Source organism: Thioalbus denitrificans, from assembly GCF_003337735.1.
Lineage (GTDB): Bacteria > Pseudomonadota > Gammaproteobacteria > DSM-26407 > DSM-26407 > Thioalbus > Thioalbus denitrificans.
Genome location: NZ_QPJY01000002.1, coordinates 511,956 through 626,774, shown reverse-complemented (window position 1 = coordinate 626,774; position 114,819 = coordinate 511,956). Strand labels below are relative to the sequence as shown.

Below are 114,819 nucleotides of genomic sequence, written 5' to 3'. Positions count from 1 at the left end.
CCCGTAGGAGCGGCTTCCAGCCGCGATGCCTGGACCGGGCCGTGCCCGTCGCGCCAGGATGGCGCTCCTGCGGTGGGATGGGATTGCCGGCGGGTGGCCGCCGGCCGCCCTGTTCACCCCCCCGTAGGAGCGGCTTCCAGCCGCGATGCCTGGACCGGGCCGTGCCCGTCGCGCCAGGATGGCGCTCCTGCGGTGGGATGGGATTGCCGGCGGGTGGTCGCCGGCCGCCCTGTTCACCCCCCCGTAGGAGCGGCTTCCAGCCGCGATGCCTGGACATTTTTTATCCGCAGATTACGCAGATTAAGAATGACAAAAAAACGATAGGGCCTGGGTTTTCGATGGGTCAAAACACGTCAGCATGGCAGTCTGTGGCTCGTTACACCCTGCATCTCTTCGCGTTTTTCTTCGTGTCCTCCGTGCCTTCGTGGTGAAATTTCATTGCCTGAATCAGGCCCGCACCGGCGCGTCGCCGAACAGCTCCGTCACCGTGGCGCCGAAGGATTCGGTGGTGTAGCGGGCTACCTGCAGGGTGTCGGACCAGTGGCCGAAGGGCAGGCCGGCCTTGCGCTTGAGATGTTCGAGGAACTGCTCCGGCCGGGGCAGCTGTTCCCACACGGAGGGGAGGAAGGTGCCGCGCTGGCCGCGGTCCTGGAGGATGAGTCCGTCGATCCCGGGGCGGATCTGGTCCAGCAGGTCGGCCTCGGAGGAGAACCGCAGGGGCTCGGCGGGGCTCAGGACGGAGATATGGATTTCAAGGCGCGGGAACTCCGCCGGCCGCAGCCCCGGAAAGCGCGGATCCTCGAAGGCGGCGGCATAGGTGTTCTGGGCCACGTCCACCACCAGCGGGCGGAACGCCTGCAGCACGCCGATACAGCCCCGCAGCTGCCCGCCGATCTCGAGGGTGACGAAGGTGGCGCGGCTGGCTTGTAGCGTCTCCGGGTAGTCCTGCGGATCGACGCTCAAGGGGGCCCCGCGCTCGAGGCCGTGCTCGATGGAGCGGGCGGCCAGCTCCAGCAGCCGCCGGCGATCAGCGGCGCTGTAGACCGCCCCGGGCTCAGTTGAAGACATAGGCGCCATACCCCACCACCTGGTCGCGCGGACCGGCGGTGTCACCGGAGTTGCGCAGGTCCAGGGTCCGGGCCTTGAGATGGTGCTTCCTGGCCAGCACCAGCAGGCCGTTGACCGGATTGCGGCCGCAGGCCTGGCCGTGGCTGATCTCCTCGGGGTGCAGGGCCTCGATGGCCGCGGAGGTGGCCGCGTCGAGCTCCCGGGCGGTGCTGTAGTCGTGGTAGTGGCTGAGATCGGAGCTGATGACGATGAGGGTCTCGGGGCCGCCCCAGAGCAGCTCCAGCACCTCGGCCACCTCCCGGGGCGTGGCGTCGCCGACCACGAACGGCGCCAGGCTGAACGCGGACAGTACCTCCTGCAGGAAAGGCAGGTGCACTTCGAGGCTGTGCTCCAGGGCGTGGGCCTCGTCCATGACCTTGACCTGGGGCAGTGTCAGCGCCCGATCGATGGCCTCCCGGTCCAGGGGTATGGAGCCCAGGGGAGTTTCGAAGCGCTCGGCGCTGCTGACCGCCAGGCCGTAGAGAGGGACGCGGTGGGAGGGGCCCATCAGCACCACGCGGGTGATGGTCTCCCGCACCGGAGCCAGGGTGGCGTAGGCGGTGGCGGCGATGGGGCCGGAGTAGATGTAGCCGGCGTGGGGGGCGATCAGGGCCTTGGGCGGCGGGCTTTCCGCGGACGCCTCGGCCAGGTAGCCGTCCACCATGCGCTTCAGTTCCTGCGGGTCCCCGGGGTAGAACAGGTTGGCCACGGCGGGTTGTCGGACCAGTGACATGGGCTGTGCCTCCAGCGGATCGCTGTTTATGTATAACATTAAATAGCCAAGTCAACCCTATGTATTGAAAATTAATGTCAATGACATGGGCTCTGGCGTTGTAAGCGCCATCCTGCCGATCAGTATAGATCCGGGTGCTGAAACCGGGCCGGACGGTTGCAATCGCGGGGGTGCCATTCACACTTAGAGGAGAGAGGGGTGATCTCAGTGCTCCGGCCTGGCCGGGCAGGGGAGAGACGATGAACAGCGAACCGCTGAAGACCGTGGTGCCGACACGCTACTGGCACAAGCTCGAGGACGGGCGGGTGCAGTGCGATCTGTGTCCCCGCTTCTGCCGCATCAAGGAGGGCCAGCGGGGCTTGTGTTTCGTGCGCGCCTGCGAGCGGGGCGAGGTCGTGTTGACCACCTACGGCCGTTCCAGCGGCTTCTGCGTGGATCCCATCGAGAAGAAGCCGCTCAACCACTTCCTGCCGGGGACCCCCATCCTCTCCTTCGGCACCGCCGGCTGCAATCTCGCCTGCAAGTTCTGCCAGAACTGGGATATGAGCAAGTCGCGGGAGATGGACACCCTGGCCGACCAGGCCGATCCGGAGACCATCGCCCGGGCGGCGGAGGCGCTGGGCTGCCGCAGCGTGGCCTACACCTACAACGATCCGGTCATCTTCCACGAATATGCCATCGATGTGGCCAAGGCATGCCGGGCGCGGGGAGTGAAGTCGGTGGCGGTGACCGCCGGTTACATCTGCCCCGAGCCGCGGAAGGAGTTCTTCAGCTGGATGGACGCCGCCAACGTGGATCTGAAGGCCTTCACCGAGGCGTTCTATCACAAGCTCTGCAGCGGTCACCTGCAACCGGTGCTGGAGACGCTGGAGTACCTGGTCCACGAGACGGACGTGTGGGTGGAGCTCACCACCCTGCTCATTCCCGGGGAGAATGACTCGGAGTCGGAGCTGGAGGAGATGACCCAGTGGGTGGTTGAGCACCTGGGCCCCGAAGTGCCCATGCACTTCACCGCCTTCCATCCCGATTTCAAGATGCTCGATCATCCTCCCACCCCGCCGGCGACGCTGACCCGGGCGCGGGCCATCGCCATGAAGAACGGTGTCCGCTATGCCTATACCGGCAACGTCCATGACGAGACGGGCGAAAGCACCTACTGCCACCACTGCGGCCAGAAGCTCATCGGCCGCGACTGGTACCTGCTCTCCGACTGGAATCTCACCGCCGACGGCCGCTGCAGCAAGTGCGGCACCCCCTGTGCCGGCGTGTTCGATGAGCGGCCCGGGGACTGGGGCGCCCGGCGGCAGCCGGTGCGGCTGCGGGAGTTCGCATTGGAATAGAAATAGACAGTATTGACAGGAAAAAGACTGTTATCCGCAGATTACGCAGATTACGCGGATTAGGAATGACACAAACAGTGGGCCTGTGCTTTCGAGGGATTTGAACATATCCCGCCTCTCTTCACGTTTTCCTTCGTGCCCTCCGTGCCTTCGTGGTGAATCTTCAGGCGGTCTGTGCAATTCTCAACCCACTGGCGGCTGCTCCCTGGCTCCGTATAATGACGGCCATACCTGAACTGCGGACTAAGGAATTCCCATGAGCGAAGAGAAGGTACGCATCGGCATCGTCACCGTTTCCGATCGGGCCAGCCGCGGGGAGTACGAAGACCTGGGCGGGCCGGCCATCCGCGAGGAGATGGGCCGCATTCTGACCACGCCCTGGGAGCCGGTGGCGCGGGTGGTCCCCGACGAGCAGTCCGAAATCGAGGCGGCCCTGCGCGATCTCTGCGACAGCGAGGGCTGCTGCCTGGTGGTGACCACCGGCGGTACCGGCCCGGCGCCGCGGGACGTGACGCCCGAGGCCACCGAGGCGGTCTGCGACAAGATCCTGGACGGCTTCGCCGAGCAGATGCGGGCGGTGTCGCTCAAGGTGGTGCCCACCGCCATCCTTTCGCGACAGATCGCCGGCATTCGCGGCCGGTCGCTCATCATCAACCTGCCGGGCAAGCCCTCGGCCATCGCCGACTGCCTGTACGCGGTGTTCCCGGCGGTTCCCTACTGCATCGACCTCATCGAGGGTCCCTACCTGGAGACCGATGAGGCGGTGGTCAAGGCGTTCCGGCCCAAGCATGCCGTGCGGAAGGGATAACGGCGGCTCCGGGCGCTCCATGCGGCGTGCGCTCCCGGGCTTGATGCGGCCGGCCTTCGCGGCCATGCTTTGCCACCATCATCAAAACAATTTCAGGACTCCGGATACCATGAAAATCGCTGCTTTCCTGTCTGCCCTTGCCCTCGGTCTCGGCTCCCTTGCGGCTGCCGCCGCGGATGTGGAGACCCGTTACGATGTGGTGCGCGCCCTGGGGGCGGAGAATGGCGTTGCCCTGGCCTGCGGCTACGTGGACGAGACCCGGCGCATGAAACGGGCGATGGTGGACAACCTGCCCAAGGAGCGCGCCCTCGGGCTCGCCTTCGAGGAGAGCACCAACGCGGCCTACCTGGCGTTCCTCAAGGCGGGGGAGCCGTGTCCTGCCGAGGCGGGTTTCAGCGGCCGGGTGGACGCCGCCATCAGTGAGCTCCAGGCAACTTTCGCGGAAAGCGCCGAATAACTGATAAAAATCAATAAAATGTGGTTTCTGCGCCTGCTGTCGGCCGGTAGTGGCGGAAAGCACTGCAACGATCGTTCCCTGGGTTGAGCCACGTCAAATAATGCCGGGGCGGACCCGGCTACCATGGCGACCGTCGCTTTTCCACGAGGGTTCTGCACATGCGTCTCCTGTCTGTTCGCCTGGCCCTGGCCGGGTTCCTGCTGCTCCTTACCTCCGGTGCCTGGGCGGCGGAGGTTCCCAAGGTGGTGGTCAGCATCAAGCCCATCCATTCGCTGGTGGCGGGGCTGATGGAGAATGTGGCGGAACCCACCCTGCTGATCGATTCCGGTTCGCCGCTGACCTACCGGCCCACGGCGGTGCAGCAGGCGCGCATCGCCGAGGCGGACCTGGTGTTCTGGGTGGGGCCCGAACTGGAGCAGGGGCTGGCCGAGGCGCTGCCGGGAATCCAGTCGCGCGGGCGGGTGCTGGCGCTGCTGGACAACCAGAACCTGAAGATTCTCTCCGCACCGGGCAATCCGGATCTGCGTGACCCGTTCTTCTGGCTGGACACCCGCAATGCCCTGATACTGCTGGACGAAATCGCGGAGCTCCTGGTGGAGATGGACCCGGGGCGGGAGCATCTCTATATGCAGAACCGCGAGCGGATGCGCACGGTGCTCTCCTCGCTGGACTGGGAACTGGAGGTGAGTTACCGGGCGCTCAAGTCCGGCCGGGTCTACCTCTACGATCCCACCCAGCAGTACTTCTCCCAGGCCTACGCCATGCGCAGCGCCGGCAGCCTGAACGCCCTTCCCGGCGGACCCGCGGATGCCGCCTCCCTGCTGAAGGCCCGCGCGACCCTGGGTTCCGGCGAGGCCACCTGCCTGCTCTACGAGGCGGCGTTTCCCGCCGAGAACCTGGGCCTGCTGCAGACCGAGGGGGTCCAGCAGGTGAAGCTGGACTCGTTCGGCTCGGATCTCGAACCCGGGCCGATGCTCTATCCGGACATGATGCGCGGGCAGTTCAAGGCCATCGCCGGCTGCTTCGGCGAGGAGACGCCCGCCATCGGACGGGAGAAGGGACACACCGTGCTTGATGATACGGTGGCCGCGGTGCCCTCCGCGCAGCTCGTGGGACGCTACATGCTGCTGGACCAGAACGGCGCCCTGGTGACGAATGAAACCTTCCTCGGCAGCTACCAGCTGATCTATTTCGGCTACACCTTCTGCCCGGATATCTGTCCCACCTCCCTGCAGGTGATGGCCGCCGGACTCTCGGGACTGGGGAAGAAGGCGGAACGGATCCAGCCGCTGTTCATCACCGTGGATCCGGAGCGTGACACCCCGCCGGTGATGCGCCAGTACGTGGGCTATTTCCACCCCCGGCTGGTGGGGCTGACCGGTACGCCGGAGATGATCGAGCGGGTCGCCGAGCAGTTCCGGGTCCGCTACGAGAAGTATCTGCCCGAGGGGGCGCCCCCTGACCGCTACAGCATGGACCATACCGCATCGCTCTACCTGCTCGATCCCGACGGCGTGTTCATCACCAAGTTCGCCCACGGGATCACCGCCCAGCAGCTGGCGGCTGAACTGGACCAGTTGATTCAGTGACTGTCGGGTGAGGGGATAGGGGTGAAGGGTGAATGGATAAGGGCACCACTCACGCACTCACGCACTCACGCATTCACGCATTCACGCACTCACGCACTCACTGAACACGGAACACGCAGTGAGTGCCTGTCTTCGGTAACGATGCCTTTTTCATCCCCCATCACCCACCGCCCCTCACCGTGAGTGCGCTGGCGGCCGGCGGCGGGCGGCTGGTAGTATAAGCGGGTTTTTTACCCACTCGGGGGGATGATGCAGCCAGCCGTGCAGGTACAGTCGCCAGACACCGGAACCGCCGCCGGGGTTTCCCTCCAGGCCGTGGACCTGGAATGCGTGCGCGATGACCGCGTGCTCTTCCGCGGCCTGAACTTCACCCTGGAGCCGGGGCAGATCCTGCAGGTGCAGGGCCGCAACGGCAGCGGCAAGACCAGCCTGCTGCGCATCCTCTGCGGCCTGTCGCCGCCGGCCCAGGGCGAGGTGCGCTGGTGCGGGGAGGATATCCAGTCCAGCCGCCCCGAGTACTTCGCCGAGCTCGCCTACGTGGGCCATGCCCACGGCGTGAAGGGGGAGCTGACCCCGGTGGAGAACCTCAACCTGGCCCGCGGGCTCGGGCGCGCCAGCGGCATGGAGCCGGTGGAGGCGCTGGAGCACCTGGGGCTGGCGGGTTACGAGGATGTGCCCAGCCGTTTCCTCTCCGCCGGCCAGCGCCGGCGCGTGGCGCTGGCCCGCCTGCTGATTCTCCAGGCCCGGGTGTGGGTGCTGGACGAGCCCTTCACCGCCCTGGATGTCCACGGGGTGGATTTCATCGAGAGCATGCTTCTCGGCCACAAGAATCGCGGCGGCATGGTGATGCTCACCACCCACCAGCCCCTGCGCATGGACGAATCGCACGTGACCCGGATACTCCTCGGCGCATGAATGAACCCAGCCTGACCCGTGCCTTCACGCTGCTGTTGCGGCGCGACCTGACCCTGGCCTTCCGTCACCGCTCCGAGCTGGCCAACCCGCTGCTGTTCTTCGTCATCGTGATCAGCCTGTTCCCCATGGGCGTCAGCCCCGAATCGCGGGTGCTGCAGATGATCGCCCCCGGGGTCATCTGGGTGGCGGCGCTGCTGGCCACCATGCTTTCGCTGGACATGATGTTCCGCTCCGACTACGAGGACGGCTCCCTGGAGCAGCTGCTGCTGAGCCCCCATCCCGTCTCGGTCCTGGTGCTGGCCAAGGTGCTGGCCCACTGGCTGGTGACGGGGCTCCCGCTGCTGGTTCTGGCCCCGTTGCTGGGTGTGTTACTCTTCCTGCCCATCGAGGCCATGCCCGCGCTGGTGGCGAGCCTGGCCCTGGGGACCCCGCTGCTGAGCCTCATCGGCTCCATCGGCATGGCGCTGACGGTGGGTCTGCGTCGCAGCGGCGTGCTCCTCTCCCTGCTGGTGCTGCCGCTCTACGTGCCGGTGCTCATCTTCGGCGCCAACGCCGTGGATGCCGCGGCCGCCGGCCTGCCGGTCACCGGCCAGATGTATTTCCTCGGCGCGATGCTGGTGCTGGCCCTGTCGCTGTCGCCCCTGGCGACCGCGGCGTCGCTGCGGATCAGCGTGAGCTGAGTGGCTGGGGCGGGGTCGGCGGATCCCCGGCAGCGCCGCGGCGGGCAGGAAAACAAGGAAGAACGAAGGTCAGGGATTGATGGCTTGGGGCAGGCGGTTTTCGGCTCCGGGACCTGTTCCGCCCTGGCGCCCGCGGCCGGTGAGCCAACCGGCTGCCGCAGGGCGTGAACAGGGTCGGAAAAGCAAGGGAACTCGGACGCGCTTACCCGGACTAATAACCAGATTGGACAAGGGCGGACGCCAGGGTGGGTGTTCCCCGGGGGTGGATAAATAAGACCATGTGGGCATTTCTGCACCGTTTCGCTTCTCCACGCTATTTCTACAACCTGTCCGGCCGCCTCATCCCGTGGCTGGGCTGGTTCACGCTCATACTGATGCTGGCGGGACTCTACCTGGGGCTGGTGTGGGCGCCGACCGACTACCAGCAGGGTGACAGCTACCGCATCATCTTCGTGCACGTTCCCAGCGCCTGGATGTCCATGTTCATCTACGTGGTCATGGCCGTGGCCTCGGCCATCATGCTGGTGTGGAAGATCAAGCTCGCCGACGTGGTGGCCCAGTCGAGCGCCGTGGTGGGGGCCTCCTTCACCTTCCTGGCGCTGGTGACCGGCTCGCTGTGGGGCAAGCCCATGTGGGGCGCCTGGTGGGTGTGGGATGCGCGCCTGACCTCGGAGCTGATCCTGCTGTTCCTCTATTTCGGCTACATGGCCCTGCGCGCGGCCATCGAGGATCGCAACACCGCGGCCCGCGCCGGCGCGGTGCTGTCGCTGGTGGGAGTGGTGAACATCCCCATCATCCACTACTCGGTCTACTGGTGGAACACCCTGCATCAGGGGGCCACGGTGACCAAGTTCGCCGCCCCCTCCATCGATGTGCGCATGCTCATCCCCCTGCTGGTGATGGCGCTGGCCTTCAAGCTCTACTACTTCACCACCATGCTCATGAGCGCCCGCTGCGAGGTGCTCGAGCGGGAGCGGAACAATACCTGGGTGCAGGAACTGGCGGAGAAGAAGGCCTGAACATGCGCGAATTCCTCAACATGGGCGGCTACGCCTTCTACGTCTGGACCTCCTACGCCATCGCCCTGGTGGTGCTGGTGGCGAATTTCGTCGCCCCCATGCGCCGCCGGACCGAACTGATGAACAGCATCGCCCGCCGACTGCGGCGCGAACGGAGTCGTTGATGAACCCCAAACGCAAGAAACGCCTGGCCCTGGTGTTCCTGGTGGTGCTCGGAGTGGGCACCGCGGTGGCGCTGGCCCTGAACGCCTTCCAGGAGAACCTGCTCTTCTTCTACAGCCCCAGGGACGTGGTGGCCGGCAAGGTGCCCGATGACCACGCCTTCCGCATCGGCGGCCTGGTGACCGCCGGGAGCGTGAAGCGCCAGCCCGACGGGCTGACGGTGCAGTTCGACGTGACCGACATGGACGAGACGGTGGCCGTGCAGTACACCGGCATCCTGCCCGACCTGTTCCGCGAGGGGCAGGGCATCGTCGCCCTGGGCCGCCTGGGCCCCAACGGGGTGTTCGTGGCCGAGGAAGTGCTGGCCAAGCACGACGAGAACTACATGCCGCCCGAGGTCGCCGAGGCCCTGGGCAACGCCCACGAGAAGGCCACCGGCACCCCCGTTCCGGAGCCCAACCGCCGCCAGGGAAGCTGAGCCATGATCCCGGAAATCGGACACTTCGCCCTGATTCTCGCTCTCTCCCTGGCCCTGCTGCAGGGGGTGCTGCCGCTCATCGGCGCCCAGCGGGGGGTGACCGGCTGGATCGCCCTGGCGCGCCCGGCGGCGCTGGGGCAGTTCCTGTTCGTCGCCATCGCCTTCGGCTGTCTGACCCAGGCGTTCGTGGTGTCGGATTTCTCCGTGCTCTACGTGGCGTCCAACTCCAATACCCACCTGCCGCTGGTCTACAAGGTGGCCGCCGTGTGGGGCGGCCACGAGGGCTCGCTGCTGCTCTGGGCCCTGATGCTGACCGGCTGGACCGCCGCGGTGGCGCTGTTCAGCCGCAGCCTCCCCGAGGAGATGGTGGCCCGCACCATCGCCGTGATGGGGCTCATCAGCGTCGGCTTCCTGCTGTTCATGCTGCTCACCTCCAACCCCTTCGACCGCCTGCTGCCGGTGCCGCTGGAGGGGCGCGACCTGAATCCCCTGCTGCAGGATCCGGGGCTCGCCATCCACCCGCCCATGCTCTACATGGGCTACGTGGGTTTCGCCGTGGCTTTCGGTTTCGCCATCTCGGCGCTCATCGGCGGCAACCTGGACGCCGCCTGGGCGCGCTGGTCCCGCCCCTGGACCACGGTGGCGTGGGTGTTCCTCACCATCGGCATCACCCTCGGCAGCTGGTGGGCCTACTACGAGCTGGGCTGGGGCGGCTGGTGGTTCTGGGATCCGGTGGAGAACGCCTCGTTCATGCCCTGGCTGGTGGGCACGGCCCTCATCCACTCGCTGGCGGTGACCGAGAAGCGCGGGGTGTTCAAGAGCTGGACCGTGCTGCTGGCCATCTTCGCCTTCTCCCTGAGCCTGCTGGGTACCTTCCTGGTGCGCTCCGGCGTCCTCACCTCGGTGCACGCCTTCGCCAACGACCCCGAGCGCGGCGTGTTCGTGCTCATGTTCCTGTGCGTGGTGGTGGGCGCCTCGCTGCTGCTCTACGCCTGGCGCGCCCCGTCGGTGCGCGGCGGCAGCGATTTCGAGCTGTTCTCGCGCGAGACGATGCTGCTGACGAACAATGTCCTGCTGGTGGTGGTGTGCGCCACGGTGCTGCTCGGCACAATCTACCCGCTGTTCCTCGATGCGCTGAACATGGGCAAGATCTCGGTGGGACCGCCGTACTTCGACAACGTCTTCGTGCCGCTGATGATCCCGGTGGTGTTCCTGATGGCCATGGGTCCCATGGTGCGCTGGAAGCAGAGCAATCCGGCGGAGCTGGCGCGCCGGCTCTGGGGCGCCCTGCTGCTGGCCGTGGGCATCGGCGTCGCGGCGCCCTACCTGTTCGGCCTGGAGGTGCGGCCGATGGTGGTGGTCGGGCTCGGCCTGGCCGCCTGGGTGGCGCTGGCCACGCTCCAGGACCTCTACCTGCGCACCAGCAACAAGGGCTCCCTGCTGACCGGGCTGCGCAGCCTGACGCCGAGCCACTACGGCATGGTCCTGGCCCACATCGGCATCGCCGTGGTGGTGGCCGGCATCACTGTCACCAAGGCCTACAGCCTGGAGAAGGACGTGCGCATGGCGCCGGGGGACACGGTCGAGGTGGGCGCGTACACCTTCCGCTTCGAGGGGGTGACCAATGTCGAGGGACCCAACTACACCGCCAGCGAGGGCCGGGTCATCGTCACCCGCGGTGATCGCCAGGTGGCGCTGCTCGACCCCCAGAAGCGCAACTACCGCAGCGGCATGCCCATGACCGAGGCGTCCATCGACAGCAACCTGTTCCGCGATCTCTACGTGGCCCTGGGCGAACCCATCGAGGGGGGGGCGTGGGCGGTGCGTGTCTACCACAAGCCCTTCATCATGTGGCTGTGGCTGGGCGGTGCGCTCATGGCCCTGGGCGGTTTCGTGGCCATCAGCGACCGGCGCTACCGGCTGGCGCTGAAGCGGGACCGCAGGCAGCGGGCGGAACCCGCCCGGCAGCCGCCGCCGGGCCGCTCCGCCGCTGACGCCAAGGCCTGAGGAGGCAAGGGAATGAGCGAAGAGAAGAAGGCCTCCATGGCGCGTTACCTGATACCGCTGTTCATCTTCGTGATCCTGGTGGGGTTCTTCGCCGTGGGCCTCAACCGGGACCCGCGGCTGGTGCCATCGCCGCTGGTGAACAAGCCGGCGCCCGCGTTCAGCACCGCGAGCCTGGAGCAGCCTGACCGGGTGCTCGACCCGCAACTGTTCCGCCAGCACAAGGTTTCCCTGTTCAACGTCTGGGCCAGCTGGTGTGTCTCCTGCCGCCAGGAGCACCCCTTCCTGCTGGAGGTGGCCAAGAGCGGGCGGGTGCCCATCTACGGCCTCAACTACAAGGATGAGCGCGCCGACGCGTTGAACTGGCTGGGCGCCCTGGGCAACCCCTATACCGCCAGCGTCTATGACCACGAGGGCAAGGTGGGGATCGACTGGGGCGTGTACGGCGTGCCGGAGACCTTCGTGGTGGACGGCAAGGGCATCATCCGCCACAAGCACGTCGGGCCGGTCAGCCCGCAGGTGTGGCAGGATGAACTGCTGCCCCTCATCGAGCGGATCGAGAATGAAGCCGGCTGAGTCGGCTCCGGCCTCTCATCCCCCTACGCATTGACTGGACAAGCGGTGAACCGATTGCAACTCAAGATCCTGGTCCTTACTCTCCTGCTGTGCCTCGTCACCCCGGCCTTCGCGGTCATCGAGGTCTTTACCTTCGACGATCCCGTGAAGGAGCAGCGCTACCGCAAGCTCTCCGAGGAGTTGCGCTGCCTGGTGTGCCAGAACCAGAACCTGGCCGATTCCAACGCCGACCTGGCCAAGGACCTGCGCAACCAGGTCTACAACATGATCGAGGCCGGCAAGAACGATGCCGAGATCATCGACTACATGGTGTCCCGCTACGGCGAATTCGTGCTCTACCGTCCGCCGCTGCAGACCAACACGGTACTGCTCTGGGCCGGCCCCTTCGTGCTGTTGCTGGGCGGACTGGCGGGCCTGGCGGTGTTCGTGCGCCGGCGCAAGGCCACCACCCGGGAACGCATGAGCCCGGAGGAGCAGGCTCGCCTGCGTCGAATGCTGGAGGAGCAGGGTGGGGAGCCCCGTTCCTGAACCCGGCGCGATATCCCGTCCCATCGGCTCCGCCGGGTGCGTGTCACCCGGCGGCCGGGCGACACTGAACCATAACGAGACTTCAGATTCCTGACATGACCACCCTCTGGATTGTCTTCGCCGTGCTTGTCCTGGCGGCGCTCGCCATCGTCGTGCCTCCGTTGCTGCGCCGGCGCGGCCTCAGCAACGTGGCCCGCGATGAACTCAACCTCGCCATCCACGGCGAGCGGCTGACCGAGCTCAAGCGCCTCTTCGATGAGGCGGAGATGACCCGGGCCGATTATGACCAGGCGGTGCTGGAGCTGGAGCAGGACCTGGCCGATGACCTGGCCGCCGGCAGCGACCGCGCCCAGTCCACGCAGGCCGGGCGCTGGGCCGCCGTGCTGGTGGTGGTTCTGGTCCCGCTGCTCTCGGTGGGGCTCTACAACCGCCTGGGCAACGCGGACCGGCTGGCCGATTTCGAGACCTCCGCCGAGGTGGGGCGCACCACGGGACAGGAGGGCATGCCCTCCATCGACAAGATGGTCTCCACCCTCGAGCAGAAGCTGCGGGAGAACCCGGATCAGCCCGAGGGCTGGTTCCTGCTGGGCCGCAGTTACCTGGCCATGGACCGTCCCGCCGAGGCCGCGGAGGCGCTGCGCAAGGCCAACGAGATGCAGCCCGGCAATGCCCAGTTCATGGTCACCTATGCCCAGGCCCTGGCCCTGTCGCGGGAGGGTGATTTCAGCGGCGAGCCGCTGGAGCTGATTCGCAAGGTGCTCGATGCCGAGCCCGAGAACGCCCAGGGGCTGTTCCTGGCCGGCGTGGCCAATTTCCAGCAGGGCTCCTTCGAACAGGCCATCCTCTTCTGGCGCAAGGTCCTGGCCATGCAGCCCCCGGAGAGCGAGGATTCGCAGCTGCTGCAGACCTACATCCAGCGCGCCTCGACCCTGCTGGCCCAGCAGGGCGGGCAGGTCCCCGCCATGGAGCCGCCGGTCGCATCGGCCGTGCCCCAGGCGCCCGCCGCCGGGGCGCAGACCCCCGAGGCCGGGAGCGCCAGGCTGACGGTCCAGGTCAGCCTGGCCCCGGAGCTTGCCGACCAGGTGAAGCCCACCGATACGGTGTTCGTCTTCGCCGTGGCCGCCCAGGGCCCGCGGATGCCGCTGGCCATTCAGCGCCTCACCGCGGCCGAGCTGCCGGTGACGGTTGAGCTGGACGACTCCATGGCCATGATGCCGGCCATGAAGCTCTCCAGCTTCCCCGAAGTGACCGTGGGCGCCCGCGTCTCCTTCAGCGGCGACGCCATCGCCAAGAGCGGCGATTTCGAAGGCCGCGTCACCCCGGTGACGGTGGCCGGGGCGAAGGAGCCCATCGCGGTGGTCATCGACACGAAGGTTCCCTGAAATGATGGATAAGGGTTAATGGATAAGGGTAAATGGTTAATGGATAAAGGATAATGGCCAAAGGCCAAAGGCCAAAGGCCGAGGATCTGGATTCGGCGTGATGGCCCGCACTCACTCCAGCCACCTTTATCCTTTATCCATTAACCCTTATCCATCAGTTGTCCCGTCATCCATGTCGCTCTGGGGTCTGTTCGCCAGCGGTTTTCTCTCCTCGACCCTCCTGCCCGGCGGATCCGAGGTGGTGCTGCTCTACCTCGCGCATGCGGATGAAACGCCGGCGCTGACGCTGCTGGCGGTCGCCACTCTCGGCAACACCCTCGGGGGGCTCACCTCCTGGCTCCTGGGCTGGTGGCTGGCCCGGCGCTGGCCGGGCGAGGCGCTGGCCAGGCCCGCCCAGCGCCGGGCGCTGGCGTGGCTCCAGCGCCACGGCTCGCCGATTCTGCTCCTCTCCTGGTTGCCGGTGGTGGGTGATCCCCTGTGCCTGGCCGCCGGCTGGCTGCGGGTGGGGCTCCCGGCCGCGACGCTGTTCATCGCGGCGGGCAAGGCGGGACGCTACGGCGTGCTGCTGTGGGTCGCGGGATAAGAAGGGATAATGGTCAATGGATAATGGAAAAGGGTTAAAACATGGAGTCGGCGTGATGGCCCCTGCTGACTCCAGCCACCTTTATCCATTGACCCTTATCCATTAGCCATTGTTTATTAGTAAGTTACTCTCCTTCCTTCGAGTACTTTTCCACCCATAGCGCCGTGGCGCCGGCCACCGCGGCGGGCATCACCACCAGGTTCACCAGCGGGATGACCGTGCCGGCCAGGACGGCGCCGCCGAAGCCCAGGGAGAGCAGGCGCTGCCGGCGCAGGCGGCGGCGCAGGTCGCGGAAGCCGATGCCGTGGTTGCCCATGGGATAGTCGGTGTACTCCAGCGCCAGCATCCAGGCGCTGAAGGCGAGCCACAGGAACGGCGCGGCGAGGTTGATGACCGGGATGACGAACAGCAGCAGGAAGGGCAGGCTCCAGGCCGCCATGTAGAGCAGCTTGCGCAGCTCGTTGGCCAGCATGGGCAGGAATTCGGCCAGTGCCTTGCGCCAGCCGCCGCCATCAGCGGCCGTCCTGCCGGTGAGCAGCAGCTCCACCCGCTCCGCCAGCAGCCCGTTGAAGGGGGCGGCGACGAGGTTCGCCAGCAGGGAGAAGCCGTAGAAGACCAGCAGCAGGGCGCTGATGATGAACAGGGGCCAGAGCAGCCAGGTGAGCCAGTCGAGCCAGCCGGGCAGGTAGCCCTGGACCCAGGCCGAGAGCGCTTCCAGCCAGCTGAAGGCATACCAGATGCCGGCGCCGAAGAGCGCGATGTTGATGGCCAGCGGCACGATCACGTAGCGGCGCAGGCCGGGACGGAGAATCAGTCCGAACCCCCGGAGCAGGGCGCCGGCGCCGGTGACGGGATTTCCGGGCATGCTTGTTTCTCCAGTATCGATTCAGATCTCACCACGAAGGCACGAAGGCACGAAGTTCGTAAAGACTGTTTAACCGCAGATTGGCGTTGATTCTCGTTGATTACCGGTAACACTGCCCTGCTCATCGGTGGTAAACAGCCCGGAGGGGTGGAGACCTGTTGCAGTGCCACTGGGACTGCGACGAGTCGCATATCCAGCACCAACCGGGCAGCTTGCCGATAGCCGCGTGTCAATCCACGATAATCAGCGAAAATCTGCGGTTGAACGGTTTATCCTTTTCTCTTCTTCGTGTCCTTCGTGCCTTCGTGGTGAAAAAACGGATCAAGGCAGGGTGACGGGGCTCGGGGCCACCCAGCTGTCGCTGCGGTGCTCGGCCACCACGGTGGTGTAGACGCCGCCGCGGACGTTGAACTCCGCGGTCAGGCGCATGAAGCGGGGTTCGCAGGCCTCCACCAGGTCGGCGAGGATGCGATTGGTCACCGCCTCGTGGAACGCGCCTTCCTCCCGGAAGGACCAGACGTAGAGCTTGAGGGACTTCAGCTCCACGCAGCGGTCATGGGGCACGTACTCCAGCTGCAGGGTGGCGAAGTCGGGCTGGCCGGTCTTGGGGCACAGGCAGGTGAACTCCGGGACCCGGATGCGGATGGTGTAGTCACGCTCGGGCGCCGGGTTGGGGAAGGTTTCGAGGTCTTTGCTGGGCTGGGTGGACATGACGGCTTCAGATAAAGGGTGAATGATAAAAGGTGAAGGGTAAAAGGATACGGGATACGGCCGGGCGGGGGAACACGTGGGGGGAGGAGTGATGGGGGCGGCTCAAACCGGAGGATGCGCGGTGCCCACCTCTGGAACCGAATAGACAGGATTGTCTGTGTATGCCCGCCCCGGGCAGCGATGAGCCACCGGTCCGTTACACACAGCCTCTCTTCGCGTTCTTCTTCGTGACCTTCGTGGTGAAGATTTATTGTTGTAACCGCAGATTACGCAGATTACGCAGATTACGTGAAGGGTGAAGGGTGAAGGGAGTGTGTCGCCTCCGGACAAGGGTGCCGGGGTTCAACGCCCTGCCAGGTCGGATGAATCCGACCCTACAGCGCAACCATCACGCATCACGCATCACGCACTCACGCATCACGCATCACGCACTCACGCACTCACGCACTCACGCACTCACGCACTCACGCATCACCCATCACCCATCACCCATCACCCATCACGCACTCACTGAACACCCATCACCCATCACGCACTCACTGAACACCCATCCCAACAATATCCTGTAAATCCAGAAAAATCCTGTAAATCCTGTCTATTGGGGCCGTCCCGGAGGGCCAAGATGCCCGGGCCGGGCAGGGCGCCGTCTTTTGCGCGGGGCCGGGTGCTGGTATCTTTCGCTTCCATGCGCCTGAAGAAGATCAAGCTCGCCGGCTTCAAGTCCTTCGTGGACCCCACCACCGTGCACATCCCCAGCAACCTGGTGGGTGTCGTGGGCCCGAACGGCTGCGGCAAGTCCAACGTCATCGACGCGGTGCGCTGGGTGATGGGCGAGTCCTCCGCCAAGAACCTGCGCGGCGACTCGATGACCGACGTCATCTTCAACGGCTCCACCTCCCGCAAGCCGGTGGGGCAGGCCTCCATCGAGCTGGTGTTCGACAACACCGAGAACAAGCTCGGCGGCCAGTACGCCCAGTTCAACGAGATCTCCATCAAGCGCCTGGTGTCCCGCGACGGCCAGTCCAACTACTACCTGAACGGCGCCCGCTGCCGGCGGCGCGACATCACCGACATCTTCCTCGGTACCGGCCTGGGACCGCGCAGCTACTCCATCATCGAGCAGGGCATGATCTCCCGCCTGGTGGAGGCCAAGCCGGTGGAGTTGCGGGTGTTTTTCGAGGAGGCCGCGGGCATCTCCAAGTACAAGGAGCGCCGCCGCGAGACCGAGAACCGGATGAGCCATACCCGGGACAACCTCGATCGCCTCAACGACCTGCGCGAGGAGCTCGACAAGCAGCTGCACCATCTCCAGCGCCAGGCCCGCGCCGCCGAGCGCTACAAGGAGCTCAAGCAGGAGGAGCGGCTGCTGCGCGCACAGCTGCAGGCGCTGCGCTGGCGCAGTCTTGACCAGGCGGTGGGCGAGAGCGAGCAGGCCATCCGCGCGGCCGATACCCGGCTGGAAGGGGAGATTGCCCGCCTGCGCTCCGTGGACAGCGAGATGGAGAAGCTGCGCGCCGCCCACACCGAGGCCGGCGACACCCTCTCCGAGGTGCAGGGCCGCTTCTACGGCCTGGGCGCGGACATCGCCCGCGTGGAGCAGGCCATCCAGCACAACCGCGAACGCCGCGCCGAGCTGGACAACGACCTGAAGCAGGCCGAGCGGGTCTGGCAGGATCTGCAGCATCACCTCGAGACCGATCAGCGCCGCATCGGGGAGTTCGAGACCCGCCTCGCCGGGCTGGATCCGGCCCTGGAGGAGGCCCGCGAGGCGGAGGAGATCTCGGCCCTGCGGCTGGGCGAGGCCGAGGAGTCGATGCAGACCTGGCAGGCGGAGTGGGACGCCTTCACCGAGAGCTCATCCACCCCGTCCCAGCGCGCCCAGGTGGAGCGGACCCGGATCCAGCACCTGGAACAGCAGATTCATACCCACCAGCACCGGCTCGGCCGGCTCGACCAGGAGCGGGCGGCGCTCAGCCCCGGCGACCTGGAACTGGAGATCGCCCGCCTGGAGGCGGAGCAGGAGAAGCTGGACGAGGAGATGGAGCGGCTCCAGGCCCGCCTCGCCGAGGTGAACGGTTCCATCACCGCCCGCCGGGAGCAGAACCGCCACATCACCACCGAGCTCGACACGGCGCGCAGCCGCCAGCAGCAGCTGCGCGGCCGCCACGCCTCCCTCGAGGCCCTGCAGCAGGCGGCCCTCGGCAAGGGTTCGGGCGCCGCCGCGGAGTGGCTGCGCAGGCAGGGCCTGGAGGGGCGCCAGCGCCTGGCCGAGGGGCTTCGGGTCAGCGAAGGTTGGGAGCCGGCCGTGGAAACGGTCCTGGGCCACAACCTGCAGGCGGTCTGCGTGGACGGGCTGGCCTCGGTGGCCGATGCCCTGGAGAGCCTGGGCAAGGGACGGCTCACCTTTTTCGACACGGCCACGGCCGCCGCCGGTTCCGGCGCGGCCCGGGCCGGCGCGGTGCCGCTGGCGAGCCTGGTGCGCGCCCCCTGGCCCCTGGAGTCGCTCCTGGACGGCGTCCATGCGGTGGAAGACCTGGCCGCCGCCCTGGCCCTGCACGGCGAGCTCGGCCCGCGGGAATCGGTGATTACCCGCGACGGCCTCTGGCTGGGGCGGGGCTGGCTGCGGGTCAGCCGCGAACAGGATGAGCAGGCCGGTGTCCTGGCCCGCGAGCAGGAGCTGGAGCGGCTGGAGGCGGAGCTCGACCGGGTCTCCGAGCTGACCGCGGAGCTGGCCGAATCCCTGGAGCAGGGCCGCGAGACGCTGCGCGGGCTGGAGGAGCAGCGCGACACGCTGCAGCATGACGCCACCCAGCTCGGCCGCCGCCATGCCGACCTGCGCGCCCAGCTGAGCGGCCGCCAGGCGCGGCTGGAGCAGTTCCGATCGCGGCTCGAGCGCATCGAGTCGGAGATCGTCGAGGGCCGCGAGCACATCGCCCAGAGCGAGCGCGAGGTGAACGAGGCCCGCGGCGCCCTGGAGACGGCGCTGGAGGCAATGGCGGAGCACGAGGCCCGGCGCGAGGCGCAGGTGGCCCGGCGCGATGCGTTGCGGGCCCAGCTGCAGGAGGCGCGGCAGCGTGCCGCCGGCGACCGCGACAAGGTGCACCAGCTGGCGCTGGAAACCCGCTCCCTGCACACCCAGGTGGATTCCACCCGCCGGGGGCTGGAGCGCATGGAGGCGCAGCTGGAAGGGCTGGCGGAACGGCGCGAGGCGCTGCTGCGCCAGCTCACCGAGTGCGAGTCGCCCATCACCGATCTGAACCGGGAGCTGGAGCAGCTGCTGGACCGGCGCCTGCAGGTGGAGAAGGAGCTGAGCGCGGCGCGCGCCGGGCTGGAAGGCATCGAGCATCAGCTGCGCGAGCTGGAATCCTCCCGCGGCGGCACCGATCAGCGGGTGGCCGAGGTGCGCGCGGAGCTGGAGCAGGCGCGCATGCGCTGGCAGGAGCTGAAGGTGCGTCGGCAGACCCTGGAGGAGCAGGTGATCCAGGGCGGCTTCGAGGTCCAGCCCCTGCTGGAGGAGCTGCCGGAAACGGCCGCGGAGGCCGAGTGGGAGCAGTCCCTGGAGCAGGTGAACAACCGGATCCAGCGCCTGGGGCCCATCAACCTGGCCGCCATCGACGAGTACAAGGTCCAGTCGGAGCGCAAGACCTATCTCGATTCGCAGCACGCGGACCTGACCGAGGCGCTCGAGACCCTGGAAAACGCCATCCGCAGGATCGACCGCGAGACCCGCACCCGCTTCCGGGAAACCTTCGACAAGGTCAACGACGGGCTCAAGCAGATGTTCCCGCGCCTGTTCGGCGGGGGACACGCCTACCTGGAGCTGACCGGGGAGGACGTGCTCGACGCGGGCGTATCCATCATGGCCAGGCCGCCGGGCAAGCGCAACAGCACCATCCACCTGCTCTCCGGCGGCGAGAAGGCGCTGACCGCCGTTGCGCTGGTGTTCTCCATCTTCGAGCTCAACCCGGCTCCCTTCTGTATGCTCGACGAGGTGGACGCACCGCTGGACGACGCCAACGTGGGGCGTTTCTGCACCATGGTCAAGGAGATGTCGGAGCGGGTACAGTTCGTATTCATCACCCACAACAAGACCACCATGGAGATGGCCCAGCACCTCTCCGGGGTCACGATGCAGGAGCCGGGCGTTTCGCGCCTGGTTTCGGTGGACGTGCAGGAAGCGGTCGCCCTGGCCGCCTCCTGAGCCGCGACCGCCGTGACGGCCGGTCTCCGGCCGGCGAATCAAGGGGCATAACCGGATGCGCGGCCCCATGGCTGCGCACCAGCAGGGCCGGAGTACCCGTGGCGCAGGGCGGACCTCTGCTACCATGATTGCAGGGGTCGCAGGTTTCAGGGGTTGTGGAGATATCCCCGCGCGCGGCGTAAGCGTCTTTGGGGCGTTCCCGGGGCGGCCGCGGTCGTGGAATGGTCTCTTCACGGGTCCGGGCAGCCGCTGCCGGCGGCATTCCACCTGCACGCGTCCGCCGGGCGCGGACGACACGGAACACTACTCCGGGCCAGAAGATTCGGGAGCTTGAGAGTCCATGGAACTCGGTTTACGGCTGATACTCATCACCGTCGGCATCCTCATCATTCTCGGTGTCGTCTGGGACTACCAGCGCCGCCGCTCCCGGGAGCGCGACGCGGAGCGCCGCGGCTGGTGGCCGCGACGCGGCACCGCACGCCGGGAGTCCGGAGCGGAGGTGGACGAGGAGGTCGCGGAGCTCGCCGGCCTGGTGGAGGTGGAGGACGACAGCTTCACCGACATGGAGTGGGTCGGCGAGGTCAGGGTGGTCGGGGGCGAACGGACATCCCGGAGCGGGAGCGTACCCGACGGCGACGATTCCGGCGCGGTCGCATCTCCCGCGGCGGAATCACCGCAGCCGACCCGTCCCGCCGCCGCGCCGGTCTCCGCGCCGGAGGCGGAGCCGGAGCCGCGGCCCGCGCCGCGCGCCGTGCCGAAGCAGCGCCCGCAAGCGGCGGCGGAGCCGCCGGCGCCGAAACGCCGCGAGCCCCCCCGCGAGGCGCCCCCTGCGGAGATGCCCGAGGAGGTCTTCGCCCTCCACGTCATGGCCCCGCGCGATGCCCCTTTCGGGGGCCCCGACCTGCTGGTGGCGTTCGAGGCCGCGGGGCTGCGCTGGGGCGAGATGGAGATCTACCATCACCCCGGCCGGGACGGGTCCGGGCGCCTCTACAGCCTCGCCAACATGGTCAAGCCCGGGACCTTCGATCCGCGCCACATGGGGGATTTCACCTCGCCGGGCCTGGCCCTGTTCATGGGGCTGCCGGGACCGGCGGAACCCATGGCCGCCTTCGATGCCATGCTGGCCGGCGCCCGCGGACTGGCGGTGCGGCTCGGCGGCGAGGTGCGCGACGACCGGCGCAATGTCCTGACCCAGCAGACCATCCAGAGCTACCGGGACCGGATCGCCGAGTTCGAACGCACTCACATGATGATGTCCTCCAGGTCCTGATGCCGGGGGACGGGCCCCCCATCCCCGGCCGGCGAATACCCTTCCATGTCCGCACCGAAAACCGCCGCTGAACGCGCCCGCGAGCTCGCCCGCGAGCTCGCCCGCGAGCTCGACTACCACAATTACCGCTACTACGTCCTCGACCAGCCGGTCATCTCCGACGCCGAGTACGACCGGCTGCTGCGGGAGCTGCAGCAGCTGGAGGAGCGCTACCCGGAGCTGGCCGGCCCCGATTCCCCCACCCGGCGGGTGGGTGCGCCGCCGCGCAGGGAGTTCGGCGAGGTGCGCCACAGCGTGCCGATGCTCTCCCTCGACAACGCCTTCGACGAGGAGGAGCTGGCCGCCTTCGACCGGCGGGTGCGCGAGCGGCTCGGCGTCGGGACGGTGACCTACCTGGCCGAGCCCAAGCTTGACGGCGCCTCGGTCAGCCTGCGCTACGAGGAGGGCACGCTGGTCAGCGCGGGCACCCGCGGCGACGGGACCACCGGCGAGGCGATTACCGAGAACGTGCGCACCATCCGCACGGTGCCGCTGAGGCTGCATGGCGAGGGGTGGCCCGCGGTGGTGGAGGTGCGCGGCGAGGTGGTCATCCGCAGCGCCGATTTCGAGCGCCTCAACGCCGAGCGCCTGGACCGCGGCGAGAGCGTCTTCGCCAACCCCCGCAACGCCGCCGCCGGCAGCCTGCGCCAGCTCGACTCCAAGGTGACCGCCGGCCGGCCGCTCACCTTCTTCCCGTGGGGGCTGGGCGAGTGTTCCGGGGCGGTGGCCGACAGCCAGTGGGCGCTGCTCGAACGGCTCCGGGCGTGGGGATTCCTGGTCAGCGCGGAGTTGCGCCGGGTCGAGGGCGCCGAGGGGTGCCTGGCCTACTACCGCGAGCTGGGCGGGCGCCGGGCCGCGCTGCCCTACGAGATCGACGGGGTGGTCTACAAGGTGGACGATTTCGCCGCCCGCGAGCGCCTCGGGTACACCTCCCGGGCGCCGCGCTGGGCCGTCGCCCACAAGTTTCCCGCCCACGAGGAGACCACGCGGGTCCTCGGTATCGAGGCCTCCGTGGGTCGCACCGGCGTCATCACGCCGGTGGCCAACCTGGAGCCGGTCCAGGTGGGCGGCGTCACCGTCAGCCGCGCCACCCTCCACAACCAGGACGAGGTGGAGCGCAAGGACGTGCGCGAGGGCGACACGGTCATCGTGCGCCGCGCCGGCGATGTCATCCCCGAGGTGGTGGGGGTGGTCAGGGAAAAGCGCCCGGCGGGGACGAAGCCCTGGGTGATGCCCGACGCCTGCCCGGTGTGCGGCTCCGAGGTGTTGCGGCTCGAAAACGAGGCGGCCCACCGCTGCATCGGGGGGCTGTTCTGCGCCGCCCAGCGCACGGGCGCCATTCTCCACTTCGCCTCCCGGCACGCGCTCGACATCGACGGCCTGGGCGAGAAGCTGGTGACCCAGCTGGTGGAGCGGGAGCTGGTGCAGACCGTGGCCGATCTCTTCTCCCTGACGCGGGAGCAGCTGATCGGGCTGGACCGGATGGGGGAGAAGTCGGCGGACAACCTGCTCGCGTCCCTCGGGCGCTCCCGCGACACCACCCTGCCGCGGTTTCTCTATGCGCTCGGCATCAGCCAGGTGGGGGAGGTGACCGCCGCCCAGCTCGCCGCCCATTACGGCGAGCTGGCGCCCCTGATGGAGGCCGACGAGGAGTCCCTGCAGGCCGTGCCGGACGTGGGCCCGGTGGTGGCCCAAAGCATCTGCCACTTCTTCCGCCAGCCCCACAACCGCGAAGTGATCGAACGGCTCGTGGAGGCCGGCGTCCACTGGCCCCCGGTGGAGGTGACCCGCGCGGAAACCCCGCTGAAGGGCAACACCTACGTCATCACCGGCACGCTGGAGTCCATGTCCCGCGACGAGGCCAGGCAGGCCCTGCAGGCCCTGGGCGCCAAGGTCAGCGGCAGCGTCTCGAAGAAGACCACCGCCGTGGTGGTGGGCGCCGACCCGGGCTCCAAGTACGACAAGGCCCGGGAACTCGGCATCGAGATCCTCGACGAGGCGGCCCTGCTCAGGCTGGTGGGAAAAGATTGAATCGACAGGAATAAAAACAAAAAACCTGTTAACCGCAGATTACGCTGATTTACGCAGATTATTTGGAGACACGGTAGACGTGCAGTGGCAACCCCGGGCGTCTGCGAAAGGGGTGGGGCTATCCCCGCAGTCACCCGGCCCGGGTGTCCCGGCCAAACCACCGGCCTTTCCGGCTCTTAACTTTAATCTGCGTAATCCGCGTAATCTGCGGATAAAAAAGCTTTTCTGGTTTAATCCTGTCATTCCTGTCGGTTCCGAATCCGGCCCGGATGCGGGCGAGGGGGCTCAGTGGTCCTCGGGGAGGGTCTGCAGGTAGGCGAGGATGTCCACCAGGAGTTGCTCGTCCAGTACCTGCAGCGCCGGCATCGGTTCGTCGGGATGGCCGTTGCGGATCTTGTGCAGCGCTTCCCAGGGGCTCTCCCGGGCCAGGCGTCCCAGCGGAATGGTGGTCATGACGGCGTGGCCGTCGCGGCCGTGGCAGGTGGCGCAGATGGTGCCGTAGTAGTCGGCGGCGCGTGTCGCGTCACCCCGCGCCCGCCGGCTCGCGCGGTCGATGGCCGTGTCCATGTCGGACTGCCCGAGACTGACGAAATGGGCCAGGTCGACGAGATCCCCGTACTTCAGCACCGCTCCGTAGCGGTGGGTCGCGTCCCTCAGGACAGTCACGATGGCATCCGGCTCGGCGCCGGCAAAGTCCCGGATGCCCTTGATGCCGGTGGCATGGGGACCGCTCCCGTAACTGCCGTCGCGTCCCCGGTAGTCCCAGCCGTGGCACTCCTTGCAGCGCCAGGTGCGGGGTGCGTCCTCCCCATAGACCGCAGCGGGAGGATAGGCGGGGTGGGGCACGGGAGGCGGCAGGGCCTGCACCTCCATCTGCCAGTTGTCGTAGAGCCGCCCGCCCCGCGCGATGGAGGCAGCCAGGTTCCGGCCCGGCAGGGTCTGCAGGTAGGCGAGCATACCGGCGGCGGTTGCAGGCCCGAGCACCCGCAGGGGCGGCATGTCGCCCCCCGGGTGGCCATTGAGAATCATGTGCAGGGCCTCGCGGGGGCGCTCCCGCGTCACCTCGCCCAGGGCGGGCACGTCGCGCACCCCTCTGCCGTCCAGTCCGTGGCAGCCGGCGCAGATGGTGGCGAAACTGTCCTCATGGGGAGCCGGCTCGGCCAGTGAACGGCCCGTGGCGGGTTCGATGAAGGCGTCCATCTCCACCTGGCCGGTGCTGACGAAGTGGCCCAGGTCGAGCAGTTCGCCGGGGCGCAGAATATCCCCGTAGCCATGGTCCGCCGCCGTGAGGAGGGCGACGACCGCCGCCGGATCGGCACCCCGGTAGCGCTCGATTCCGGGCATCCCGGCGGCACCCCGGTAGTCCCAGCCATGGCAGGTGGTGCAGCGCCAGGATGCCGCGGCGCTGGTGCCGCTGACGGCGCCCGCCAGCAGGGGATGCGGCTCCCGGGGCGGCGGCAGGCGCAGCTCGCGATACCAGTTGTCATAGAGACGGCCGCCCCGGACCACGGCATCTTCCCCGGCCACTACGGCCGGTCCGGCCGACAGGGCTCCTGTCACGACCGCTGCCAGCGCCAGGGTCATGAACCGCATGTTCATTCCTGTCTCCCTCACTTTGATTCCGGTTCAGTCGTCCCGCGGCGGCAGCCGGTGGGTCAGTCCGCGGTGGCAGTCGATGCAGGTCTTGCCCTCCTGGATGGCCTCGGGATGGCGCTGCTGGGCCCGTGGCCGCTGATCCTTGAACTGCATGGTGTCGTAGGCGTGGCAGTTCCGGCACTCGCGGGAGTCGGTGGCGCGCATGCTGGCCCACACCCGTTCGGCCAGCTCTGCGCGGTGCGCCTCGAACTTCTCGGGGGTGGCGATGGTGCCGATGAGCTTGTGGTATATCTCACGGCTGGCCTTGATCTTGCGCACCACCTTGGCTCCCCATTCCCTGGGTACATGGCAGTCCGAGCAGATGGCGCGTACACCGGAGGGATTCTTGTAATGGGTCGATTCGATGTACTCCTGGTAGACGGTCTGTTCCATCTCATGGCAGGAGATGCAGAATCCAAGCGTGTTCGTCTTCTCCATGGCCCAGTTGAAACCGCCCCAGAACAGGACGCCGAACACCGCGCCGGCGATGAACAGCAGCGCAACCGGGTGGCGCGCCGACGGCCGCCAGAGCGCACGCCAGAGGCGTCCGAGCCGGGACCGATTGCCCTCAGACCCCGTCATCAGGTTTCTCCTTGTTCAATACCCGGACGGCGCACGCCCCGCGAAGTGGGGTTCGCGGGGCGGGCCTGGTGTACTGCTTGACTCTGTCAGCGCGGCAGGGTCTGCAGGTGGGCGACGATGTCGGCGGCAATCTGGTGATCGAGGGCGCGCAGCGCCGGCATGGCTTCGCCGGGCTGACCGTTGAGGACCTTCGACATCATCTCCGGGCCGTTGGAGGCGACACTGCCGAGGGGGTCGGCGTCGGCGACCTTCTTGCCATCCACGCCGTGGCAGCCGGCACAGATGGTGTCGAAGTAGACCTTGCCCTGGGCGGCATCGCCCTTGGACTTGAGCGAGGGGTAGTCGACGTACTGGTGCATGTCGACCTGGCCGTTGGCGATGAAGTTGGCGAGATCCATCACATCGGCATCGGTCAGCATGGCGGGGGTGTAGCCGTGGGTCTGGTCACGGATGATCGCCGCGACGGCGGCCGGATCCTTGCCGGCGTAGCCCTGCACCCCGGCAATGCCGGTGGCATGCTTGCCTTCGCTGTAGGCGCCATCCTTGCCCTGGAGATCCCAGCCGTGGCACTCCTTGCAGCGCCAGGTGGCATCCCCCTTGTAGTTCTCACCGGGATAGGCCGGGTGGGTTTCGGTCGGCTTCTCGGCCTCGTTCACGGCCCACCACTTGTCGTACAGGCGGCCGCCACGGGCGATTGATGCCTCGTCGGCCGTCGCCGTGGCCATGGTTCCCGCCAGAAGCCCGGCGATGGCGAGGAGGGAGACGGAGATTCTCAATACGGGTACCGGAAAAAGAGCCTGGTGCAGTTTCATGGGTCATTCCTCTCTGGCATTACAGCCTATTTATAGTTTTGAGTATTTATTAATATTCATATTTTCATACAGAGAGTTACATTACCTTCTGTATGATTGTCTGAAGCTAGCAGGCCCGGTGGCCGCAGGCAAACCGGCTGTCGCCGTCAGGCTCCCGCCGGGCGTCAAATCGCAGCTGTTTTCGCCGGATACGTACCCGGAAACCAGGGTGCGCCGGTTGAATCCGGTCTGGCTGGAGAAGATGGACGGACGGGGTTGTCGGACTACAGGCGAAAAGCCTGTTTAACAGCAGATTACGCTGATCACAGTAAGCGCCGGAAAGGCCGGTGGTTTAGCCGGGACACCCGGGCCAGGTAACTGCGGGGATAGCCCCATCCCTTTCGCAGAAGCCCGGGGTTGCCACTGCACGTCTAGCGTGTCTCCAAATAATCTGCGTAAATCAGCGTAATCTGCGGTTAACAGGTTTTTTGGTTTTAATCCGGCACATCCTGTCTATTCAACTGCCGGCCCGGAGGCGAGGCGGTGGGCCCAGCGGGTGGTTTCGGGGAGGCGGTAGCGGGGGGTGCAGTCGAGCACCAGGCGGATGCTGGTCTCCAGGCAGACGCGGTGGCCGGGCGAGATGTAGAGGGGCTTGACGCCGCGGCGGGTGCGGAGCACGGCGCCGATGATCTCGTCGCCGTCCAGCAGCGGCGTCCAGTCGCCCTTTTCGTTGCCGGGTTCGGCGTGGGTGCCCACCAGGCGGCTCTTGGCCACCCCGATGGCGGGCAGGTCGGTGAGCAGGCCGAGGTGGCAGGCGATGCCGAAGCGGCGGGGGTGGGCGATGCCCTGGCCGTCGCACAGCAGCATATCGGGGGTGGTCCGGATCCGCTCCAGGGCATCGAGCACGGCGGGAATCTCCCGGAACGAGAGCAGGCCCGGGACGTAGGGAAAGGAGGTGGGGCGACGGGCGATGGCGTGATCCACCAGTTCGAGCCCCGGGTAGCCGAGCACCGCCACGGCGGCGCGGGTGATGGTGTTGCCCGCCTCGAAGCCCACGTCCACACCCGCCACGTGGCGCAGGGGACCGAATCGGTCCGCCAGCACGATTTCGTTCCGCAGCCGCTGCTGCAGCGCAATCGCCTCGCGCGGGCTGAGATCCCAGGCGTGCGGGGGAAGGGTATGCATGGCGGCATGGTCGTCCAGGTCGGCTGGGGGATCAAGGGAGGAACGGCGCTCCGCGGTCCGTTGTCGTATGATTCAGGGGCAGGCTGCAATTGGACGCATACAACAAATCAGGAGTGATGCCATGAAGGCTTATGTACGCAATCTGCTGTTTATTCTCGGTCTGCTGGCTTTCGGTACGGTTTCCTTCGCGGCGGAGGAGGCGGAGGAGGACACCTACGATCAGGATTCGGTCCTGCAGGCGGCCGAGGAGTTCTTCGGCGAGGCCTCCTCGGGCCTGGCGAACATCATCGAGAAGGTGTTCAAGGAGCAGGGCCGGCCCAACGGCTTCATCAAGGGCGAGGAGGCCAGCGGCGCCATCGGCGTCGGGCTGCGCTACGGCAACGGCACCCTCACCCTCAAGAACGGCGGTTCGCGCAAGGTCTACTGGCAGGGCCCGTCCATCGGCTGGGATCTCGGCGCCAACGCCTCCAAGTCCTTCACCCTGGTCTACCACATGAAATCCACCGACCAGATCTTCCAGCGCTACCCGGGCGTCGAGGGCACCCTCTACTACGTGGGCGGCTTCGGGGTGAACTACCAGCAGTCCGGCGACGTCATCCTCGCCCCCATCCGCGCCGGCGTCGGCCTGCGCGCGGGCGCCAACGTGGGCTACCTCCACTACACCCGCAAGAAGTCCTGGGTGCCGTTCTGATTATTGTTGCTTGAATAGACAGGATTTACAGGATGAAAAAAGCATGGTTATCCGCAGATTACGCAGATTACGCAGATTAGGGTAAGGACTGGAACGGCCGCCCGGTTGTTCAGGGACTGGACTACAGGGATAGACACATCCCTTTCGCAGGAGTCCGGGTTTCCACTGCACGTCAGTACCGCCTCCAGATAATCTGCGGTTAAACAGGTCTTTTGCTTTTAATCCTGTTCATCCTGTCTATTGAAGAACTTTTCATCCACGCTTGAGGAGCACGTAGACGGCGCCGGTGCCGCCGTCCACGGGGCGGGCGGTGCAGAAGGCCAGCACCTCGTCGCGCTGGCGCAGCCAGTGGTTGAGCTTGGCCTTGAGCACCGGCTGGCGGTTGCGGGAGCCGCGTCCCTTGCCGTGGATGACGCGCACGCAGCGGACGGCGTGGATGCGGCACTCGCGCAGGAACTCGGCCAGGGCCGCGCGGGCCACCGCGGCGGTCATCCCGTGCAGGTCGAGCTCGGCCTCCACCGGGATCTGGCCCCGGCGCAGCCGGCGCAGGACGCTGTGCTGCAGGCCCGGGCGCCAGTGGAGCAGTTCCTCGCCGGTCTCCAGCTCCGCCGGATCGTGGTTGTCCGAGAGCATGTCCACCAGCACCTGGGCCTCGTCGCGCTGGCGCTGCAGCGCGGCCGGGGGCGGGGCGGGCGGACGCAGCGGCACCTTGTCCTGGGGCAGCGGGCACACGTCTCCCACCACCTCCTGGAACAGGTGGACATCCTCCGGTCTGACGCTTCTCTTCTTCCTGCTCATGGGTCCGAATCGGCGTTCTGGCCGCGCCCCTTGCCGCGAATGGGGACAGTCCGGCTGAAACATGGCTTTACTGTCGGGATGGTTAGTATCATACGCAGCCGGCACGGGGTAACCCAGTGCACCGGCCACCTGTCCGACCTTTGACCGATCCGGGAACGAATTGATGCATCGAGAGGCCGTTGAACACCTGCACACCGTGCTCGATTTCATCCGCTGGGGGGCGAGCCGCTTCAACGCGGCGGGGCTGACCCTCGGCCACGGGACCGACAGCGCCTGGGACGAGGCGGTGGCGCTGGTGCTGCACGCCCTCCACCTGCCCCCGGACGCCGACCCCCGCATCATGGGCGCGCGCCTGACTCCCTCGGAGCGCGGCGAGGTGGCGGAGCTGCTCCGGCGGCGGGTGGAGGAGCGCATTCCCGGCCCCTATCTCACCCACGAGGCCTGGTTCGCGGGGTTGCCTTTCTACGTGGACGAACGGGTGCTGGTGCCGCGCTCACCCATCGCCGAGCTCATCGGCAACGGATTCGAGCCCTGGCTCGATGCCGACCGGGTGGATCGCATCCTGGATCTCTGCACCGGCAGCGGCTGCATCGCCATCGCCTGCGCCCTGGCCTTTCCCGACGCCCTGGTGGATGCCGTGGACATCTCCCCCGAGGCGCTGGAGGTGGCGGCCATCAACGTGGAGCGCCACGGGCTGGAGGAGAGCGTGGAACTGTTCCGCTCCGACCTGTTCGAAGGGGTGAAGGGGAGGCGCTACGACCTGATCGTGAGCAATCCCCCCTACGTGGACGCCGAGGACATGGCGGAGCTGCCCCCGGAGTTCCGCCATGAGCCGGAGCTGGGCCTGGCCGCGGGGGCGGACGGGCTGGACGTGGTGGTGCGCATCCTGGCGCAGGCTTCTGACTACCTCGCGGCGGATGGTATTATCGTGGTCGAGGTGGGCAACAGCGAGGCGGCCCTGGCCGCGCGCTTCCCCCAGGTGCCGTTTCTCTGGCTCGACTTCGAGCACGGCGGCCACGGGGTCTTCCTGCTCACCGCCGAACAGCTCAGGCGGCACCGTTCCGCTTTCACCGCGGCGTGAACAGGGTTACGCAGCCACGCCGCAGCCGCAGCAGGAGATCCGCATGCATCGAGCCAAGACCGCCGAGGAGTACGTGGAGCTGATCCGCCAGGCCCTGATCGAGGTGGAGGAGCTGCGCGCCTCCTTCGAGTGGGACCTGGACGACATGTCCCGGATCCCCGGTTTCCTGGACCCCCTGGAGCAGAGCCTGGCCGGCCTGCTGAAGAAGATGGAGGCCGGCACCTACATCTGGGCCGACGGCGATCTGCCGTTCATGCCGCTGGTGCGCCGGAACAGCACCAAGATCCCCTTCGCCGACCTGCTCGACACCATCAACGAGACCCACCTCAAGGGGCTCGACGTGGAGCAGGCCGGGAGCTGAGGCCGCGCACGCCCGCACAACCCGACACACGACCCATACACCGCCGCCCGGGCGGACGACGAGGCATCGGGCCTCGGGAGCAGAATCATGGAACAGACCATCGTCTTCGACCAGGACCTCATCCGGAAATACGACAAGTCCGGTCCCCGCTACACCTCCTATCCGACGGCGGTGCAGTTCCACGACGGCTTCGATGCCGCCCGCTACCGCGAGGTGGCCGAGGCCACCAACCGCGAGGCCGGGCCCCGGCCCCTGTCGCTCTACTTCCATATTCCGTTCTGCGACACGGTCTGCTTCTACTGCGCCTGCAACAAGGTGGTGACCAAGGACCGCGCCAAGGCCCAGCCCTACCTCGATCGCCTGTACCGGGAAATCGAGCTGCAGGGGGCGCTGTTCGACCGCTCCCGGCCCGTGGACCAGCTGCACTGGGGCGGCGGCACGCCCACCTTCATCGCCCACGACCAGATGCGCGAGCTGATGCGGGTCACCGGGGAGCACTTCACCCTGCGTGACGACGACACCGGCGAGTACTCCATCGAGATCGACCCGCGCGAGGCCACCGCGGAGACCATCGCGCTGCTGCGGGACATCGGTTTCAACCGCATGAGCCTGGGAGTGCAGGACTTCGAGCAGCAGGTGCAGAAGGCGGTCAACCGCATCCAGTCGGAGGCCGAGACCTTCATGGTGCTGGAGGAGGCCCGCCGCCGGGGCTTCAAGTCCATCAGCATCGATCTCATCTACGGCCTGCCGTTCCAGACCGTGGAAAGCTTCGGACGCACCCTGGAGAAGATCATCGACGTGGCCCCGGACCGGCTGTCGGTGTTCAACTACGCCCACCTGCCGGAGATGTTCATGCCCCAGCGGCGCATCAACGCCGGGGAGCTGCCCTCGCCGGCGGAGAAGCTGGACATCCTCCAGCACACCATCGAGCGCCTCACCCAGGCCGGCTACGTCTACATCGGCATGGACCACTTCGCCCGTCCCGACGACGAGCTGGCGGTGGCCCAGCGCGACGGCACCCTGTACCGCAATTTCCAGGGCTACTCCACCCACGCCGAGTGCGATCTCGTCGGCCTCGGCGCCACCTCCATCGGCATGGTGGGCAACACCTACGGCCAGAATCTCAAGGGGCTGGAGGAGTACTACGCCGCGCTGGACGCCGGCAACCTGGCCGTGTTCCGCGGCGTGGAGCTGAACCCTGACGATCTGCTCCGCCGCGACGTCATCACCCGCCTCATCTGCCACTTCCAGCTGCGCTTCGCCGACGTGGAGTCACGCCACGGCATCCGTTTCGCCGACTACTTCGCCACCGAGCTGAAGGAGCTGGAGAGCCTGGAGGCCGACGGCCTGGTGCGTCTGGCCGCCGACGGAATCACCGTCCAGCCCGCCGGCCGGCTCCTGATCCGCAACATCTGCATGACCTTCGACCGCTACCTGCGCGAGCAGAAGCAGCGGCGCTTCTCCAAGGTAATCTGAACACGCGGGAAACGGTCCGGGGGTAGGGGATAAGGGATAAGGGATAAGGGATAAGGGATAAGGGATAAGGGATAAGGGATAAGGGATAAAAATCGCCGCAAGGGCGCGCCTCCCACAAGGGTGCCGGGGTTCGGCGCTGTGCCCGGCGGGATGAATCCCGCCCTACGACAGGGGCGGTGCGACGGGTTGCGCGGCAGGACCGTAGGTGCAGATTCATCTGCTCAGGGGCGCCGGGGTTCGGCACTGTGCCCGGCGGGATGAATCCCGCCCTACGACAGGGGCGGTGCGACGGGTTGCGCGGCAGGACCGTAGGTGCAGATTCATCTGCTCAGGGGCGCCGGGGTTCGGCGCTGTGCCCGGCGGGATGAATCCCGCCCTACGACAGGGGCGGTGCGACGGGTTGCGCGGCAGGACCGTAGGTGCAGATTCATCTGCTCAGGGGCGCCGGGGTTCGGCACTGTGCCCGGCGGGATGAATCCCGCCCTACGGCCGAAGATGACGGAAGGAGGACAAGGAATGTCCTATGCGGGATTGAGTATTGGTCGTCGTTCCATCCCTGGGCAGGCCTATGTCATAACGACGGTCACCCATCATCGCCAACCGATTTTCCTCGACTATCGCCTGGGTCGTCTTGTCGTTATGGAGATGCGAAAGCTCCATGCCGCGGGTGACGCCACGACGATGGCGTGGGTCCTCATGCCGGATCATCTCCACTGGCTGTTCCAGCTCGGAGAGGGTCAGACGCTTGGAAATGTTCTTCGCCAAGTGAAAGCCCGTTCGGCCCACAGGATTCGGCATCAGATCGGAGGTAGTGGACCGGTCTGGCAGCGTGCATATCATGATCATGCTTTGCGTAGGGATGAGGATGCACGAACAGTGGCTCGCTATGTTCTCGCAAATCCACTACGCGCCGGATTGGTCGACAGCCTGGCCGAATATCCTTTGTGGGACGCTATCTGGCTACAGGGCCATTGCGGTGATGCCGATTTGGCGGGATGAATCCCGCCCTACGACGGGGGCGGCACGGCGCGACGGGATCGCGCGGCAGGACCGTAGGTGCAGATTCATCTGCTCTGGGGCGCCGGGGTTCGGCGCTGTGCCCGGCGGGATGAATCCCGCCCTACGACAGGGGCGGTGCGACGGGATCGCGCGGCAGGACCGTAGGTGCAGATTCATCTGCTCAGGGGCGCCGGGGTTCGGCACTGTGCCCGGCGGGATGAATCCCGCCCTACGACAGGGGCGGTGCGACGGGTTGCGCGGCAGGACCGTAGGTGCAGATTCATCTGCTCTGGGGCGCCGGGGTTCGGCGCTGTGCCCGGCGGGATGAATCCCGCCCTACGACGGGGGCGGCACGGCGCGACGGGATCGCGCGGCAGGACCGTAGGTGCAGATTCATCTGCTCAGGGGCGCCGGGGTTCGGCGCTGTGCCAGGCGGGATGAATCCCGCCCTACCGATATATGGCGTTATGGCGGTGGATCGGTATCTCTACCGCCGCGGCGAGTCAGGGCGATTCGGTGAGGAGTTCCGCGGCGCTTTCCCGCAGGGCATCGTGGCTTCCGGCCGCGGCAGGGGCGAGCAGGCTCTGGCCGAAGACGTAGGCGTAGAACAGGTAGGCCCGGGTCCGGGCCTCGCCGGTCCCGTATCCCAGTTCCCCGAACAGTCCGCTCACCACGGCGAGGCGTTCGGCATCGACCGCCGCGACGACCGCCGCGGCCTCGGCATCCCGCCGGGCCCACTCGCGCACGGCCATTTCGATGGCCATGCCGCGGGGGTTCACCCGCCCCTCGTAGCGGGACAGCAGCCCCAGCAGGCGCTCCCTGGGCGTCTCCGTCCCGTTGCCGGCGTGGCGGTGGATGGCAGCCATGCGCCCCTCCCGCCAGCGTTCCAGCAGTTCGGCAAAAAGGGAGGGGCGGTCGCGGAAGTGCCAGTAGAAGCTGCCCTTGGTCAGCCCCAGCCGCTTGGCGAGCGACTCCACCCGCAGCCCATCCACGCCGCTCTCGGCAAGGGTGTCGAGGGCGGCTTCCAGCCAGGCTTCGCGGCCCCGCGGGGCGCGGGTCTCGGAGGGTGTCCGGGTCATGGCCGTACGGTAGCGTATTGACGGGGTCCGGCGCAAAACATACGCTTCCGTATGGATGGTCTGTACGGAGGTTTCCCATGAGCGGATACACGCCCGCCGATCCCGCCTACCGGCAGCGGGTGGAGCGTAGTTTTCAGCGCCAGGCCTTCATGAGCACGCTGGGTGCGCGGCTGGTGGAGGTGGCGCCCGGGTTCTGCGAGATCCAGATCGACTACCAGCCGGCCCTGGGACAACAGCACGGTTTTCTCCATGGGGGCGTGGTGGGAGCCCTGGCGGATACCGCCGCCGGCTATGCCGCCTATTCGCTGATGCCGGAGGACAGTTCGGTGCTCACGGTGGAGTACAAGCTGAACCTCCTCTCGCCCGCCCGGGGGGAGCGGTTCGCCGCCCGTGGCCGGGTGGAGCGGGCCGGGCGCAACCTGAGCGTGGTCCGGGCCGAGGTGAGGGCGCTCGCGGAGGCCGGGGAGAAGAGCGTGGCGGTGATGCTGGCCACCATGATCTGCCTGCACGGGCGTGCCGATGCGCCCGGGTAGGGCAGAAAGAGGCTGGGAAGTTCTCCGAATCCCGCTACAATAACGCCCCATGTCAGGAAACACATACGGAAAGCTGTTTACCGTCACCACCTTCGGCGAGAGCCACGGCCCCGCGCTGGGCGCCATCGTGGACGGTTGCCCGCCGGGGCTGGAGCTCAGCGAGACGGACCTGCAGCGGGATCTCGATCGCCGCCGGCCCGGCACCTCGCGCCATACCACCCAGCGCCGGGAGGCGGACCAGGTGCGCATCCTCTCCGGGGTGTTCGAGGGGCGCACCACCGGTACGCCCATCGGCCTGCTGATCGAGAATACCGACCAGCGCTCCAAGGACTACGGCACCATCATGGACCGTTTCCGCCCGGGCCATGCCGACTACACCTACCAGCAGAAATACGGACTGCGCGATTACCGCGGCGGCGGGCGCTCCTCGGCCCGCGAGACCGCCATGCGGGTGGCCGCCGGCGGCATCGCCAAGAAGTACCTGTGGGACTGCTGCGGCATCCAGATCCGCGGCTACCTGGCCCAGCTGGGGCCGATTCCCCTGGCGCTGCGCGACTGGGACGCGGTGGAGACCAATCCCTTCTTCTGCCCGGACCCGGAGCGGATCCCTGAACTGGAGGCCTACATGGACGCCCTGCGCAAGGAGGGCAACTCCATCGGCGCCCGGGTGAACGTGGTGGCCACCGGCGTGCCGCCGGGGCTGGGCGAACCCATCTTCGACCGCCTGGACGCCGATCTCGCCCACGCGCTGATGTCCATCAACGCGGTCAAGGGGGTGGAGATCGGCGCCGGGTTCGCCTGCGTGGAGCAGAAGGGGACCGAGCACCGCGACGAGATGACGCCGCAGGGGTTCCTGAGCAACCATGCCGGCGGCGTGCTCGGCGGCATCTCCTCTGGCCAGGACATCGTCGCCTCCCTCGCCCTGAAGCCCACCTCGAGCCTGCGCCTGCCCGGGCGCAGCGTGAACCTGGACGGGGAGCCCGTCGAGGTGGTCACCGAGGGGCGCCACGATCCCTGCGTCGGCATCCGCGCCACCCCCATCGCCGAGGCGATGATGGCCATCGTGCTGATGGATCACCTGCTGCGCCACCGCGGCCAGAATGCCGACGTGCGCAGCGCCACCCCGGTGATCCCCGGCAGCGTTCAGAGAGACGGATAAGGGATAAGGGGTAATGGACAAGGGACAAGGGACAAGGGATATAGGTGAAGGGTGAAGTGTGAAGGGTGAAGGGCGGAACCGGCTGCCCTTTCCCACGCCGGCCCCAGCGCGTCGATGTTCACCGCCTGGTTTTCCTTTTGCCCTTATCCTTTAACCTTTCTCCATTGACCATTAACCCTCATCCCTGATTTCCAATCCATCAGTCATGCCCTACTGGCGCCTGTCCGGCTTCTACCTTTTCTACTTCGCCGCGCTGGGTGCGCTGCTGCCCTATTGGAGCCTCTACCTGAAGGGGGAGGGGTTCGGGGCGCAGGCCATCGGCGAGCTGATGGCGATCCTGATGGCCACCAAGATCATCGCCCCCAACCTCTGGGGCTGGCTCGCCGATCGCAGCGGCCGGCGCATGGCGGTGGTGCGGCTGGGCTCCCTGGCCGCGCTGGTGACCTTCACCGGCGTATTCCTCGGCAGCGGCTATGGCTGGCTGGCGCTGGTCATGGCCCTGTTCAGCTTCTTCTGGAACGCGGTGCTGCCCCAGTTCGAGGCCACCACCCTGAGCTACCTGGGCCGCGAGGTGCACCGCTATGCCACCGTGCGCCTGTGGGGCTCCATCGGCTTCATTCTCACCGTGGCCGGCGTCGGCCTGGTGCTCGACCGGTTCGGCACGGGGATACTGCCGTGGGTGCTGCTGGCGGTGTTCGGCGGTATCTGGCTCTCCAGCCTCTCGGTGCCCGAGCACAACGGTTCGCCCCATCCCCATGAGCACGTTCCGCTGCGCCGCGTGCTGGCCCGTCCCGAGGTGATGATCTTCCTCGCCGCCTGTTTCCTGATGCAGGCGAGCCACGGCCCCTACTACACCTTCTACACCCTCTACCTGGAGGACCACGGCTACAGCCGCGGCCTCATCGGCCAGCTCTGGGCCCTGGGGGTGGTGGCCGAGATCAGCCTGTTCCTGCTGGTGCCGAGATTCCTGCCGCGCTTCGGCGCGCCGCGGGTGCTGGTGGCGAGCCTGGCGCTGGCGGCCCTGCGCTGGGCCATCATCGGCACCCAGCCCGAACACCTCGGCATCATGCTCTTCGCCCAGCTGCTGCACGCGGCCAGCTTCGGCAGCTTCCATGCCGCGGCCATGCACCTGGTGCACCGCTTCTTCGTGGGGCGGCACCAGGGGCGCGGCCAGGCCCTCTACAGCTCGCTCTCCTTCGGGGCCGGCGGGGCGGTGGGGAGCCTGGCCAGCGGCTACCTGTGGGAGAGCGCCGGGGGAGGCAACACCTACCTTGTCGCCGCCGCCGTGGCCGCGGTGGCCGCGGCCGCGGTGGGGGTGGGTCTGCGCGGGACGGCCGGGGAGCCCTGAGCGCCGTCCGGTTGGCGGCCAGGTCGCCGCCGCCGTTCTCCGCGCTTCCATCAGTGCCGCCGGGGGAGACTGGCCATGCAGGCCGGCCGGAGTAGAATGCAGGCCAGCGTACTGCTTCACTCCTGGAGGTGCTTTCGGGCGAGCCGCTGAATGTGCCCCCAGGAGTGAAGCATTACACTCGTGCGGTGTGTCGACACCGGGACCCTGGCAGAAGAAAGGCTGAAACACGATGCAGACCATTGAGTTCGTCCGGCCCGGGCTGGCCGCCGAGCGCCAGCACTGGTACCGGATTGCCGCCTGGCTGGCGGGGATCACCATCGGCTACAACATTGTCGAGGGGCTGGTTTCCGTCTATTTCGGCTTCGCCGACGAGACCCTGGCCCTGCTCGGCTTCGGGGTGGACTCCTACGTGGAGGTCATCTCGGGCCTTGGCATCTGGCACATGATCCGCCGACTGCGCACCCATGGCGATGGCGATCCCGATCCCTTCGAGCGCCAGGCCCTGCGGGTGACGGGAACCGCCTTCTACCTCCTGGCCGCCGGCCTGGTGACCACCGGGGCGGTCAACCTCTACCAGGGGAACGCGCCGGTCACCACCTTCTGGGGCGTGGTCATCTCCCTGGTCTCCATCACCGGCATGTGGCTGCTCATCCACTACAAGATGAAAGCGGGACGGGCGCTGGGCTCCGATGCCATCCTGGCCGACGCCGCCTGCTCCCGGGCCTGTCTCCAGTTCTCCCTGGTGCTGCTGGCCGCCAGTGCCGGCTACGCCCTCACCGGCATCGGCGGCATCGACTCGGCGGGTGCCCTGATCATCGCCCTGCTGGCCGTGCGGGAGGGCCGGGAGGCCTTCGCCAAGAGCCGCGGCAAGTCCGCCTGCGGCTGCAACAGCTGTACCTGAGTAATGTACTATGCTTTCTCCCTGCAGAACCGAATAAAACAACCACGATCTGCCGAGGAGAATGACCATGTACAGAAAGTTCGCCGGCCTGCTGGCGGCCATGCTGCTTGCCAGCCCCCTGGCCCTTGCGGCGACTCCCGCGCCTGAAGGGGCGGCGGTCTATTTCATCGAGCCCGCCGACGGGGCGGAGGTGACCAGCCCGGTCACGGTCAAGTTCGGGCTCAAGGGAATGGGCGTGGCCCCGGCCGGGGTGGAAAAGGCCGCCACCGGGCACCATCACCTCATCATCGACGCGGATCCCCCGCCCGCCGGGCAGCCCGTGCCCTCGAACGACAACTACCGCCACTTCGGCGGCGGTCAGACCGAGGTGAGCCTGGACCTGGCCCCCGGCACCCACACCCTCCAGCTCATCATGGGCGACATGGCCCACATTCCCCACGATCCGCCGGTGATGTCGGAGCGGATCACCATCACGGTGCAGTGAGGCCCCCCATCCGTGGCAGGGAAGGGGCGGTGCCTCCTTTCCCTGTCCACGGCATGCACCTAGGTTATGATCCGCAGCTGATCACGCTGACGGAGATACCCCCATGCTCATCACCATTCCCCGGGTGCTCGCCCCGGAGGAGATCCGCTCCATCCGCGCGGCGCTGGACGGCGCACCCTTCGTGGACGGAAAGCTCACCGCCGGCTTCGCCGCCGGCCGGGTGAAGCGGAACCTGGAGCTGGAGCGGGAATCGGAGCTGCGGGCGCGCCTGGCGCAGCAGGTCATGGGCCGGCTGCTCGGCAACGAGATTTTCCAGGCCGCGGCGCTGCCCTACCGGGCCTCCACCCCCATCTTCGCCCGCTACGTGCCGGGGATGTTCTACGGCGACCACGTGGACGACCCGGTGATGGGCACCTTCGGCCAGCGCTACCGCTCCGATGTCTCCCTGACCGTCTTTCTCAACGACCCGGACGCCTACGAGGGCGGGGAACTGGTCATCCGCACGCCCTTCGGCGATCAGCAGGTGAAGCTGCCGGCCGGGGACGTGGTGGTCTATCCCTCCTCGAGCATCCACCGGGTGGCCGAGGTGACCCGGGGCGAGCGGCTGGTGATGATCACCTGGCTGCAGAGCATGGTCCGCGACCCCGCCCGCCGCGAGCTGCTCTGGGAGCTCTCCCGCGCCCGCGAAACCCTGCTGCGGGAAGCCCCCCAGGCGGACCACACCGGCCAGGTGGATCGCAGCTACGTCAACCTCCTGCGCATGTGGAGCGAGGTCTGAGCACGGACCTCAAAACCTGACTATGCTCATCAAATACCATATGAAAACAACAACAATGGACCTGGAAGCGCATGCGCCTGGACAGGTTTCTCAATCTGCGTACACACCTCATCCTGCTGGTCCTGGTGGTGCTGGGACCGAGCTATGGATACCTTCTCGTATTCAGTTACGAAGCCCGTGAACATGCCAGGGCGGATGCCCGGCTCGAGGCGGTCCAGCTGAGCCGGTTCGTCGGCGCCGGCTTCACCGCCGTCGTCGGCTCCGCCCAGCGCCTCCTCGAGGGGCTCGCCCTCACCGCCGACGAGGAATTCACCGAGCGGGATTCCTGCACCGAGGTCCTTGCGCGGCTGCTGACCGGGCAGAGCGACAGGCGCTACGCGAACCTCGGTCTCATTCAGGCCGATGGCGCGCTCTTCTGCAGCGCCGTTCCTGCGCCCGGCCCCGTTAATCTTGCCGACCGGACCTACTTCCAGCGGGCGCTGAAGACCCGCCGGTTCGTGGTGGGTGACTTTATCGTCGGCCGCATCACCGGGATCCCGGTCCTGGCAGTGGCGCAGCCGATGTTCGGTCCTAAAGGGCGCATCCAAGGGGTGCTCTATGCCTCCATCGACCTGCACTGGCTCAGCAGCCAGTTCCTCGGTGTTAGCCTGCCGGCGGCCGCCACCATCGATCTGGTGGGAGGCAACGGCATGGTTCTGGCCCACTATCCGGATGCTTCCGAACGGCTCGGCAAGCCCCTCCCGGTACCCGGGCTGGCCCGCCGCATCCAACAGGTTGATCCGCAGGGAACGATTGAGGCGGTCGAACCCGCCGGCCAGGCACGGCTCTATGCCTACACCCGGCTCTATGATCTGCCGGACAGCCATGATCTGGTCGCCGTGGTGAGTGTTTCGGCCGACAGCGCCTATGCCGTTGCGGCGGACCAGTTCCAGCGGCAGATAATCGCCCTGTTCATCATTAGCGTGGTGGCCCTGGTGGGGGCCTGGGCCCTGGGCCACTACCTGATCCTGAGCCGTACCCGCGCCCTGGTGGGGGCCGCGCAGCGGCTCGGCGGCGGTGATTTCGGCGCCCGCAGCGGCCTGCGTCCGGGGCGCGACGAGCTGGGACAGATCGCAGCCTCCTTCGACGGGATGGCCGCGGCCCTGGAGGCGCGGGAGCGGAGCGAGCGGGAGCATCTCCAGCGCATCGCCCGCCTGAACCGCATCCACCGGGTGCTCAGCGGCATCAACGGGGCCATCGTCCGGCTGCGCGACCAGGACGCGCTGCTGGCGGAAGCCTGCCGGGTGGCGGTGGAGCAGGGGGGTTACCTGCACGCCTGGGTGGCGCTGCAGCGCGAGGAGCGGCTGCGGCTCGCCGTGGCGGTCCACGCCGTGGGCGCCGAGGTGGAGGGGGCGGGGCTGGAGGGCCTCATCGGCACCGAGCTGGCGCGGCCGGACAATCCCTTCGCCCAGGTGGCCCGGAGCCGGCGGGCGATCGTCTGCGGCGGACCGGCGTCCAGCGACGCCAAGGCCGCCTTCGCCCCCTTCACGACGCGCTGCGACTATCCCGTGCAGGCCTGCCTGCCCCTGCGGGTGGAGGGGGGGGCGTTCGGTGTGCTGGTGCTCCATGGCGCGGCGCTGCACCTGGTCGAGGAGGAGGAGTCGCGGCTGCTGCAGGAGTTCGCGGCCGACATCTCGCTCGGCATGGAGCACGCCGAGAAGGAGCGCCGCATCGCCTGGCTGAGCTACTACGACCGGCTGACCGGCCTCCCCAACGAGCACCTGTTCCAGGATCGCCTGCAGATGGCGCTGCAGGCATGCGAACGGGAAGACACGTTCCTGGCGCTGATGATCATCAACATCGTCAACCTGCGCCGCATCAACGACGATCTGGGCCATGGCGGCGGGGACCAGGTCCTGCTCGCCGTACGCGACCGGCTGTGCGAAACGCTGCGCGGGGAGGACACGCTCGCCCATCTCGGTGGCGGCGAGTTCGGTGTCATGCTGGCCGGACTGCAGAGTGGGGACGAAGCCCAGCACGCGGTCGGCCGCATCCTGGCGGCATTCCCCCTCGCCATGACCTATGGGCAGGCGCAAGTGCAGGTGCCGCTGCGCGCCGGAATCGCGCTCTATCCGCTGGATGGCGACAGTCCCGCACTGCTGCAGCAGCGCGCGGCGCTGGCCCTTCACGCGCTCGCGGCAGAGCGCAATTCCGTCGAGACAAGGCGATTTTTCTCGCCCGGGCTGGACCGGGCGGCGCAGGAGCACCGCCGGCTGCGCCAGGCACTGGCACGGGCCCAGGAGCAGGAGGAGCTGTTTCTCCACTACCAGCCGGTCGTCGACCTGGCTTCCGGCCGCATGGTCGGTGCGGAGGCATTGCTGCGCTGGGAGAGCGGGGAACTGGGGGCCGTCTCTCCCGCCCGTTTCATTCCGGTCGCGGAGGAATCGGGGCTGATCCTCCCGCTGGGGGACTGGGTGCTGCGGCGGACCCTCCGGGACGCGCGGGCCTGGCGTGAGCGGGGGCTCCCCGCCCTGCGGTTCGCCATCAATGTCTCCGTCAGCCAGTTGCGGCAGGCCGACTTTCCAGCGCGCCTGCAAACCCTGATCGAGGCCGCCGGGGAGACGGGCAATGGGATCAGATTGGCCATCGAAGTGACCGAGAGCGTCCTCATCGAGAACCTGGAGCAGGTGGTGCAGTCGCTGCGGCAGATCCGGGCCCTGGGGGTGGATATCTATCTCGATGATTTCGGCACCGGCTACTCCTCGCTGAGCTACCTCAACCGGTTGCCGGTGTCCTGCATCAAGCTCGACCGCAGCTTCATCTCCCTGCTTCCGGACTCCGAGCAGTCCGCGTCACTGGTGCGGGCCGCCATCTCCATGGCCCACGGCCTGGGGATCGGGGTGGTGGCCGAGGGGATGGAGACCGCCCGGCAGTGTGAATTCCTGCGCGCGCAGGGTTGCGAAAAGGTCCAGGGCTTCCTGTTCAGCAAACCGGTCACGCTGGAGGAGCTGGTGCTGCTGCAGGAGCGCGTCTTCAGCTGCGGTTGACCCCGGGTGCGGTTCCCGCGCTTTCCATCGCCAGCAGCCGCACAAAGGATTCGGCGGCGTTGGAGGGGGTACGGCCGGGGTGGCGGACGGCGCCGAGGTGGCGCAGGAGCCGCAGGCCGGGGAGGCCCAGGGGCGCGAGGCCGTGGCCGAGCATGGACTCGGGCAGGACGCTCCAGCCCAACCCCACGCTGACCATCATCTTGATGGTCTCGAGGTAGTTGGTGGTGAAGCTGGTGCGCGCGGTGACGCCCACGCCGGCAAGCCCGGCGTCGATGAGCCTGCGGGTCCAGGTGCCTGGGTCGGGCAGGATGGCGGGGTAGGCCGACAGTTCGCCGGGATCCGGGGAGGAGAGCCGCGCCAGCGGATGGTCCGCCGCGATGACCAGCGTCAGCGGGTCGTCCCACAGCGGGAACGACTCCAGCGGGCTCATTTCCTTCGGATCCTCGGGCAGGGTCACGATGGCCAGCTCCACCTCGCCCTCGGCCACGGCGGCGAAGGCGCTCTCCGAGGCCATGAACCGCAGGTCGAGGTGCACGCCCGGGTAGCGCGCGGTGTAGCTGCGCAGGGCGGGCGGCAGGCGGTGCAGCCCGATATGGTGGGAGGTGGCCAGTGCCAGCGTGCCCTCCACGCGGCCGGACAGGTTGTGCAGCTCCCGCGTGCAGTCGGTCAGTTCATCCAGCACCCGCCGGGCCCGGGGCAGCAGCGCACGGCCCGCCTCGGTGAGGCTCACCACCCGCCCGACACGGTCGAACAGCCGCACCTCCAGGGCCGACTCCAGCCCCGCGATGCGCTTGCTCACCGCCGGCTGGGTCAGGTGCAGCGCCTCCGCCGCCCGCGAGAACGACTCCGCCCGCGCCACCGCCAGAAACGCCTCCAGCGCTGCTGTATCCATCCAACGCCCTCATTGTGAATACTATTTATCCGCAGATTACGCAGATTACGCTGATTGGACTTCCACAAGGGAAAGTAAAAAAAACCGCTGCTGTGCCCCGGTGGCGAAAGTTGCGCCGCAGTACACCAAGCTGGATATTGGAGAACAGATTTCCTTATAAGATCTTGTCTTTAAAACAAATCTGCGTAATCTGCGTAATCTGCGGATAAATACAGATTCCATAAAAGAATATCATATATGAAATATATGAATTTGATTCATGGATTGCCAGTGTCTAAGCTGGGTACCTGTTATCCGAACCGATGTTGCGTTGCGAGGACCGCCCATGGCTGGCAAGACGCTCTATGACAAACTCTGGGACGCGCACCTGGTGCGCATGGACGAGGACGGCACCGGACTCATCTACATCGACCGGCAGCTGCTGCACGAGGTGACCTCGCCCCAGGCCTTCGAGGGGCTGCGGCTCGCCGGGCGCAAGCCGTGGCGGAAGCAGGCCAACCTCGCGGTGCCGGACCACAATGTCCCCACCCGGGATCTCGACCAGGGCATCACCGACCCCGTCTCCCGCCTGCAGGTGGAGACCCTGGACAGCAACTGCCGGGAGTTCGACATCACCGAGTTTCCCATGGGCGATGTGCGCCAGGGCATCGTGCACATCATCGGCCCGGAGCAGGGTGCCACCCTGCCGGGGATGACGGTGGTCTGCGGGGACTCCCACACGGCCACCCACGGGGCCTTCGGCGCGCTGGCCTTCGGCATCGGCACCTCCGAGGTGGAGCACGTGCTCGCCACCCAGTGCCTGGTGCAGAAGAAGAGCAGGAACATGCTGGTGCGGGTGGACGGTGAGCTGCCCCCCGGCATCACCGCCAAGGACCTCATCCTGGCCATCATCGGCAGGATCGGGACCGCCGGCGGGACCGGCTACGCCATCGAGTTCGGCGGCGAGGCGATCCGGAGCCTCTCCATGGAGGGCCGCATGACGGTCTGCAACATGGCCATCGAGGCGGGCGCCCGGGCCGGCATGGTGGCGCCGGACGAGAAGACCTTCGCCTACGTCGAGGGCCGGCCGTTCGCTCCGCGGGCCGAGCAGTGGGCGCAGGCGGTGGCGGCCTGGCGGGAGCTGCGCAGCGACGACGACGCCGTATTCGACCAGGTGGTGGTGCTCGATGCGACGGCCATTACGCCCCAGGTCACCTGGGGAACCTCGCCGGAAATGGTGTTGCCGGTGGATGCCTGCGTCCCGGACCCGGATGCCGAGTCCGACCCGGTGAAGCGCGAGGGCATCCGCCGCGCCCTGGCCTACATGGGGCTGGAGGCGATGATGCCCATCAGCGGGATCCGCCCGGACAAGGTGTTCATCGGCTCCTGCACCAACGGTCGCATCGAGGACCTGCGCGCCGCCGCGGCGGTGGTCAAGGGCCGCAAGGTGGCCGGGTCCATCAAGCTGGCCATGGTGGTGCCGGGATCCGGGCTGGTGAAGCGGCAGGCGGAGTCCGAGGGGCTGGACCGGGTCTTCATCGAGGCCGGCTTCGAGTGGCGCGAGCCCGGCTGTTCCATGTGCCTGGCGATGAACGCCGATCGGCTGGAGCCGGGCGAGCGCTGCGCCTCCACCTCGAACCGCAACTTCGAGGGCCGGCAGGGGCAGGGCGGCCGCACCCACCTGGTGAGCCCGGCCATGGCCGCGGCCGCGGCCATCGCCGGTCATTTCGTCGACGTGCGGGAATTTTGAGAGGTATCAAGATGAAACCCTTCGAGAAATTCAACGGTCTGGTGGCGCCGCTCGATCGCGCCAACGTGGATACCGACGCCATCATCCCGAAGCAGTTCCTGAAGTCCATCCAGCGCACCGGCTTCGGTCCCAACCTGTTCGACGAGTGGCGCTACCTGGACCACGGCGAGCCGGGCATGGACTGCAGCCAGCGGCCCCTCAACCCGGACTTCGTCCTCAACCAGCCCCGCTACCAGGGGGCGCGCATCCTCCTGGCGCGCGACAACTTCGGTTGCGGCTCCAGCCGCGAGCACGCGCCATGGGCGCTGGAGGACTACGGCTTCCGGGTCATCATTGCCCCGAGCTTCGCCGACATCTTCTTCAACAACTGCTTCAAGAACGGCATCCTGCCCATCGTGCTGGATGCCGCCACGGTGGAGCGGCTGTTCCGGGAGGTGGACGCTGAGCCCGGCTACCGCCTGGCGGTGGACCTCGAGGCGCAGACCCTGACCACCCCGACGGGTGAGGTGATCCCCTTCGCTGTGGATCCCTTCCGCAGGCACTGCCTCCTCGACGGCCTGGACGACATCGGGCTGACCCTCCAGCACGTGGAGGAGATCCGCGCCTTCGAGGTCGATTACCGGAAGCGCGTGCCCTGGCTGTTCGGGTAGAACAGTGATTAAACGCAAAGACGCGAAGGCGCAAAGAACACAGAGTAAGTAACAGCTTTACAATCTGCGCGTAACCAATTGTATTGTAATGTTATTAACCTTGGCGTCTTCGCGACTTGGCGCCTTGGCGTTAAAACCAGAATTCAGAGGTTCCAGGAATGACGAAGAAAGTACTGCTGCTTCCCGGCGACGGCATCGGCATCGAAATCGTGGCCGAGGCCGTGAAGGTCCTGCAGGCCCTGCGGAACGACTACGGTCTGGCGGTGGAGACCGAGACCGCCCTGGTGGGCGGCGCGGCCATCGACGCCACCGGCGGGCCCCTGCCGGAGGAGACCCTGCAGCTGGCGCGGGAGGCCGACGCGGTGCTGCTCGGGGCCGTGGGCGGCCCCAAGTGGGAGCCGCTGGACATCTCCATCCGCCCGGAGAAGGGACTGCTCGGCCTGCGCGCGGGGCTCGGCCTGTTCGCCAACCTGCGCCCGGCGCTGCTCTATCCCCAGCTGGCCAGCGCCTCCACGCTGCGCCCGGAGGTGGTGGCGGGGCTGGACATCATGATCGTCCGCGAGCTGACCGGCGGCATCTACTTCGGCCAGCCGCGCGGCATCCGCACCCTGGAGAACGGCGAGCGCCAGGGCTTCAACACCCTGGTCTACAGCGAATCCGAGGTGGAGCGCATCGGCCGCGCGGCGTTCGACATCGCCATGAAGCGCAACAAGCGGGTCTGTTCCGTGGACAAGGCCAACGTGCTGGAGTGCACGGAGCTGTGGCGCGAGGTGATGATCCGGGTGGCCAAGGACTACCCGGAGGTGGAGCTGAGCCACATGTACGTGGACAATGCCGCCATGCAGCTGGTCCGCGCGCCCAAGCAGTTCGACGTGATGGTCACCACCAACATGTTTGGTGATATCCTCTCCGACGAGGCCTCCATGCTGACGGGCTCCATCGGCATGCTCCCCTCGGCCTCGCTGGACGCCGATGGCAAGGGCATGTACGAGCCCATCCACGGCTCGGCGCCGGACATCGCCGGCCAGGGTGTCGCGAACCCCCTGGCGACCATCCTGTCGGTGGCGATGATGCTGCGCTACTCCCTCGGCGAGGAGGCCCTGGCGGCGCGCATCGAGCGGGCCGTGAGCCGGGTGCTGGACCAGGGGCTGCGCACCGCCGACATCCATACCGAGGGGACCACCCGGGTCGGTACCGCCCGGATGGGCGATGCCGTGGTGGCGGCCCTCGCGGACTGATACCATCCCCGTGGGGGCGCGGTCTTGAAGAGTCGGCGCCGTGGCGCCCCGGCCGGGCGGCACGGCGGCCGTGCATCCGGAACATTGTCCTGAAATCGAGGTTTTGAAATGAAGCGCGTAGGTTTGGTCGGTTGGCGGGGAATGGTTGGATCCGTACTCATGCAGCGCATGCTGGCGGAGAAGGATTTCGACCTGATCGATCCGGTCTTCTTCACCACCTCCCAGGCCGGAGCGGCCGGGCCGGACATCGGCAAGGAGGTCCCGCCGCTGAAGGACGCCCGGAACGTGGACGAGCTCAAGGCGATGGAGGTGATCATCTCCTGCCAGGGCGGCGACTTCACCAGCGAGGTCTATCCGAAGCTGCGGGCCGCGGGCTGGGACGGTCACTGGATCGACGCCGCCTCCACCCTGCGTATGGCCGACAGCAGCGTCATCGTGCTCGACCCGGTGAACCTGGACGTCATCCGCGACGCCATCGGCCGCGGCGTGAAGGAGTTCATCGGCGGCAACTGCACCGTGAGCCTGATGCTGATGGCCATGGGCGGGCTGTTCCAGAACGGGCTGGTTGAGTGGGTCAGCGCGATGACCTACCAGGCGGCCTCCGGCGCCGGTGCGCAGAACATGCGCGAGTTGCTGCGGCAGATGGGTTCCATCCGTGACGCGGCCCGGCCGCTGCTGGATGATCCCGCCTCGGCGATCCTGGACATCGACCGCGTGGTGGCCGAGCACATCCGCTCCGCCGACTATCCCGTCGACCAGTGGGGCGTGCCCCTGGCCGGCTCGCTGATTCCCTACATCGACAAGCAGCTGGACAGCGGCCAGAGCCGCGAGGAGTGGAAGGGCTTCGCCGAGACCAACAAGATTCTCGGCCGCGGCGGCAACCCGATTCCCATCGACGGCATCTGCGTGCGGGTGGGCGCCATGCGCTGCCACAGCCAGGCACTGACGGTGAAGCTGACCCGCGATGTGCCCCTGGACGAGGTGCAGGCGATGCTGGCCGCGGCCAACGACTGGGTGAAGGTGGTGCCCAACGACCGCGAGGTGACCATGCGCGAGCTGACCCCCGCGGCGGTGACCGGCACCCTGACCGTACCGGTCGGCCGGCTGCGCAAGATGAACCTCGGCCCGCAGTACCTGAGCGCCTTCACCGTGGGCGACCAGTTGCTCTGGGGCGCCGCCGAACCGCTGCGCCGCACGCTGCGGATCCTGCTGGAGGCCTGAGGTTCCGACCTCTGAATCCGGCATCCTGTCGTCACCACGAGCCCACGGCAGCGGGAAACCGCTGCCGTGGGCTCGTCGTTTGGAGCAAGGTAGATGAGTGGACGTGTTGATATCGCTGTGGTGGGCGCCGGTTCCTCCGCGGGTGGGAGCCTGCTCGAACTGCTCGAGTCGCGGGAGTTTCCCGTCGGGGAGGTCCATGCGCTGGATATCGGCGAGGCGGTCGGGTCGCGGCTGGAGTTCCGCAACGGCTACCTGTCGGTCAGGGCAATCGAAGGCTTCGACTTCGAGACTGTCCAGCTGGCCTTTTTCCTTGCCGATGCCGGCACCGCCTTCGAGCATGCGCCCCGGGCCGCGGCCGCCGGGTGCGTGGTCATCGACAGCAGCCCCGCCTTCCGGCTCGACGAGACGGTGCCGCTGGTAATCCCCGAGGTCAATCCCGGGGCGGTGGCCGGCTTCCGGGAGCGGGGCATCCTGTCCAGCCCCGCGGACACCACGGTGATGCTGCTGCTGGCGCTCGAGCCGCTGCGGCACGAGGTCGGCATCGACCGGGTGGACATAACGCTGCTGCACGCGGTGGCGGGGTCGGACCGACGGGGCGCGGAGGAGTTGGCGGGGCAGACCGCGCGGCTGCTCAACGGCATGTCGGTGGATACGGAGGTATTCCCCCGTCAGATCGCGTTCAACCTCCTGCCCCAGGTGGGCGCCTTCATGGACAACGGCTACACGCGGGGCGAGATGGAGCTGGTCTGGGAGACCCGCAGGGTCCTGGGGGATCCCGAGCTTCCGCTCAATCCCACCCTGGTCCAGGCCCCGGTCTTCTTCGGCCACTCCGCGGTCCTGTGCGTCCATACCCGCGAGCCCATCGACGCGGAAAGCGCCCGGGAGCTGCTGGCCTCTGCGCCCGGCCTGGAGGTGATCGACGAGCGTGAACCGGGAGGGTATCCGACCCCGGTGACCGAGGCCGCGGGCAGCGATTCGGTCTACGTGGGGCGCATCCGGGCCGATCTCGACCTGCCGCGGGCGCTGAACCTGTGGGTCGTGGCCGACAACCTGCGCCGCTGCACGGCGCTGAACTGTCTGCGAATCGGTGAGATCCTGCTGGACGAAATGCTGCTAAATTAATAGACATCCGGTAGCGAGTGTACTGCGCCGCTCTTGGAGGCACATTCAGCGAGTCGCCGGCCGGTCAGATGCAAGGCGCGCTTGCGCAGGAAGGGCAGGCCCCCTTTCAAGCAAGCGCAACGCCGCAGATGGCCGGCCAGCGGCGCGCCCGGAGGGAGCCCCCCGAAAGCGCCATGACGGCGTTGCAGCGCTTGACAAGGGAAACAACCATTGCCTGCGCACTGCGCCTTGTCCTGGCACTTTCGGGGGGCTCTGAAAGTACCTCCAGGAGTGGCGCGGTACACTAGTGTACTGTTTCACCCTGCCGGTTCCGGATGGGCCACCACGGGAAAATGGTGCAGTAGTGTCGGGATTGTCGCGAAAACCCGCCACAGCCTGGCGTTCCGCAACCAAAGCGTGATGCACGCACAGGACTGAATGGTGCGCAACTGATAAAAATCATGTGATTGTGGTGTACTGCGTTCCTGGCCGACATCTTCCGCAACCCGCGGGCATACGGTCGGTCGCGACGCAGCCGACTGCCATTGCGCAACAATAAGCAACCGGAACGGATGCGGATAGGGAGGGAATGATGGCGCGGAAAATTGCCCTGGTGCTGGCCCTGATGGTTCTGCCACTGGCCCTGCAGGTTCAGGCGCTTGGTCTCGGCAACATAAAGGTCCGCTCCGGCCTCAATCAGCCGCTGGTGGCAGAAATCGCGCTGCTCTCGCCCAGGGGCGTGGCTCCCGAGGAAATCCGGGTCGGACTGGCGCGGGCCGAGGACTTCAGCCGGGCGGGGATCGACCGTCCCGTTGCATTGACAGCACTGGATTTCAAGGTCGATCGCAAATCCGACGGCACCCTCTTCATCCGGGTGACGAGCCGCCAGTCCATCCGGGAACCGTTCCTCAACTTCCTGGTGGAGCTGAGCTGGCCCAGCGGCAGACTGCTGCGCGAATACACCGTACTGCTCGATCCGCCCACCTTCAGCGGTGCGCGTGCACCGGCCCCGCAGGCCGCCGCGGCCACCACCCCCGCCTACAGCGGGGACACCTACCGGGTCAGCCGCGGCGACACGCTCTGGGGTATTGCCCAGCGCACCCGTCCCGGCACCTCGGTTTCCCCGCAGCAGATGATGGTGGCGCTGCAGCGGGGCAATCCCGGTGCCTTCATCAACGGCAACATGAACAACCTCATGGCCGGGCAGGTGCTGCGGATCCCCGATCAGCAGGCGATCGGGGCGCTGAGCGACGCCGAGGCCCGCCGCGAGGTGCAGCGGCAATACGCGGAGTGGCGCCAGGCGCGCACGGCGCCGCCCACACCGGCCCCGCGGAAGGAGGCGGAGGTCTCCGCCGAACCGCCGGCCGCGGTGGAGGCCGCGCCCGAAGCGGAGGCCGCACCGGCGGCGCCTGCCGAAGCGCGGCCGGAGGAGACACTCCCCGCCGCCGAGCAGCCACTTCCCGAGCAGCCGGCACCCGAGGCGGTGCCCGAGGCGGTGCCCGAGCCGGCGGCGCCCGAGGCGGTGAAGCCGGAAGCCGGGGCCGATGAGGCGGAGGCGCCTGCAGCGGCGCCCGGGCAGCCGCAGCCGGCAACGGGGGAAGGTGAGCTGAAGCTGCTGGCGCCGGAGGATACGGCGGCAGAGGGGCAGGCGGGCGAGGCCCCGGTGGCCGAACCCGGGCAGACCGTCACTCCCGCGCCGGAGGAAGCGCTCGACAGCGTACGCCAGGAACTGGCCCTGACCACCGAGAGCGTGGATACCCTGCAGCGGGAGAATTCGCAGCTGCAGGAGCGGTTCGCGGAGCTCGAATCCCAGGTGGCTTCCCTGCAGAAGCTCATCGACCTGAAGGATGCGGAGCTGGCGGGCCTGCAGCAGGATCTGGAGCAACAGCAGGCGGCCGCAGCGGAAGCCGGGGCCGGGGAGGAACAGGCCGATCTCATCGGGCGCCTGCTGCGCGACCCCGTCAACCTGGTCGTGCTGGCCGCCGCGGTTCTGATCCTGCTGGTGATTGTCTGGTTGATGACCCGCCGGCGCGGCGTGGACATGCCCGCCGAACCCGCTGCCGCACGGGCCCCCGCGGGTTCGCCCGAGGCCGCCGCTGCGGCCGCGGCCACCAGCGCCGCCCTGACGGGAGTGGCCGCTGCGGAGGCGGTGGAACTGTCCGGGACGGAGGCGACCGGCCTGCCGCCGCGGCCGGCCGGCAGCGATCCCGTCGCCGAGGCGGATGTCTATATCGCCTATGGCCGCTTCTCCCAGGCCGAGGAGCTGCTGCAGTCCCTCCTGGAGACGCGCCCCAACGACGCCAATGTCCGCCTGAAGCTCCTGGAGGTCTATTACGCCACCCGCGATCGCGACGCCTACGAGGCGGAGGCCGCGGAACTCTTCGAGCAGGTCACGGAGGCGGACCCGATGTGGCTGAAGGCGGCCGAGATGGGCCGTGAGCTCTGCCCCGGGGTGCCCATGTTCGCACTGCGCCAGCCGTCCGCTTCCACCCCTCCGCCCGAGCCGGCGGAAGCCGGCGCGGCTCCGGAGGGGGTCGATCTCGCCCTGGAGGAGGAGGCCGGCGGCACCTGGCACGAGAAGACCACGCCGGCTGGGGAGGAGACTGAAGCGCCCTTTGCCGTCCAGGGACTGGACGTGGAGCCGGAACCCGCATCCCAGCGTGGCGATGAGACCGGGGTCAACTTCGACCTGGATTTCCTGCGCGAGGAGGCGACCGGCGAGGAGCCGGGCGAATCACGTGCCGCCGACCAGATGCCCGCGATCGACTTCGACATCGAGGAGTTGGAGCGTGAGGCGCGGAAGTCGGTTTCCGCCGAACCCTCCGAGCTGGATGAGGAGCTCTCGGGCCTGGAACTGGACCTGGGCCTCGACAGCGGGCGCGACGCGGTTGAAGAGGCCTTCGAACCCCACCCGGCCATCGAGACCGAGCCGGAGGAGCCGACGCTCGCCGCCAGCGCCGATCTGAGCAGCGGCGAGCTCCGTTTCGATGAGGAAGGCGGGACGGAGGAGGGTGACCTCGACCTGCTTCCCGACGTGGACGAAGTCTCCACCAAGCTCGATCTGGCCCGTGCCTATATCGACATGGGCGACGAGGAAGGCGCCCGGGAGATCCTGGAGGAGGTTCTGGGTGAGGGCAACGACAGCCAGCAGCAGGAAGCCCGCGGCCTGCTCGACCAGCTGACCCAGTAACCGTGCGGCGGATGGCTGGCGGGGCAACGTGAGAATCGCGCTCGGGATCGAGTACGACGGGAGCGATTTCCACGGCTGGCAGACCCAGGACGGGGTACCCTCGGTCCAGGAGGCGCTGGAGCAGGCGCTCTCCAATGTGGCCGACCACCCGGTGCGGGTGGTGGTTGCGGGCCGTACGGACACCGGGGTGCACGCCCTCAGCCAGGTGGCGCATTTCGACACCGATGCCCGGCGCGACATGCGCGGCTGGGTCTTCGGCGCGAACAGCCAGCTGCCCCGGGGCGTGGCCGTGCTCTGGGCCCAGCCGGTGGACGAGGCGTTCCATGCCCGTTTCAGCGCCCGCGCCCGCCGCTACCGCTACGTCATCCTCAATCGACCCAGCCGGCCGGGCCTGCTGCACAACCGGGTGACCTGGGAGTGCCGCCCACTCGACGAACAACGGATGCGGGCCGCTGCCGTGCATCTGCTGGGCGAGCATGACTTCAGCGCCTACCGGGCGCTGGGGTGCCAGGCCAAGAGCCCGGTGCGCACGCTCCACCGCCTCGAGGTGAGGCGCCAGGGCGAATTCATCACCATCGATGCCGAGGCCAACGGCTTTCTCCACCACATGGTCCGCAATATCGCCGGCGTCCTGATCGCCGTCGGCTGCGGGAAAGCCGACCCGGACTGGGCCCGCGAGGTGCTGGTGGGTCGGGACCGGACCCTCGGCGGCGTCACCGCCCCTCCCGGCGGGCTCTACTTCGTCGCCGTCCGCTACCCGGAGCCCTACCGGTTTCCCGAGGCACCTGGCAGTGCAGGGATACTGGGTTACGGATGAAGGATAAAGGAGATGGCTCGTCCGCAGAATCTGTGGGTGGATGCTCCACTCATAACGAGCGCCAAGCGCATGATACGCATGGACAATAGTGGCGGCGAGGCACATTTTTCGGGTTGTGTTATTCCGGGACGAAATCTTTTTGGATCTCGCCAAGACGCCAAGAACGCCAAGGGAAGTCGAGTACCAAGGTCTCAAATTCGACGAGGCACTCATAATGCAGGGAATCCCTCCCATCGTTAATCGGCTGAAAGAGAATTGTTGATTCCTTGGCGTTCTTGGCGTCTTGGCGAGAGGAAATTTCTTCTCTCTGCACCCACGAAATCTGCCGACGCGCCAAGGAGATAATGGTGGGGTTCCCTGCCTCCTGCCTCCTGTCTCCCGTCCCCCGTTCCCCGTTCCCCATTCCCCGGGAAAGTTAAACCCTCTCTCCATTTCTGTTAAATTACCCCATTCTGCAACTCACTCTCGCTGGAGGGCCGGCCGCGCGGTCATGGGGCGCACCCGAGTCAAGATCTGCGGCATCACCCGGGTGGATGATGCCCGTGAGGCGGTGCGCCTCGGCGCCGATGCCATCGGCCTGGTCTTCCATCCGCCCAGCCCACGCCACGTGAATCAGCGCCAGGCCCGGGAGATCAGGGCCGTGGTGCCGGCCTTCGTGACGGTGGTGGGCCTGTTCGTCGATGCCGAACCGGAACGGGTACGGGAGGCGGTTGCGGCCGTTCCGCTCGACCTGCTGCAGTTCCACGGCGCGGAGCCGCCCGAATACTGCCGATCCCACGGCCGACCCTACATGAAGGCGGTGCGGATGCGGGAGGGCATCGACCTGCACTCGGAGTGCGCCCGCTACGGCGATGCCGCGGCGCTGCTGGTGGATACCTACCGCCCCGGGGTGGCCGGTGGTACCGGGGAGACATTCGACTGGTCGCGCATCCCGCGGGACCTGGGATTGCCGCTGGTGCTGGCCGGGGGGCTCGCCCCCGGCAATGTGGACGCGGCGGTGCGGCAGGTCCGTCCCTACGCGGTTGACGTGAGCGGTGGCGTGGAAGCCGCCAAGGGCATCAAGGATCCGGCCAAGATGCAGGCATTCATACGAGGTGTATCCCGTGCCGACACAGAATGAACCCGCGCGCTCCATGAACTGGAGCGCATACCCCGATGCCAACGGCCATTTCGGTCCCTACGGCGGGATATTCGTCTCCGAGACGCTGATGGAGCCGCTCTCCGAGCTGACCGCGGCCTACGGGAAGTACCTGCAGGATCCCGATTTCCTGGCGGAGCTGGACGCGGATCTGGCCCACTACGTGGGCCGTCCCTCGCCGCTCTACCACGCCGAGCGCTGGAGCAGGAACCTGGGCGGGGCCCAGGTCTACCTCAAGCGCGAGGATCTCAACCACACCGGCGCCCACAAGGTGAACAACACCATCGGCCAGGCCCTGCTGGCGAAGCGCATGGGCAAGACCCGCATCATCGCCGAGACCGGCGCGGGGCAGCACGGCGTGGCGACCGCCACCGTGGCGGCCAGGCTGGGGCTCGAGTGCGTGGTCTACATGGGCGCCGACGACATCCAGCGCCAGTCGCCCAACGTCTACCGCATGCGGCTGCTGGGGGCCCGGGTGGTGGCGGTACACTCGGGCTCGCGCACCCTCAAGGATGCGCTGAACGAGGCCATGCGCGACTGGGTCACCAACGTGGACAACACCTTCTACATCATCGGCACGGTGGCCGGCCCCCATCCCTACCCGGCGATGGTGCGCGACTTCCAGTCGGTGATCGGCCGCGAGGCCCGCGCCCAGGCCCAAGCGATGACCGGGCGGCTGCCCGATGCCCTGGTGGCCTGCGTGGGCGGCGGTTCCAATGCCATCGGCCTGTTCCATCCCTTCCTGGATGATGGGGAGGTGGCCATGTACGGCGTGGAGGCGGCCGGCGACGGCATCGAGACCGGGCGCCACTCGGCCCCGCTCTGCGCCGGACGCCCCGGGGTGCTGCACGGCAACCGCACCTACCTCATGGAGGACAGTGACGGACAGATCACCGAGACCCACTCCATCTCCGCGGGACTCGACTATCCCGGCGTGGGGCCCGAGCATGCCTGGCTGAAGGACGCCGGGCGGGTGAACTACGTCTCCGTGACCGACACCGAGGCGCTGGAGGCTTTCCATGCGCTGACCCGGACCGAGGGCATCATTCCGGCCCTCGAGTCCAGCCATGCGCTGGCCTACGCCATGAAGCTCGCGCCCACGCTGGACCGGGAGCAGAGCATCGTCATCAATCTCTCCGGCCGTGGCGACAAGGACATCAACACCATCGCCACCATCGAGGGCATCCACATCTGAACCCGGCCCCACGATCACCAGGAACCAGCGAACACATGAGCAGAATCGGCAAGCGCTTCGAGACCCTGCGGGCGCAGGGCCGCAAGGCACTGATCCCCTACATCACCGCCGGCGATCCGGAACCGTCCGTGACCGTGCCGCTGATGCACGCGCTGGTGGAGGCGGGCGCGGACATCCTCGAGCTGGGCGTGCCCTTCTCCGATCCCATGGCCGACGGCCCCGCCATCCAGGCCGCCTGCGAGCGGGCGCTCAAGCACCATGTGAGCCTGCACGATGTGCTGGACATGGTGCGCGCGTTCCGGGAGCGGGACGGGGAGACCCCCGTCGTTCTGATGGGCTATCTCAACCCCATCGAGGCGATGGGATACGCCGCCTTTGCCGAGTCGGCCGCCGCCGCCGGCGTGGACGGCGTGCTGACCGTCGACCTGCCGCCGGAAGAAGCCGGAGAACTGGTGCAGGGACTCCGCAGCCGTGAGCTCGATCCCATCTTCCTGGTCGCGCCCACCACCACCGATGCGCGCATGGATCGCATCTGCACGGCCGCCAGCGGCTTCATCTACTACGTTTCACTGAAGGGCGTGACCGGTTCCAGGACCCTGGATGTCGGCTCGGTGACCGCCATGCTGGAGCGGCTCCGCAACCATACCGACCTGCCCATCGGCGTGGGCTTCGGCATCCGTGATGCCGAGTCGGCCGCCGCCGTGGCCCGGGTGGCCGACGCGGTGGTGGTGGGCTCGGTGCTGGTCAACAAGCTGGGCGAGCTGGCCGCGGAGCCCGAGCGCATCAACGCTGAGGTCCCGGCCCTGCTGCGGCCCCTGCGCCAGGCCATGGATCGCGTTACTGGGCAGTGACTGAATTCATTGGAACCACGAAGGACACGAAGCGCACGAAGGGAAAACCGTCCCTATCCTGTTGAACACATGCTTCGTGACCTTCGTGTTCTTCGTGGTTTACAACATGCTGTCCCGCGGATGTTGCGCGGGAGTCCGGGTTGGGGTGAGGTGTCATGAGCTGGTTCGAGAAACTGTTGCCGTCGAAGATCCGCACCGAGGCGGGGAGCAAGAAGAAGGCCGTGCCCGAGGGGCTGTGGTCAAAGTGCGGCTCCTGCGGCAGCGTGCTCTACAAGGCGGAGCTGGAGCGCAACCTCGAGGTCTGTCCGAAGTGCAACTTCCACATGCGCATCGGGGCGCGCAGGCGCCTCGACGTGTTCCTGGATCACGGCCCGCGGGAAGAGATCGGCGCCGAACTGGAGCCGATCGACAGCCTCAGGTTCAAGGATTCCAAGAAGTACCGGGACCGCATCCTCACGGCGCAGAAGGCGACCGGCGAGAAGGATGCCCTGGTGGCGATGAAGGGGCGGCTCAAGGGCCAGCCGGTGGTGGCGGCCGCCTTCGAGTTCGGTTTCATGGGCGGTTCCATGGGTTCGGTGGTGGGGGAGCGGTTCGCCCGCGCGGCCCGGGTGAGCCTGAATGAGGGCATCCCCCTCATCAGTTTCTCCGCCAGCGGCGGCGCGCGCATGCAGGAAGCCATCCTGTCGCTGATGCAGATGGCCAAGACCAGCGCCGCGCTGGCGCTGCTGCGCGAGCGGGGAATTCCCTACATCTCGGTGCTGACCGATCCCACCACCGGCGGCGTCTCCGCCAGCCTGGCGACGCTGGGAGACCTCAACGTCGCCGAGCCCAACGCACTCATCGGCTTCGCCGGCCCGCGCGTCATCGAGCAGACGGTCCGCGAAACCCTGCCGGAGGGTTTCCAGCGCAGCGAGTTCCTGCTCGAGCACGGCCTCATCGACATGATCGTGGATCGGCGCGAGCTCCGCGATCGCCTGGGCGCCGTCCTGGCCATGCTCACCGAGCGGACCCATCCGCCGGTGGAGGCCGAGGAGGTGAAGGTGGAACAGCCGAAGCGGGAATCCGCGGCCCCTGACGATGCGTCGGACCCGGACGGCGAGGGGAACGCCTGACGATGGCCGCACGGTTCTGCCATGACCGCGGGACAACGACCGACGTGATGCCGTTTCCGTGGCGATGAACTCCGCCCGCGGACTGCGGGAATGGCTGGAGCGCCTGGAGCGGCTGCATCCGCGGGAAATCGAACTGGGGCTCGAGCGGGTCGGCGAGGTATGGCGGCGGCTCGGGCCGGCGCAGGTTCCATTCGTCACCGTGACGGTGGGCGGCACCAACGGCAAGGGCTCGGTGGTCCGGCTCATGGAGTCGGTGCTGCTGGCTGCCGGGCGCCGTGTCGGCGCCTACACCTCCCCCCACCTGCTGCGTTACAACGAGCGGATCCGCATCGGCGGCACGGAAGTGCCGGACGATGCGCTCTGCGCGGCCTTCGAGCGGGTGGAATCCGCCCGCGGCGAAACCTCGCTCACCTATTTCGAGTTCGGCACCCTGGCGGCGCTGGATCTGTTCGTGCGCGCCGGCGTGGAGGTCGCGGTGCTCGAGGTGGGGCTTGGCGGGCGCCTGGACGCGGTCAATCTCGTCGAACCGGACGTGGCGGTGGTCACCAGCGTGGATATCGACCATACGGACTGGCTGGGCGAGACGCGCGAGGCCATTGGCCGGGAAAAGGCCGGAATATTCCGTGCCGGACGCCCGGCGGTGTGCGGCGATCCCGAACCACCCGCCAGCCTGCTCGCCCACGCCCGTGCGACCGGCGCCCGGCTCTACCGGGCCGGAGCCCATTTCCGCTTTCGGGAAACGGGCCGGGACTGGTCCTGGAATGCGGGCGAGATTCAGCTCACCGGCCTGCCCCGTCCCCGCCTCGAGCTGCAGAACGCAGCCACCGCGCTGATGGCGCTCGCCTGCCTGCCCGAACGGGTCGTCGTGAGCGAAGAGGCGGTGCGCCAGGGGCTGACGGACACCAGCCTGCCGGGTCGCTTCCAGGTCATCGACGGCGAAGTCCCCGTGATCCTGGATGTGGCCCACAATCCGGCCGCGGCCACCCGGCTGGCCGAACGGCTGGCCGCGACGGACTGCGATGGACGCACCCTGGCGGTGGTGGCGATGCTTGCCGACAAGGATGGCTGCGGCACCCTTGGCGCTCTCACGGATCGAATCGACGCGTGGTTTCCCGCCGGGCTGGAGGGAGCGCGCGGGGCACCGGCCAGCCGTCTCGAGGATTGCCTCTCGACGCTCGGTGCGGAAGTGAGCGGCGGCCACCCGCATGTGGCCGACGCCCTCGACGCGGCCCTGGCGGACGCCCGTCCCGGGGATCGGGTGCTGGTGTTCGGATCTTTCCGCACCGTGGCGGAAGCCATGGAGAGAATCCTATAATGGCCTGAAGGGCTGGAAGCCTTCCGGCAGGAGAGGGGAGACTGTGGACAGGGGACTGAAACAGCGGTTGGTCGGAGCTGCGGTGCTGGTGGCCCTCGGGGTCATCTTCATTCCGATGATCCTGGACGGTCCGGGCCCGGACCGGGTGACTGTCCAGTCCGACATTCCGCCCAAGCCCGAGGGTGGGTTCGCCTCCCGGGTGCAGCCGCTGCGCGAGGCGCCCAGCGTGCCGGAGCGTCCCATGGTGCCCCCGCTGCCCAGTGAACCGCCGGCGGCCCCTCCCGAGCCCGCACCGGCCCCGGAACCGGTTCCCACTCCCACAGCGGCCCCGGAACCCGCCCCCGAGCCCGAGCCGGCTCCCAGTCCCGCACCCAAGCCGGCGCCCAAGCCGGCGCCCAAGCCGGCGCCCAAACCGGCGCCCGCGCCGGAACCGGCAGCAAAGCCGCCTGCCGCCCCGGGTTCGCAGGCCGGCGGGGAGGTCACCGCCTGGGCGGTCCAGGTGGGCAGCTTCTCCAGCGCCGACAACGCCCAGGCGCTCCGGGATCGCCTCAAGGCGGCCGGTTTCACCGCCTTCACCGAGCCCGGCCGCAGCGCCGACGGCAGCGCCTTCACCCGGGTCTTCGTGGGACCCGAGATCCAGCGGGAGAAGGCCGACGCCCTGGCCGCACGCCTGCAGCAGTCCCAGGGCCTCAAGGCCCTCGTCGTCCGCTACCCCTGAAGATCGAGTCAACCGCAGATTGACGTGGATTGACGTTAATGTTGCCTTCACAGTCACTTCCGCGGTTGCGACCGTCCATATGCTCCAGCCGAACGTCCGGATTGCCAAGGCGGGAATCACCGGCACGGTGACGCATACCCGCCATGCCTGTAACGACAATCACCGTAAATCGACGCCAATCTGCGGTTTGTAAGCTTTTCCGAACACCTCTCCGTTGCAGACATTGTGTTTTGGGCCTGAGCCGGGGTCTGCTACAATTCGCACCTTTCCTGTTCCGGGCGACGGTTGTCTGCGCTACGCATGAACTGGGTCGATTTCGTCATTCTCGGCATCCTGCTGGTTTCCACGCTCATCAGCCTGGTGCGTGGATTCGCCCGCGAGGCGCTTTCCCTGCTGGTGTGGGCCGCGGCCTTCTGGGTCGCCATCACCTATTCCGAGAGCCTGGAAGCGCTGTTCGTCGATCACATCAACACCCCGTCCGTACGCCTGGCCCTGGCTTTCTTCGCACTGTTCCTCGCCACGCTGGTGGCCGGGGGACTGGTCAACTTCCTCATCGGCCAGCTGGTGGACAAGACGGGGCTGAGCGGAACCGATCGCGTTCTCGGCATGGTCTTCGGGGCGGCGCGCGGCGTGGCGGTGGTGGCGCTGCTGGTGCTGCTGGCCGGCCTCACGCCGCTGCCGCAGGATCCCTGGTGGCAGGACTCGATGCTCCTGCCGCACTTCCAGATGCTCGCCATCTGGATCCGTGAGTTCCTGCCGCCGGACATCGGCGGCAACATCGTATTCGGCTGATTCCCGGTGTCCGGCGGTTCCGCTTCCGGCCTGTCCGCGGGGCCGTGATTCAGCCGCTGTCCACACAGCCGGACAGTCCGTCGTTTCCGTGCCGATGCGAGCCGTGTCGGGGCGAACGGTTCCCGCCGAATGCGGCATCCAACACGGCGCAGTACACTATGGTTTATGAGCCAGCACGAGGGTTGTTGTCATGTGTGGCATAGTCGGCATCGTCGCCAAGACCAACGTCAACCAGTCCATCTACGACGCACTCACGGTACTGCAGCACCGTGGACAGGATGCGGCGGGTATCGTCACCAGCGACGAGGGTCGTCTGCACCTGCGCAAGGACAACGGGCTGGTGAAGGATGTCTTTCATACCCGGCACATGATCAAGCTGAAGGGTTTCATGGGCATCGGCCATGTGCGCTATCCCACTGCCGGTCACTCCACCTCGGCGGAGGCGCAGCCCTTCTACGTCAACTCCCCCTACGGCATCACCCTGGCCCACAACGGCAATCTCACCAATGCCGATGAGCTGAAGCGGGAGCTGTTCGCGTCCGACCTGCGTCACATCAACACCGGTTCAGATTCCGAGGTACTGCTCAACATCCTGGCCCATGAGCTGCAGCAGCTGGGCAAGATGCGCATCGACGAGAACGACATCTTCGCGGCGGTGGCCGGCGTGCACCGCCGCTGCAAGGGGGGCTATGCGGCGGTGGCCATGATCACCGGCTACGGCATCGTCGCCTTCCGCGACCCTCACGGTATCCGTCCGGTGGTGTTCGGCGTGCGCGAGACCAGCAACGGTCCCGAGTGCATGGTGGCCTCCGAGAGCGTCGCCCTGGACGTGTCCGGCTTCGACCTCATCCGCGACCTGGAGCCGGGCGAGGCGGTATTCATCGATCGCGACGCCAACCTCTATACCCGCCAGTGCGCCGAGAAACCGGTCACCTCGCCCTGCATCTTCGAGCTGGTCTATCTGGCCCGCCCCGATTCAATCATGGACCGCATCTCGGTCTACAAGGCGCGGATGCGCATGGGCGAGACCCTCGCGGAGAAGATCCTGCGGGAGTGGCCGGACCACGATATCGACGTGGTGATTCCGATCCCGGACACCAGCCGTACCGGCGCACTGGAACTGGCGAACATCCTCGGCATCAAGTACCGGGAAGGCTTCGTGAAGAACCGCTACATCGGGCGCACCTTCATCATGCCCGGACAGAAGATGCGCAAGAAGTCGGTGCGCCAGAAGCTCAACGCCATCGACATGGAGTTCCGCGGCAAGAACGTACTGCTCATCGACGATTCCATCGTCCGCGGCACCACCTCGCAGCAGATCATCCAGATGGCCCGCGAGGCGGGCGCGAACAAGGTCTATTTCGCCTCGGCCGCGCCCCCCGTCCGCTATCCCAACGTCTACGGCATCGACATGCCCAGTGCCAACGAGCTGGTGGCCCACGGCCGCACGGTGGAGCAGGTGCGCGAGCTCATCGGCGCCGACCGGCTCATCTTCCAGGAGCTGGAGGATCTCATCGCCGCGGCGCGGGAGGGGAATCCCCGGATCGATAACTTCGACTGCTCGGTCTTCGACGGCCGCTACGTCACCGGGGACGTGGACGAGGCCTACCTGAACGCCCTGGAGGAACGACGCAACGACGCGGCCAAGGAGGCCGCCGACGGCAAGGAAGGTGCACCCGACATCCTCGATCTCCGCAACAGTGCCTGAGCCGATGACCACGGAAGAGAAACGCGACACCGACCAGGAACCGTTCGGCTTCGACACCCTGGCGGTGCGCGCCGGCCAGCTGCGCACCGCCGAGGGCGAGCACTCCGAGCCGATCTTCACCACCTCCAGCTTCGTCTTCGCGAGCGCCGCGGAAGCGGCGGCCCGCTTTGCCGGCGAGAGCCCCGGCAATATCTACTCCCGCTTCACCAACCCCACGGTGCGCATGTTCGAGGAGCGCCTCGCCGCCCTGGAGGGCGCCGAGGCCTGCGTCGCCACCGCCTCGGGCATGGCGGCCATCCTCAGCAGCTGTCTCGCCCTGCTGCGGGGCGGTGATCACATCGTCGCCTCCCGCAGCCTGTTCGGCAGCACCGTGAGCCTGTTCGGCAACTATCTCTCCCGCTTCGGCGTGGAGACCACGTTCGTGGCGCTCACCGATCTCTCCGCCTGGGAGGCGGCCATCGGGCCCCGGACGCGGATGCTGTTCGTGGAGACCCCGTCCAATCCGCTGACCGAGGTGGCCGACATCGCGGCGCTGGCGGCGCTGGCGCACGACCGCGGCTGCCTGCTGGTGGTGGACAACTGCTTCTGCACGCCGGCGCTGCAGCGCCCGCTGGAACTGGGCGCGGACCTGGTGGTCCACTCCAGCACCAAGTACCTGGACGGACAGGGGCGCTGTGTGGGCGGAGCGGTGGCCGGGCGGCGCGAACTCACCGACGAGGTATTCGGATTCCTGCGCACCGCCGGTCCCACCATGAGCCCCTTCAACGCCTGGGTGTTCCTCAAGGGGCTGGAGACATTGCGCCTGCGCATGGACGCCCACTCCGCCGCCGCGCTTTCGCTCGCCGGCTGGCTCGAGGCCCAGCCCCGCGTGGCCCGGGTCCACTATCCCGGCCTGGCCTCCCACCCCCAGCACGGGCTGGCGGCGCGCCAGCAGCGCGCCTTCGGCGGCATCATCTCCTTCGAGGTGGAAGGCGGGCGCGAGGCGGCCTGGCGTCTCATCGACGCGACCCGGGTGCTCTCCATCACCGCCAACCTCGGCGACGTGAAGAGCACCATCACCCATCCCGCCACCACCACCCACGCCCGCGTCTCCCCCGAGGCCCGCGCCGCCGCCGGCATCGGCGAAGGCCTCATCCGCATCGCCGTCGGCCTCGAGGACCTGGACGACATCAAGGCCGACCTCGCCCGCGGGTTGTAGAAGATCTGAATAGACAGGATTTACAGGATTGACAGGATTAGAGAGAAAGGCCTGTTTATCCGCTAATTACGCCGATTTCGCAGATTCGATAAAAACAGAATAGCCACGGAGTGCCGAACTTCATGGCCATTCGCGTCGGCCATCCGGCTCTGAGCTATTGCATCTGCCGAGCACGGATCAATCCAATACCCGGTAAATCCTGTCCATCCTGTAAATCCTGTCTATTCAATCTTTAGCTCTGTCCCCCCAGGCCGGTGAAGAACTCCCGGCGCGAGACTTCCTTCTGCCAGCGGCACTCGCGCTGTTTTTCGGCGGCGAAGCGGTCGCGGCGGGCGATCACCTCGCGCCAGGCGGCGAAGGCGGCGTCGGCGTCGGGGTAGGGGGAGAGGTTGAGGATGAGGGGCTGCAGGAGGTGGTGGCCCAGTTCCGGGTGGTGGTTCAGGTGGGCCGTCTGGGTGGCGTTGAGGACAGGAAAAACCATCCGGGGTCCCAGAACGACCGGCTCGGAACCACCGCGTTCGGCGGCGTTCCAGCCGGCGGGCAGGGTCAGCCCCGGGTCGGTATCCCGGAGCCAGACCCGGGCCAGCATCCAGGGGGTGAGGACCAGCGCCACGCCCCAGCCCTCGAGGCGGCGCCAGGCGCGGACCTCGATCGCCAGCGCATGGTTGACGGCGGGATCGTCCCGGTAATGGGCGTGGTAGAGATCGGACTGCGCCGCCGCCAGGGCCGCGCAGGCGGCTTCCCCCGTTCCGGTCAGGGTGACGGGGCATCGCTCCCAGGTGCTGTCAGGCATGGCTTTCTCCACTGAACAGACGTTGCAGCCGGGCACCCACGGCCCGGTAGAGCTGGAGGCGGCTCTCCTGTTCCAGGGTGTCGCCGAAGGCCGGAATCCAGTTCACCAGGTGACCTTCCCACAGCTCCCGCAGCAGGCCGGCCGCATCCGGATCACCGCGTTCGAGCAGGTGGGCGGCGAATTCCAGCGTCGTGCCGAGGTAGTCCGCCGGGAGCCCCGGCGCCGGCGCCAGGCCGGCGCGGCCATAGAGCCCCGCCTGTTCCATGGCCGCGTGCCCATGCAGCTGTCCCTCGCGCCAGGCCGAGGCGAAGGGCGGGCAGGGAGTGCGTGGGAAACCGGAGATGAACAGCCGGGTGTGCTCCGCCTGCCAGTGGGCCAGGGGCTCACGCTCCAGCTCCTCCAGCACCGGCGCCAGCCAGGGCTGGTGCACGGCCAGCCCGCGCACCGCCTCCAGGGACTCCTCGGCCGGTGCCGCCAGCAGCAGGGCCAGGGCCCGCAGCTCCGCGGGTGGTGGGCGTTTCACCATGGGCGGGCGTAGACCCCGGCGGCGAGGAAATAGTGGCGCAGCAGGTAGCCGCCCACCAGCACCAGTACCGAGGCGGTGACGATGGGCATGCGGCTGCCCCAGCCGCGCAGCACCCCCTTCAGCTCCAGCGCGAAGGGCACCAGCAGGCCGAAGCCGATGAAGCCCACCAGCCAGCCCCAGTCGTTCCAGAGCAGTTCGAAGGAGCGGTAAAGGGACTCGGAGCCGGCCCGCATGTAGTGGAAGAAGCTGAACAGGATCACCAGCTCGGCGGCGATGAGCATGAGATCGATCCGTTCGTAGAAGACCCGCAGGCCGTGGTCCTCCTCGCGCCGGACCACCACGTGCAGCACCAGCAGCAGGTAGGCCATGGCGGTGGAGAAGGCCGACACGGTGAACAGCAGCGGCACGCCGGGGTTGTGCCACAGCGCCACGGCCGGGAAGGACTGCAGCAGCAGGCCGGTGTAGACGGCGGTGCCGATGCCGTTGATGGTGGCCAGCCAGCCCACCACCTTGTGGTAGCGCTCGCAGCAGCGGGCCAGGGCGGCGATCCAGCGCAGCCTCAGCAGCGCGCCGACGAGCGGCAGGCGCAGGAAGGCCTCGGAGCGGGCCATGTAGGGCAGCGCGTAGAGCACCCCCCACCACATCATCCAGATGATGAACTGGGTGCCCCAGGCGATCCATGCATCCGGCTTGCGGAACAGGACCAGGGGATTGATGACGCTGAACACCGCCACGTGGTCCAGCAGGTGGAAGAACAGCATGGCGGAGCCCAGCCCCAGCATCACCACGCCGGAGATGGCGCCCCACATCACCAGGCAGGGGTGGCGCTTGAGGTAGAGATCGGTGAGGAAGGTGACCGTGAGTGTCGCGGCCCCGAGCCCGCCGAGGTAGAGATATACGGCGATCCACCAGGTCCAGTAGTCCTGGGTGGCATAGGTCATGGTGACGTCCATCTCAACCCCTCCGCTTCAGGTCGCCGATGTAGTAGACGTTGGGACGGGTGCCCAGGTGGGACAGCAGCGGGCGTGCCACGCCGCTGGCCACCAGCCGGGCCACCGGGTCCTCCGGGTCGTGCAGGTCGCCGAACATGCGCGCCGAGCCGACGCAGGTCTGGACGCAGGCGGGCTCCAGACCCTGCTCCACCCGGTGGGCGCAGAAGGTGCACTTGTCCATGCTCGGACGTTCCCGCTCGAGGCTGCCGTAGAAGTCGCGCCCCCGCTCGATGTCAGCAAAGGTCACCTCGTAGCGGGCGTCGTAGGGGCAGGCCATGGCGCAGGCCCGGCAGCCCATGCACAGCTCGTCGTCCACCAGCACGATGCCGTTGTCCAGCTGGTAGGTGGCCCCGGTGGGGCAGACCGTCAGGCAGGGCGGGTTGTCGCAGTGGTTGCACAGGCGCGGGAAGAAGCGCCGGTGGACCTCCTCGGCGGTGCCGATCTCCTTGTCATGGACGTAGGTGCGCCAGCGGTCCTTCCAGACCGGGGTCTGGTTTTCCATGGCGCAGGCGGCCATGCAGGCGTTGCAGCCCACGCAGGTGTTCAGGTCGATGACCATGGCGTAGCGCGTCATGCCGCACCCCCGCTGTTATCCAGTTTCTGCACCCGGAGGGTGAACTCCTGGGAACGAAAGCCGCCCACCACCGGCTCCACCCTATAGGGCACCAGCTTGTTGGTGGCGGTGCCGAGCCCGTGACTGCGGGTGAGCGCCGGGTTCTCCGCCCCGAAGGAGGAGTAGATGAACAGCGCGTCGCGGTGCACCAGGCGGGTGATGTAGGCATGCCCGGTGGCGGTCTGGCCGGAGCGGGTATTGGTGAGGCGGATGGGATCGCCGGTGACGATGTCCAGCCGCGCCGCCCGGTCCGGGTGGATCCAGATGCCGGTGTAGGTGCCGCCCTTGAAGCGGTTCACCGCCGCCAGCACCGGGTTGTTGCTGTTGGTGGAGGCGTAGGAGACGGTGGGCGTCTTGCCGTAGGTGAAGTAGAACTCGTCCGCGCCGAGGGGGGCGGCCATGTCGGCATTGTCGCGGCAGCGGGCCGGGATGTGGGTGGCCAGGACGCTGAAATGGGGACCCTCCGCGCCCATGCCGCGCAGGCTGTCGAACAGGCTGCTGTAGTACTCGACCCGGCCGCTGCCGGTGGGCAGGGGCAGGCGGCGGGGCATGGCGGCATGCTCCAGCACCTGCTCCCTCGGCTGCTCCGTGAAGATGCCCCGCTCGCGCAGCACCCGGTCCAGCTCCGCGCTGGTGGTGCCGGCGCGCTCGGCGCTGAGACGGAAGGAGACTTCGCGGCAGGCGTGGGTGAATGGGCTGGGCGCCCCCTCGGCCCGCAGCCGCTCCCAGGCGGCCCGTACCGGCGCGGCCGGCATGCCGGTCATCGCCTCCACCCACTCCAGCAGCCGATCCGGATCGCCGCTCAGGATGCGGGTCATCTCCAGCAGGATGTCCGGTATCTCCTCGGTGTCGAAGAGGGGATCGATGGCGGCATAGCGGGTGGTGAGGGCCAGGTCGTGGTTCACGCCGTTGCCGTAGAGCGTCGGCTCGTCCCGCTCCAGGTAGGTGGAGTTGGGGAGGATGACATCGGCCCAGGCGGCGGTGTCCGAGGGCAGCACGTCGATGGCGATGACCAGCTCCATGTTCTCGTGCCCAAGCACCTCCTTCCAGCGGGTGTCGGGATAGTAGTGGCGCACGGGGTTGGCGGCGTTGAGCATGATCGCGCGGGTGCGGTAGGGTTCGCCCTTCCACTCCACCTTGCCCTCCACCGACTCCTTCAGGCCCACGTCGGCCAGCACCGGAAGCGCCACCCACTCCTCGCCCGCGGCCTTCTGCTGGGCGCTCCAGGCCCAGGCCCAGCCGGGCCGGCCATGGGGGAAGTTCTCGCCCTTCGAGAGCGCCTCGATGACGGTATGGGCGAAGGGCAGGCCGGCCAGCGCCGCGAAGGCGGGACCCGGGTCGTGGCCCGCGGCGCGGGCCTCGAACATGCGCGCGGCCTTGTGGTGGAACTCGCCGCTCATGATCCAGCCGCCGGCCTTGTCGATGCCGCCGGTGAGTCCCTGGATCATCGCCTGCACCCGGCGCAGCATCATCAGGTTGCCGTAGCGGGCGCCGTGCCAGCCCGGATCGACGATGGCCGGGCGCGTGGTGCCGAACTCCCGCGCGATGCGGCGGATGACCTCGGCCGCCACGCCGGTGGTGCGTTCGGCCCACTCCGGCGTGCAGTGGTCGATCTCCTCCACCTGCGCCTGCAGCACGGTCAGCGCGGGCCGCCCATCCAGCGTCAGCCCCGCCGGGGCGGCCAGGGCCGGATAGAAGGCTTCGCCCTCGCTGTCGCGCTCGTTGCTGTTGCTGAACGCCGGCACGCTGCGTACCCGGTCGGTGCCCTCCTGCACTACCTGCGGCCGTCCCTCGGCATCCAGCGCCAGCCGCCACTGGCCCCCGGCATCCCGCTGCATCAGGAACGGCAGGTTGCTGTGCAGGCGCACGAACTGCTCGTCGTAGTAGCCTTTCACCAGCATTTCCCGCAGCATGGCCAGCAGGAAGTCGAGATCGGTGCCGGGGCGGATGGCGACCCATTCGTCGGCCTTGGCGGCGGTCTCGGAGAGGCGCGAGTCCAGCGCCACCACGCGCGCACCGTTCTTCTTGCCCTGGGCGAAGCGCACCATGCGGCAGGTGGAGACCGCGCCGATGGAGGCATTGTTGGCCACCAGCAGGATGTAGCGGGCGTTGTCGTAGTCCGGCAGCACCTCGTCATGGATGTTGAAGTTGCCGGTCACCGTGTCGGTGCCCAGGTGGCCGGTGGCCACGCAGTGCTGCATGGGCGAGGCGATGATGTTGGGGATGCCGTTGGCCATGGCGAAGGGCACCGCCCAGTTCATGTAGAAGATGCAGGAGGTCCAGCCGCCCACCAGGGTCCACTCCCAGGGGCGGATGTCGGCCTCCCGGGTGCGCCGCTCGATATAGGCCCAGGCCTCTTCCCAGGTGGCGCTGCGGAAGGCGTTCTCGCCCCGGCGGCTGCCCTCGACCCGGATCAGCGGGGTCTTGATGCGGTCACTGTCGTAGGTCTGGCGCAGTCCCGACTGGCCGCGGGAGCAGATCTTGCCCCGGTTGAGGGTGGAGTGGGGGTTGCCGTCGAGCTTGACGATGCGCTTCACCCCGTCCTGTTCACGGGTGGTGACGCGGATGTTGCAGAGCGACGAGCAGAAATTGCAGATACTGTAGCTGTGGGATTCGCCGGCATCGGCAGCGGGTGCGGCATCGCGCCCGAGCAGCTCCAGGGGCTGGAGCAGGCCCAGGCCGGCGGCGCCGGCCCCGGTGGTCTGCAGAAATGCACGCCGGGTCAGCCGTGGAAACTTCCAGGCCATCAACCATCTCCTCATGGGAAGAGGTGACACATGCCGGAACCGTTATCGGCCCGGCCCTGAAGTCCATCGGCGTCCCCGGTACAGGGTCGTTATGCCCTGCGGATTTTATGTTTTCGGGGCCAGTGGGTCGGCACGGGATGCTTTTCCACACTGGAGGCATGGGTTATACCGGGCCGGGAGCCGGGAATCAAACAAAACTTTAATAATGCCGCCATAAAAAGTAGCTTATTAACAAACACTTATGGACATATGTCAGAATTTACGTATCGTTGCAGCGCAACATGCCGCCCGACCTGGAAAAATATCCATGGGTGGCGCGATTCCGCTCCCCGGCGGTTTGGCCACAGGCGCGGCAGTCCCGTGAACATTCCATCGCGCCAGCTGTTGCTGCGCTGCTATCGGAGCGCCCTGGAGGCCGTCGCGGGAGAGCGTTGCGTGGCGGATGCGCTCGGTCGTCTCCGGCTTGCCGGGCCGCTGTGGCTGGTGGCCATCGGCAAGGCGGCGCCGGCCATGGCCCGGGGCGCCCGGGCGGCCCTGGGGGAGGGCATCGTGGCGGGGCTGGTGATCACCAAGCGCGGCCATTGCGAGCCGCTGCCCTGGCCCTGCCTCGAGGGCGGTCATCCGCTGCCTGACGCGGGCAGCCTGGCGGCGGGCGAGCGCCTGCTGGCGTTCCTGCGCGAGGCGCCCGGGGATGCCTGCTTTCTCTTCCTCGTCTCCGGGGGCGCCTCGGCGGTGCTGGAGGCGTTGCCGGCGCCGCTGGAGCTGGAGTCGCTGGTGCGGGTGAACGACTGGCTGCTGGGTTCGGGGCTGGATATCCACGCCATGAACCGGGTGCGCAAGTCGCTGTCCCTCATCAAGGGGGGGCGTCTCGCGACCCGCCTGCAGGGGCGGCGGGCCTGGCAGCTGCTGATCTCCGACGTGGCGGGCGACGATCCGGCGGTCATCGGTTCGGGGCCCCTGGTCGCGGATCGCGCCGGAGCGCCGGATCCGGAGGACCTGCCCCCGTGGCTGCGGCCCTGGGTGGGCCTGGCGCCACCGGGTCCGGCGCCCGGGGATCCCGCCTGGGCCTCGGTGGAGACGGTGTTGGCGGCCCGTCTCGAGGATGCTCTCGATGCCGCGGAGCGGACCGCCCGGGAGCTCGGCCTGGCGGTGCACCGGCACCGGGAGTTCGTCGCCGGAGACGCCGCAGCGGCGGGCCGCAGACTGGCCCGGGCCCTGTGTGCCGGGCCGTCGGGGCTGCACCTCTGGGGCGGCGAGACCACCGTGCGCCTGCCGGCCGATCCGGGGCGGGGCGGCCGCTGTCAGCAGCTGGCCCTGGCGGCGGCGGGGGAACTGGCGGGGCGGAAGGGTGTCAGCTTCCTGGCGGCCGGCACCGACGGCAGCGACGGTCCCGGCGAGGATGCCGGCGCCCTGGTGGACGGCGACAGCGTGGCCCGCGGGCGGCTCGAAGGCCTGGACGTCGATGATTGTCTCGCCCGCGCCGATGCCGGCAGCTTCCTGGAGGCGAGCGGCGACCTGTTGCAGACGGGGCCCACCGGAACCAACGTGATGGACCTGATGCTCGGACTGAAGGAATGAGGTTGGCATGAACGATTCGGTACGACCGCCACGGGAGCTGCTGGCCCGGGTCATCGACAGCGTGGGCGAGGTGGTGCTGGGCAAGGAGCGGCAGGTGCGGCTGGCGCTGGTCTGCCTGCTCGCCCGCGGACATCTCCTGATCGAGGACCTGCCCGGCGTCGGCAAGACCACCCTGGCCCATGTATTGGCGCGGGTGCTGGGGTTGCGGTTCAACCGCATCCAGTTCACCAGCGATCTGCTGCCGGCGGACATTCTCGGCGTGTCGGTGTTCGAGCGCGAACGCGGCGGCTTCACCTTCCATCCCGGCCCCATCTTCACCCAGCTGGTGCTGGCCGACGAGGTGAACCGCGCCACCCCCAAGACCCAGAGCGCCCTGCTGGAGGCGATGGAGGAGCGGCAGGTGACGGTCGAGGGGGAGACCCGCCCATTGCCGGAGCCCTTCTTCGTCATCGCCACCCAGAACCCGTCCCAGCAGGTGGGAACCTTCCCCCTGCCCGAATCCCAGCTGGACCGGTTCCTGATGCGCATCGGGCTCGGCTACCCCGACGCGCGGGCCGAGCGGGCCCTGCTGGCGGGACGGGATCGCCGGCTGGTGATGGCGGGCCTCGAGCCCTGCCTGGACCCCGGCGCACTGCCCGCCCTGCAGTCCGAGGTGTCAGGGGTGCATGTCTCAGCTGCGCTGCTCGACTATCTCCAGGCGCTGATCGAGCGCAGCCGCACCGATCCGGCGCTGCACTCGGGCCTGTCGCCCCGGGGCGGGCTCGCGCTGCTGCACGCCGCCCGGGGCTGGGCCCTGCTCGCGGGGCGGGAGCATGTGCAGCCGGAGGACGTGCAGGCCGTGTTCGCGGCCGTCGCCGGGCACCGGCTCACCGGTGCCGGGGAGTGGCTGGGCCGTCCGGGAGACATGCTGGCGGCCAGGCTGCTGGACAGCGTGCCCGTTCCCTGAGGAGCGCCGCGCGATGACGGCGACATCCACCGCGATCTACCGCCGGGTGTGGCAGCGCCTGGCCACCCGGCGTCCCCGCGGCGCCGAGGCGGCGATCCTGGATCGCCACCGCATCTATATCCTTCCCACCCGGCAGGGGCTGCTGTTCGGCGCGCTGCTGGTGGTGATGCTGCTCGGGGCCATCAACTACAGCAACAACCTCGCCTTCGTGCTCACCTTCGTGCTGGGCAGCCAGGCGGTCATCTCCATCCTCTACACCTACCGCAATCTCGCCGGCCTGCGCTTGCGGGCCGGTCACCACGGCGAGGTCTTCGCCGGGGGCAGCGCGCGGCTCGCCGTCGTGCTGGAGTCGGATGCCGCCGCCCGGGTGGACGTGACGGTGGCCTGGCGCAAGGCGGAGGAGGGGGCGCGGGTGGATGTGCCGGGCGGGGGCGCGGTGGAAACCCGGCTGGAGCTGCCGGCGCCGCGCCGGGGCTGGCTGCACCCGGGCCGGTTCGTGGTCGCCACGGCCCACCCCCTGGGGCTGTTCCGCGCCTGGTCGTGGGTGGAGCTGGACCTGCGGGTCCTGGTCTATCCGCGGCCGCTCGCCGGACCGGCGAGCGGTGCCGGCGGGGTGGACAGTCCCGGGGGGACGGAGGGCGCGGCGGTGGACGGCCACGAGGATTTCGCCAACCTGCGCGCCTTCCGGACCGGGGACTCCCCCCGTCACGTGGCCTGGAAGGCGGTGGCCCGGGGCCAGCCGCTCCACACCAAGCAGTTCGAGGAGCGGGCGGAGGAGACCCTCTGGCTCGACTACGAGGCCCTCGCCGGGCTGGACGGCGAGGCGCGCCTGTCGCGGCTCGCCGCGCGGGTGACGGAGCTGGCCGCCGCCGGCGCCACCTGGGGGCTGCGCCTGCCCGGGCGCGAACTGGGGCCCGACCGCGGCGCGGGACACCGCCGCGCCTGCCTGGAGGCGCTGGCCCTGTTCGGCGCGGCCCCGTGAAACCCTGGCGCCCCGGCCCCCGCGTCCTCGCCTGGCTGGCGGCGGCACTGGCCACGGTGCTCCTTCCCCATGTGCTGCACCTGCCGCCCTGGGTCCTGCTGCTGTCGCTCGGCGGGGTGGCGTGGTACGGCTGGGCGGCGTTGGGCGATCACCGCCTGCCGCCGGCCTGGCTGCGGGCGATCCTGGCGCTGGGCGCCGCCGCCGCGGTCTACGCCACCCAGCACACCCTGTTCGGGCGCGATGCGGGCGTCTCCCTGCTGGTGGTCATGGCGGGCCTGAAGCTGCTGGAGCTGCGCTCGCGCCGGGACGCGATGCTGGTGATCTTCCTGGCCTACTTTCTCATCGTCACCCAGTTCCTCTTCTCCCAGGAAATCCCCATGGCGGCCTACCTGTTCGCCGCGGTGTTCATGGTGACCGGGGCCCTGGTGGCGCTGAACCGGGAGGGGCGTTCCGGCGATCCCTGGGAACCCGCCCGCATCGCCGGCCGGCTGCTGCTGCAGGCGCTCCCGCTGATGCTGGTGCTGTTCCTGCTCTTTCCCCGGGTGCCGGGTCCGCTCTGGTCGCTGCCGCGGGACGCCCACGGCGGCCAGACCGGGCTGAGCGATCGCATGGAACCGGGCAGCATCAGCCGGCTGAGCCAGTCCGACGCGGTGGCGTTCCGGGTGGCCTTCGAGGGCGCCGCACCGCCACCGGGCGAGCGCTACTGGCGCGGTCCCGTGCTGTGGAGCTACGACGGCCGCGCCTGGACCCCGGGCTGGATCTCCAGCCGTGGCGCCAGCGGGGATGAACTGCAGCCCCTGGGCGGGGCGGTGAGCTACACCCTGACCCTCGAGCCGCACAATCAGCCCTGGCTGCTGGCGCTCGATGTCCCGGCCGCGGCGCCGGAGCGGGCGCGGCTGACCGCCGACCTGCGCCTGCAGAGCCGGCGTCCCGTCACCGAACGTCTCCGCTACCGGGCCACCTCCTACACCGAGTACCGCGCCGGGACGCGCCTGCTCGTCCTCGAGCGGGCCATGGCCCTGCGCCTGCCGGAGTCCGGGGATCCCCGGACCCGGGCGCTGGCGCGGGAGCTGCGCTCGGCCTCCAGCAACGATCCGGACCTGGTGCGGCGGGCCCTGGCCCGGTTCCGCGAGCAGCCCTTCGTCTATACCCTGACCCCGCCGCTGCTGGGGCAGGATCCGGTGGACGGCTTCCTGTTCGAGACCCGGCGCGGATTCTGCGAACACTACGCGGGCGCCTTCGTGTTCCTGATGCGGGCGGCGGGAATCCCGGCCCGGGTGGTGACCGGTTACCTGGGCGGGGAGGCCAACACCCTGTCCGACTACTACATCGTGCGCCAGTCCGACGCCCATGCCTGGGCGGAGGTCTGGCTGCCGGAGCAGGGCTGGGTGCGGGTGGATCCCACCGCCGCCGTCGCTCCCCAGCGGGTGGAGAGAGGGCTCCAGGCCGCCGTCGCGGAAGGCGAGCCGCTGCCGGTGTTCCGGCGTACCGATCAGCAGTGGCTGCGGGATCTGCGCCTGGCGTGGGACACCCTGAACAGCCGCTGGAACGCCTACGTCCTCGGCTACGGCCCGGAGCTGCAGCGCGATTTCCTGGCCCTGCTGGGCCTGGCCGGCCTGGGCTGGCTCGGCCTGGGACTGGCCGGCATCGCCGGCGCGGGGATACTGGTCCTGCTCATCTCCCTGTGGCTGCTGCGCCGCGGCGATGGGGTTCGCGATCCCGTGGTGCGGAGCTACGCCCGCTTCTGCGCCAGGCTGGCCCGGGCGGGACTGGCCCGGGAGACCGGCGAGGCCCCGCGCACCTTCGCCGGGCGGGTGGCGCAGGCGCGTCCCGACCTGGCGGAACCCGTCGCCCGGATCACGAGCCTGTACGAGTCCCTGCGCTACGGCCCCCGGCCCACGGAGGCAGCCACCCACGAGCTGAAGCGCCTGGTGCGGATGTTCCGCGTTTCCGGGTAACCGGAACGATAAAAAGAAAAATAGACAGGATTGACAGGATTAACAGGATCAAAGAAAAACCTGTTTTAACCGCAGATTACGCAGATTACGCAGATTTAAATAAAACAAACAGTCACGTAGTGCTGGCCCGGAACCAGTTCGTGACTGCCGTCCGGGCCACGGTTCTGCCCCTCAAGCACGTAGAACAACTTATTACCTGATACTTAATGCTACATCCTGTTAATCCTGAAAAATCCTGTAAATCCTGTCCAATAATCCTTTGACTCTTGCGAATATGCATCCGGAACGCAATCTGCACGAAGCGGCATATGCCTGCCTGATGGAGCCCGGGGTGGCGGAGAAGTGCGCCGCGACACGGGCGCTGGCGGCGGCGTGGAACAGCGGGCTGTTGGGGCTGGAAGGCGCGGAGCCGGCGGTGACCATCGCCGCGCCCGGGCGCCCGGACCGCCCGGTGCTGGTCTCCCCCCGCCGGTTGCGCCGGCGCGGTCACGGCACGCTGGAAGGCCGCGCCATCCTCCTCCATGCCGTGGCCCACATCGAGTTCAATGCCATCAACCTGGCGCTGGACGCGGTCTACCGCTTCCGGGATCTGCCGCGCGGCTTCTACGACGACTGGGTCCGGGTGGCGGCGGAGGAGGTCTACCACTTCGGCCTGGTGTCGGCGCACCTCGAGTCGCTGGGCTATGCCTATGGGGACTTCCCGGCCCATGACGGGCTGTGGGAGACGGCGCGGGCCACCGCCCATGATCCCCTGGTGCGCATGGCCCTCGTGCCGCGGGTGCTGGAGGCCCGCGGCCTGGACGTGAACCCGGCCATGCGCGCCCGCCTGGCCGGGGCGGGCGACGGGGAGGCGGCGGCGATTCTCGACATCATCCTGCGTGACGAAGTGGGCCACGTGGCCGTCGGCAACCGCTGGTTCCATCACCTCTGCCGGGAGCGCGGCCTCGACCCCTGGGCCACCTTCGCCGGACTCGTCCGCCGCCACCTCAAGGGCGGCCTGCGCGGCCCCTTCCTGCGCGAACACCGCCTCGCCGCCGGCTTCACCGAGGCCGAGTTGGAGGCGCTTGAGCAGCTGGCTGAAGAAAAAGATTGAAATAGACAGGATTTACAGGATTAACGGGATTGTTATTGTAGCCCGGATTATTCTCGCCAAGACGCCAAGACGCCAAGGATAAAATGATCAAGACCATATGAATGGAGCATCAAGCATGGTCTCGTACGAGGGCCACTGCAGTATAAGACCGTTAATCCCTTCTTTTCCTGGCGTTCTTGGCGTCTTGGCGAGAGATTTATGAAATGTTGGGGTTAGGTTTCAGGTACTAAGCAGGTGCGGAGGCATGGACCGGAAGCCGGGATGGCCGTGGCACTGAATATCCGCAGCAGCCAATTGTTTTATTTCAATCTGCGTAATCTGCGTAATCTGCGGTCAAAACAGGGTTGTCTTTGATCCTGTCAATCCTGTCCATTAAACAATCCTTCCCCCGCTGACCACGTCGCGCAGGCGGCAACCGTCGGCGTCGCAGACCAGCACGCTGCCGCGGTCGTCGCGCCAGTCGCCGAGGACGATGCGTTCGGCGTCGGGGGCGATTTCGGGCAGGGGATGGATGCCGGGACGGTGGGTGTGGCCGTGGATGAGGCGGCGGGCGCCGTGTTCGCGCAGGGCGGCGAGCACGGCGTCCGGGGCGGCGTCCATGGCGGCGTAGTCCTTCGCCGTGGTGGCGATCTGGCTCTCGGCGCGCAGGTTGGCGGCGATGGCCCGGCGTTCCGCCAGGGAGCGGCCGAGCATGGCGGCCTTCCACTCGGGCCGGGTCACCTGGGCGCGGAAGGCGAGGTACTCGGTGTCGCCGGTGCAGAGCAGGTCGCCGTGCATGAGCAGGGTGGGGACCCCGTCGAGGTCGATGACGACGTGCTCGGGCAGCAGCGAGCAGCCGGTGGCGGCGGCGAAGTCCCCGCCGAGGAGGAAGTCGCGGTTGCCGTGCTGGACCTGGACCGGGACGCCGCCGGCGACGAGGCGGCGCAGGGCGGCGGTGACCTCGGCCGCCAGGGGGGAGTCGTCGTCGTCCCCGACCCAGGCCTCGAACAGGTCGCCGAGGATGTAGAGGGAATCGCCCCGGCGGGCGTCGCCGGCGAGAAATTCCAGCAGCAGCCGGGTGAGCGCCGGGCGGGCCGGTTCCAGGTGCAGGTCGGCGATGAACAGAACGGCCATTGCGCGGGCTACTCCGCGCTGTCGACCACGCTGGCCCGCTCGATCACCACCGCCTCCAGGGGGGCGTCCCTGGGGAAGGGACCGCCGGCGCCGGTGGCCACGGCGCGGATCCGGTCCACGGTCTCCATCCCCTCGACCACGCGGCCGAAGACGCAGTAGCCCCAGCCGCGGGGAGTCGGTGCGGTGTGATCGAGGAAGGTGTTGTCCTTCACGTTGATGAAGAACTGGGCGGTGGCGGAGTGGGGGTCGCCGGTGCGGGCCATGGCGATGGTTCCGCGCAGGTTCTGCAGGCCGTTGTCCGCCTCGTTGCGGATGGGCGCCCGGGTTTCCCGGCGCTCGTAGTCCGCGCTGAAGCCCCCGCCCTGGATCATGAAATCCTCGATGACGCGATGGAAGAGCGTCCCGTCGTAGAAGCCGTCCCGGACATAGGCGAGGAAGTTCTCTACCGTGGCGGGCGCCTTTGCGGCATCGAGCTCCAGGACGATGTCGCCGAGGCTGGTCTGGAGCTTCACCTGCGGGGCGTCCGCGGCCGCGGCGGTGAACGCGCCACCGGCAAGCAGCGGCAGGAGCAGCAGGACGGTGAGCAGATGACGGCGTGTGGGCATGACGCTTCCTCCGGTTGTCCGATGGGCAGGGATGATACGACCATCACTCCAGGCGGATAAAGGTAAAAAAAACGGATTAACCGCAGATTCGCGTTGATTGGCGTGGATTTTCTGGCCCGGTATAACGGGGGCCACCGTTGCCCATACATGTCGCCATGATGTGGGCAGACGGACAAGGCGCCACTGGTTCCGTGGGCGCCATGGGGGGCCTTCCTTCCGTCACCTGTCCCACGATGGACGCCTGGATATCCGGATCCGACACGCAATTCACGAGAATCAACGCAAATCTGCGGTTAACACGGCCTTTCATTCACCATCCGAGGTGGCCTTGAAGGGTTGGGGGGCGGTAACATTCGCTGCCTATGGCCGACCACGCTCCCGTCACCCGCTTCGCACCCAGTCCCACCGGGCACATGCACCTGGGCAACGCCCGCACGGCGCTGTTCAACGCCCTGCTGGCGCGCGCCGGCGGCGGCCGCTTCCTGCTGCGGGTGGAGGACACCGACCGGGACCGCTCGGAGGCGGCGTTCGAGACCTCGCTGCTGGAGGACCTCCGCTGGCTGGGGCTGGCCTGGGATCCGGCGCCGGGGCACGCGGACGGTTTCTACCGCCAGTCGGAGCGTGCGGCGCTGTATTCGGATCTCTTCGCCCGCCTGCTCGAGCAGGGTGACGCCTATCCCTGCTTCTGCACCGGGACGGACCTGGACCGCGTCCGCCAGGAACAACTCGCCGCCGGACGGCCGCCCCGCTACCCCGGCACCTGCCGCCACCTGGACCCGGAGACGGTAGCCCAACGCCTGGATCGGGGCGAACCGGCCAGCCTCCGCTTCCGGGTGCCGGCGGGGGAGACACTCCGCTTCGACGACCTGGTGCGCGGTCCCCAGTCCTTCGCCAGCGACGACCTGGGTGACTTCGTCATCCGCCGCAGCGACGGCACGGCGGCGTTCCTGTTCGGCAATGGGGTGGACGATGCGCTGATGGGCGTGACCCACGTGCTGCGGGGCGAGGATCACCTCTCCAATACCCCGCGCCAGCTGCTGGTGCAGCGGGCACTGGGGCTGGCGCACCCACTCTATGGCCACCTGCCCCTCATCGTGGGCCAGGACGGGGCGCCCCTGTCCAAGCGTCACGGCAGCCTCTCGATGCGGGATCTGCGTGCTGAGGGCTACCTGCCCGGGGCGGTGATCAACTACCTCGCCCGGCTGGGCCACCACCTGCCCGACGAGAACCTGCACGACCTCGCCGGCCTCGGCCGGGCTTTCGGACTCGCCGCGCTGGGCCACGCCCCGGCCAGGTTCGACGTGGACCAGCTCCGCCACTGGCAGCGGGCGGCCGTCGGCGCCAGCTCCGGGGCGGCGCTGTGGGAGTGGCTGGGGGCGGGCGTGCGGGCACTGGTGCCGGATGGCGCGGCGATGGACTTCATCGCGGCCATCCGTCCCAACGTGGTGCTGCCGGAGGATGCCCGCTACTGGGCCACCATCCTGTTCCGGGACCCCCTGCCGGTGAACCCGGACGCCGAGGCGGTGCTGCGCGAGGCGGGGCCGGAATTCTTCCACGCCGCCGCCGCGGCCTGGTCCGCGGGTGACCCCGGGGCTTTCACCACCCGCCTGCGCCAGGCCACCGGGCACAAGGGCCGGAGCCTGTTCCACCCGCTGCGGGTGGCGCTCACCGGCGAGGCGGACGGCCCGGAGCTCGGCCGCCTGATCCCGCTGCTGGGCACGGCCCGGGTGACGGAGCGGTTGCGCCGGGCCGGGCTGCTGGCGGCGGGCGTCTCCTCATCGACTCATTGAAACCACAGGGAATCGCGATGCTTCAGGTCTACAACACCCTGACCCGAAAGAAGGAGCCGTTCCGGCCCCTCGAGCCCGGCAAGGTGCGCATGTACGTGTGCGGCATGACCGTGTACGACTACTGCCACCTGGGGCATGCCCGGGTCATGGTGGTGTTCGACGTCATCGTGCGCTGGCTGCGCGCGAGCGGCTTCGAGGTCAACTACGTCCGCAACATCACCGACATCGACGACAAGATCATCCAGCGGGCCAACGAGCGCGGCGAGGATTTCCGCGCCCTGACCCGGCGCTTCATCGACGCCATGCACGAGGATGCCGATGCCCTCGGCGTGCTGCGCCCGGACCACGAGCCGCGGGCCACCGACTCCATGCCCGATATCCTCCACCTCATCGGCCGGCTGGTGGAGAACGGCCACGCCTACGTGGCCGCCAACGGTGATGTCTACTACGACGTGAGCCGCTTCCCCGACTACGGCAGGCTCTCGGGCAAGAAGGTGGACGAGCTGCGCGCCGGGGAACGGGTGGCGGTGGGCGAGCAGAAGGACGACCCGCTGGACTTCGCCCTGTGGAAGGCGGCCAAGCCGGGCGAGCCGGCGTGGGATTCCCCCTGGGGCCCGGGGCGGCCCGGCTGGCACATCGAGTGCTCGGCCATGTCCACCTGCTGCCTCGGCAACCATTTCGACATCCACGGCGGCGGCCAGGACCTGCAGTTCCCCCACCACGAGAACGAGATCGCCCAGAGCGAGGGCGCCACCGGCGAGCCCTTCGTCAACTACTGGCTGCACAACGGCTTCGTGCGGGTGAACGAGGAGAAGATGTCCAAGTCCCTGGGCAACTTCTTCACCGTGCGCGAGATCCTGGCGCGCTACCGCCCCGAGGAGGTGCGCTACTTCATCCTCACCAGCCAGTACCGCAGCCCGCTGAACTATGCCGACGACCAGCTGGACAAGGCCCGCGCCGCGCTGACCCGCCTCTACACGGCCCTGCGTGGCCTCCCGGAGGCGGCCCCCGCCACAGGCGATTTCGCCGCCCGCTTCGCCGCAGCGATGGACGACGACTTCAACACCCCCGAGGCGCTGGCGGTGCTGTTCGACCTGGTGACGGCCGTGAACCGCGCCCGCGAGAGCGACCCGGCGCAGGCCGCGGCGCTCGGCGCCGAGCTGCGCCGCCTGGGCGGCCTTCTCGGCCTGCTGCAGGACGACCCCGAGGGCTACCTCAAGGGCGCGCCGGCGACGGAGGAGGGCGGCCTGGGCGACAGCGACATCGACGCGCTCATCGACGCCCGCACCCGGGCGCGCAAGGCGCGCGACTGGGCCGAGGCCGACCGCATCCGCGACCAGCTCCAGGACGCCGGCGTCATCCTCGAGGACGGCGCCGGGGGGACCACCTGGCGGCGGGGGTAGGTTTTTTCAATGGACAGGATTTACAGGATTAGAAACAACAGGACAAAAAGATTTTTAACCGCAGATTACGCAGATTACGCAGATTGGTAAATAAACAAGGGATGGATCCACTTACGCGTCGTTCAGGGACTGCTGCCACCTGTCAAGCTGGTGCCTTTGAACCTATTGAGGGCACAGGTCCCCGGTGACTGCCTACGACCTCCACCGCTTTGGCACTTTCAACCCTTTGTTATTTTTAATCTGCGTAATCTGCGTAATCTGCGGATAACAAAGTGCTTTGGTCCTGTTGTTCCGGTCTATTCCAACCATCAGTCAGGATGGAGCTCGTTGGCGGCGTAGAGGGTGTTTTCGAGCAGGGTGGCGATGGTCATGGGGCCGACGCCGCCGGGGACGGGGGTGATCCAGGCGGCGCGCTCGCGGGCGGCGTCGAATTCCACGTCGCCGGCCAGCTTGCCGTTGTCCAGGCGGTTCATGCCCACGTCGATGACGATGGCCCCGGGCTTGATCCACGCGCCGCGGATGAGGCCGGGGCGGCCCACGGCGGCCACCACCAGGTCGGCGCGGGCGATGTGGGCGGACAGGTCCCGGGTGCGGCTGTGGCAGACGGTCACGGTGCAGCCGGCGCCGAGCAGCTCCAGGGCCATCGGCCGCCCGACGATGTTGGAGGCACCCACGATCACCGCGTCGAGGCCCGCCAGCTCGACCCCGGTGCGGGAGAGCAGGGTCATCACGCCGTGGGGGGTGCAGGGGCAGAGCAACGGCATGCGCACGGCCAGCCGCCCCATGTTGTAGGGATGGAAGCCGTCCACGTCCTTGTCCGGGCGGATGCGTTCGATGACCTTTTTCGGATCGACGTGGTCCGGCAGCGGCAGCTGGACCAGGATTCCGTCCACGCCGGGATCGGCATTCAGTTCATCCACCAGCGCCAGGATTTCCGCCTCGGGCGTGTCGGCCGGCAGATCGTGGCTCACCGAGACGAAGCCCACCTCATGGCAGGCATTGCGCTTGCCGCGTACGTAGACCTGGGAGGCGGGGCTCTCGCCCACCAGCACCACGGCGAGGCCCGGCGGCCGCCGGCCCGCGGCCACCCGCTGTTCCACGCCCGTCTTTACCTGGCTGCGGACTTCCGCGGCCACCGCTCTGCCGTCAAGTATCTGTGCGCTCATCGAAGCAATATTCGTGGTGGATGGTTGTGTATTCGTGGACAAGAAAAGTTTAAAATTATCTCACGCAAGACGGGGTTTCGTCACGCCAGGTCGGGGTGCCCCCCGCCGGCGGCGGGTTGGTGGCAGAATGATTGACGGGGCCGTTCGTGGCGCGTATCATTCGCAACCTTCCTGAGCGGGGTCGGTTGGTACGGTCCCGCAGAACGCTCTGGTTGCGGTGTGTTCACGGGGTATAGCGCAGCCTGGTAGCGCACCTGCTTTGGGAGCAGGGAGTCGGGGGTTCAAATCCCTCTACCCCGACCAGTTTCCTGTGCAGGCGCACCGGCGGTCGCGTGGTGGTGTGTACAGAAGGTTTCAACCATGCGCCCGTAGCTCATCCGGATAGAGCATCGGCCTTCTAAGCCGAGGGTAGCAGGTTCGAGTCCTGCCGGGCGTGCCAGACAACTGGCCGGCTGGTGTGACGACAGGTTTTATGGTGAGCGTAGCTCAGTTGGCAGAGCCCCGGATTGTGGATCCGGTGGTCGTGGGTTCGAGCCCCATCGCTCACCCCAGTTGTTTGCAGTGCGAGGGTGTTGAGTAGGGCACCCGGTTGTGAAAAACTGTTGCAATAGTGTTCCGCGGGCCGTTAGCTCAGTTGGTAGAGCAGCTGACTCTTAATCAGCGGGTCGAAGGTTCGAATCCTTCACGGCCCACCAAACAGACCGCAAACCCGGCCACTCGCCGGGTTTTTTTTTGCCATGGCCGGGTTGTGCCCGTCGCGGTCCCATTGCGGCAGAAACGGGCGCTGGCGGAGCCGCGTCGGGGTGGCTTCACGGCGGCTGCGGATCATGGCGCGGCGCGCCCGGAGGCCGGGCCGGCCGGTGGTTTCTGAAGGTGGCTTTGGCAGGGTCTGCGTTAGTATACTATCGCGATTGCCGTGGAAATCAGGCGAAAGTGGCGGAATTGGTAGACGCGCTGGATTTAGGTTCCAGTGGGGGAACCCGTGAGAGTTCGAGTCTCTCCTTTCGCACCAGTTCAGGCCTGATGGGCGCGCGGCCAGCGGCCGCCGTGGATCCGGACGGCCTCCCCATGAATCTTTGAGAACGACACGGTGTGCCGGCCATGCCGTTGATTGGAGTGGAGACATGCAGGTTTCAGTGGAAACGACCGAGGGTCTTGAACGTCGCCTGTCCGTGGAGGTTCCCGCGGAGCGGATCGACAGCGAAGTGCAGCAGCGCCTGAAGAAAATGGCCGGCAGCGTGCGCCTGGATGGCTTCCGTCCCGGCAAGGTGCCCATGAAGGTGGTCCAGAACCGCTTCGGGGAGCAGATCCGGCACGAGGTCATCGGCGAGGTGCTGCAGTCGAGCTTCTACGAGGCCATCAGCCAGGAGAAGCTCCGCCCCGCCGGCCGTCCCGAGATCGAGCCCACCAGCATGGAGCCGGGCAAGTCGCTGGCCTACACGGCGGTGTTCGAGGTCTATCCCGAGCTCACGCTGGCCGGCATGGACCAGATCAAGGTCGAGCGTCCCGTCACCGGCATCGAGGCGGCCGACGTCGACCGCATGATCGAGACCCTGCGCAAGCAGCGCACCACCTGGGAGGCCGTGGAGCGTCCGGCGCAGGATGGTGATCAGCTGGTGATGGATTTCGAGGGCACCATCGACGGCGAGGGTTTCCAGGGCAACAAGGCCGAGGGCGCCAGGCTGGTGCTCGGCAGCGGCCGCTTCATCCCCGGGTTCGAGGAGGGGATGCTGGGCGCCGCGGCCGGCGAGGAGCGCACCCTGGATCTCCAGTTCCCCGAGGATTATCCGGCCCAGGAAGTGGCGGGCAAGCCGGTCCGGTTCAAGGTCAGGCTCACCGCCGTGGAGGAGCCGAAACTGCCGGAGGTCGACGCGGAGTTCGCCAGGTCCTTCGGGGTCGCCGACGGCGATCTGGACAGCCTGCGCGAGCAGGTGCGCGAGAACATGCAGCGCGAACTGGACCAGACGATCAAGAACACGGTCAAGAACCAGGTGATGGACGGACTCATCGAGGCCAATCCCATCGAGATTCCGAAGGCGCTGATCACCGAGGAGATCAGCCGTCTCCAGGAGCAGGCGCGGATGCAGTTCGGCGGTGGCGCGGACATGAAGCTCCCCGACGAGATGTTCACCGACCAGGCGGAGCGGCGCATCAAGCTGGGGCTCATCCTGGCCGAAATCATCCAGGCCAACCAGATGAAGGTGGATCCGGAGCGCCTGCGCAGCACCATCGAGAACATCGCGGCGGCCTACGAGGACCCGGAGCAGGTGGTCAAGTGGTACTACAGCCGCAAGGACCAGATGTCCGAGCTGGAGTCGGTGGTGCTCGAGGACCAGGTGGTGGACTGGATCCTGGGCCAGGCCCAGGTCACGGAGAAAGAAACCCCGTTCAACGAGTTGATGAAAGTGGGTGAAGGGGCCTGATAAGCTGGTGCTGGCCACCCTCGGGGGTGGCGCAGCATACCGGCAGCCACCGTTGCAGGGGCTCCGGGTCGATTCACAGGCCGCTTCGCACAGTCCGCACAGAGGAACTTACATGTCCGACATTCAAGCCCTGAACCTGGTGCCCATGGTGGTGGAGCAGTCGGCCCGCGGTGAACGGGCCTACGATATCTACTCGCGCCTGCTGAAGGAGCGGGTGGTGTTCCTGGTGGGGCCGGTGGAGGACTACATGGCCAACCTGGTGGTGGCCCAGCTCCTGTTTCTCGAGTCGGAGAATCCGGACAAGGATATCCACCTCTACATCAATTCGCCGGGGGGCTCCGTCAGCGCCGGGCTGGCCATCTATGACACCATGCAGTTCATCAAGCCCGACGTGAGCACCATGTGCATCGGGCAGGCGGCGAGCATGGGGGCGCTGCTGCTCACCGCGGGAGCGGCGGGCAAGCGCCACGCCCTGCCGCATTCGCGCATCATGATCCACCAGCCCCTGGGCGGGGTGCAGGGCCAGGCCTCGGATATCGAGATCCATGCCCGCGAGATGCTCCAGACCCGGGACCGCCTGAACAAGATTCTTGCCAACCACACCGGGCAGCCCCTGGACAAGATTCGCGTGGATACCGATCGCGACAATTTCATGAGCGGGGATGATGCCGTCGCCTACGGCCTGATCGACTCGGTCCTGACCCAGCGCGGGACCCCGGCCAGGGGCAAGGACGAGTAGACGCCGGAACCACGAAACACGGCCGATGTCTGATACATTCCGGGCCTCGGCCGTCGGCTTGAGCACCCAGGCTCCGTAGGGTTGCAAATCTGCGCATTTGTCTGCATCTTGACACCTGGAAGGATGCGCATTACCAGGTGAGGTGGGGTTATGAGTAACGATCAGAACACCCGGGACGACGGCGGAAAGCTTCTGTACTGCTCGTTCTGCGGCAAAAGTCAGCACGAGGTGCGTAAGCTGATCGCCGGTCCTTCCGTGTTCATCTGCGATGAGTGCGTGGAGCTGTGCAACGACATCATCCGCGAGGAGGTGCAGGAGCACGCCACCCAGGGCAAGGGCGACAAGCTGCCCACCCCCCACGAAATCCACACGATCCTGGACGAGTACGTGATCGGCCAGGGGCATGCGAAGCGCGTTCTTTCCGTGGCGGTCTACAACCACTACAAGCGCCTGCGCACGAAGGTCAATCGCGAGGACGTGGAACTGGCCAAGAGCAACATCCTGCTCATCGGCCCCACCGGCTGCGGCAAGACGCTGCTGGCGGAGACCCTCGCCCGGCTGCTCAACGTGCCCTTCACCATCGCCGACGCAACCACCCTCACCGAGGCCGGCTACGTGGGTGAGGACGTCGAGAACATCATCCAGAAGCTGCTGCAGAAGTGCGACTACGATGTGGACAAGGCCCAGACCGGCATTGTCTATATAGACGAGATCGACAAGATCTCGCGCAAGTCGGACAACCCCTCCATCACCCGCGACGTCTCGGGCGAGGGGGTGCAGCAGGCGCTGCTGAAGCTCATCGAGGGCACGGTGGCCTCGGTGCCGCCCCAGGGGGGGCGCAAGCATCCCCAGCAGGAGTTCCTGCAGGTGGACACCTCCAACATCCTGTTCATCTGCGGCGGGGCCTTCGCCGGCCTGGAGAAGATTATCCGCGGCCGGTCGGAGAAGGGCGGGATCGGTTTCTCCGCCGAAGTGCGGCCGCGGGACGACAAGCGCAGCATCAGCGAGACGCTCCGCGACGTGGAGCCGGAGGACCTCATCAAGTACGGCCTCATTCCGGAGTTCGTCGGCCGCCTGCCGGTGGTGGCGACCCTGGAGGAGCTGGACGAGGCGGCGCTGATGAAGATTCTCACCGAGCCCAAGAACGCCCTGACCAAGCAGTATTCACGCCTGTTCGAGATGGACGACGTGGAGCTGGAGTTCCGCGAGGATGCCCTGCGCGCCATTGCCCGCAAGGCCATGGAGCGCAAGACCGGTGCCCGCGGCCTGCGCTCCATCGTGGAAGGCGCACTCCTCGACACCATGTACGACATTCCCTCCGTGGAAGGGTTGACCAAGGTGGTGCTGGACGAGTCGGTCATCCAGGGTGAGTCGGAACCCCTGCTGATCTACGAGAACACCGAGACACCCCAGCGCCTCGCATCCGACAAGAGCTGAGACCGGCGGGCCGGGCGGGGAGGGTCCTCCCGCCCGGCACGCGGGTTCGCCCGGGCCGGAACGGCCAACAACCGGTTCCGGGCAGAAATATCCTCCCGCTGTACTTGAAATCCACTACCGCGGTCCGCATATAATAACCCAGTGCGACACTAGGGTGTTTCCTGGGACGCAGATTCGGGCCCGTCAGGTCCCCAGCCAACGAGGTACTCCAATATGGAGCAGCAAGAGCACTTCCAGTCCGAAAGCCTGGTCCTGCCAGTTCTTCCCCTGCGCGATGTGGTGGTCTATCCGCACATGGTGATCCCGCTGTTCGTTGGCCGGGAAAAGTCCATCAATGCCCTGGAAGCGGCGATGGCCGAGGACAAGCAGATCCTGCTGGTGGCCCAGAAGAGCGCGACCCAGGATGATCCGGAGCAGGGTGACATCTACACCATCGGCAGCCTGTCCACGATCCTGCAGCTGCTCAAGCTCCCCGACGGCACGGTGAAGGTGCTGGTGGAGGGCGCCCAGCGCGCCGAGATCAGCCGCTTCGTCGCTGACGACCCCTTCTTCAAGGCGGAGATTGCCGTCCTGCCCCAGGAGAAGCTGGATGAACGCGAGTCGGAGGTCCTCTCCCGCTCGGTCATCGCCCAGTTCGACCAGTACGTGAAGCTGAACAAGAAGGTCCCGCCGGAGATTCTCACCTCCCTGGCCGGGATCGATGACCCCGATCGCCTGGCCGACACCGTGGCGGCGCACATGTCGCTCAAGATCGAGGAGAAGCAGAAGATCCTCGAAATCCGCAGTGCCCGCGAGCGCCTCGAGCACCTCATCGGCCTGATGGAGTCGGAGATCGATCTGCTGCAGGTGGAGAAGCGCATCCGCAACCGCGTCAAGCGGCAGATGGAGAAGAGCCAGCGCGAGTACTACCTGAACGAGCAGATGAAGGCCATCCAGAAGGAGCTGGGTGAGCTGGAGGACGCGCCCAACGAGATCGAGGATCTCGCCCGCAGGATCGAGGAATCGGGCATGTCCAAGGAGGCCAAGGAGAAGGTCACCGCGGAGCTGAACAAGCTGAAGATGATGTCGCCCATGTCCGCCGAGGCGACGGTGGTGCGCAACTACATCGACTGGCTGGTGGGCGTGCCGTGGAAGAAGCGCACCAAGGTCAGCCGCGACCTGGCCAAGGCCGAGGAGATTCTCGAAGCCGATCACTATGGCCTGGAGAAGGTCAAGGAGCGGATCATCGAATATCTCGCGGTGCAGACCCGGGTGCGGAAGCTCAAGGGCCCGATTCTGTGCCTGGTGGGCCCCCCCGGCGTGGGCAAGACCTCGCTCGGCCGTTCCATCGCCCGGGCGACGAACCGCAAGTTCACCCGCATGTCCCTCGGCGGCGTGCGCGACGAGGCGGAAATCCGCGGCCACCGCCGCACCTACATCGGCTCCATGCCAGGCAAAATCATCCAGAAGCTCTCCAAGGTCGGGACGCGCAACCCGCTGTTCCTGCTCGACGAAATCGACAAGATGGCGATGGATTTCCGCGGCGATCCCTCCTCGGCGCTGCTGGAGGTGCTCGATCCGGAGCAGAACCACACCTTCAATGATCACTACCTGGAAGTGGACTACGACCTGTCCGACGTGATGTTCGTGGCCACGGCCAACTCCCTGAACATCCCCGCGCCCCTGCTCGACCGCATGGAGGTCATCCGCATCCCCGGCTATACCGAGGATGAGAAGGTCAACATCGCCCAGCGCTACCTGGTTCCGAAGCAGATCCGGGAGAACGGCCTCAAGGAGAGCGAGCTCGCCCTCACCGAGGCGGCGATGCGGGACATCGTCCGCTACTACACCCGGGAGGCCGGGGTGCGCAGCCTGGAGCGGGAAATCTCCAAGATCTGCCGCAAGGTGGTGAAGGAGGTCCTCCTCAAGCCCAAGGAGCGGAAAATCAGCGTCACCCCCAAGGGCCTGGAACACTACCTGGGCGTGAAGCGCTTCCGCTTCGGTCGGGCCGAGGAACAGGACCAGGTGGGGCAGGTGACCGGGCTGGCCTGGACGGAGGTGGGCGGCGAGTTGCTCACCATCGAGGCCGTGGCCGTGCCGGGCAAGGGCAAGGCCGTGTTCACCGGGCGCCTGGGCGACGTGATGCAGGAGTCCATCCAGGCCGCCATGACCGTGGTGCGCAGCCGGGCCGCGACCCTGGGCATCGAACCCGAGTTCTACGAAAAGCGCGACATCCACATCCACGTGCCGGAGGGAGCCACGCCCAAGGACGGTCCGAGCGCCGGTGTGGGCATGTGCACGGCCCTGGTCTCCTCGCTGACCGGAATCCCCGTGCATGCCGATGTGGCCATGACCGGTGAAATCACCCTGCGTGGCGAGGTGCTGCCCATCGGCGGGCTGAAGGAAAAGCTGCTGGCGGCCCACCGCGGCGGCATCGGCAGGGTGCTGATACCCGAAGAGAACAAGCGCGATCTGAAGGAGATACCGAAGAACATCAAGCAGGATCTGGAGATCATCCCGGTCAAATGGATTGACCAGGTGCTCGAGATCGCCCTGCAGCATGTTCCCGAGCCCCTGCCGGCCAAGGATGAGACGCCGACCGAGAGCGTGGCGCCCAAGGCCAAGACCGAGAAGGCCAAGAAGAACACGCGCATCGGCACGCACTAGCTGTGCGGCTGGTTCCGCGTTTGGGGAAGGGTCTCTCACGCCGTCAACAGGCGATCCCGTGTCGGTCGCCGGCGGATCCGGTCGGCCGCGCGTGAGCGCACGGCCCTGTCATGTCCGGTGGCGCGGCCAGGGCGCAGGCCGGCTCCCGGTGCGGCAACGGGTTTTCCGACTGCCGGAACGGTCGCCGGGAAGCCTGTCGGCGGTTCATTGAGAGCCGAAATTCACAAAAGAGGCGATCGGACCTTAACAGGTGCGTTCCGCTGACGTAGTATCACCCGGTGTGCCGCTGTCCGGGTGGGCAGCCGTCCGGCGCTTCGACAGCACGAGTTCCACAGGTTCATCGGTACGGCGTCACAGTACTTCCACGGGCAAGCCATCAGCGGTGGCTCGCGCGTCGTGCTTCCGAATCAGTGGATTCTGAACCAGGGGCGGTTGCCGCCGGTGCAGTAGCAGCAGGTGCCGTACCCGAGGCTCGCAGTCTTGCATTTCCTGCAGGGTAAACGGTCTGCTGCCCAGGATCGGTTGCCGCGGAGTGGTCCGCTATTCGCGCCACCCCGTGTTTTTCCGGGTCTGAGTGAAATATTTTCGACTATCCGCTTGACGGCTTTGTGGGCCTGTTGGTATAAATTGCGCCTCCCGCGGAGGCATCCCACACCGCCGGAAAGCACGACGAACTTGAGGGGGGGAACACCTGTGAACAAGTCCGAACTCGTTGATGCGATCGCCGCTGAAGCCGACGTCTCCAAAGCCGCCGCCGGTCGTGCAGTGGATGCCATGGTCTCCGCCATCACCACCGCTCTGCAGCGGGGTGAGCAGGTCAGTCTGGTTGGCTTCGGTACCTTCTCCGTGCGCGAACGCGCCGCGCGGACCGGCCGCAACCCGCAGACCGGCGAGAATATCGAGATCCAGGCCGCGCGGATTCCGGCTTTCAAGGCTGGCAAGGCACTCAAGGATGCAGTAAACTAACGCGCCTTCCTTGGGTGCTTAGCTCAGCTGGGAGAGCATCGCCCTTACAAGGCGAGGGTCGGGGGTTCAAGCCCCTCAGCACCCACCAGTCTACGGAGTGGTAGTTCAGTTGGTTAGAATACCGGCCTGTCACGCCGGGGGTCGCGGGTTCGAGTCCCGTCCACTCCGCCAACACTGAAAAGGGTGCACCCGCGAGGGTGCGCCCTTTTTTTATTTCATCACCTGCTTGGCGTTTGGCCGGTTTGTCACCGGCGCCCGAATTGGCTACGCTGAGCCGCTTGTGACCGGACGAGGATAATCAGATGCTGCAGGATATCAGGGAGAAGGCGCAGGGTTGGATCGCCTGGGCCATCGTCATCTTGATCAGCATTCCCTTCGCGCTCTGGGGTATCAACTCCTATTTCGGTTCCGGGGCCTCCGTGACCGTGATGGAGATCAATGGCACCGAAGTGGAGCGGGGGGAGTTCCAGCAGCTCTACCAGCAGCAGCGCCGCCAGTTCGAGGCTCTGCTCGGCAACAACTCGGGCCAGGTGAGCGAGGAGATGCTGCGGGAGAGCGTGCTCGAGGGCATCATCCGCAACCAGCTGCTCCTGCAGGGCGCCGCCGATGCCGGGTTCCGCATCGGCGACGAGCAGCTCGCGGCGCGGATCCACGCCATGTCCGAGTTCCAGAGCAACGGCGCCTTCAACAAGTCCCTCTACGAGTCGCGCCTGCGCGGCGGCGGCTACAGTCCGGCCGGTTTCGAGGCGAGCCTGCGCAGCGGGATGCTCACCGACCAGGTGGAGACCGGAATCACCGTGACCGAATTTGCCACGCCGCTGGAGGTGGACGACGCGCTGCGTCTGCGCGATCAGCGGCGCCAGGTGGGTTTCCTGACCGTTGCCGCCGGCAGCTTCACCGACCGGATCACCGTCAGCGATGGGGACATCGAGCAGTACTACAACGACAACCGCGATCGTTACGTGACCGAGGAACAGGTGAAGGTGAGTTACCTGGACCTGTCGGTCGACTCCATCGCCGCGCAGTTGCAGCCCACCGAAGCGGCCCTGAAGGCGTACTACGAGGCCCACCTCGACAGCTACCGGACCGAGGGCGCACGCCGTGCCGCCCATATCCTGATCCAGGCGGACCCGAAAGACGAGGAGGCCATGGCGGCGGCGCGGCAGAAGGCCGGGGACCTGCTGGCACAGCTGCGCGATGGCGCCGATTTCGGCGCGCTGGCCCAGGCGAACTCCGATGATCCCGGCTCCGCAGGCCAGGGGGGCGATCTCGGTTTCTTCGGCCGCGGTGTCATGGACCCGGCGTTCGAGGAGGCGGTCTACGGCCTGCAGCCGGACGAGATCTCGGAGCCCGTGGAGACCGCCTTTGGTGTCCACATCATCAAGCTCCTGGACGTGCGCCCCGGCGCGACCAAGAGTTTCGAGGATGCGCTCGACCAGGTGCGTCGCGACTATGCGCGCCACGAGGCCGAGACCGAGTTCTACGAGAAGGCGGAAACCCTGACCAACCTCGCCTATGAACAGCCCGATTCCCTGCAGCCGGCGGCGGATGCGCTCGGCATGTCCGTGCAGGGCACCGACTGGTTCGGGCGCGAGGGCGGTACCGGCATCGCCGGGAATCCGCGGGTAGTCGAGGCCGCCTTCAGCGACGAGGTGCTGAACGGAAACAACAGCGAGGTGCTGGAGCTCGATGCCAACCGCTACCTCGTGCTCCGGGTCCAGGAACACCGTCCTTCCGCGCCCCAGCCCCTGGAGACGGTGCGTGAGGATATCCGCGCGACCCTGGTGCAGGCGCGGGCCGAGGAGCGTGCACGCGAGCTGGGACAGCAGGTGCTCACCGCCATCCGTGACGGCCAGGCGCCGGAGGCCGCGGCCGCGGAGCACTCGCTGAAGTGGCAGCCTCCGGCCACTGTGGGCCGCAACGCCCCGGAGCTGGATCCCGCCGTCCTGCGCACCGCGTTCGCCATGCCCCGTCCGCAGCCGGGCGCCTCGGCCACCGATGGCGTCCCCCTGCCCGACGGCGACTATGCCGTGGTGGTGCTCACCGGGGTGGTTGACGGGGATCCGGCCGCCGCCGACGCCGGGCAGCGGCGCCGGATCACCCAGCAGCTGGTGCGTGGATTCGGTGACAACGATTATCTCTACTACAACGAAACCCTTCGCGCCGACGCCGAGGTGGTCATCCGGCGCGACAATCTCTGATCGACGGGCCGCAGCCGTGACGGGCCGCCGCGCTGACCGCCCGGCGGCCCGTTCCGTTCCGGTGTCCACGTCCTGAAATGACCCTCCACCACGCCGTCAAGATCCTGCAGGCGGAGCTGCATGGGTGCATGCTCGCCGACCGCCGCCGCCTGCGCGGCCGCCTCCGCAGGCTCCTGGAGCGGGGCGAGGGCATGGACAAGCTGGCGGTGCTGGAAGCCGAGGTCCGGGCCTCCGCGGCGCGCCGGGAACGCCGCCGCGCCGCGCTGCCCGTCCCCGAATTTCCCCCTGAACTCCCGGTATCCGCCCAGCGGGACGTCATCGCCGACGCCATCCGCGACCACCAGGTGGTGGTGATCGCCGGCGAGACCGGCTCGGGCAAGACCACCCAGCTGCCGAAGATATGCCTCGAGCTGGGGCGCGGCGTCGACGGCCTGATAGGCCACACCCAGCCCCGCCGCATCGCCGCCCGCAACGTCGCCCAGCGGATTGCCGACGAATTGGGCACACCGCTCGGGCAGGCGGTGGGCTACAAGGTGCGCTTCACCGACCGTGGCGGCGGCGACACCCACATCAAGCTGATGACCGACGGCATCCTGCTGGCGGAGACCCAGGGCGACCGCCGCCTGGAGCAGTACGACACCCTCATCATCGACGAGGCCCACGAGCGCAGCCTCAACATCGACTTCCTGCTCGGCTACATCCGGCAGCTGCTGCCGCGGCGTCCCGATCTGAAGGTGATCATCACCTCGGCCACCATCGATCCCCAGCGTTTCTCGCGCTTTTTCGGCGGCGCGCCGGTGCTGGAGGTGTCGGGCCGCACCTACCCGGTGGAGGTCCGCTACCGGCCCCTCTACAGCGGCGAAGGCGCCGACGGGGACCGGGACCAGCTGCAGGGAATCCTGGATGCGGTGGACGAGGCGGCCCGGCACGGCCCGGGCGACACGCTGGTATTCCTGGCCGGCGAGCGCGAAATCCGGGAGACCGCCGAGGCGCTGCGCAAGCACCATCCCCCCCATACCCAGATCCTGCCCCTGTTCGCGCGCCTCTCGGCGGCCGAGCAGCAGCGCGTGTTCGCGCCCCACGGCGGGCGTCGCATCGTGCTCGCCACCAACGTGGCGGAAACCTCCCTGACGGTCCCGGGCATCCGCTACGTGGTGGACCCGGGCACCGCCCGCATCAGCCGCTACAGCGTGCGCAGCAAGGTGCAGGGGCTGCTCATCGAGCCGATCTCCCAGGCCAGCGCCAACCAGCGCAAGGGACGCTGCGGACGCATCAGCGCCGGGCTCTGTTTCCGCCTCTATGCAGAGGAGGATTTCCTCTCCCGTCCGGAGTTCACCGATCCCGAGATCCTGCGCACCAACCTCGCCGCGGTGATCCTGCGCATGCAGGCGCTGGGGCTCGGCGACGTGGAGCGGTTCCCCTTCCTCGACGCCCCCGATGCGCGGGCCGTCAACGATGGCTTCCGCCTGCTGGGCGAGCTCGGAGCGCTGGACGGACACCGCGGGCTGACCCCGCTGGGGCGCCAGCTGGCGCGTCTGCCGGTGGATCCGCGCATCGGGCGCATGGTCCTCGCCGGCGCCGAGCGCCATTGCCTGGAGGAGGTGCTGATCATCGCCAGCGCCCTGAGCATCCAGGATCCCCGCGAACGCCCGCTGGAGGCGCAGCAGGCGGCGGACGAGGCGCACAAGGCGTTCCGCCATCCGGAATCCGACTTCCTGGGCCACGTTAACCTGTGGCGCGTCTACCAGGAACAGAAGCAGCACCTGTCCCAGAACAAGCTGCGCCGCTGGTGCCGGGACCATTTCCTCTCCTTCCTGCGCATGCGCGAATGGGAGGACATCCATACCCAGATTTTCACCCTGGTGCGGGAGATGGGGATGCGTCCCAACCAGGTGCCGGCCGAGTACGACGCGGTGCACAAGGCGCTGCTGTCCGGGTTGCTGGACAACGTGGCCCTGCGCATCGATGGCGGGGAGGGGGAGGGCGCGGAGAAGAGCGGCCGCCGGCGGCCGCCCACCCAGTACCAGGGCGCCCGCGGCACCCGCCTCCAGATCTTTCCCGGTTCCTCCCTGGCGGCCCGCAAGCCGCGGTGGATCGTGGCCGCGGAGCTGGTGGAGACCCAGCGGGTCTACGCCCGCGGGGTGGCGCGGGTGGAGCCGGAATGGGTGGAGGAGGTGGGCGCCCACCTGGTCCGTCGCAACCTCTTCGATCCCCACTGGGAGAAGCGTCCGGCCCGGGTGATGGCCTATGAGCGGGTCTCCCTCTACGGCCTGGTCCTGCAGCCGAAGCGCCCGGTGCACTACGGACCCGTTGCGCCGGATGAGGCGCGCGAAATCTTCATCCGCGCGGCCCTGGTCCGGGGCGATTACCGTACCGACGCGGAGTTCTTCGCCCACAACCGCGCGCTCATCGAAGAGGTGGAGGGGCTGGAGTCCAAGTCCCGCCGGCGGGACATTCTCGTGGACGAGGCGGTGCTCTACGAGTTCTACGATCGGCAGGTCCCGGCCGGAATCCACAGCGGCGCCCAGTTCGAGAAGTGGCTGCGCCAGGCCGGCCGGGAGCGGCCGGACCTGCTGCATCTCAGCCGCGAGTACCTGATGCAGCATGGCGCCGCCGGGATCACCGAGGACAGTTTCCCCGGGACGCTGGAAGTGGAGGGGCTCACCCTGCCCCTCGACTACCACTTCGAGCCCGGGCATGAAGCGGACGGTGTCACCGTCAGTGTGCCGGCGGCGGCGCTCAACCAGTTGCGACCGGAGGCGTTCGGCTGGCTGGTGCCGGGGCTGCTGCGGGACAAGGTGATCGCGCTGATCAAGTCCCTGCCCAAGTCGCTGCGGCGCAGCTTCGTCCCGGTGCCGGATTTCGCCGATGCCTGCCTGGAGCGGATGGAGGCGGGGGCCGGCGAGCTGACCGTGGCGCTGGGTACGGCGCTGGCGCAGATGACCGGGATCAGGGTGCCGGCCGAGGCGTGGCGGGAGGCGGCGCTGCCCGATCACCTGCGGATGCGGTTCCGGGTGCTCGAAGGGAAGCGGGAACTGGCCAGCGGCCGCGATCTCCCCGCCCTGCGGGACCAGCTCCAGGGGGTCGCGCGGCAGAGCTTCCGCAAGGCCTCCGACCGTCGGTTCGAGCGGGAAGGGATCCGCTCCTGGGACTTCGGCGACCTGCCCGAGCAGGTGGTGCTCGATTCCCGCGGCGGCCTGAGTGGCTACCCGGGACTGGTGGACCGGGGCGAGGCGGTCGACCTGCGCCTGTTCGACACGCCGCAGAAAGCGGAGACGGCCAGCCGGCACGGGCTCACGCGCCTGTTCCTGCTGGCCCTGGGCACCGATGCCCGGCGCCTGGCCAAGGGACTGCCGGTGAGCCGCGCCATGTGCCTGCACTACACGCTGGCGGTGCGCGCGGAGCCGCCGGCGACGGTGATGCTGCCCGCCGACGACCCGGATCTAGCGCCGTGCGAGGCGCTGCGGCGGGACCTGTTGCGGGCCGCGGCGGTGGAGGTCTTTCTGGGCGACGCCCCCCTGGCGCGGGACCGGCAGGCCTTCGAGCGCCGGCTGGAGGAGGGGCGGCGGCGCCTGGTCGAGACGGCCAACCGACTCGCGGCCAGCACCGAGCGGGCCCTGGAAACCTACCACGGGGTCGCGGGGCGGCTCGCACGGGAGCCCGGTCCGGCCGACGCTCCGGCCTGGGCCGACCTGCGCGAGCAGCTCGGCGCCTTGGTCTACCGCGGCTTTGCCGCCGTCACCCCGGCCGAGTCGCTGCGCCACCTGCCGCGCTACCTGGCCGCCATGGAGCGCCGGCTGGAGAAGCGGGCGCTCAACCCGGCGCGGGACGACCAGTCCATGGCCGAGATCCGCCCCCTGTGGGAGGCCTGGCGCCGGCGGGCCGAGGTCGTGGCGGGCGAGGGGCGCTGCGATCCGGCGCTGGTGGCGTTCCGCTGGGCGCTGGAGGAGCTGCGGGTCTCCCTGTTCGCCCAGGAGCTCAAAACCGCCCAGCCGGTCTCGCTGAAACGGCTGCGCAACCGGTGGGCGGAGCTGGAATGCGTCGACTAGCCCGCCGCGTCGGCGGAGGCTTAGCCGGGGTCGGGCCGGTGATCAGGATCCGTCCTGCGTACAGCGCTTTTGACTACCCTTGCACCATGCAATAAAATTGCCGGCTTATGTTGCGTGGGCCGCTGCCGAAGCTGATCGACCCTGTCGCGCTGGCGCGAGCCGGTACGCGGGTGGAGGGCGATCTGCCGCTGGCGGACCTCACCCGGCTGTGCGGCTGTCTGACGGACGACGCGGGTGTGGTGGATGTCGTGCTGGAGTTCGGCACCGGAGAGGGCCGGTTGCGCTACGTGCGCGGCAGGCTGCGGGCCCGGGTGTCGCTCATCTGCCAGCGCTGCCTTCAGCCCATGGAGCTTGAGCTGGAGCAGCCGGTCGAGCTGGAGATAGTCCCCAGCGACGAGGCGGCGCGGTCGCTGCACGGCGATCGCGATCCCCTCGTGGCCACCGGTGAGCCCCTTGACCTGGCCACCCTCGTCGAGGATGAACTGCTGCTGGCGCTGCCGTTTGCGCCCATGCATGAACTCGATGCGTGCCCCGCCGCCGGCGAGCCGCACGAGACAGAGGAAGAAGTTGAGCCCGGTGCCGCGCCGGAGCGGGAGAATCCGTTCAGCGTTCTGGCGGCACTGAAGAAAGACCGTGACTGATATTTTTCGGGAGTGACCCGGTAATGGCCGTTCAGCAGAATCGAAAGACCCGTTCCAAGCGTGGCATGCGCCGCGCCCACGACGCCCTGACCAGCAAGGCTCTGTCCATCGAGCCCACCAGCGGCGAGACCCATCTGCGCCACCACGTGAGCCCCGATGGCTACTACCGTGGCCGCAAGATCGATACCGGCAAGGCCGAGTAAGCGTTGAGCCCCACGACGATCGCCCTGGACGCCATGGGTGGCGACCACGGGCCATCCGTGGTGGTTCCGGCTGCGCTGAAGCAGCTGGACAGGGAACCGGAACTGCGCATCATCCTGGTGGGTGATCGCGAGGTTCTCGAGCGCGAGCTCAAGTCGTGCGGGCGTCTCGGAGACGATCGCCTGCGGGTTCATCACGCCTCGCAGAAGGTGGAGATGGACGAGCCGCCGGCCCAGGCGCTGCGCAACAAGAAGGACTCCTCCATGCGCGTGGCCATCAACCTGGTCAAGCAGGGGGAGGCCGGCGCCTGTGTCAGCGCGGGCAACACCGGCGCCCTGATGGCGACGGCCCGTTATGTCCTCAAGACCCTGCCGGGTGTGGACAGGCCGGCCATCATCACCGCCCTGCCCACCATCACGGGACATACCCATGTGCTGGACCTGGGGGCCAACGTCGACTGCAGCGCCGAGCACCTGTTCCAGTTCGCGGTCATGGGCTCGGTGCTGGTGGCGGCGGTGGACGGCAATGCCCGGCCGCGGGTGGGCCTGCTCAACATCGGTGAGGAGGCCATCAAGGGCAACGAGCAGGTCAAGGAGGCCGCCACGCTGCTGTCCCGATCCGATGCCGTCAACTACATCGGCTACGTGGAGGGGGACGATATCTACAAGGGCAGCGCGGACGTGGTGGTCTGCGACGGCTTTGTCGGCAACGTGGCCCTGAAGACCAGCGAGGGGGTGGCCAGGATGATCAGCCACTTCATGCGCCAGGAGTTTACCCGGAACTGGCTGACCCGGATTGCCGGCCTGCTGGCCCTGCCGGTGCTGCGGGCATTCCGCCACCGGGTCGATCCGCGCCGCTACAACGGCGCCAGCCTGGTGGGGCTGCAGGGCATCGTGGTGAAGAGCCATGGCAGCGCCGATGAGCTGTCCTTCGCCAACGCCATCCAGGTGGCCCGGCGCGAGGCGCAGAAGAACGTTCCGGAACGCATCAGCCATCAACTCAGTTCACTGCTACTGGAAAGGCGGGCGGTTTGAAATACTCACGGATAATCGGCACCGGCGGCTACCTGCCGGAACAGGTCCGGACCAACGCGGACCTGGAGAAGCTGGTGGATACCACCGACCAGTGGATCGTGGAGCGCACCGGCATCCGCCGCCGCCATGTGGCCGGAGCCGACGAGACCGCCTCCAGCATGGCCGAGATCGCCGCCCGGCGGGCGCTTGAGGCGGCCGGCAAGACGCCGGAGGATGTGGGGCTCATCATCGTGGCCACCAGCTCCCCCGACCGCATCTTCCCCAGCACCGCCTGCCTGGTGCAGCAGCGGCTCGGCATCAGGAACGGCTGCCCGGCCTTCGACGTGCAGGCCGCCTGCGCCGGTTTCGCCTACGGGCTCAGCATCGCCGACCAGTTCATCCGCACCGGAGCGGCCGCTACCGCGCTGGTGATCGGCAGCGAGGCGAATTCCCGCATCCTCGACTGGACCGACCGCGGCACCTGCATCATCTTCGGCGACGGCGCCGGCGCCGTGCTGCTGGGGGCCTCGGAGGAGCCGGGCGTCCTCTCCACCCACATCCACGCCGACGGCAGCTACAAGGATCTGCTCTACGTGCCGAACCCGCTGGAGGGGCAGGAGGCCGACGGGCGCAAGCCGCACATGCGCATGTTCGGCAGCGAAGTGTTCAAGGTGGCCGTCAACACGCTGGGCCGGATCGTCGACGAGACCCTCGAGGCGAACGGCATGACCCGCGCCGACGTGGACTGGCTGGTTCCGCACCAGGCCAACATCCGCATCATCCAGGCCACCGCCAGGAAGCTGCGCATGCCCATGGAGCGGGTGGTGGTGACCATCGAGGACCAGGGCAACACCTCCGGCGCCTCGGTGCCCCTGGCGCTGGACGAGGCAGTGCGCGACGGCCGCATCAAGGCGGGCGATGTGGTGCTGCTGGAGGCCTTCGGCGGCGGATTCACCTGGGGTTCGGCGCTGGTCAGATTCTGAACCCCGCTACCGGGCCGCAGGGCGGCGGGCAACGCCCCGCGCCGGCGGCACGCCACCAACCGGGAACTCAACCATGACGATGCTGGAAGGAAAAATCGCTCTGGTCACCGGCGCCAGCCGCGGGATCGGACAGGCCATTGCCCTGGAGCTGGGACGGCAGGGCGCGATGGTCGTCGGTACGGCCACCTCCGACCGGGGCGCCGAGGCCATCACCGCGGCCCTGGCGGAGCAGGGCGTCGAGGGGCGCGGAATGACGCTGGATGTCTCCGACGCCGGTTCGGTCAGCGCCCTGCTCGAGGCCCTGGGCAAGGAACCGGGCACCCCCGACATCCTGGTCAACAACGCCGGAATCACCCGCGACAACCTTCTCATGCGCATGAAGGACGAGGAGTGGGAGGCAATTCTGAACACCAACCTCACCTCGGTCTACCGCATGAGCAAGGCCTGCCTGCGCGGCATGATGAAGGCGCGCTGGGGCCGCATCATCAGCATCGCCTCGGTGGTGGGAGCCATGGGCAACGCCGGGCAGACCAACTACGCCGCCGCCAAGGCCGGCGTGATGGGCTTCACCCGGGCGCTGGCCCGCGAGGTGGGAAGCCGGAACGTGACCGTGAACACCGTTGCGCCCGGCTTCATCGACACCGACATGACCCGCGCGCTGCCCGATGATCAGCGCACCGCCCTGCTGGGCCAGATACCGCTCGCCCGCCTGGGACAGCCCGGGGAGATCGCCTCCGCGGTGGCATTCCTGGCATCTCCGGGTGCCGGCTATATCACCGGCGAGACCCTCCATGTGAATGGCGGGATGTACATGGGTTGAGAGCAAAACAACCAGAAATCAACAAAATAGGCGAGCAGCCGGTCTGCCGGGCCAGGTGCTTGGGACACCCCGGGAAGCGGGCATCAATCCAGGATGGACGGGCAAATCGCCTTGCAACTTATCGGCGTTTTTATAAACTACCAACCGCAGTTATCGAGCTGCATCCTGTGCGTTTAGGAGGACAATCCTGTCATGAGCACTATTGAAGAGCGCGTCAAGAAGATCGTGGTCGAGCAGCTGGGGGTGAAGGAAGAGGAGGTCACCCGCGAGGCCTCGTTCGTCGACGACCTGGGTGCTGATTCGCTGGACACTGTTGAGCTGGTCATGGCTCTCGAGGAGGAGTTCGAGTGCGAAATCCCCGATGAGGAGGCCGAGAAGATCACCACTGTCCAGCAGGCTATCGACTACATCGAAGCTCATAGCTGAGTCGGGATGCAGCTGGCGCGCTGCTTCACTCCGGGAGGCACTTTCAGAGTGAAGCAGCGCGCTGGAATGGGCCGCCGGCCATAGCGGTCGGCGGCCTTTCTCTGTTTGTGCCCGTCCATCAGCCTTATTCGTCACGCGGGCGGTTCGTCCGGCCGCTGTCCAGGCGGACCATCCAGAATGCGGCTTCCGGGCCGCCATCGGCATAGAGGGTTTACCTTTGGCTAGGAAGCGTGTTGTTGTCACCGGCCTCGGCATGGTCTCTCCCCTTGGTCTCAGTGTCGCGGAGTCCTGGGAGAATGCGCTCGCCGGCAAGAGTGGCATCGGCCCCATCGAGCACTTCGACACCTCGGCTTTCAGCACCCGTTTCGGGGGTTCGATCAGGAACTTCAATGTTGAGGAGTACCTGCCGCCGAAGGAAGCCAAGAAGATGGATGCGTTCATCCATTACGGCATTGCGGCCGGCGTCCAGGCGGTCCGTGACTCCGGGCTCGAGGTGACCGAGGAGAACGCCCACCGCATCGGCGTGGCCATCGGTTCGGGCATCGGCGGTCTGCCGGCCATCGAGCGCAATCACGAAACCTACATGAAGAGCGGCCCGCGCCGCATCTCGCCGTTCTTCGTGCCCAGCGCCATCATCAACATGATCTCCGGCAACCTGTCCATCATGTACGGGTTCAAGGGGCCGAACATCGCCATCGTCACCGCCTGCACCACCGGTACCCACAACATCGGCGAGGCCGGGCGCATCATCGCCTACGGTGATGCCGACGTGATGATCGCGGGCGGCGCGGAGATGGCCACCTCACCACTGGGGCTCGGCGGCTTCGGCTCCGCCCGGGCGCTCTCCACCCGCAACGATGCCCCGGAGCAGGCCAGCCGCCCGTGGGATCGCGACCGCGACGGCTTCGTGCTCAGCGACGGCGGCGGCGTGGTGGTGCTGGAGGAGTACGAGCACGCCAAGCGCCGCGGCGCCACCATCTATGCCGAACTGGTGGGCTTCGGCATGAGCGGCGATGCCTACCACATGACCCTGCCGCCGGCGGAGGGCGAGGGTGCCGCCACCTGCATGGCCAATGCCCTGCGCGATGCCGGGATGAACCCCGACGCGGTGCACTATGTCAACGCCCATGGGACCTCCACCCCGGCCGGCGATGTGGCCGAGACCCGGGCGGTGAAGACCACCTTCGGTGAACACGCCCGCAAGCTGGTGGTGAACTCCACGAAGTCGATGACCGGACACCTGCTCGGCGCGGCCGGGGCGGTGGAGGCCATCTTCTCCATCCTCGCCATCCGCGACCAGGTCTCTCCGCCGACCATCAACCTCGACAACCCCGATGCGGAATGCGACCTGGACTACGTTGCCCACACCGCCCGGGAGATGAAGATCGACGTGGCGCTGTCGAACTCCTTCGGTTTCGGCGGCACCAACGGAACCCTGATCTTCCGCAAACCTGATTAGCGAAAGCCCCCGCCGTGGCGGGGGCTGCAACCGGCAGGCGGTGACGTGAAGCGATTTCTCCTTATCGGCCTGCTCCTGGCGGTCACGGTTGCCGGCGGAGCCGGCGCCTGGCTTGTGGGCGCCTGGCTCGATTTCCGCGACCGCCCACTGGCACTCCCTGCCGAGGGCCTGCGGGTGGAACTGCCGCCCGGCGGCAACGTCCAGGGGCTGGCTCGTGACCTGGCCCGAGCGGGGGCGATTCAGCATCCTCTCTACCTGGTGTTCCTGGCCCGCTACGAAGGCGTCGATCGACAGCTGAAGGCAGGCGAGTACGCCATCGTTCCCGGCACCACACCCCGTCAGCTGCTGGCCCGCATCGCCGCGGGCGATGTCATCGAGTATTCCCTGACCCTCGTGGAGGGCTGGAATTTCCGCCAGGTCCTGGAGGCGGTCGGCCGGGCGGAGTTCCTCCGCCATACCCTGGCCGACACCGATCCCGAAGGGGTGATGGCGCGCATCGGCCATCCCGGCGAACACCCGGAGGGCCGCTTCTTCCCGGACACCTACCGCTACCACAAGGGGATGACCGACGTGGCGTTCCTCGAGCGGGCCTATCGCACCATGGCCCGGCACCTGGAGCGGGAGTGGGCCGGGCGCGACGAGGGGCTGCCCTACGAAAGTCCCTACGAGGCGCTGATCATGGCCTCCATCGTCGAGAAGGAGACCGGCGTGCCCGAGGAGCGGCCGGCCATCGCCGGGGTTTTCGTGCGCCGGCTGCAGCGGGGCATGCTGCTGCAGACCGACCCGACGGTGATCTACGGCCTGGGCCAGGCGTTCGACGGCAACCTGCGCCGCACCCACCTGCAGGAGGACGGGCCCTACAACACCTACACCCGCCCGGGACTGCCGCCGAGCCCCATCGCCATGCCCGGCCTGGAGGCGATCCGTGCCGCCCTGCACCCGGCGCCGGGCAAGGACCTCTACTTCGTCGCCCGCGGCGACGGCAGCCACGCCTTCTCGGCCTCGCTGGCCGAACACAACCGCGCCGTGGCCCGCTACCAGCTGCGCCGGGGACGGCAGGCGCAGGAGAACGGAGAGCCGAATCGATGAGCCGCGGACGTTTCATCACCGTCGAAGGTATCGAGGGCGTCGGCAAGACCACCAACCTGGCTTTCATCCGCGCCCGCATCGAGGCCGCAGGCCACGCCGTGCTGCAGACCCGGGAACCGGGTGGAACCCCGCTGGCCGAGGACGTCCGCAACCTGCTGCTGACGCCGCGGGAGGAGCCGGTGGCCAGCGATGCCGAGCTGCTGCTCATGTTCGCGGCCCGCGCCCAGCACCTGGCCCGGGTGATCCGGCCGGCCCTCGAGGCGGGCACCTGGGTCCTGTGCGATCGCTTCACCGATGCCACCTATGCCTACCAGGGGGGCGGGCGCGGGGTGCCCGCCGAGCGTATAACCGCGCTGGAGAACTGGGTCCAGGGGGCGCTGCGGCCGGACCTGGTGGTGATCCTGGACGCTCCGGCCGAGGTGGGGCTGGCCCGGGCCGGCAACCGCAGCGCGCCGGACCGGTTCGAACAGGAGGCGCGGGCGTTCTTCGACCGGGTGCGGGCGACCTACCTCGCACGCGCGGCCGCCGTGCCGGAACGCTACCGGGTGGTCGACACGAGCCCCGGGCTGGCGCAGGTCCAGCAGGAGCTGGGCCAGGTGCTGGAGCGCTGGATTGCGGATCAGGCGACGGGGGACTGAGGCCCATGGCAGACGGCGAACGGCAGACGCAGGCCAGTCCCGGGGGCAACGCCGCCAGGCCGCCCCCCTGGACGCAGGAAAACTGGAGCAACCTCGTCGGGCGCCGCCGCCGCGAGCGCCTGCCCCACGCGTTGCTCCTCAGCGGTCCGGCCGGGTTGGGCAAGCGGCGCTTTGCCGAGGCCCTCGCCGCCGCGCTGCTGTGCCGCGAGCCGCACCCGGACGGGAGCGCATGCGGACAGTGCGGGGGTTGCCGCCTGTTCGCCGGCGGCAGCCATCCCGACTTCCTGCGCCTGGTCCCGGAGGAGGGCGGCCGGGCCATCAAGATCGAGCAGGTGCGCGCCCACAATGAGTTCCTCTCCCTGACCGCCCAGTACCGGGGCCACAGGGTGTCGCTCATCGACCCGGCCGACGCCATGACCATGGGCGCGGCCAACAGCCTGCTGAAAACCCTGGAGGAGCCCTCCGGCGGTGCCGTATTGCTGCTGGTGAGCGATCGGCCCGCCGCTCTTCCGGCCACCATCCGCAGCCGCTGCCAGCGGATCGAGTTCCGCCTCCCGGCCCGGGAGCAGGCGCTGGCCTGGCTGCGCGAGGAGACCGGCGCGGCGGAGCCAGGCCTGCTGCTCGACCTCGCCGGCGGGGCGCCGCTGGCGGCCGCGGCGATGGCCGATGGGGAGCGCCTGGAACAGCGCAGCCGGTTGTTCGCCGACCTCGACGCCCTGTGGTCGGGACGCGACGAGCCGGTGGCGGTGGCCGCGCGCTGGCACGGCGGACCCGGCCTGCCGGAAGCCCTGCACTGGCTATCGCTGGCGCTTATGGATATGATTCGGTTGAAGCTTTCCGCAACGGACCGCCATATCATGAACCGCGATCAGGTGGCGGTGATGCAGCGTTGGGTGGGGCGTGCGGCGGTGCTCGAAATCCAGCGGCTGCTGGAGTCGGTGGAGACCTACCGGCGCCAGGTGTCGGGTCAGGCCAACCTGAATCCGCAGCTGGTGATCGAGGACCTGCTCATCGACTGGACCCATCTTTCCGCCGGCACCGACCGGCGCTGAACAGACGAGCGGGGCTGAGACCGATGCAAGGCCAAGGCGAGGGGCGCAGCGCCCATCACGGCATCCTGTCCCTGTCCATCAAGGACAAGGCGGCGCTGTATGCCGCCTACATGCCGTTCGTGAAAAACGGCGGTCTGTTCATCCCCACCAAGAAGCGCTACCGGCTGGGCGACGAGGTGTTCATGCTCCTCAACCTCATGGACGAGGTGGAGAAGATTCCGGTGGTGGGCCGCATCGTCTGGATCACGCCCAGCGGCGCCCAGGGCAACCGGGCCGCCGGTATCGGCGTGCAGTTCAACGAGCAGGACGGCAGCATCGCCCGCAACAAGATCGAAACCTACCTGGCCGGCGCACTGCAGTCCGAACGCCCCACCTATACCATGTAGCGCCGTCACCCGGCCGATGCCGGTCGCGCCCTCCGCGGCGGTACCGGACTGCGCCCTGTCGTCCCGGCCCCCTGCCTGACTTACGGATACGAACCAATGCACCTTGTGGATTCCCATTGCCACCTGGATCTCATCGACCTGGCGCCTTTCGACGGGCGCATGGACGCGGTGCTGGAGGCCGCCCGTTCGGCCGGCATCGGCCACGTCCTCTGTGTCTGCCTCAGCCTGGAGGAGCGGGGCACGGTGCTGGAGCTGGCCCGGAGCCATCCCATGGTCTCCGCCTCGGTGGGCGTGCACCCGAACCATGACGGGGGCGAGGAGCCCACGGTGGCGGCACTGGTGCGCCATGCCGCCGATCCGGAGGTGGTGGCCATCGGCGAGACCGGCCTCGACTACTTCCGCAGCGAGGGCGATCTGGGCTGGCAGCAGGACCGCTTCCGCACCCACATCCGCGCCGCCCGCGAGGCGGGCAAGCCGCTCATCATCCACACCCGCGATGCGCGCGAGGACACCCTGCGCATCCTGGAGGAGGAGGACGCCGGGACGGCGGGCGGGGTCATGCACTGCTTCGTGGAGGACTGGGACACCGCCCGCCGGGCGCTGGACATCGGCTTCTACATCTCGTTCTCCGGCATCGTCACCTTCCGCAGCGCCGAGGCGCTGCGCGAGGTGGCCCGCCGCGTCCCCCGCGACCGGATCCTGGTGGAGACCGACGCCCCCTACCTGGCCCCGGTGCCCCACCGCGGCAAGCCCAACCAGCCCGCCTTCGTGGCCCACGTCGCCGCCTGCGTGGCCGATCTGCAGGGGATGAGCGTCGAGGCGCTGACCGAGCAGACCACCCGCAACTTCTACACCCTGTTCCCCGCCGCCGCCGCCAAGCGCCGCGCCGCCGGCCTGCCGGTGCCCGACTGAGCACTGCCTCTATTCAGCACAAGAACAAGAATATTCACCACGAAGGCACGAAGGACACGAAGAAAGAACAGAAAGAAAAACTATCCGCAGATTACACAGATTACGCAGATTGGATTCCATGTCGGCTACGGCCCCGGATGGTTGCCCGGTCGCGGGATCCGCCCGGCTCCAGATAGGACGGATACACCTGCACCCGGTTCGTTCATCGGTTCCAAAGTTACCCGAAAAAAATCTGCGTAAATCAGCGTAATCTGCGGTTAACCTGTCTTTGCCTTTCTTCGTGTCCTTCGTGTCCTTCGTGTCCTTCGTGTCTTCGTGGTGAAAGTTTTTTCAGTGGTGAGAAAGTCTCAATACTCCGCGAGCAGTTCGAGGGCGCGGTCAAGGACGGGGCGGGGGGTGTAGAAGTGGGGGGAGAAGCGCACGCCGCCGCCGCGCTGGGCGCAGATGACCCCCTGGTCCATGAGGTGGCGGTGCAGCTGCGCCGGGTCGCCGTCCACCGGCGCGAAGGTGAGGATGCCGGAGCGGCACTTGGGCGAGATGCCGGTGAGGAGCCGGTAGCGGTCCATGGCCTGGATCCGTTCGGCCAGGTAGCAGCTGTTGGCGAGCAGCTCCCGCTCCACGCTTTCCATGCCGTGATCCAGCAGCAGCGAGACGCTGGCGGCCAGGGCGTGGATGCCCAGCATGTTGGGGCTGCCGCACTCGAAGCGGCGGGCGTCCGCCGCGATGTCCCAGTCGTGGCGCGTGTAGTCGCCGGGGTGGGCCACCATGTGCCAGCCGTACTCGTGCAGGGTCAGCCGCTCGCGCAGCTCCGGCCGGCACCAGAACAGGGCCACCCCTTCCGGTCCCAGCATCCACTTGTGTCCATCCGCCACCAGGAAGTCCGCCTGGATGGCCTGCACGTCGGTGACCAGTGCGCCGACGCTCTGGATGGCATCCACGCAGAAGAGCACGCCGCGCTCCCGGCAGGCGGCGCCGAGGCGCTCCAGGTCGAGCCGCAGTCCGCTGGCATACTGAACCGAGCTGATGGTGAGCAGGCGGGTGCGTTCGTCCACGAGGGCCAGCAGGGCCTCCTCGGGGCTCGGGCCGGCATGGAGGTCGGCCTCGCGCAGGGTGACGCCGCGGCGGGAGAGGGACTGCCAGGGGATGCGGTTGGAAGGAAACTCCTGGTCGCTGGTGACCACGTTGTCGCCGGGTCGCCACTCCAGTCCGTGGGCCACCAGGGAGAGGCCCTCGGAGGTGTTCTTCAGCAGGGCGATGTCGGCGGCGGACCCGGCATTGATGAGCGTGCGCAGCTCCTCGCGCAGACGGGCCTCCACCCGCATCCATTCGGGGTAGTCGCGCGCACCCTGGCTCATGTTCTCGGCGGCGAAGTCGCGCACCGCCTCGTAGGTGCGGCGCGGCCAGGGCGCCACCGCCGCGTGGTTCAGGTAGACCAGACCGGACTGCTGGGGGAACTCGAAGGCCAGGTCGACGGGCATGGGGTGCCTCCGCTGGGGGTCAGCCGGGATTGACGGTGTGGTTGTCCGGCCATCATAGCCGCAGAGCGGGACCGAAACACGTGCCCGGCCGCCCGGGCCGGGCACGTGTCGGACGACTACCTGGCAGCCGCGGCCTGATCCCGTTCCGGCATGTGCGGGTCCACGGGCACCAGGCGCCGGCGATCCGGCCCGGCGATCCGGGCATGGGCCCGGTTGATGCCCGACACCAGCGCCCGCAGGGACGCGGTGACGATGTTGGCGTGCATCCCGACCCCGTGGATGGAGCCGGGCAGCCCCTCGGCGGACAGCTCCACGATGGCCACGGCGCTCGCGTCGGAGCCCTGGGAGAGGGCGTGCTCGGCATAGCTCAGCACCTTCACCTCGGCGCCCAGGGCATGCACGGCGGCGTCGATGGGGCCGTTGCCCACACCGTGCAGGGTCATCTCCCGGCCGTCGATGCGAATGTCCAGCGCGATACCCTGCTGGTCGCCGTGCTCACTCAGGTGATGCCCCACGAAGGTGAGCGGATCGTCGGCGGCGAGATACTCGGCCTCGAAGCAGCGCCAGATGTCCCCGGCGCTCACCTCGTGCCCGGTGGCGTCGGTGAGCCGCTGCACCGCGCCGCTGAACTCCACCTGCAGCCGGCGCGGCAGCGCGAGGCCGTAGCTGTGCTCGAGCAGGTAGGCCACGCCGCCCTTACCCGACTGGCTGTTGACGCGGATGATGGAGTCGTAGGTGCGGCCCAGGTCGTGGGGGTCCACCGGCAGGTAGGGCACCTCCCAGTGCTCCCCGGCCCTCTGCACCGCCATGCCCTTGCGGATGGCATCCTGGTGGGAGCCGGAGAAGGCGGTGAAGACCAGGTCGCCCACGTAGGGATGGCGCGGGTGGATGGGGAGCTGGGTGCAGTCCTCCACGGTGCGCGCCACGCGGCTGACGTCGGAGAGATCGAGACCGGGATGGACGCCCTGGCTGTAGAGGTTGAGCGCCAGGGTCACGATGTCCACGTTGCCGGTACGTTCGCCGTTGCCGAACAGGCAGCCTTCCACCCGGTCGGCGCCGGCCATCAGGGCCAGTTCGGATGCCGCCACGGCGGTGCCGCGGTCATTGTGGGGGTGGACGCTGAGCACGATGGCATCGCGCCGGGCGAGGCGCCGGTGCATCCACTCCACCTGGTCGGCGAAGATGTTGGGTGTGGCCATCTCCACCGTGGCCGGGAGGTTGAAGATCATCTTCCGCTCCGGCGTGGGCTCCCACGCGGCGGAGACGGCGTCGCACACCTCGAGGGCATAGTCGAGCTCGGTGGCGCTGAAGGTCTCGGGGCTGTACTGGAGCACCCACTCGGTCTCGGGACGGGCCTCCGCCAGCTCCCGGATGAGGTGGGTCCCGCTCACGGCGAGCGCCAGCACCTCCTCCTTCGACATGTTGAACACGGTGCGGCGGAAGGTCGGCGCGGTGGCGTTGTAGAGATGCACGATGGCCCGCCGGGCGCCGGCGAGGGACTCGAAGGTGCGGCGGATGAGATGCTCGCGGGACTGGGTGAGCACCTCGATGGTGACATCCTCCGGAATGTGGTCCTCCTCGATGAGGCGGCGCACGAAATCGAAATCGGTCTGGGAGGCGGAGGGAAAGGCCACCTCGATCTCCTTGAAGCCGATTTCGGTGAGCATCCGGAACATGCGCAGCTTGCGCTCGGGATCCATGGGCTCGAACAGCGCCTGGTTGCCGTCACGCAGGTCGGTGCTCATCCACACCGGTGGCGCGGTGATGACCCGGTCGGGCCAGGTGCGGTCGGCAAGGGGGATCGGGGCGAAGGCGCGGTACTTCTGTTCGGGTCGTTTCAACATCGTCGTGTTCCTCGTGGGTCCGGTTTCGACTGGCGCGGGTTGCGGATGGCGGAAGGACGGCTGCCGGGCTGCCACGGATCCATGGCCCGGCAACCGGTGCGCAGTCGCAGACGCAGCGAGTTGGCTTCAATCATGTGCATGAACGGAACACCTCTGGCGAGGATGGCAACAGGCCGTCGCCCCGCGGGTGCGGTGGGCGGCTGGTCGGTACTACGGGGATGTGTGTGTCGAGGTTATGTGCGCGCGAGGCGCAGCAGCAGACCCAGGCCCGGCAGGAGGGACTGGCGAAGCGGGCTCGGAAGGAGTCGGGTCTGCTGAATGTTCATGGAGATGAATCTAGCGGAACGACCGCCACGGGTCAACCGCCCAGCCCCTGAGAGAAACGATTCACCACGAAGGCACGAAGGACACGAAGAAAGGCAAAGACGGGTTAACCGCAGATTACGCTGATTTACGCAGATTTTTTCCGGGTCGCCCAGGAACCGATGAACGAACCGGGTGCAGGTGTATCCGTCCTATCTGGAGCCAGGCGGATCACCCGCGACCGGGCAACCATCCTGGGCCGTATCCGACATGGAACCCAATCTGCGTAATCTGTGTAATCTGCGGATAGTTTCCTCTTTCTGTCTTTTCTTCGTGTCCTTCGTGCCTTCGTGGTGAATGACAGCGTCACGCCGGGGCAAAGCCTCAGGCGCGCTGCTCCTCGGCGTGGAGCTTCTCTTCCGCCTTGGCGTGGTCGCGGGCCAGCAGCAGGTAGAAGGCCGGCAGCACGAACAGGGTGAAGAAGGTGCCGATGCCGAGGCCCGTGGTGATGGTGAGGCCGATGTCGAAGCGGCTCACGGCGCCGGGGCCGCTGGCGGTGAGCAGCGGGAACATGGCGACGATCAGGGCCACGGCGGTCATCAGGATGGGACGCAGGCGGATGCTGGCGGCGCGCTCCACCGCCTCGCGCTTGGAGAGCCCCTCCCGGATCTGCAGCTGGTTGGCGAACTCCACGATGAGGATGCCGTTCTTGGCCACCACGCCGATGAGGGTGATGAGCCCCACCTGGGTGTAGATGTTCACCGAGGCCAGACCGAGGGTGATGAAGACCATCGCCCCGGCGATGGACAGCGGCACCGAGATGAGGATGATGAGGGGATCCTTCCAGCTCTCGAACTGGGCCGCCAGAACCAGGTAGATGACCAGCAGCGACAGGAAGAAGGTGACGATGAGGCCGCTGCCCTGCTGGGCGTACTGGCGCGAGTCGCCCGCGTAGTCGTAGCTGTAGCCCTTGGGGAAGAGCTCCCTGGCCTGGGTCTCCAGGTAATTGAGCGCGTCGCCGAGCTTCACGCCCGGGAACATCACTCCCTCCACCGACACCGAGTTGAGCTGCTGGAACTGGGTGCGCTTGGAGGGCTCCACGCTCCGCTCCATGGAGATCACGCTGGCCAGCGGCACCAGGTCGCCGCCGCCGGTGCGGATGTAGTAGTCGTCGAGCATCCGCTCGTCGAGGCGGAACTCCCGCTCCACCTGGGGGATCACCTTGTAGCTGCGGCCCTCGAGGCTGAAGCGGTTGACGTAGCCGCCGCCCAGCAGGTTGGCGAGGTTGCGTCCGATCTCGTCCATGGTGATGCCGAGATCGCCAGCCCGGTCGCGGTCCACCAGCAGCCGGGTGACGGGCCGGTCGATGTCCACCGACTTCTTCAGGAACATGAAGTTGCCGCTGCCCATGCCGCGGCCGATGAGCTGGTCGGCCAGGGCCGCGATCTCCTCGTAGCTGCGGTCGCTGGTGATGACGAACTGCACCGGCAGGCCGCCGGCGGATCCGGGCAGGCTGGGGCGCGGAAAGGCCACGGTCTGGAACCCGGCCACCTTGTCCAGGGCGCCCTGGACCTGGGGCTGGATCTCCATCTGGGTGCGCTCGCGCTTGCTGATGGATTTCATCTTGAAGCCGCCGAAGACCGTGTCCTGGGTCATGCCGAGGATGTAGAAGCTGTCGTTGTACTCGGGAAACTGCTGGAACTGCTCCTGGATCTGCCGGGCGTAGGCCTCGTGGTAGTCGAGGGTGGCCGTGCGCGGGCCGGTGGCCTGGAAGAAGATGATGCCCTGGTCCTCGGTGGGCGCCAGCTCGTTCTGGCTGGTGATGAACATCAGGTAGATGGCGGGCAGGGTGAGCACGGCGAAGACCACGCTCACCGACACCGTGGACAGCGAGCTGTGGAGCAGCCGCCGGTAGCCGTTGGAGAGCCAGTTGAAGAAGGCCTCCACCCGCTGCTCGAAGCGGCCCTGGCTGCCGTGGGGCTTGAGCACATGGGAGGAGAGCACCGGGGAGAGGGTCAGCGCCACGATGCCCGATATGATCACCGCCCCGGTGAGGGTGAAGGCGAACTCGGTGAACAGCGTGCCCACCAGGCCGCCCATGAAGCCGATGGGCGCATAGACCGCGAGCAGGGTGGTGGTCATGGCGATGATGGGCACCGCCATCTCGCGGGCGCCGTTGATGGCGGCCTGGAACTTGGACTCGCCGTGCTCGATGTGGCGGTGGACGTTCTCCACCACGATGATGGCGTCATCCACCACCAGCCCGATGGCCAGTACCATGGAGAGCAGGGTGAGCAGGTTGAGCGAGTAGCCCAGCAGCAGCATCACGAAGGCGCCGCCGATGAGCGACAGGGGCACGGCCACCGCCGGCACCGCCGCGGCGCGGAACGAGCCCAGGGTCAGGTAGACCACGAACAGCACAATGACCACGGCCTCGATGATGGTGCGGTAGACCTCGTTGATGGAGTCCTGGATGAAGGCGCTGGCGTCGTAGGGAATCTGGACCTGCATTCCCTCCGGCAGCTGTTCGCGGATCTTCGGGATCTCGTCGTTCACCAGCCCGGCCACCGTCAGCGGGTTGGCGCCGGGCGCCTGCTCCACGGCGATGAACACCGCGGGGATGCCCTTGTACCAGGCGGTGGAGTCGTAGTTCTCGGCGCCGAGCTCGGTCCGGGCGATGTCGTCCAGGCGCACCAGGGTGCCGTTGCTGCCGCGGACCACCAGCCGGCGGAAGTCCTCCGGTTCGCTGACATCGGTGCTGGCGGTGAGATCCACCGCCACGTACTTGCCCTTGGTGGAGCCCACGCCCGCCAGGTAGTTGTTGGCCCGCAGTACGTTGGCCACGTCGTCGGCGGTGACGCCGAGCGCCGCCATGCGCTGGGGATCGAGCCAGATGCGCATGGCGAACTGCTGGCCGAACATGCGCGCCTTGGCCACACCGGGCAGGGCCTGCAGCTGCGGCTGCACCACGCGGATCACGTAATCGGCGAGCTTCGCGCGGGGAATGTCCTCGCTGAAGAAGGCCACGTACATCAGCGCGGTGGAGTCGCCGGTGCTGGACTCGATGACCGGGTCCTGGGCGTCGGCGGGCAGCACGTTGCGCTGGCTGGCCACCTTGGCCTGGATCTCCGCCACCGCGGCGTTGGCGTCGTAGTTCAGCACCATGTGGGCCTCGATGGTGGAGGTCCCCTGGGTGCTGGAGGAGAACAGGTAGTCGATGCCGTTGGCCTCGGCGATGGCCTGCTGCAGGGGCGTGGTGACGAAGCCCTTGACCAGGTCCGAGCTCGCGCCGGGGTAGCTGGTGGTCACCTTCACCACCGTGCTCTCGATGACCGGGTACTGGCGCACCTCGAGCATGCCCAGCGAGCGCACACCGGCGATGAGGATCAGCAGGCTGATCACCGTCGCCAGGACCGGGCGCTTGATGAAGAGGTCGGTGAATTTCATTGCTTGCCGACCTCCGCGTCCTTGAGCTCGACGGAGTTGTCGATGGTCACCGGCTGGCCGTCACGCAATTTCACCAGCCCGGCGCGGACCACCGTCTCGCCCGCGTCCAGCCCCTTCATGATCTCCACCCAGCCCTCCCGGACCCGGCCGGTGGTCACCTGGCGCCGCTGCACCGTGAGGGCGTCGTTCTCCCCCTTGGCGATGACATAGGCGAAATCGCCGTAGGTGTTGTAGCTGATGGCGGTGCGCGGCACGCTGACCACATCGTCCCGCTGCGGGAGCAGGGTCTGGACCTCGGCGAACATGCCGGGGCGCAGGCGGCCGTCCGGGTTGGGCACCGTGGCCCGCACCGAGATGGAGCGGGTGCCCTCGTCGACGCGGGCGTCGATGGCGCTGACCCGGCCGCTGAACGCCTCGCCGGGATAGGCGTCCATGCGCAGCTGGACCTCCTGGCCCACGGCGAGCTCGCGGAAATTGCGCTCGGGCAGGGCGTAGTCCACATAGAGCGGATTCAGCGCCTGCAGCTCGACGATGGGCGTGCCCACCTGCAGGAACTCGCCCGTATCCACCTGGCGGATGCCGAGCAGGCCGGAGAAGGGGGCGCGGACGGTTTTCTTGCGGATGACCGCCTCCTGCTCCGCGACCCGGGCCTGGGCGGCGTCGAAGGTCGCCTTGGCGATATCGAACTCCGACTTGGAGACCGCCTGCTTGGGAATGAGCTCGGCGGCGCGCTTGTACTGCGCCTGGGCCAGCTGCCGGTCGGCGCGCAGGGATTCCAGGGTGGCCCGCTCGACGGAATCCTCGAACCGCAGCAGCACGGCGCCTTCCTCCACCCGCTGGCCCGACTCGAAGGTGATTTCCTGGACGATGCCGGCCACCTCGTTGGTCACGGCGATGCCGTTGGCGGCCACCAGGCTGCCGACCGAGCGCAGGGTGGGCTGCCAGCTCTCCCGCTTCGCCTCCACCGAGGCGATGGTCGCCGGCGGGCGGGGGGCGGTCAGCTGGGCGGTCATCTGCTGGAATTGGCGGTACTTCCAGTAGCCGATGCCGCCGAACACGAGGGCGAGGAAGAGAAGGACGAGGATAAGCCGCTTGAACATGGTCTTCTTCCTGATGGTCGCTGTTTGTCAGGCCGCTGCGCGACAGGCCGGCAGCGAAGATAAATGATAGACGTTGTCGGTTTGTGACGGTTCCGTGCGACGCCCCGGTCGTGGACTCACTTGTCCGCGTCCCGGGCCGCGCGACGGGGATCCGAACGGTTCTCCCCGGGGACGGCGAGGCAGCCGGCGAACAGCACGTCCGCCACCTGGGCGGCATAGTCGTCCGGATCGTCGATGAACCCGGCCCCGTGCAGGTGGCGGGCCACCGACCGGCCCTGGAAGAAGAAGACGCCGGTGCTGATGACGAGATGCGCCACCAGCGCGGGGTCGATGTCGGGCCGCAGCTCGCCATGCTCCTGTCCCTCGCGGACCGTCTCCACGAGCTGCCGGAAACCCTCGGCGAAGACCCGCTCGGCGAGCTCGCGGCCGCGCTCCGGTCCCGACTCCAGCACTTCGCGCAGCACCAGGCGCGAGACCTCCTCGTTGTCGAGCAGGTTGCGCAGGTGCCGGCGCATGAATCCTGCCAGCCGCTCCCGGGTGGTGCCGTTGCCGGCCCGTATCTCCAGCAGCGCCTGGCGGCTGTCCTTGCAGGCGGCCTGCATCACCGCCAGGTAGAGTTCGCGCTTGGAGTGGAAGTGATGAAAGATGTTGGCCTTGCTCACGCCCGCCCGCTGCGCCAGCTCGCTCATCGAGGTGGCCTCGTAGCCTCGCTCGGCGAACAGCTGTTCGGCCACGGCGAGAATGGACTCGGCGGCGGGGCAGGAACCGGCGCTGCCGGATTCGCCGCGCGGGTGTTCTGATGGGTGCATGGCGCTCTCGAATGGCCTGACCGACCGGTCGGACAGGTGGACATTCTAGTCCCGGCGCCCGCCTTGGGCAAGGGCGATCACGGGAGGACCCTGCATGGGGGGCACGGGCAATACCGGCGGGGTTGCCGGGCCGTTGTGATCCGGTACGCCGGGGTGGGGGACGCCAGGTCAGGGGGTGGAAGTGCGGCGGCTGCCCGCTGGG

Annotated in this window: 96 protein-coding genes and 7 tRNA genes (1 of these 103 cut by a window edge); 78 read left to right on the top strand and 25 right to left on the bottom strand. The window is 67.7% G+C overall.

Features of this window, described 5'->3' with window-relative positions:
• Positions 1–447: 447 nt before the first annotated feature.
• Positions 448–1,068, bottom strand: coding sequence for an AmmeMemoRadiSam system protein A (gene amrA, locus DFQ59_RS07455; RefSeq protein WP_170142072.1), 621 nt, complete (start codon positions 1,066–1,068; stop codon positions 448–450).
• Positions 1,055–1,840, bottom strand: a complete 786-nt coding sequence (amrB, locus tag DFQ59_RS07450; protein ID WP_114279035.1) for an AmmeMemoRadiSam system protein B — start codon at positions 1,838–1,840, stop codon at positions 1,055–1,057. The genes amrA and amrB overlap by 14 nt, the downstream gene beginning before the upstream one ends.
• A gap of 239 nt (positions 1,841–2,079) precedes the next feature.
• Here amrB and amrS point away from each other — a divergent pair, with 239 nt between their 5' ends.
• From amrS to DFQ59_RS07380, 14 genes are all read left to right on the top strand, one after another.
• Positions 2,080–3,180 carry an AmmeMemoRadiSam system radical SAM enzyme gene (gene amrS / locus DFQ59_RS07445; protein WP_114279034.1) on the top strand — a complete coding sequence of 367 codons (1,101 nt, stop codon included), beginning with the start codon at positions 2,080–2,082 and terminating at the stop codon, positions 3,178–3,180.
• Between the two features lie 256 nt (positions 3,181–3,436).
• Positions 3,437–3,988, top strand: a complete 552-nt coding sequence (gene mog, locus DFQ59_RS07440; protein ID WP_114279033.1) for a molybdopterin adenylyltransferase — start codon at positions 3,437–3,439, stop codon at positions 3,986–3,988.
• 109 nt (positions 3,989–4,097) lie between these two features.
• Positions 4,098–4,445 (top strand): hypothetical protein, encoded by a 348-nt coding sequence (locus DFQ59_RS07435; RefSeq protein WP_114279032.1) that lies wholly within the window; start codon positions 4,098–4,100, stop codon positions 4,443–4,445.
• Between the two features lie 158 nt (positions 4,446–4,603).
• Positions 4,604–6,034: a metal ABC transporter solute-binding protein, Zn/Mn family gene (locus tag DFQ59_RS07430; RefSeq protein ID WP_114279031.1), complete on the top strand. Its 1,431-nt coding sequence runs from the start codon at positions 4,604–4,606 to the stop codon at positions 6,032–6,034.
• Positions 6,035–6,283: 249 nt separating this feature from the next.
• Positions 6,284–6,949: a cytochrome c biogenesis heme-transporting ATPase CcmA gene (ccmA, locus tag DFQ59_RS07425; RefSeq protein WP_114279215.1), complete on the top strand. Its 666-nt coding sequence runs from the start codon at positions 6,284–6,286 to the stop codon at positions 6,947–6,949.
• A complete protein-coding gene (gene ccmB, locus DFQ59_RS07420) occupies positions 6,946–7,629 on the top strand; it encodes a heme exporter protein CcmB (RefSeq protein ID WP_114279030.1) in 684 nt (227 codons plus the stop codon). The genes ccmA and ccmB overlap by 4 nt, the downstream gene beginning before the upstream one ends.
• A 278-nt stretch (positions 7,630–7,907) precedes the next feature.
• Positions 7,908–8,648, top strand: a complete 741-nt coding sequence (locus DFQ59_RS07415) for a heme ABC transporter permease (RefSeq protein ID WP_114279029.1) — start codon at positions 7,908–7,910, stop codon at positions 8,646–8,648.
• 2 nt (positions 8,649–8,650) lie between these two features.
• A complete protein-coding gene (ccmD, locus tag DFQ59_RS07410) occupies positions 8,651–8,812 on the top strand; it encodes a heme exporter protein CcmD (RefSeq protein ID WP_114279028.1) in 162 nt (53 codons plus the stop codon).
• Positions 8,812–9,288: a cytochrome c maturation protein CcmE gene (ccmE, locus tag DFQ59_RS07405; RefSeq protein ID WP_114279027.1), complete on the top strand. Its 477-nt coding sequence runs from the start codon at positions 8,812–8,814 to the stop codon at positions 9,286–9,288. The genes ccmD and ccmE overlap by 1 nt, the downstream gene beginning before the upstream one ends.
• Positions 9,289–9,291: 3 nt before the next feature.
• Complete coding sequence (locus DFQ59_RS07400; protein ID WP_114279026.1) at positions 9,292–11,295, top strand: heme lyase CcmF/NrfE family subunit; 2,004 nt, start codon at positions 9,292–9,294, stop codon at positions 11,293–11,295.
• Between the two features lie 12 nt (positions 11,296–11,307).
• Complete coding sequence (locus DFQ59_RS07395; protein ID WP_245937210.1) at positions 11,308–11,868, top strand: DsbE family thiol:disulfide interchange protein; 561 nt, start codon at positions 11,308–11,310, stop codon at positions 11,866–11,868.
• A gap of 54 nt (positions 11,869–11,922) precedes the next feature.
• Entirely contained in the window at positions 11,923–12,396 is a 474-nt protein-coding gene (locus DFQ59_RS07390; protein WP_114279025.1) for a cytochrome c-type biogenesis protein, read from the top strand.
• 95 nt (positions 12,397–12,491) lie between these two features.
• Positions 12,492–13,778, top strand: coding sequence for a c-type cytochrome biogenesis protein CcmI (ccmI, locus tag DFQ59_RS07385; protein ID WP_114279024.1), 1,287 nt, complete (start codon positions 12,492–12,494; stop codon positions 13,776–13,778).
• Positions 13,779–13,950: 172 nt separating this feature from the next.
• The gene (locus DFQ59_RS07380; protein ID WP_114279023.1) at positions 13,951–14,361 is read left to right on the top strand and encodes a YqaA family protein; all 411 of its coding nucleotides are present in this window, start codon (positions 13,951–13,953) and stop codon (positions 14,359–14,361) included.
• 124 nt (positions 14,362–14,485) lie between these two features.
• Here the strand turns inward: DFQ59_RS07380 and cysZ are convergent, their stop codons facing one another.
• Together cysZ and queF are read right to left on the bottom strand one after the other, a co-directional pair.
• Positions 14,486–15,226 (bottom strand): sulfate transporter CysZ, encoded by a 741-nt coding sequence (cysZ, locus tag DFQ59_RS07375; RefSeq protein ID WP_114279022.1) that lies wholly within the window; start codon positions 15,224–15,226, stop codon positions 14,486–14,488.
• Between the two features lie 321 nt (positions 15,227–15,547).
• The gene (gene queF, locus DFQ59_RS07370) at positions 15,548–15,937 is read right to left on the bottom strand and encodes a preQ(1) synthase (protein ID WP_114279021.1); all 390 of its coding nucleotides are present in this window, start codon (positions 15,935–15,937) and stop codon (positions 15,548–15,550) included.
• A gap of 685 nt (positions 15,938–16,622) precedes the next feature.
• Here queF and smc point away from each other — a divergent pair.
• From smc to ligA, 3 genes are all read left to right on the top strand, one after another.
• The gene (gene smc, locus DFQ59_RS07360; RefSeq protein ID WP_114279019.1) at positions 16,623–20,138 is read left to right on the top strand and encodes a chromosome segregation protein SMC; all 3,516 of its coding nucleotides are present in this window, start codon (positions 16,623–16,625) and stop codon (positions 20,136–20,138) included.
• A 340-nt stretch (positions 20,139–20,478) separates the two neighbouring features.
• Positions 20,479–21,408, top strand: coding sequence for a cell division protein ZipA (gene zipA / locus DFQ59_RS07355; protein ID WP_114279018.1), 930 nt, complete (start codon positions 20,479–20,481; stop codon positions 21,406–21,408).
• Positions 21,409–21,453: 45 nt separating this feature from the next.
• Positions 21,454–23,478: an NAD-dependent DNA ligase LigA gene (gene ligA / locus DFQ59_RS07350; protein ID WP_114279017.1), complete on the top strand. Its 2,025-nt coding sequence runs from the start codon at positions 21,454–21,456 to the stop codon at positions 23,476–23,478.
• 285 nt (positions 23,479–23,763) lie between these two features.
• Here ligA and DFQ59_RS07345 read toward each other — a convergent pair whose 3' ends face one another.
• The 4 genes from DFQ59_RS07345 to nfi form a co-directional block, all read right to left on the bottom strand.
• Positions 23,764–25,077: a cytochrome c gene (locus DFQ59_RS07345; protein WP_114279016.1), complete on the bottom strand. Its 1,314-nt coding sequence runs from the start codon at positions 25,075–25,077 to the stop codon at positions 23,764–23,766.
• A gap of 27 nt (positions 25,078–25,104) precedes the next feature.
• Positions 25,105–25,695, bottom strand: coding sequence for a NapC/NirT family cytochrome c (locus DFQ59_RS07340; RefSeq protein ID WP_114279015.1), 591 nt, complete (start codon positions 25,693–25,695; stop codon positions 25,105–25,107).
• Positions 25,696–25,781: 86 nt separating this feature from the next.
• Positions 25,782–26,507 carry a c-type cytochrome gene (locus DFQ59_RS07335; protein ID WP_114279014.1) on the bottom strand — a complete coding sequence of 242 codons (726 nt, stop codon included), beginning with the start codon at positions 26,505–26,507 and terminating at the stop codon, positions 25,782–25,784.
• 492 nt (positions 26,508–26,999) lie between these two features.
• The gene (gene nfi / locus DFQ59_RS07330) at positions 27,000–27,671 is read right to left on the bottom strand and encodes a deoxyribonuclease V (protein ID WP_114279013.1); all 672 of its coding nucleotides are present in this window, start codon (positions 27,669–27,671) and stop codon (positions 27,000–27,002) included.
• 121 nt (positions 27,672–27,792) lie between these two features.
• On the opposite strand from nfi, the gene DFQ59_RS07325 reads away from it, so the two are divergent.
• A complete protein-coding gene (locus tag DFQ59_RS07325) occupies positions 27,793–28,362 on the top strand; it encodes a DUF1134 domain-containing protein (protein ID WP_114279012.1) in 570 nt (189 codons plus the stop codon).
• Positions 28,363–28,614: 252 nt separating this feature from the next.
• Here DFQ59_RS07325 and DFQ59_RS07320 read toward each other — a convergent pair whose 3' ends face one another.
• On the bottom strand, positions 28,615–29,160 hold the full coding sequence (locus tag DFQ59_RS07320) for a Smr/MutS family protein (RefSeq protein ID WP_114279011.1): 546 nt from the start codon (positions 29,158–29,160) through the stop codon (positions 28,615–28,617).
• Positions 29,161–29,323: 163 nt separating this feature from the next.
• On the opposite strand from DFQ59_RS07320, the gene prmB reads away from it, so the two are divergent.
• The 4 genes from prmB to DFQ59_RS07300 all read left to right on the top strand — a co-directional run bounded on the left by prmB (position 29,324) and on the right by DFQ59_RS07300 (position 33,077).
• The gene (gene prmB / locus DFQ59_RS07315; RefSeq protein ID WP_114279010.1) at positions 29,324–30,241 is read left to right on the top strand and encodes a 50S ribosomal protein L3 N(5)-glutamine methyltransferase; all 918 of its coding nucleotides are present in this window, start codon (positions 29,324–29,326) and stop codon (positions 30,239–30,241) included.
• 43 nt (positions 30,242–30,284) lie between these two features.
• Complete coding sequence (locus tag DFQ59_RS07310) at positions 30,285–30,602, top strand: general secretion pathway protein GspF (RefSeq protein ID WP_114279009.1); 318 nt, start codon at positions 30,285–30,287, stop codon at positions 30,600–30,602.
• A gap of 87 nt (positions 30,603–30,689) precedes the next feature.
• On the top strand, positions 30,690–32,078 hold the full coding sequence (gene hemN, locus DFQ59_RS07305; RefSeq protein ID WP_114279008.1) for an oxygen-independent coproporphyrinogen III oxidase: 1,389 nt from the start codon (positions 30,690–30,692) through the stop codon (positions 32,076–32,078).
• Between the two features lie 516 nt (positions 32,079–32,594).
• Positions 32,595–33,077 (top strand): REP-associated tyrosine transposase, encoded by a 483-nt coding sequence (locus DFQ59_RS07300; RefSeq protein WP_114279007.1) that lies wholly within the window; start codon positions 32,595–32,597, stop codon positions 33,075–33,077.
• Positions 33,078–33,580: 503 nt separating this feature from the next.
• Here DFQ59_RS07300 and DFQ59_RS07295 read toward each other — a convergent pair.
• Positions 33,581–34,156 carry a TetR/AcrR family transcriptional regulator gene (locus DFQ59_RS07295; RefSeq protein WP_114279006.1) on the bottom strand — a complete coding sequence of 192 codons (576 nt, stop codon included), beginning with the start codon at positions 34,154–34,156 and terminating at the stop codon, positions 33,581–33,583.
• A gap of 77 nt (positions 34,157–34,233) precedes the next feature.
• Between DFQ59_RS07295 and DFQ59_RS07290 the strand changes: the two genes are divergently transcribed.
• The 7 genes from DFQ59_RS07290 to DFQ59_RS07260 all read left to right on the top strand — a co-directional run bounded on the left by DFQ59_RS07290 (position 34,234) and on the right by DFQ59_RS07260 (position 42,385).
• Positions 34,234–34,689, top strand: a complete 456-nt coding sequence (locus DFQ59_RS07290; protein WP_114279005.1) for a PaaI family thioesterase — start codon at positions 34,234–34,236, stop codon at positions 34,687–34,689.
• Between the two features lie 49 nt (positions 34,690–34,738).
• Positions 34,739–35,848, top strand: coding sequence for a chorismate synthase (gene aroC, locus DFQ59_RS07285; protein WP_114279004.1), 1,110 nt, complete (start codon positions 34,739–34,741; stop codon positions 35,846–35,848).
• Positions 35,849–36,053: 205 nt separating this feature from the next.
• Positions 36,054–37,196, top strand: coding sequence for an MFS transporter (locus tag DFQ59_RS07280; protein WP_114279003.1), 1,143 nt, complete (start codon positions 36,054–36,056; stop codon positions 37,194–37,196).
• A 229-nt stretch (positions 37,197–37,425) separates the two neighbouring features.
• Complete coding sequence (locus DFQ59_RS07275) at positions 37,426–38,097, top strand: cation diffusion facilitator family transporter (RefSeq protein ID WP_114279002.1); 672 nt, start codon at positions 37,426–37,428, stop codon at positions 38,095–38,097.
• 67 nt (positions 38,098–38,164) lie between these two features.
• Positions 38,165–38,581: a DUF4399 domain-containing protein gene (locus tag DFQ59_RS07270; RefSeq protein ID WP_114279001.1), complete on the top strand. Its 417-nt coding sequence runs from the start codon at positions 38,165–38,167 to the stop codon at positions 38,579–38,581.
• A 103-nt stretch (positions 38,582–38,684) separates the two neighbouring features.
• Entirely contained in the window at positions 38,685–39,359 is a 675-nt protein-coding gene (locus DFQ59_RS07265; RefSeq protein ID WP_114279000.1) for a Fe2+-dependent dioxygenase, read from the top strand.
• A gap of 71 nt (positions 39,360–39,430) precedes the next feature.
• Positions 39,431–42,385, top strand: a complete 2,955-nt coding sequence (locus DFQ59_RS07260; RefSeq protein WP_114278999.1) for a bifunctional diguanylate cyclase/phosphodiesterase — start codon at positions 39,431–39,433, stop codon at positions 42,383–42,385.
• Here the strand turns inward: DFQ59_RS07260 and DFQ59_RS07255 are convergent.
• Positions 42,372–43,277: a LysR family transcriptional regulator gene (locus DFQ59_RS07255; protein ID WP_114278998.1), complete on the bottom strand. Its 906-nt coding sequence runs from the start codon at positions 43,275–43,277 to the stop codon at positions 42,372–42,374. The two genes, DFQ59_RS07260 and DFQ59_RS07255, sit on opposite strands and share 14 nt — an antisense overlap.
• Before the next feature lie 325 nt (positions 43,278–43,602).
• Here DFQ59_RS07255 and leuC point away from each other — a divergent pair, with 325 nt between their 5' ends.
• The 16 genes from leuC (at position 43,603) to DFQ59_RS07170 (ending at position 63,250) form a co-directional block, all read left to right on the top strand.
• Positions 43,603–45,006 (top strand): 3-isopropylmalate dehydratase large subunit, encoded by a 1,404-nt coding sequence (gene leuC / locus DFQ59_RS07250; protein ID WP_114278997.1) that lies wholly within the window; start codon positions 43,603–43,605, stop codon positions 45,004–45,006.
• Positions 45,007–45,017: 11 nt separating this feature from the next.
• Positions 45,018–45,656, top strand: coding sequence for a 3-isopropylmalate dehydratase small subunit (gene leuD / locus DFQ59_RS07245; protein WP_114278996.1), 639 nt, complete (start codon positions 45,018–45,020; stop codon positions 45,654–45,656).
• A gap of 158 nt (positions 45,657–45,814) precedes the next feature.
• Entirely contained in the window at positions 45,815–46,894 is a 1,080-nt protein-coding gene (gene leuB / locus DFQ59_RS07240; RefSeq protein ID WP_114278995.1) for a 3-isopropylmalate dehydrogenase, read from the top strand.
• A gap of 108 nt (positions 46,895–47,002) precedes the next feature.
• The gene (gene asd, locus DFQ59_RS07235; protein ID WP_114278994.1) at positions 47,003–48,115 is read left to right on the top strand and encodes an aspartate-semialdehyde dehydrogenase; all 1,113 of its coding nucleotides are present in this window, start codon (positions 47,003–47,005) and stop codon (positions 48,113–48,115) included.
• 93 nt (positions 48,116–48,208) lie between these two features.
• On the top strand, positions 48,209–49,237 hold the full coding sequence (locus DFQ59_RS07230) for an aspartate-semialdehyde dehydrogenase (RefSeq protein ID WP_114278993.1): 1,029 nt from the start codon (positions 48,209–48,211) through the stop codon (positions 49,235–49,237).
• A 571-nt stretch (positions 49,238–49,808) separates the two neighbouring features.
• Positions 49,809–52,406: a motility hub landmark protein FimV gene (locus tag DFQ59_RS07225; protein WP_170142071.1), complete on the top strand. Its 2,598-nt coding sequence runs from the start codon at positions 49,809–49,811 to the stop codon at positions 52,404–52,406.
• A 28-nt stretch (positions 52,407–52,434) separates the two neighbouring features.
• Complete coding sequence (gene truA, locus DFQ59_RS07220) at positions 52,435–53,223, top strand: tRNA pseudouridine(38-40) synthase TruA (RefSeq protein WP_114278991.1); 789 nt, start codon at positions 52,435–52,437, stop codon at positions 53,221–53,223.
• Positions 53,224–53,713: 490 nt separating this feature from the next.
• On the top strand, positions 53,714–54,343 hold the full coding sequence (locus DFQ59_RS07210) for a phosphoribosylanthranilate isomerase (protein WP_114278989.1): 630 nt from the start codon (positions 53,714–53,716) through the stop codon (positions 54,341–54,343).
• 13 nt (positions 54,344–54,356) lie between these two features.
• Positions 54,357–55,556 (top strand): tryptophan synthase subunit beta, encoded by a 1,200-nt coding sequence (trpB, locus tag DFQ59_RS07205; protein WP_114278988.1) that lies wholly within the window; start codon positions 54,357–54,359, stop codon positions 55,554–55,556.
• A gap of 35 nt (positions 55,557–55,591) precedes the next feature.
• Positions 55,592–56,407, top strand: coding sequence for a tryptophan synthase subunit alpha (gene trpA / locus DFQ59_RS07200; RefSeq protein ID WP_114278987.1), 816 nt, complete (start codon positions 55,592–55,594; stop codon positions 56,405–56,407).
• 155 nt (positions 56,408–56,562) lie between these two features.
• Positions 56,563–57,519 carry an acetyl-CoA carboxylase, carboxyltransferase subunit beta gene (gene accD / locus DFQ59_RS07195; protein WP_114278986.1) on the top strand — a complete coding sequence of 319 codons (957 nt, stop codon included), beginning with the start codon at positions 56,563–56,565 and terminating at the stop codon, positions 57,517–57,519.
• Positions 57,520–57,583: 64 nt separating this feature from the next.
• Positions 57,584–58,834: a bifunctional tetrahydrofolate synthase/dihydrofolate synthase gene (folC, locus tag DFQ59_RS07190; protein WP_114278985.1), complete on the top strand. Its 1,251-nt coding sequence runs from the start codon at positions 57,584–57,586 to the stop codon at positions 58,832–58,834.
• A gap of 67 nt (positions 58,835–58,901) precedes the next feature.
• Positions 58,902–59,552, top strand: a complete 651-nt coding sequence (locus DFQ59_RS07185) for an SPOR domain-containing protein (RefSeq protein ID WP_245937209.1) — start codon at positions 58,902–58,904, stop codon at positions 59,550–59,552.
• Positions 59,553–59,852: 300 nt separating this feature from the next.
• Positions 59,853–60,344: a CvpA family protein gene (locus DFQ59_RS07180; RefSeq protein WP_114278983.1), complete on the top strand. Its 492-nt coding sequence runs from the start codon at positions 59,853–59,855 to the stop codon at positions 60,342–60,344.
• 190 nt (positions 60,345–60,534) lie between these two features.
• Positions 60,535–62,052, top strand: a complete 1,518-nt coding sequence (gene purF, locus DFQ59_RS07175; RefSeq protein WP_114278982.1) for an amidophosphoribosyltransferase — start codon at positions 60,535–60,537, stop codon at positions 62,050–62,052.
• A gap of 4 nt (positions 62,053–62,056) precedes the next feature.
• The gene (locus DFQ59_RS07170; protein ID WP_114278981.1) at positions 62,057–63,250 is read left to right on the top strand and encodes an O-succinylhomoserine sulfhydrylase; all 1,194 of its coding nucleotides are present in this window, start codon (positions 62,057–62,059) and stop codon (positions 63,248–63,250) included.
• A 232-nt stretch (positions 63,251–63,482) separates the two neighbouring features.
• Here DFQ59_RS07170 and hybE read toward each other — a convergent pair whose 3' ends face one another.
• Genes hybE through DFQ59_RS07145 form a run of 5 tightly spaced genes read right to left on the bottom strand, consistent with a single transcriptional unit; the run spans position 63,483 to position 68,921 of the window.
• Complete coding sequence (hybE, locus tag DFQ59_RS07165) at positions 63,483–64,043, bottom strand: [NiFe]-hydrogenase assembly chaperone HybE (protein ID WP_114278980.1); 561 nt, start codon at positions 64,041–64,043, stop codon at positions 63,483–63,485.
• On the bottom strand, positions 64,036–64,569 hold the full coding sequence (locus tag DFQ59_RS07160; RefSeq protein WP_114278979.1) for a TorD/DmsD family molecular chaperone: 534 nt from the start codon (positions 64,567–64,569) through the stop codon (positions 64,036–64,038). The genes hybE and DFQ59_RS07160 overlap by 8 nt, the downstream gene beginning before the upstream one ends.
• Positions 64,563–65,522 carry an NrfD/PsrC family molybdoenzyme membrane anchor subunit gene (nrfD, locus tag DFQ59_RS07155; protein ID WP_114278978.1) on the bottom strand — a complete coding sequence of 320 codons (960 nt, stop codon included), beginning with the start codon at positions 65,520–65,522 and terminating at the stop codon, positions 64,563–64,565. The genes DFQ59_RS07160 and nrfD overlap by 7 nt, the downstream gene beginning before the upstream one ends.
• A 1-nt stretch (position 65,523) precedes the next feature.
• The gene (locus tag DFQ59_RS07150) at positions 65,524–66,135 is read right to left on the bottom strand and encodes a 4Fe-4S dicluster domain-containing protein (RefSeq protein ID WP_114278977.1); all 612 of its coding nucleotides are present in this window, start codon (positions 66,133–66,135) and stop codon (positions 65,524–65,526) included.
• The gene (locus DFQ59_RS07145) at positions 66,132–68,921 is read right to left on the bottom strand and encodes a molybdopterin-dependent oxidoreductase (protein ID WP_114278976.1); all 2,790 of its coding nucleotides are present in this window, start codon (positions 68,919–68,921) and stop codon (positions 66,132–66,134) included. Before DFQ59_RS07145 ends, DFQ59_RS07150 begins: the two co-directional genes overlap by 4 nt.
• A gap of 360 nt (positions 68,922–69,281) precedes the next feature.
• Here DFQ59_RS07145 and DFQ59_RS07140 point away from each other — a divergent pair, with 360 nt between their 5' ends.
• The 5 genes from DFQ59_RS07140 (at position 69,282) to DFQ59_RS07120 (ending at position 75,478) form a co-directional block, all read left to right on the top strand.
• A complete protein-coding gene (locus DFQ59_RS07140; protein WP_245937208.1) occupies positions 69,282–70,499 on the top strand; it encodes a glycerate kinase type-2 family protein in 1,218 nt (405 codons plus the stop codon).
• Between the two features lie 7 nt (positions 70,500–70,506).
• Positions 70,507–71,445, top strand: a complete 939-nt coding sequence (locus tag DFQ59_RS07135) for an AAA family ATPase (RefSeq protein WP_114278974.1) — start codon at positions 70,507–70,509, stop codon at positions 71,443–71,445.
• A gap of 13 nt (positions 71,446–71,458) precedes the next feature.
• Positions 71,459–72,427 (top strand): DUF58 domain-containing protein, encoded by a 969-nt coding sequence (locus tag DFQ59_RS20480; RefSeq protein ID WP_114278973.1) that lies wholly within the window; start codon positions 71,459–71,461, stop codon positions 72,425–72,427.
• Positions 72,424–74,385 carry a transglutaminase TgpA family protein gene (locus DFQ59_RS07125; RefSeq protein WP_114278972.1) on the top strand — a complete coding sequence of 654 codons (1,962 nt, stop codon included), beginning with the start codon at positions 72,424–72,426 and terminating at the stop codon, positions 74,383–74,385. The genes DFQ59_RS20480 and DFQ59_RS07125 overlap by 4 nt, the downstream gene beginning before the upstream one ends.
• 274 nt (positions 74,386–74,659) lie before the next feature.
• Positions 74,660–75,478, top strand: a complete 819-nt coding sequence (locus tag DFQ59_RS07120) for a ferritin-like domain-containing protein (protein ID WP_114278971.1) — start codon at positions 74,660–74,662, stop codon at positions 75,476–75,478.
• A gap of 372 nt (positions 75,479–75,850) precedes the next feature.
• Here the strand turns inward: DFQ59_RS07120 and DFQ59_RS07115 are convergent, their stop codons facing one another.
• Positions 75,851–76,591 carry a UDP-2,3-diacylglucosamine diphosphatase gene (locus DFQ59_RS07115; protein ID WP_114278970.1) on the bottom strand — a complete coding sequence of 247 codons (741 nt, stop codon included), beginning with the start codon at positions 76,589–76,591 and terminating at the stop codon, positions 75,851–75,853.
• An 8-nt stretch (positions 76,592–76,599) separates the two neighbouring features.
• Positions 76,600–77,196, bottom strand: a complete 597-nt coding sequence (locus DFQ59_RS07110; RefSeq protein ID WP_114278969.1) for a peptidylprolyl isomerase — start codon at positions 77,194–77,196, stop codon at positions 76,600–76,602.
• A 362-nt stretch (positions 77,197–77,558) separates the two neighbouring features.
• On the opposite strand from DFQ59_RS07110, the gene gltX reads away from it, so the two are divergent.
• Together gltX and cysS are read left to right on the top strand one after the other, a co-directional pair.
• Positions 77,559–78,986, top strand: coding sequence for a glutamate--tRNA ligase (gene gltX, locus DFQ59_RS07105; RefSeq protein ID WP_114278968.1), 1,428 nt, complete (start codon positions 77,559–77,561; stop codon positions 78,984–78,986).
• 17 nt (positions 78,987–79,003) lie between these two features.
• A complete protein-coding gene (gene cysS, locus DFQ59_RS07100; protein ID WP_114278967.1) occupies positions 79,004–80,389 on the top strand; it encodes a cysteine--tRNA ligase in 1,386 nt (461 codons plus the stop codon).
• Positions 80,390–80,697: 308 nt separating this feature from the next.
• Here the strand turns inward: cysS and folD are convergent, their stop codons facing one another.
• Positions 80,698–81,555 carry a bifunctional methylenetetrahydrofolate dehydrogenase/methenyltetrahydrofolate cyclohydrolase FolD gene (gene folD, locus DFQ59_RS07095; RefSeq protein ID WP_114278966.1) on the bottom strand — a complete coding sequence of 286 codons (858 nt, stop codon included), beginning with the start codon at positions 81,553–81,555 and terminating at the stop codon, positions 80,698–80,700.
• 226 nt (positions 81,556–81,781) lie between these two features.
• Here folD and DFQ59_RS07090 point away from each other — a divergent pair.
• The 26 genes from DFQ59_RS07090 (at position 81,782) to DFQ59_RS06965 (ending at position 105,636) form a co-directional block, all read left to right on the top strand.
• Positions 81,782–81,858 (top strand) — tRNA-Pro (locus tag DFQ59_RS07090).
• A 59-nt stretch (positions 81,859–81,917) separates the two neighbouring features.
• Positions 81,918–81,994: transfer RNA gene (locus DFQ59_RS07085), tRNA-Arg, on the top strand.
• Positions 81,995–82,030: 36 nt separating this feature from the next.
• Positions 82,031–82,106, top strand: a tRNA-His gene (locus DFQ59_RS07080).
• Between the two features lie 68 nt (positions 82,107–82,174).
• Positions 82,175–82,250, top strand: a tRNA-Lys gene (locus tag DFQ59_RS07075).
• A 232-nt stretch (positions 82,251–82,482) separates the two neighbouring features.
• Positions 82,483–82,567 (top strand) — tRNA-Leu (locus DFQ59_RS07070).
• Between the two features lie 112 nt (positions 82,568–82,679).
• The gene (gene tig, locus DFQ59_RS07065; RefSeq protein ID WP_114278965.1) at positions 82,680–83,978 is read left to right on the top strand and encodes a trigger factor; all 1,299 of its coding nucleotides are present in this window, start codon (positions 82,680–82,682) and stop codon (positions 83,976–83,978) included.
• A 112-nt stretch (positions 83,979–84,090) separates the two neighbouring features.
• Positions 84,091–84,717 carry an ATP-dependent Clp endopeptidase proteolytic subunit ClpP gene (gene clpP, locus DFQ59_RS07060; RefSeq protein ID WP_114278964.1) on the top strand — a complete coding sequence of 209 codons (627 nt, stop codon included), beginning with the start codon at positions 84,091–84,093 and terminating at the stop codon, positions 84,715–84,717.
• 150 nt (positions 84,718–84,867) lie between these two features.
• On the top strand, positions 84,868–86,154 hold the full coding sequence (gene clpX / locus DFQ59_RS07055) for an ATP-dependent Clp protease ATP-binding subunit ClpX (RefSeq protein ID WP_114278963.1): 1,287 nt from the start codon (positions 84,868–84,870) through the stop codon (positions 86,152–86,154).
• A 213-nt stretch (positions 86,155–86,367) separates the two neighbouring features.
• Positions 86,368–88,800 carry an endopeptidase La gene (gene lon, locus DFQ59_RS07050; protein WP_114278962.1) on the top strand — a complete coding sequence of 811 codons (2,433 nt, stop codon included), beginning with the start codon at positions 86,368–86,370 and terminating at the stop codon, positions 88,798–88,800.
• Positions 88,801–89,493: 693 nt separating this feature from the next.
• Entirely contained in the window at positions 89,494–89,766 is a 273-nt protein-coding gene (locus DFQ59_RS07045) for an HU family DNA-binding protein (RefSeq protein ID WP_114278961.1), read from the top strand.
• A gap of 12 nt (positions 89,767–89,778) precedes the next feature.
• Positions 89,779–89,854, top strand: a tRNA-Val gene (locus DFQ59_RS07040).
• Positions 89,855–89,860: 6 nt separating this feature from the next.
• Positions 89,861–89,937 (top strand) — tRNA-Asp (locus DFQ59_RS07035).
• 131 nt (positions 89,938–90,068) lie between these two features.
• Positions 90,069–91,967: a SurA N-terminal domain-containing protein gene (locus DFQ59_RS07030; RefSeq protein WP_114278960.1), complete on the top strand. Its 1,899-nt coding sequence runs from the start codon at positions 90,069–90,071 to the stop codon at positions 91,965–91,967.
• A gap of 77 nt (positions 91,968–92,044) precedes the next feature.
• Entirely contained in the window at positions 92,045–96,016 is a 3,972-nt protein-coding gene (hrpA, locus tag DFQ59_RS07025; protein WP_114278959.1) for an ATP-dependent RNA helicase HrpA, read from the top strand.
• Positions 96,017–96,186: 170 nt separating this feature from the next.
• Complete coding sequence (locus DFQ59_RS07020; RefSeq protein WP_170142070.1) at positions 96,187–96,657, top strand: YceD family protein; 471 nt, start codon at positions 96,187–96,189, stop codon at positions 96,655–96,657.
• A gap of 23 nt (positions 96,658–96,680) precedes the next feature.
• The gene (gene rpmF / locus DFQ59_RS07015) at positions 96,681–96,860 is read left to right on the top strand and encodes a 50S ribosomal protein L32 (RefSeq protein ID WP_114278957.1); all 180 of its coding nucleotides are present in this window, start codon (positions 96,681–96,683) and stop codon (positions 96,858–96,860) included.
• 3 nt (positions 96,861–96,863) lie between these two features.
• Positions 96,864–97,892, top strand: coding sequence for a phosphate acyltransferase PlsX (gene plsX, locus DFQ59_RS07010; protein WP_114278956.1), 1,029 nt, complete (start codon positions 96,864–96,866; stop codon positions 97,890–97,892).
• Positions 97,889–98,854 carry a beta-ketoacyl-ACP synthase III gene (locus tag DFQ59_RS07005; protein WP_114278955.1) on the top strand — a complete coding sequence of 322 codons (966 nt, stop codon included), beginning with the start codon at positions 97,889–97,891 and terminating at the stop codon, positions 98,852–98,854. The genes plsX and DFQ59_RS07005 overlap by 4 nt, the downstream gene beginning before the upstream one ends.
• A gap of 79 nt (positions 98,855–98,933) precedes the next feature.
• Positions 98,934–99,674 (top strand): 3-oxoacyl-ACP reductase FabG, encoded by a 741-nt coding sequence (gene fabG / locus DFQ59_RS07000; protein ID WP_114279213.1) that lies wholly within the window; start codon positions 98,934–98,936, stop codon positions 99,672–99,674.
• Positions 99,675–99,866: 192 nt separating this feature from the next.
• Positions 99,867–100,100: an acyl carrier protein gene (acpP, locus tag DFQ59_RS06995; protein ID WP_114278954.1), complete on the top strand. Its 234-nt coding sequence runs from the start codon at positions 99,867–99,869 to the stop codon at positions 100,098–100,100.
• 217 nt (positions 100,101–100,317) lie between these two features.
• Complete coding sequence (fabF, locus tag DFQ59_RS06990) at positions 100,318–101,559, top strand: beta-ketoacyl-ACP synthase II (protein ID WP_114278953.1); 1,242 nt, start codon at positions 100,318–100,320, stop codon at positions 101,557–101,559.
• A gap of 45 nt (positions 101,560–101,604) precedes the next feature.
• Positions 101,605–102,648 (top strand): endolytic transglycosylase MltG, encoded by a 1,044-nt coding sequence (gene mltG / locus DFQ59_RS06985; RefSeq protein WP_114278952.1) that lies wholly within the window; start codon positions 101,605–101,607, stop codon positions 102,646–102,648.
• A complete protein-coding gene (tmk, locus tag DFQ59_RS06980; protein ID WP_114278951.1) occupies positions 102,645–103,286 on the top strand; it encodes a dTMP kinase in 642 nt (213 codons plus the stop codon). The genes mltG and tmk overlap by 4 nt, the downstream gene beginning before the upstream one ends.
• Before the next feature lie 5 nt (positions 103,287–103,291).
• The gene (locus DFQ59_RS06975) at positions 103,292–104,338 is read left to right on the top strand and encodes a DNA polymerase III subunit delta' (RefSeq protein ID WP_114278950.1); all 1,047 of its coding nucleotides are present in this window, start codon (positions 103,292–103,294) and stop codon (positions 104,336–104,338) included.
• A gap of 23 nt (positions 104,339–104,361) precedes the next feature.
• On the top strand, positions 104,362–104,724 hold the full coding sequence (locus DFQ59_RS06970) for a PilZ domain-containing protein (RefSeq protein WP_114278949.1): 363 nt from the start codon (positions 104,362–104,364) through the stop codon (positions 104,722–104,724).
• A gap of 96 nt (positions 104,725–104,820) precedes the next feature.
• Entirely contained in the window at positions 104,821–105,636 is an 816-nt protein-coding gene (locus DFQ59_RS06965) for a TatD family hydrolase (RefSeq protein ID WP_114278948.1), read from the top strand.
• A gap of 347 nt (positions 105,637–105,983) precedes the next feature.
• On the opposite strand, the gene DFQ59_RS06960 is transcribed toward DFQ59_RS06965, so the two are convergent.
• The 6 genes from DFQ59_RS06960 to DFQ59_RS06935 all read right to left on the bottom strand — a co-directional run.
• Positions 105,984–107,114 carry an aminotransferase class V-fold PLP-dependent enzyme gene (locus DFQ59_RS06960; RefSeq protein WP_114278947.1) on the bottom strand — a complete coding sequence of 377 codons (1,131 nt, stop codon included), beginning with the start codon at positions 107,112–107,114 and terminating at the stop codon, positions 105,984–105,986.
• A 116-nt stretch (positions 107,115–107,230) separates the two neighbouring features.
• Positions 107,231–108,958 (bottom strand): 2-isopropylmalate synthase, encoded by a 1,728-nt coding sequence (gene leuA, locus DFQ59_RS06955; protein ID WP_114278946.1) that lies wholly within the window; start codon positions 108,956–108,958, stop codon positions 107,231–107,233.
• Positions 108,959–109,645: 687 nt separating this feature from the next.
• Positions 109,646–112,708: an efflux RND transporter permease subunit gene (locus DFQ59_RS06950; protein ID WP_114278945.1), complete on the bottom strand. Its 3,063-nt coding sequence runs from the start codon at positions 112,706–112,708 to the stop codon at positions 109,646–109,648.
• A complete protein-coding gene (locus DFQ59_RS06945) occupies positions 112,705–113,808 on the bottom strand; it encodes an efflux RND transporter periplasmic adaptor subunit (RefSeq protein ID WP_114278944.1) in 1,104 nt (367 codons plus the stop codon). The genes DFQ59_RS06950 and DFQ59_RS06945 overlap by 4 nt, the downstream gene beginning before the upstream one ends.
• 116 nt (positions 113,809–113,924) lie before the next feature.
• Positions 113,925–114,617 (bottom strand): TetR/AcrR family transcriptional regulator, encoded by a 693-nt coding sequence (locus tag DFQ59_RS06940; protein WP_114278943.1) that lies wholly within the window; start codon positions 114,615–114,617, stop codon positions 113,925–113,927.
• 168 nt (positions 114,618–114,785) lie between these two features.
• On the bottom strand, positions 114,786–114,819 hold the end of the coding sequence (locus DFQ59_RS06935) for a patatin-like phospholipase family protein (RefSeq protein WP_170142069.1). 1,367 nt of this gene lie beyond the right edge of the window; the window shows 34 of its 1,401 coding nt (coding positions 1,368–1,401); its start codon lies off the right edge, out of view; the stop codon is at positions 114,786–114,788.

Bases quoted from the DNA above. Each gene is read 5' to 3' on its own strand.
- amrA (WP_170142072.1), bottom strand. From the start codon at position 1,068: ATGTCTTCAACTGAGCCCGGGGCGGTCTACAGCGCCGCTGATCGCCGG.
- amrB (WP_114279035.1), bottom strand. From the start codon at position 1,840: ATGTCACTGGTCCGACAACCCGCCGTGGCCAACCTGTTCTACCCCGGG.
- amrS (WP_114279034.1), top strand. From the start codon at position 2,080: ATGAACAGCGAACCGCTGAAGACCGTGGTGCCGACACGCTACTGGCAC.
- mog (WP_114279033.1), top strand. From the start codon at position 3,437: ATGAGCGAAGAGAAGGTACGCATCGGCATCGTCACCGTTTCCGATCGG.
- DFQ59_RS07435 (WP_114279032.1), top strand. From the start codon at position 4,098: ATGAAAATCGCTGCTTTCCTGTCTGCCCTTGCCCTCGGTCTCGGCTCC.
- DFQ59_RS07430 (WP_114279031.1), top strand. From the start codon at position 4,604: ATGCGTCTCCTGTCTGTTCGCCTGGCCCTGGCCGGGTTCCTGCTGCTC.
- ccmA (WP_114279215.1), top strand. From the start codon at position 6,284: ATGCAGCCAGCCGTGCAGGTACAGTCGCCAGACACCGGAACCGCCGCC.
- ccmB (WP_114279030.1), top strand. From the start codon at position 6,946: ATGAATGAACCCAGCCTGACCCGTGCCTTCACGCTGCTGTTGCGGCGC.
- DFQ59_RS07415 (WP_114279029.1), top strand. From the start codon at position 7,908: ATGTGGGCATTTCTGCACCGTTTCGCTTCTCCACGCTATTTCTACAAC.
- ccmD (WP_114279028.1), top strand. From the start codon at position 8,651: ATGCGCGAATTCCTCAACATGGGCGGCTACGCCTTCTACGTCTGGACC.
- ccmE (WP_114279027.1), top strand. From the start codon at position 8,812: ATGAACCCCAAACGCAAGAAACGCCTGGCCCTGGTGTTCCTGGTGGTG.
- DFQ59_RS07400 (WP_114279026.1), top strand. From the start codon at position 9,292: ATGATCCCGGAAATCGGACACTTCGCCCTGATTCTCGCTCTCTCCCTG.
- DFQ59_RS07395 (WP_245937210.1), top strand. From the start codon at position 11,308: ATGAGCGAAGAGAAGAAGGCCTCCATGGCGCGTTACCTGATACCGCTG.
- ccmI (WP_114279024.1), top strand. From the start codon at position 12,492: ATGACCACCCTCTGGATTGTCTTCGCCGTGCTTGTCCTGGCGGCGCTC.
- DFQ59_RS07380 (WP_114279023.1), top strand. From the start codon at position 13,951: ATGTCGCTCTGGGGTCTGTTCGCCAGCGGTTTTCTCTCCTCGACCCTC.
- cysZ (WP_114279022.1), bottom strand. From the start codon at position 15,226: ATGCCCGGAAATCCCGTCACCGGCGCCGGCGCCCTGCTCCGGGGGTTC.
- queF (WP_114279021.1), bottom strand. From the start codon at position 15,937: ATGTCCACCCAGCCCAGCAAAGACCTCGAAACCTTCCCCAACCCGGCG.
- smc (WP_114279019.1), top strand. From the start codon at position 16,623: ATGCGCCTGAAGAAGATCAAGCTCGCCGGCTTCAAGTCCTTCGTGGAC.
- zipA (WP_114279018.1), top strand. From the start codon at position 20,479: ATGGAACTCGGTTTACGGCTGATACTCATCACCGTCGGCATCCTCATC.
- ligA (WP_114279017.1), top strand. From the start codon at position 21,454: ATGTCCGCACCGAAAACCGCCGCTGAACGCGCCCGCGAGCTCGCCCGC.
- DFQ59_RS07345 (WP_114279016.1), bottom strand. From the start codon at position 25,077: ATGAACATGCGGTTCATGACCCTGGCGCTGGCAGCGGTCGTGACAGGA.
- DFQ59_RS07340 (WP_114279015.1), bottom strand. From the start codon at position 25,695: ATGACGGGGTCTGAGGGCAATCGGTCCCGGCTCGGACGCCTCTGGCGT.
- DFQ59_RS07335 (WP_114279014.1), bottom strand. From the start codon at position 26,507: ATGAAACTGCACCAGGCTCTTTTTCCGGTACCCGTATTGAGAATCTCC.
- nfi (WP_114279013.1), bottom strand. From the start codon at position 27,671: ATGCATACCCTTCCCCCGCACGCCTGGGATCTCAGCCCGCGCGAGGCG.
- DFQ59_RS07325 (WP_114279012.1), top strand. From the start codon at position 27,793: ATGAAGGCTTATGTACGCAATCTGCTGTTTATTCTCGGTCTGCTGGCT.
- DFQ59_RS07320 (WP_114279011.1), bottom strand. From the start codon at position 29,160: ATGAGCAGGAAGAAGAGAAGCGTCAGACCGGAGGATGTCCACCTGTTC.
- prmB (WP_114279010.1), top strand. From the start codon at position 29,324: ATGCATCGAGAGGCCGTTGAACACCTGCACACCGTGCTCGATTTCATC.
- DFQ59_RS07310 (WP_114279009.1), top strand. From the start codon at position 30,285: ATGCATCGAGCCAAGACCGCCGAGGAGTACGTGGAGCTGATCCGCCAG.
- hemN (WP_114279008.1), top strand. From the start codon at position 30,690: ATGGAACAGACCATCGTCTTCGACCAGGACCTCATCCGGAAATACGAC.
- DFQ59_RS07300 (WP_114279007.1), top strand. From the start codon at position 32,595: ATGTCCTATGCGGGATTGAGTATTGGTCGTCGTTCCATCCCTGGGCAG.
- DFQ59_RS07295 (WP_114279006.1), bottom strand. From the start codon at position 34,156: ATGACCCGGACACCCTCCGAGACCCGCGCCCCGCGGGGCCGCGAAGCC.
- DFQ59_RS07290 (WP_114279005.1), top strand. From the start codon at position 34,234: ATGAGCGGATACACGCCCGCCGATCCCGCCTACCGGCAGCGGGTGGAG.
- aroC (WP_114279004.1), top strand. From the start codon at position 34,739: ATGTCAGGAAACACATACGGAAAGCTGTTTACCGTCACCACCTTCGGC.
- DFQ59_RS07280 (WP_114279003.1), top strand. From the start codon at position 36,054: ATGCCCTACTGGCGCCTGTCCGGCTTCTACCTTTTCTACTTCGCCGCG.
- DFQ59_RS07275 (WP_114279002.1), top strand. From the start codon at position 37,426: ATGCAGACCATTGAGTTCGTCCGGCCCGGGCTGGCCGCCGAGCGCCAG.
- DFQ59_RS07270 (WP_114279001.1), top strand. From the start codon at position 38,165: ATGTACAGAAAGTTCGCCGGCCTGCTGGCGGCCATGCTGCTTGCCAGC.
- DFQ59_RS07265 (WP_114279000.1), top strand. From the start codon at position 38,685: ATGCTCATCACCATTCCCCGGGTGCTCGCCCCGGAGGAGATCCGCTCC.
- DFQ59_RS07260 (WP_114278999.1), top strand. From the start codon at position 39,431: ATGCGCCTGGACAGGTTTCTCAATCTGCGTACACACCTCATCCTGCTG.
- DFQ59_RS07255 (WP_114278998.1), bottom strand. From the start codon at position 43,277: ATGGATACAGCAGCGCTGGAGGCGTTTCTGGCGGTGGCGCGGGCGGAG.
- leuC (WP_114278997.1), top strand. From the start codon at position 43,603: ATGGCTGGCAAGACGCTCTATGACAAACTCTGGGACGCGCACCTGGTG.
- leuD (WP_114278996.1), top strand. From the start codon at position 45,018: ATGAAACCCTTCGAGAAATTCAACGGTCTGGTGGCGCCGCTCGATCGC.
- leuB (WP_114278995.1), top strand. From the start codon at position 45,815: ATGACGAAGAAAGTACTGCTGCTTCCCGGCGACGGCATCGGCATCGAA.
- asd (WP_114278994.1), top strand. From the start codon at position 47,003: ATGAAGCGCGTAGGTTTGGTCGGTTGGCGGGGAATGGTTGGATCCGTA.
- DFQ59_RS07230 (WP_114278993.1), top strand. From the start codon at position 48,209: ATGAGTGGACGTGTTGATATCGCTGTGGTGGGCGCCGGTTCCTCCGCG.
- DFQ59_RS07225 (WP_170142071.1), top strand. From the start codon at position 49,809: ATGGCGCGGAAAATTGCCCTGGTGCTGGCCCTGATGGTTCTGCCACTG.
- DFQ59_RS07210 (WP_114278989.1), top strand. From the start codon at position 53,714: ATGGGGCGCACCCGAGTCAAGATCTGCGGCATCACCCGGGTGGATGAT.
- trpB (WP_114278988.1), top strand. From the start codon at position 54,357: ATGAACTGGAGCGCATACCCCGATGCCAACGGCCATTTCGGTCCCTAC.
- trpA (WP_114278987.1), top strand. From the start codon at position 55,592: ATGAGCAGAATCGGCAAGCGCTTCGAGACCCTGCGGGCGCAGGGCCGC.
- accD (WP_114278986.1), top strand. From the start codon at position 56,563: ATGAGCTGGTTCGAGAAACTGTTGCCGTCGAAGATCCGCACCGAGGCG.
- folC (WP_114278985.1), top strand. From the start codon at position 57,584: ATGAACTCCGCCCGCGGACTGCGGGAATGGCTGGAGCGCCTGGAGCGG.
- DFQ59_RS07180 (WP_114278983.1), top strand. From the start codon at position 59,853: ATGAACTGGGTCGATTTCGTCATTCTCGGCATCCTGCTGGTTTCCACG.
- purF (WP_114278982.1), top strand. From the start codon at position 60,535: ATGTGTGGCATAGTCGGCATCGTCGCCAAGACCAACGTCAACCAGTCC.
- DFQ59_RS07170 (WP_114278981.1), top strand. From the start codon at position 62,057: ATGACCACGGAAGAGAAACGCGACACCGACCAGGAACCGTTCGGCTTC.
- hybE (WP_114278980.1), bottom strand. From the start codon at position 64,043: ATGCCTGACAGCACCTGGGAGCGATGCCCCGTCACCCTGACCGGAACG.
- DFQ59_RS07160 (WP_114278979.1), bottom strand. From the start codon at position 64,569: ATGGTGAAACGCCCACCACCCGCGGAGCTGCGGGCCCTGGCCCTGCTG.
- nrfD (WP_114278978.1), bottom strand. From the start codon at position 65,522: ATGGACGTCACCATGACCTATGCCACCCAGGACTACTGGACCTGGTGG.
- DFQ59_RS07150 (WP_114278977.1), bottom strand. From the start codon at position 66,135: ATGACGCGCTACGCCATGGTCATCGACCTGAACACCTGCGTGGGCTGC.
- DFQ59_RS07145 (WP_114278976.1), bottom strand. From the start codon at position 68,921: ATGGCCTGGAAGTTTCCACGGCTGACCCGGCGTGCATTTCTGCAGACC.
- DFQ59_RS07135 (WP_114278974.1), top strand. From the start codon at position 70,507: ATGAACGATTCGGTACGACCGCCACGGGAGCTGCTGGCCCGGGTCATC.
- DFQ59_RS20480 (WP_114278973.1), top strand. From the start codon at position 71,459: ATGACGGCGACATCCACCGCGATCTACCGCCGGGTGTGGCAGCGCCTG.
- DFQ59_RS07120 (WP_114278971.1), top strand. From the start codon at position 74,660: ATGCATCCGGAACGCAATCTGCACGAAGCGGCATATGCCTGCCTGATG.
- DFQ59_RS07115 (WP_114278970.1), bottom strand. From the start codon at position 76,591: ATGGCCGTTCTGTTCATCGCCGACCTGCACCTGGAACCGGCCCGCCCG.
- DFQ59_RS07110 (WP_114278969.1), bottom strand. From the start codon at position 77,196: ATGCCCACACGCCGTCATCTGCTCACCGTCCTGCTGCTCCTGCCGCTG.
- gltX (WP_114278968.1), top strand. From the start codon at position 77,559: ATGGCCGACCACGCTCCCGTCACCCGCTTCGCACCCAGTCCCACCGGG.
- cysS (WP_114278967.1), top strand. From the start codon at position 79,004: ATGCTTCAGGTCTACAACACCCTGACCCGAAAGAAGGAGCCGTTCCGG.
- folD (WP_114278966.1), bottom strand. From the start codon at position 81,555: ATGAGCGCACAGATACTTGACGGCAGAGCGGTGGCCGCGGAAGTCCGC.
- tig (WP_114278965.1), top strand. From the start codon at position 82,680: ATGCAGGTTTCAGTGGAAACGACCGAGGGTCTTGAACGTCGCCTGTCC.
- clpP (WP_114278964.1), top strand. From the start codon at position 84,091: ATGTCCGACATTCAAGCCCTGAACCTGGTGCCCATGGTGGTGGAGCAG.
- clpX (WP_114278963.1), top strand. From the start codon at position 84,868: ATGAGTAACGATCAGAACACCCGGGACGACGGCGGAAAGCTTCTGTAC.
- lon (WP_114278962.1), top strand. From the start codon at position 86,368: ATGGAGCAGCAAGAGCACTTCCAGTCCGAAAGCCTGGTCCTGCCAGTT.
- DFQ59_RS07030 (WP_114278960.1), top strand. From the start codon at position 90,069: ATGCTGCAGGATATCAGGGAGAAGGCGCAGGGTTGGATCGCCTGGGCC.
- hrpA (WP_114278959.1), top strand. From the start codon at position 92,045: ATGACCCTCCACCACGCCGTCAAGATCCTGCAGGCGGAGCTGCATGGG.
- rpmF (WP_114278957.1), top strand. From the start codon at position 96,681: ATGGCCGTTCAGCAGAATCGAAAGACCCGTTCCAAGCGTGGCATGCGC.
- fabG (WP_114279213.1), top strand. From the start codon at position 98,934: ATGCTGGAAGGAAAAATCGCTCTGGTCACCGGCGCCAGCCGCGGGATC.
- acpP (WP_114278954.1), top strand. From the start codon at position 99,867: ATGAGCACTATTGAAGAGCGCGTCAAGAAGATCGTGGTCGAGCAGCTG.
- tmk (WP_114278951.1), top strand. From the start codon at position 102,645: ATGAGCCGCGGACGTTTCATCACCGTCGAAGGTATCGAGGGCGTCGGC.
- DFQ59_RS06975 (WP_114278950.1), top strand. From the start codon at position 103,292: ATGGCAGACGGCGAACGGCAGACGCAGGCCAGTCCCGGGGGCAACGCC.
- DFQ59_RS06970 (WP_114278949.1), top strand. From the start codon at position 104,362: ATGCAAGGCCAAGGCGAGGGGCGCAGCGCCCATCACGGCATCCTGTCC.
- DFQ59_RS06965 (WP_114278948.1), top strand. From the start codon at position 104,821: ATGCACCTTGTGGATTCCCATTGCCACCTGGATCTCATCGACCTGGCG.
- DFQ59_RS06960 (WP_114278947.1), bottom strand. From the start codon at position 107,114: ATGCCCGTCGACCTGGCCTTCGAGTTCCCCCAGCAGTCCGGTCTGGTC.
- leuA (WP_114278946.1), bottom strand. From the start codon at position 108,958: ATGTTGAAACGACCCGAACAGAAGTACCGCGCCTTCGCCCCGATCCCC.
- DFQ59_RS06950 (WP_114278945.1), bottom strand. From the start codon at position 112,708: ATGAAATTCACCGACCTCTTCATCAAGCGCCCGGTCCTGGCGACGGTG.
- DFQ59_RS06945 (WP_114278944.1), bottom strand. From the start codon at position 113,808: ATGTTCAAGCGGCTTATCCTCGTCCTTCTCTTCCTCGCCCTCGTGTTC.
- DFQ59_RS06940 (WP_114278943.1), bottom strand. From the start codon at position 114,617: ATGCACCCATCAGAACACCCGCGCGGCGAATCCGGCAGCGCCGGTTCC.